Consider the following 115,343-nt stretch of genomic DNA (forward strand, 5'->3'; position numbering starts at 1 on the left):
GGGGCCCTCCAGCACGGCTGGGTCCCCCCGGGGGGGGTTTTCCGTGGGGTGGCCCGGGGATAGCGGGTGTTGGGGGGGGGGCTCATCCGCCGCACCCCCCCCACCACTCGCACGACGACCACCCGCACCACGACCCGTAACCGGAGGCACCGTCATGTCCATCACCACCGTCCTCACCGTCGACGGCATGAGCTGCGGCCACTGCGAGAGGACCGTCAGCGCCGGGCTCGCCGCCATCCCCGGGGTCACCGAGGTCGTCGCGGACGCGCCGAGCGGACGGGTCACCGTGGCCTCTGCCCAGCCGCTGGAGACGGCGGCGGTCCGCAGTGTGGTGGACGGGGCCGGCTTCACCCTCGTCGACGAGATCTGACCCCGGACGGGCCGGGGCCCGCCGTCCTGCTACGGCGGGCCCCACCCGGCTCAGCCCATGCTCTTCGCGCCGTCCAGCGACTCGCGGACGATGTCGGCGTGGCCCGCGTGCTGGGCGGTCTCGGCGATGACGTGCAGCAGCACCCGGCGGGCCGACCACTCGGCGTCCGCCTCGAACCAGGGCGCCTTCGGCAGCGGCTGGGTCGCGTCCAGGTCCGGCAGGGTGGCCACCAGCTCGTCCGTCCGGCGGGCCACCTCGGCGTACTCCGCCAGCACCCCGGCCAGCGTCTCGCCCGGCAGGAGCCGGAACTCGTCGGCGCGGCGGGCGAAGTCGGCCTCGGTCATGGCGGAGAAGTCGGGCATCGCGGACGGGCCCTCCACGATGAACTCCGCCCACAGCCGCTCCACCGTGGTCACGTGCTTGACCAGACCGCCCAGGCACAGCTCGCTCGCACAGGTCCGCAGGCCGGCCTGCTCGTCGGTGAGGTCGCGGGTGGTGAAGCGCAGGAAGTGCCGCTGCTTCTCCAGCGCGACCAGGAGGTCGGCGCGCTCGCCGGTGACGGGGGCGGTGGCGTCGGGGGTGGTGGTCGTGGTCATGGCTCTGGCCTTCCGTTCGGGTCCTGCTCGGGTGCTGCTCCCTCGGACGAGAACCACATTACGGAGCATTGCGGCCACTTCCTGTCCTGAATTGCGGCCAGAATCGGGACATGGCGAACACCAGCACCCGGACCCTGCGACTGCTCTCCCTGCTCCAGACCCACCGGTACTGGCCCGGCGAGGAACTCGCCGACCGGCTCGGCGTCTCCGTCCGCACCCTGCGCCGCGACATCGACCGGCTGCGCGACCTCGGCTACCCCGTCGAGGCCCAGCGCGGCGTCGAGGGCGGCTACCAGCTGGCCGCGGGTGCGGCGCTGCCCCCGCTGGTCATCGACGACGAGGAGGCGGTCGCCCTCGCGGTCGGACTCCAGGCGGCGGCCGACAGCCCGGTGGAGGGGGTCGCCGAGGCCTCCGTCCGGGTCCTGGCCAAGGTCGTGCAGGTGATGCCGGGCCGGCTGCGCCGCCGGGTCGAGGCGCTGCGCGCCGTCACCGTCCCCGTCGACTGGGGCACCGCCCCCGCCTCCCGCGTCGACCCCGACGCCCTCACCGCCGTCGCCCTGGCCTGCCGGGACGACGAACGGATCCGCTTCTCGTACACCGCCGCCTCCGCGCGGCGCACCGAGCGGCACGTCGAGCCGCACCGGCTGGTCTGCCTCGACCGGCGCTGGTACCTGGTCGCCTACGACCTCGACCGCGGCGACTGGCGGACCTTCCGCCTCGACCGCCTCACCGCCGCCGAGGCCACCGGCGCCCGCTTCGCGCCCCGCACCCTCCCGGCCGCCGACGCCGCCGAGTTCGTCCGCGCGGGCCTCAGCGCCATGCCCCGCCCCAACCGCGTCGAGGCCCTGGTGGAGGCGCCCGCCGACCGCGTCCGCGCCCACGTCGGCCGCTGGGGCGACGTCGAGGCGGTGGACGCCACCCGCTGCCGCCTACGGATGACCGCCGACTCCCTGGACTGGCCCGCCATGGCCCTGGGCTCCCTCGGCGCCGAGTTCCAGGTCGTCCACCCGCCGGAGCTGCGGACCCTCATCGCGGAATGGTCCACCCGCTTCGGCCGGGCGGCGGAAGGCGCCGCGGAGGAGTAGGAAGTCGGCCCGATCGACTTTCGGTGCGGGATTGTCGGTGTGGTGGTTCATGCTGCCAGGCGTGAACGAGGACGAGTTCTGGCGGCTCATCGAGGAGTGTCGACCGGCCTGGCCCGACCCCGATGCGGAACGGCTCGCTGCCGCGCTGGAGGGGCGGCTGACGGCCGCCGGGCTGCCCGCCTGCATCGGGTTCGCCGAACAGCTGGCCACCGTCCTGTACCGGCTCGATCGCCGGGAGTACGGCGTCGACCTGTCGGGCGATGCATTCCTGTACACCCGCGCGGCCGTCGTCGCCGCAGGCCGGGCCGAGTACGAGGCCGTGCTGGGCGACCCGGCCCGGTTCCACCCGTACGCCAGCGACCTGGTCTGGGCCGAGCCCCTGCTGCACGTCCCCGACCGGGCCCACCGGCGCCTCACCGGGCGCGAGTGGGGGCGCTCCACGCGCCACAGCTACGAGTCGTTCTCGAACGCTGAGGGCTGGGCCGGCCGTTGAGCCACGGAACAGGAAGTCGGCCCGATCGACTTCCTGTGCGGGGTGGGGCTGTGGTGGGGTGGTCCTCCCGTGGGGTGGGGCTGGAACTGCCGGGATTCGTACGGTCGTTACGCTGGCCGGTGGGGTGGATAGGGGTGGGTGTGGGGCGGGTCAGGGTGTGGCGGGTCAGGAGGGTGTTCCGGGAGGCGGACCACAGGTACGTGCGGGCGGCGGAGCTGAGGCTGGAGGGGGTGTTCCAGCTCCTCACCCTGTCGGGGAGGCGGCGGGCTCGGCGGCTGCCGCTCGTACGTCGGCAGTGGCTGCGGGCGGTGGAGGAGGATGCGGACCTGGCGCTGACGGCGCTCGCCGACGCGGTGGTGGACGGGTTGGACGTGGCGACCGGCGAGTTCGTCGACGAGGCGCTGGCCCGGTGGGTCCGTTCCGGGCGGCAGGGCCGTTTGCAGCGAGGTGCCTACGAACGGTTGCGGGAGGCCCTGGCCACGACCGGCCGGTCGCTGGCCGCCCGGCTGACCGACCTGTACCGGGGGGAACCGGCGCTTCGGGAGCACCGCAGTGCCCCGGAGGTGCGCGACATGCTGATGGAGTACCACCCGGAGCACCCGCCGATGGAGCTGCTGATGGCGGTGGGCCCGCTGGGTTCGGAGGCGGACTGGTGGTGCGATCTCGGGTACCGGGCGGTCGAGGACGGTGACCTGGAGCTGGCCGACCGGCACTTCGCCCGGTCGCACGACCTCGGTTGTCCGCACGTGCGGAAGCGGGTGGTGTACCTCGCTCTGCTGCGGGTGGCGGAGGTCGGCGACCGGGTGCAGGTGCGCGACGCCCTCAGGACGGCCCGTGAGCTGCATCCCGCCCTCGACCACGAGCAGTTGTTCTACCTGGATTGCCGGGCCGTCCTCGCCGGTGCGGAGCCGGACGTGGCGGCGATGGTGCGGTTGCGGGTGGACCGCCCCGACCTGCGTCAGCTGTGGCTGGCCCAGCACTTCCTCCGGGTCGGGAACCCCGTCGTGGCCCGGGCCAGGTTGCGTTCGTGCGTGCGGAAGGCCGGGAAGCTGACCCAGGACCGGTACTGGCACCTGGACAGGCGTGACGACGATCCCGATCCGTCCGACGTCCTGCGCACGGCCAAGGCCCAACTGGCCCGGCAGGACGGGCGTCGCCAGGACGGGCGTGAGGCGGCGGGCCCGGACGCGCGCCTGCTGCCGTCGGTGCACCGGTTCGACCCGGGCTATCTGCACGAGGCGCCGCCGGAGCCGTAGTGGCGGCGGGCCGCCGCCACTACGGGGCGATGGACTCGATGGTGGCGCGCAGGCGTCCGAGTACGGCGGGGAGTTCGGGCAGCGGGGGGTTGGCGAGGGCGAGGCGGATGGCGTTGGGGTGGTGGGGGCCGGTGGCGAAGGCGTCGGCGGTGGAGACGAGGATGCCCTCGGCGGCGAGCAGGGCGGCGACCCGGTCGGGGCGCTGGTGGGGTTCCAGGGTGAGCCACTGGATGTAGGAGGCGGGGTGGGCGGTGACGGCGAGGCCGGCCAGGGCGGTGCGGGCGAGCCGTTGGCGCTCGGCGGCGTCGGCGCGGCGCCGGGCTTCGAGGCGGGTGACGGTGCCGTCGGCGAGCCAGCCGGTGGCGAGGGCGGTGATCAGGCCGGGGGCGCCCCAGGCGGCGGCGCGCAGCTGGGTGGTGGCGGAGCGCAGGTGGCGGTCGGGGAGGACGGCGAAGCCGAACCGCAGGCCGGGGGCGACGTTCTTGGACAGGCCGGCGACGTAGCAGGTGCGGTCGGGGGCGAGGGCGTGCAGCGGCGGGGGCGGTGAGGCCTCCAGGAAGGCGTAGGTGCCGTCCTCGATCAGGGTGCAGTCGTGGGCGGCGGCGAGGGCCGTGAGGCGTTGCCGCTGGCCGCGGTCGAGCACCCAGCCGAGCGGGTTGTGGACGGTCGGGACGGTGTAGACCGCGCGGACCGGGCGGCTGCGGCAGAGCCGGTCGAGGGCGTCGAGGTCGGGCCCGGTGGGGGTGACGGGCACGGGGGCGAGGTCCAGTCCGTGCGCGGCGGCGAGGAGTTTGACGCCCGGGTAGCTGAGCGCGTCGACGGCGAGGACGTCGCCGGGGCGGGTGAGGGTGCGCAGGACGCAGTCGAGGGCCTGCTGGGCGCCGCTGGTGAGCAGGACGTTGTCGGGGGCGGTGTCGACGCCGCGGTCCAGCAGGTAGCGGGCGACGGTCGCCCGGTCGTGCCGGTGGCCGCCGGGCGGGTGCTGGCGCAGCAGGGCCTCGGCGTCGCCGGAGGAGGCGAGGGCGCGCAGCGCCCGGCGCAGCTGGTCGCCCTGGTCGGGGGCGAGCGGCTGGTTGAAGGAGAGGTCGGCGGTGCGGGGCACCGGGAGGACGCGGGAGGGTTCGAGGCCGTCGTAGCCGGAGCGGACCCGGACGAAGGTGCCGCGGCCCTGCTCGCCCACGACCAGCCCGGCGGCGCCGAGTTCGGCGTAGACGCGGGTGGCGGTGGCGAGCGCGATGCCGCGGTCGCGGGCGAGGGCGCGGTGGGTCGGCAGCCGGGTGCCGGCGGGCAGGGCGCCGGAGCGGATCGCGGCGGCGTACTCGTCGACGACGGCCTTGTAGGAGGGAGGTCGCACGGGGGCCTGCCGTTCCGTGGTTCGAAGGCGTGGGCGGGGGAGGGGGAAGTGTATCCAGGACAATTACTGGATTGTCCTGGACCACCTTTCCTAGCCTCGCTCGGGCAGTGACCGAAGCGACCACGTCGAAAGGGAACCAGCGGCTATGACCGTCCACAGCGAGCGGGACCAGCACGTCGTCACCCTCACCATCGACCGGGAGAAGAAGCTCAACGCCCTCGACTACCCGACGATCGACGCGCTGCTCGCCGCACTCGACCGGATCGACGCCGACGACAGCGTCCGCGCCGTCATCCTGACCGGGGCCGGGCAGCGGGCGTTCAGCGCGGGCGCGGACATCCCGTCGCTGGCGGCCAGCATCGCGGGCGGGCCGGAGCGGGCGCTGCGCGAGTTCGTCCGCCGCGGCCACACCCTGACCCGGCGGATCGAGGAGTTCCCCAAGCCGGTCATCGTCGCGGTCAACGGGCTGGCGTACGGCGGGGGTTGCGAGCTCACCGAGGCGGCGCCGCTGGCGATCGCGGCGGAGCACGCCAGCTTCGCCAAGCCGGAGATCGCGCTCGGCTTCCCGCCGCCCTTCGGCGGCTCGCAGCGGCTGCCGCGCCACGTGGGCCGCAAGCGCGGCCTGGAGCTGATCCTCACCGGGGACCCGGTCCCGGCCGCCCGGGCGGCCGAGCTGGGCCTGGTCAACGCGGTCGTCCCGGCCGGTGAACTGCTCGACGAGGCACGGGACCTGGCGGACCGCATCATCCGGTACGCGCCGACCGCGGTGGCCGCCTGCCTGCGGGCGGTCACCCGCGGGATCAACCTGCCGATCGACGAGGGCCTCGCGGTGGAGGCGGCGGCCTTCGCCGCCACCGTGCCGACGGACGGTGTGCGGGACGGGATCCGGCGGTTCCTCGACCGGACCTGAGGCCGGATATTCGCTTGGCCGACGGTGGCGGGCCGGGCGATCATGGCGGGATGTCCGATCTGTTCGAGCGGGTAGCCGCCTTCCACGTCGCCTTCGCCCGCCGCCAGGCGGCCGAGGTCATCGAACTGCCGGAGTTCCCAGGGGTCTTCGCCGTACGGAACCCCGAGTTCGTGGGCTCCCACGAGCACAACCAGCTGATCGTCACCGGGCCGGGCACCGACCCGGCGGCCCTGCCGGGGCTGGCGGCGCGCTGGCTCGGGCAGCGCCGGCAGTACGCGATCACCGTGCTGGACGAGGCGTGGGGCGAGCGGGCCGCGCCGGTACTGGCCGGGGCCGGGTACGCGCGCAGCGCCGTGGTGGTCATGGCCAGGGGCACGGCGGGCTGCGCACTGCCCGAACCGGCCGCCCTGCCGACGGAGTTCGCCGAACTGCGGGAGCCCGTCCTGCGGCAGCAGCGGGAGTGGTACGAGGAGGCGGAGCTGCTCCGCCAGCTCACCGACCGCCGACCGGCCAGGCGGCGCGGCGCCGAGCAGGTGCACTTCCTGGCGGCCCGGGCGGCGGACGGCGAGGTGGCCGCCTGGGTCGACCTCTACCTCGAACCGGCCGCCGGGCTGGCGCAGTTGGAGGACCTGGTCACCGCGATCCCGCACCGCGGGGCCGGTCACGGGGACACCCTGCTGGCCAGCGGCCTGGCCCTGGCGGCGGCGGCCGGGATCCCGCGGCTGTTCCTGCTCGCGGACGCGGTCGACTGGCCGCGCACGTGGTACGCGCGCCGGGGCTTCGTCGAGATCGGCCGCAACCTGTCCTTCCAGACGAGCTGACGACCGGGGGACAGGCGATTGGACGGTGACCTGAACACGGAACGGGCCCTGCCCCGTGACCTGATGGCCGTCGACACCCCGGCGCTGCTGCGACTGGAGGAGCGCGCCGTGGATCTCGGCCTCTCCCAGCGGCTGGACCCGGCGTGGCTGAGGGCGCACGCGGCGCCCGACGGGCGGCACTACCTGCGGGCGGCGCTGTGGCACGGGCTGTCCCACCGTCCCGAACTGCCGGCCCGGTTGCGCTGCGAGCTGGTGCTGGAACTGCGGACCGGCGAGCAGGTGCTGAGCCTGCTGGACGTCCTGCCCGAGGAGTTCGCGCGGCTGTCGGCGGTGACGTCCCGCGACGAGGGCCTGCCGGTGGCCCGTCTCCTGGGCGGCGGCGGGCTGCGGTCGGTCAGGGAGTACTCGGGCGGGGAGTAGCCGGCCGGGGCGCGGGCGGCGTACGACAGGGGGCCGCGGGGCTGACCGGCCCGGCCGCCGCCCGCCCGCAGTGGTCGGCGACGGTGTCCGCGAAGGCCCGGGCGAGCGGTCCCAGGGTGAGCCACTCGCGCGCGGCCCAGCCGACGGTGAGGCCCGGGAGGTCGGGCAGCGGGACCAGCCGGAGCCCGGGGTGGCCGGGGCCCTGCCACTCGGGGAGCGCGGGGACGACGGCGTGGCCGAGGCCGAGTTCGGCGAGCAGGATGGCCGTGTCCCAGTCGGTGACGCTGGTGTCGAAGACCGGGCGGATGCCCGACTTGCCGAGCCAGTCGTCCAGTTGGGAGCGGGAGACCGAGTTCTGCGGCAGTCCGATGAGCCGGGCGTCCTGGAGGTCGGCGGGTTCGATGCGTTCCCGGGCGGCGAGCGGGTCGGCGGCCGCCACGGCGAGCACCCACGGCAGGTCGGCGACGGGACGCTGCTCGATGCCGCGGACGGGCGTGCCCAGGGTGATCCAGGCCAGGTCGACCTGGCCGGCGGTGAGCGCGTCCAGACAGCTGCGGCTGGAGACGCCGGTCTGGAACTCCAGGCTGACCTGCGGGAACCGTTCGCGGAAGTCGACCACGGCGGCGGACATGAAGTGCCGGATGCTGGTGGCGCCGGTGGTGATCCGCACCGATCCGCCCTCGCCGCGGGCGAGTTCGGCGATGGTGCGCAGCGCGTGGTCGATGCCGCCCAGTCCGTTGGCCACGGCGGTCTGCAGGTGGCGTCCGGCCTGGGTGGGCACCACGCCGCGCGGGTGCCGATCGATCAGGGTGAGGCCCAGCTCGCGCTCCAGCCGCTTCACGTGCTGGCTGACGGCGGACTGGCTGCACGCCAGGTCGCGGGCGACGGCGCTGAGCGAGCCGGCCCGGCAGACGGCGGCGAAGACGCGGAGGTCGTCGAGGGTCACGAACGCCCAGGGTACTGCCGGGTCCGGGACGGCACGAGAAGGGGCCCGACCCAAGCCCGACCTTGGAAGTTCCCCAGGAAATCAGCGGATTGACTTGGAAGTCCGGCAGCCTCGATCATCGACGGCAGGGCCCGCAGGAGGGCGGCAACCCGCCCGCTGCCTTCGCGGCGCTCCGGACGCGTAGAGGCGGGGGCGGGGCGGGTGCCGACCCGTAGGTACCCGCGGGCCCACGGTCACGTCGGGCAGTGGAGGGGAACGGAACATGCGGTACGCCGATGGTCCCGGTACGGACTGCGAGGTGTTCGTCCGGGCGGAGGTGGAGCGGGTCTGGGCGCTGGTCACCGACATCGCGCTGCCCGCCCGGCACAGCCCGGAGCTCCAGCGGACCGCCTGGCTGGACGGCGCGGCCGGCGCGGACGGCCCCGCGCCGGGCGCCCGCTTCGAGGGGTACAACCGCCGGGCGGGCATGCCCGATTGGCGGACGGTCTCCGAGGTGGTGGAGCTGGTCGAGCACCGCGCCTTCGCCTGGGCCGTCCTGGACGTGGACGGCCGCTTCGGCACCCCGGTGACGGACGCGACCGGTGCGCTGGCCCGGTGGCGCTTCGAGCTGCGCCCCGAGGACGGCGGTACCCGGGTGCGGCACTCGGTGCTGCTCGGCCCGGGCCGCAGCGGGGTCACCCGGGCCATCGACGCCCGGCCGGAGGCCGAGGAGAAGATCGTCGCCTTCCGCCTGGGGGAGCTGCGGACCGGGATGACGGCGACGCTGGAGGGCATCAAGTCGGCGGCCGAGAGCGTGGGTTGAGGTGTCGGAGCTGGAACGTACGGAGCTGGAACGTTCGGAGCTGGAGCGTGCGCTGGACCCCGACGGGCTGCTCGCGGAGGTCCGGGCGTCGGCGGCACGCCTGTGCGCGGACCTGGCGCCGCTGACCGACCGGCAGGCCCGTGAGCCCTCGCTGCTCCCCGGCTGGAGCCGGGGCCATCTGCTCACCCACCTCGCCCGCAGCGCCGACGCCTACCGCTGGATGCTCGCCCTGGCCCGTACCGGCCGCGCCCCCGGGCCGCGCGCCGACGCCGCCGAGCTGGACCGGCAACTGCGCGCGGGCGCGGGGCGCGCCGCCGGAGCGCTGACCGCCGACCTGCGGGACAGCCTGGACGGGCTGCTGCGGGACGCGGCCGAGCTGCCCGCCGGGCGCCGGGACGTCCTGGTCCCGGCGTTGGCGGGCTGGCGGCACCCGGCCTGGTACCTGCTGTGGCGGGCCTGGCGGGAGCTGGAGGTGCACGCGGTCGACCTGGGCCTCGGCCGCGGGCCGGCCGACTGGCCCGCGGCGTTCGTCCGGGCGGCCCTGGCCGAGACGGCCGCGGCCCTGGCCGTACGGGCGGTGCCGCTGGCCCGGGTGGAGGCCGAGGACCTCGGCCTCGGCTGGGCGATCGGCGGGACGGGCCCGGTGGTGAGCGGTCCCGGGCACGCGCTGCTCGCCTGGTTCGCCGGGCGCGGCCCGCTGGCGGCCCTGCGGGTGGACGGCGGGCTGCCGGCGCCCGCGGTGCTGCCGGCCTGGCCGTTGCCGCCGGTGCCCGGCTGGGGGTGAGGTCCGCTCAGGAGGCGGAGGCGGAGGCGGAGGCGGAGGCGGAGGCGGAGGCGGAGGCGGAGGCGGAGGCGCGGGCGCGGGCGGGGGCGTCGGAGGGCGGGTGCCCGGCATCAGCACGGGTGATGCCGGTGACCGGCCAGGGGCTGTTCGGGACGGGCCCGGAGGAGCGGAACGGCGTACGGCGGGGTCGACCGATCGGTTGATCCCGCCGTACGCCGTTCACCAGGAGAGTGGGTAGCGGACCGGGTGTCCGCCGATCCGGCCCGGCAGCAGGCCGACGGCGACCAGCAGGGTGGTGGCCAGGACGAGCAGCGGCAGGAAGGGCACGGGGTGCGGGGCTTGCAGGACCACGATGACGGCGGTGGCCGCCGCGGGGGAGTGCGAGAGGTGGGTGAGCAGCATCGCGCCGAGCGCGAGTCCGGCGGCGATCGCCGCGCCCCAGGCGGTGCTGCCGGTGACGGCCAGGGTGGCGTAGCCGAGCGTGGCGGACAGCAGCTGGCCGCCGATCAGGTTGCGCGGCTGGGAGATCGGCAGCCCGGGTGCGCCGTGCACCAGTGCGGCGCTGGCCGCCAGGGGCGGGATCAGCAGCGGCTGGTGGAGCAGCACGCCGATCCCGACCAGCACGAGCAGGGCGCCGACGGCGTAGACGGAGTCCCGCAGCACGTGCAGCGGGTGCGGCCGCGGGCGGGCGCCGGTGGCGGGCGGTATGCCGGGGGCGGGCGGTGGGGACGGCGGGGCGGGCATGTGCGGGTGGCTCCGGGTGGAAGACGGGGGACCCGCCGATGATAAACAGACTGTTGAAGGAGAGGTAGGACGTTTTGCCTGCTGGGCACATAGTCGAGACGGGATCCGAGGAGCACCACGTGATCGCACCCACCCCACCGGCCGTCACCGTCTTCCGGGACGTCCGCCCCTTCGGCGCCGCCGAGGCCGTCGACCTGGTCGCCGTGGACGGCGTCCTCGCCGAGCGCGTCCCGGACGGCGCGGCGCCGCAGATCGTCGAGGGCGCCGGCCGGATCGCCCTGCCCACCCTGGTCGACGCCCACATCCACCCCGACAAGACCGCCTGGGGCGAGCCCTGGTACAGCCGCCGCCCGGCCGGCTCGCTGCCCGAGTACGTCCAGGGCGACGTCGAGCTCCACCGGCGGCAGCGCACCCCGCTCGCCGAGCGGGCCCACCGGCTGCTCGCCCACGCGGTGACCCGTGGCACCCGGGCCGTCCGTGCCCACGTGGACGTCGCGCCCGCCTTCGGCCTGGCCGGGGTCACCGGGCTCGCCGAGGTGCGGGAGCGGCTGGCGGGCGCGCTGGACCTCCAGCTGGTCGCCTTCCCCCAGCACGGGGTGCGGCGCACGCCCGGGGCGGGTGAGCTGCTGGCCGAGGCGGCCGCGAGCGGGCTGATCGACGCGATCGGCGGAATCGACCCGGCCGGGTTCGACGGCGGCCCGGACGGCACCGGCCCCGCCCAGCTGGACCTGCTCTTCGGCCTGGCCGAACAGTACGGCCTGCGGCTCGACATCCACCTCCACGACCGGGGTGAGCGCGGCCTCGGCCCACTGCGCGAGATCGCCGCGCGGACCGCGGCGGCCGGTCTCGCCGGGCGCGTGGTGGTGAGCCACGCCTTCTGCGTGCCCGAGCTGACCGGCCCGCCGCTGGCCGGACTGGCCGAGCTGCTGGCAGGGTCGGGGGTCGGGCTGACCACCGTCGCGCCCTCGGCCCACCAGGTGCTGCCGTTCCGCGTCCTGCGGGAGCACGGCGTGCGGGTCGGCCTCGGGTCGGACGGCGTGCGCGACTCCTGGAGCCCGTACGGCAACGCGGACCTGCTGCACCGCGCCCACCTGCTCGGCTGGACCACCGACGCCCGCACCGACGGGCAGCTCGCCGACTGCTTCGCCCTGGCCGCCGACGGCGGCGCCGAACTGCTCGACCTGCCGCCGGTGACCCTGGCGCCCGGCTCGCCGGCCGACTTCATGCTGCTGACCGGCGAGTGCCTGCCGCAGGTCGTGGTCGACCTCCCGCCGCGCGAACTCGTCGTCCGGGCGGGGCGCGTGGTGGCCCGCGAGGGGCGGTTCACCGGCTGACCTTCGGCCCCGCCCCTGCGTGGCCCCCGCCTGCCCGCGCCCGGCACCGGTTCGTCCGGTGCCGGGCGTCCGGCTTTCCGGGCGCCCGACTGTCCGGCCGTCCGACTACTCGGCCTTGAGGTGCGCCAGCGTGACGATCAGCCGGTCGGCGATCCCCTCCGGCCACGGAAAGGCGACCGTGACCGCCCGCTGGTGGGCCAGCCCGTGCAGGCCAAGCCAGAGGGCCACGGTGTCCGCGAACGCGTCGTCGCTGCTGGACGCGCCCGTGGCCGCGCACGCCTCCAGGGTCTCGACGAACAGCTGCAGCAGCTCATGGCCGAGGGTGCCCATCTCCTCCGGCGTCACGGTGGTGTCCTGGAGCGCGGGCACCCAGACGCCGCCGAACATGGTGCGGTACCGCTCGGGGTGCTCCCGGGAGTACGCCAGGTAGGCGTGGCAGAGGGCGGTGAGCCGCTGTCGGGGGTCGTCGTCGGCCGCGTCGACGGCGGTGCGCAGCCGGGCCTCCATCTGTTCGAAGGCCTGTCGCACCACGGCCAGCATGATGGCCGGCTGGTCGGGGAAGTGGCGGTAGATCGAGGGGGCCGCGATCCCGACCCGGCGGGCGACCGAGCGCAGGGTGACGGCGGTCTCGGTGCCGGCCTCGTCGAGCAGTTCGACCGCGGCGGCCACGATGTCCTCGCGCAGGCGGGCGCCTTCCCCGCGACGGTTGCGGGCGCGGACGGGGGCTGTGCTCGGTTCGTTTCCCATGGCGTGAGCTTACAGGTGAAAACTTACGAACGGCAGCTCTTGTCAGTCGTGAGCTTACGTGTGTAACTTTACGGCTGTAGCCACCGCACCGCAGAGCCGAACGGAGCACACCGTGAACAACGCCGTCGTCACCCACGCCACCGAGGTCGTCCTGCCGGGCGAGGTCGAGCCGAGCGGCCTGCGGCTGCGCACCCGCGACCTCCCGCCGCCGAGCGCGGGGCACGTACTGCTCCGGATGGACGCCACCGGGGTCTCCTTCGCCGAGCAGCAGATGCGCCGCGGCAAGTACTACGACCAGCCGCCCTTCCCCTTCGTGCCCGGCTACGACGTGGTCGGCACCGTGGTCGCGACCGGCCCCGGCGTCGACCCCGCGATGGTCGGGCGCCGCGTCGCCGCCGTCACCAAGACCGGCGCCTGGGCCAGCCACCTGCTGCTCGACGCCGCCGACGTCGTCCCGGTGCCGGACGGCGTGACGGCCGCCGACGCGGAGACCGTCGTGGTCAACGGCGTGACGGCCTGGCAGATGCTGCACCGGACCGCGAAGGTGCGCCGGGGCGGCACGATCGTCGTGCTCGGCGCCAACGGCGGCGTCGGCTCGACCCTGGTCCAACTGGCCCGGCACGCCGGGATCACGGTGATCGGCACGGCCTCCGGGCGGCACCACGACACCGTCCGCGCCCTGGGCGCGACCCCGGTCGACTACCGCGACCCCGAGCTGTACCGGCGCATCCGGGAGCTCGCGCCGGACGGCGTCGACGCGGTGTTCGACCACGTCGGCGGCGCCGGACTGGAGCAGTCCTGGTCGCTGCTGCGCCGCGGCGGGGTCCTGGTGTCCTACGGCACCGCCGCCACCAAGGACGAGGCCGGCAACTCCCAGCTCCCGGTGTTGAAGCTGTTCGCCCGGCTGGCGCTGTGGAACAACCTGCCCAACGGCCGGTCCGCGCACTTCTACAACTTCTGGGCGGGCAAGCGCCGCCCGGCGGCCTTCCGGGCCCGGCTGCGCGAGGACCTCACCCAGGTGCTGGCCCTGCTCGCCGACGGCACGCTCACCGCCCAGATCGCCGCCGAGTTCCCGCTCGACGAGGCCGCGGCCGCGCTCGCCCTGGCCGAGTCGCGCACCGTCGCGGGCAAGGTCGTCATCGTCCCCTAGTCGGGGGCCGGCGTCGGCCGGACGCCCGAAACCCCTTCTGCCGCACCAGGATTGGAGCTCCACCCATGGTCGACCCAGCTGCCGCCCGGACCGTCCGCCGCCGCTGGTGGTGGTCCCTGTGGGGCCTGATGGCGGTGTCGGCGGTCGGCATCGCGGCCGTCTTCGTCCCGCCGTACCTGACCGGATCCTCGTACGCGCCCATCGACCGGAGCATCGTCGGCTACTACGCGAGCCTCGTCGTCCACGCGGGGCCGGCCGGACTGACGCTGATCATCGGGCCGTTGCAGTTCGTGCCGCGCCTGCGGACCCGCTACCCCCGGCTGCACCGGATCGCCGGCCGGGTGTACCTGGTCTCCGTGGTGGCCGCCTCGGCCGCGGCCCTCTACGCCAGCACGGTGTCGCCGAGCGGCTTCCCGCTCCAGGTCGCCTTCTTTCTGCTGACGGCGGCGTGGCTGTACACCGCGGGCCAGGCCTACCGGACGATCCGGCGCGGCGAGGTGCAGCTGCACCGGATCTGGATGATCCGGAACTACGCCCTGACCTTCGCCGCGGTGACCCTGCGGATCTACCTCCTGGCCGGCCTGGCGCTGGCGAAGGTCGTCCCGTCCCTGACGTTCCGGGACGTGTACACCGCGGCGGGCTGGGCGGCAGTCCTGGGCAACGTGCTCGTCGCGGAGTACGTCATCGTGCACCGGACGCTGGAGCGCTCGACCCGCCGGTGGCGCGACGCTTCCGCCCCGGTGGCCGTCGCGGGCACGGCGGGCACGGCGGCCTCGACGGCCCAGCGGGCCTGATCGGCTTGACCGGCCCGAGCGGCCGTCCGGGCCGAGCCGGCCGGCCGTCGGTCAGGCGGTGTCGGCGGCGGCCGCCGCGATGCGGGCCTCGATCTCCGTCAGGATCGGCCGGTAGGCCTCCTCGTAGGTGCGCATCCGGTCCAGGCACTCGGCGAACAGCCGCCGGGAGCGGGACCTGCGGTGGGGCAGCAGGTCGTAGCGGCGCAGGCGCACCGAGCGCATGTCGACCATGAACCCGGGCCGGCAGCGCACGCCGTGGGCGTGCCGGACGGTCTCCTCGGCCTCGCGCAGCAGGCTCAGGTAGGCGTCGTGGCCGACCTTCCAGCGGGCGGCCTCCTCCGGGGTGCCGGGCACCGCGACGCCGCGCAGGGGCGGCAGGGCCGGGTCGGCGATGTCGTAGAGGGTGAACTCCAGCCCCTCGGGCGCCTGGGCCCAGGACATCACCCGCCACGGCCACGGGATCAGGGTGTAGGTGCGGTGCTGTACACGGATCACGCGGTTCCCCCCGGTGTCGGTGCGCATCGGTCCGGCGGCCGGGGCTTGCTGCCCCGGGCCTGGCGTCAGCGTAGAGGATGCCGCGGGCGCGGTGGAGGCCGTCGGCGCATCGGTCCGGCGGTTGATCATCGGGCGTCAAGTTGTCTGTACAGCTCCGGGTTTCTTGACGGCCACCGGCCGGACACCGGACTCCGCCGCTGCGTCCACCTCGGTCTCGTAGACCTGACGGGTCCGACACGAACGGCCGCTCCCGGGCCGGTGCCGGAGCCCCCCAGTCCGTCAGCAAGGAGCCCCACCCCATGAGTCCGAAGCCCGAACTGTCGCGCCGCAGCCTCCTCGGCGGCGCGGCGGCGGCCGCGGTGCTGTCCGCCCTCCCGCTCAGCGTCCAGCAGGCGCTCGCCGCGCCGGCCCGGCCCGGACGGCTGGCCGACATCGAGCACGTCGTGGTGTTCATGCAGGAGAACCGCGCGTTCGACCACTACTTCGGCACCCTGGCGGGTGTCCGGGGCTTCGGGGACCGCACCGCCGTGCGCGGCGTCGACGGGCGCTCGGTGTTCCACCAGCCGGACCCGAGCCGCAAGGAGGGCCACCTGCTGCCCTTCGCCATGAACGCCGCCCACACCAACGCCTACCAGCAGGGCGCGCCCGCCTTCGGCTTCGTCGACTCGATGAACGCCTGGAACGACGGCCGGGCCGACGGCTCGGTCACCCGCCGCTCCTCCGGCTGGCTCGGCCAGGGCTACTACGAGTCCGCGGACATGCCCTTCTACCACGCGCTGGCCTCGGTGTTCACGGTCTGCGACGCCTACTACGCGTCCGTGCAGTGCAACACCAACACCAACCGCGAACACCTGATGACCGGGACCAGCGGCGGCACCGTGCGGGACACCCCGGTCACCGACAACACCGAGATCCCCGGCGGCTACGAGTGGACCACCTACGCCGAGCGCCTGGAGCGGGCCGGCGTCAGCTGGAAGACCTACCAGGCCCTCGACAACTTCGACGACAACGCGCTCGCCTGGTTCGCCCCCTTCGTCAAGGCCAAGCCCGGTGAGCCGCTGTACGAGCGCGGCATGCGGGCCGTCGGCGACCCGGCGAAGAAGGACGACCCGTTCGCGATGGGCGACGCCCTGGTCGAGGCCTTCACCGCCGACGTCCAGGCCGACCGGCTGCCGCAGGTGTCCTGGATCGTCGCCCCGGCCGCGCTCTCCGAGCACGCCAACTACGCGCCGCCGAACGGCGAGCACCTCACCGCCCGGCTGCTGTCGGCGCTGGCCGCCAGGCCGGAGGTGTTCCAGAAGACCGTCTTCATCCTCAACTACGACGAGCACGGCGGCTTCTTCGACCACCAGCTGCCGCCCGTCCCGCCGCTGGCCGCCGGGCGCGGCAGGTCCAACGTGCCGGTGGACGGCGAGGTCGTGGTCCGGGTGGGCAAGGCCGGGAAGACCTACCACCGGGTGGTCGGCCAGGACGGCCGGTACCGGGTGAAGGCCGCCGACGGCACGCTCGGCTGGTCCGACACCCTGCCCGCCGGGGAGACCCTGCTCTCCGGCCCCTACCCGATGGGCCTGGGCGTACGGGTGCCGATGGTGGTGGTCTCGCCGTGGACCCGCGGCGGCGTGGTCGACTCCACCGTCTACGACCACACCTCCGTGCTGCGCTTCCTGGAGCAGCGCTTCGGCGTCCAGGAGCCCAACATCAGCCCCTGGCGGCGCTCGGTCTGCGGCGACCTGACCCAGGTCTTCGACTTCTCCGGCCGCAACCCCGTCTGGCCGCAGCTGCCCGACACCAGCGGCAACCGGCAGAAGGTGGTCGACAGCGGCAAGCTGCCCGCCCCCACCGTGCCCAGCCCGCAGACCTTCCCGCAGCAGCAGCGCGGCACCCGCTCCGCCCGCCCCGCTCCGTACGACCTGCTCGTCAAGCCGCGGCTCAAGGGCGACGAACTGACCCTGGACTTCATCAACCAGGGCCGCCAGGGCGCGGTGTTCGCTCTCTACCCGGCCCCCGGCGAGGCGCCCCGGTACTACACGGTGGCGGCGAAGAGCCGGCTGTCGGACGTCTGGAAGGTCGGGCCGCAGGGCTACGACCTGCGGGTGCACGGCCCCAACGGCGCGCTGTGGCACCTGCGCGGCGACACCGACTCGGCGTACGAGGTGTCGCTCTCCGAGGAGCGCGGCGGCAAGGTGCTGGAGGTCGACGTCATCAACCGCTCGCGCACCGCCCGGACCTTCCTGGTCGGCGACCTCGCCTACGGTGACGGACTGCGCGAGGTGCGGGTCCCGGCCGGCGACGACCGGACCGTCAACGTCGCCGTGGGGCCCGAGGGTTGGTACGACGTCGCGGTGGGCGTCCTGGACGACCTGGGCTTCCGCCGCCGGATCGCCGGCCGCTTCCCGTGGGACGACCGCACCGTCACCGACCCGGCCCTGGGCCTGGCCGACCCGCTCACCGTGAACGTCGCCCTCGGCGCCGCCTCCACCACCATCGACGAGCCGGTCCTGCTGCCCGGCCGCCCGGCCAGGGTCACCGCGACCTTCGCCGCCACCGAGGCGCTCACCCGCTTCGAGGCCCGGCCGCTGCTCCCGCCCGGCTGGACGGCCACCGCCGTCACCGCGCCGCCCGCCGCCCTCGCCGCCGGTGCCACCGCGACCGCGGTCTGGGACGTCACCCCGCCCGCCCAGCTGCCCGCCGGCGCCACCCACCGCCTGCTGGTCACCGCCCGTGCCCTGGCCGGCGGCCGCTTCGCCGTCGCGGACGGCGAACTCGCCGCCCGCCCGGCCCCGGTGATGACCGGCCACCTGCTGGACGAGGACTTCGAATCGCTGGCCGGTGCGCTCCGGCCGGAGGGCGGCGTGCTCGGCTGGACCGCCCGGGCGCCCGAGGGCTGGTCGGTGGTCAACGCCCCCGGCATGCCGCAGGGCACCGTCCGGCTCCAGGGCTGGACCTTCCACACCAAGCGCGAGTGGACCGTGCCCGCCGGGCAGGACCGCGGCAACTTCGGCCGTGCCCTGGGCGTCGTCGCCGTCGCCGACCCGGACGACTGGGACGACACCGGCTCGCCGTCCCGCAAGGGCGTCTTCGACTCCACCCTGGTCTCGCCCGCCGTCCCGGTCCCGGCCGGCACCGCCACCCTCCACCTGGCCTTCGACTCGCACTACCGCCAGGAGGCCCCGCAGAAGGCCGCCGTCACCGCGGTGTTCGACAACGGGACCGAGACCCGGCTGGTCTTCTACAGCGCGGACGCCACCGGCAACGACAACGCGGGCAAGGACGCCCAGAACGTCCACGTCGTCCGGCAGTTCGCGGTGCCGGCGGGCGCGCGTTCGGTGACGTTGAAGTTCCGGATGTACGACGCGGGCAACAACTGGTACTGGGCGGTGGACCACATCCGGCTGGACACCCGCCCGATCACGGGCTGAGCCGGGCGCGCCGCGCCGGTCGTCGTCGCGACCGGCGCGGTCGCCTCTTCCGGCCGTGGGCAGGGTGGTTCAGCCCGTGGGGATGCCGACCTGGTCGCGTTCGAGGGCGGCGCGCAGGGTGGCGAGGGCCCCGGCCGCGGCGGCCAGCGCGGCGGCGTCGAGGGTGTCCGCGAGCAGCTCGGCCAGGCCCTCGGTGACGGTCCGCTCCGCTGCCTCGACGAGCCGGGTGCCCTCGTCGGTCAGGACCAGCAGCGAGGACCGGCGGTCCGCCGGGTTCGGCCGCCGGGCGGCCCACCCCTGCTTCTCCAGGCGGTCGACGCCCTTGCTGGTCGCCCCGACGCCGATGGCGAACTCGGCGGCGAGGTCGGCCACCCGGCACCCGGGGTGCCGGTGCAGGTAGCCCAGGAACTCGTACTGCGAGGTGACGATCCCGTGCCGCTCGCGGAGCCGGTCGTTGAGGGCGTTGTACAGCCGCGTCTCGCACCGCACCAGGTCGGCGAAGAACCCGGCGAGGCCGGCTGCGGAGCGGGCGCCGTTCAATGTATCTTCCACGGCATATAGTGTACGGGAAGCTACTCAGTCAGGAGTGTGCCATGAGCAGGGAACAGCGCAGCCGGGTCGACGCGATGCTGCGGCAGCCGGCGCCCACCGGGCCCCGGTCGGTGGAGGAGATCAGGGCCGGCTTCCGGGCCCTGATGGCGGGGATGATCGTGCCCCACGACGCCATCCGCACCGAGCCGACGACCCTCGGCGGCCGGCCGGCCCTGCGGGTCCGGCCCGAAGGCCCGGAGGGGGACGGTTCGGATCGTGCTCCGGAAGGCGGGACGGACGCGACGATCCTGTACTTCCACGGCGGCGGCTGGGTCTTCGGCTCCCCCGAGACCGCCCTCTCGCTGACCGGGAACCTGGTGGCCAGGACCGGGGTCGAGGCGTACTCACCGGACTACCGGCTGGCCCCCGAGCACCCCTTCCCGGCCGCCGTCGAGGACTGCCTGAGCGCCTACCGGGCCCTCCTCGACCGCGGCGGGGACCCGGCCGCCATCGTCCTCGCGGGCGACTCCGCCGGCGGCGGACTCGCCGTCACCACCTGCCTCGCCGCCCGGGACGCGGGCCTGCCGCTGCCCGCCGCCGTACTGGTCCTCTCCCCGGGCCTCGACGCCACCCGGAGCGGCGAGAGCATCCGGACCAAGGAGGGCATCGACCCGATCTTCACCCGCGCCGCCCTCGACCGCACCGGAGCCATGTACCTCGGCGGGGCCGACCCGCGGCAGCCGCTGCTCAGCCCGGTCCTGCACGCCGACCTGACCGGGTTCCCCCCGATGCTGATCCAGGTCGGCGCCAACGAACTGCTGCTGGACGACTCCACCCGCCTCGCCGCGCGGGCGCGCGAGGCGGGCGTGGACGTCATCCTCGACGTCACCGCCGACGTGCCGCACGTGTTCCAGGCCTTCGCCGGCGTCCTCGACGAGGCGGACGAGGCCCTCGACCGCGCCGCCCTCTTCCTGCGCCAGCGGCTCCGGGCCGGGCGGGCCGGAACCGCCGCGGGGACCTCGGTGGAGTAGGTGCGGAGCCCTGGCGGCGTAGGCGCGGGCCGGGGCTGAGCAGGCGCGGGTCGGGATCGGGGTCGGGGTCAGACCGCGGCGCCGGCCCGCGCCAGGCGCAGCAGGTAGGCGCCGGAGGCGGCGGCCAGCAGGCCCATGCAGGCGGCGAACACCAGGCCGGCGTCGGCCAGCCCGAGCGGCCCGGTGAGCAGCCCGACGCCGATCACCGGGACCGAGATGCCGAAGTAGCCGACCACGAAGAGGGCCGAGAGCGCCCCGCCGCGGTGCTCCGCCGGGCTCGCGGTGGCGACCTCGCCCACCGCGCCGCGCAGCCCCATGCCCTGCCCGGCGCCGCCCACCAGCGCGGCCGACACCAGCAGCGCCAGGACGGCCCACGCCAGCGAACCCGCCAGCAGCGCCAGACCGGCGATCAGCACCAGGCAGCCCAGTGGTACGGCCCGCGCCGTGCCCAGCCGGGGGACGAGCAGCTGACCGAGGGTCGAGGCCAGGAAGGCCGACGAGACGATCAGGCCGACCGCCGCGCGGTTGTGCACGTCCAGCCCCTCGGCGAGGAAGGCCGGGGCGACCGAGGTGAACAGCCCCAGCAGGGAGAACCCGGCGAAGGCCGCGATCCCGGCCGGCACGAACACCCGCCGCACCTCCGGCGGCAGGCTGGGCCGGACCGGTCGGGCGGTGCGCAGCGGACGGGCGCCGACCACCGTCTCCGGCAGTCGCAGCAGCACGCCGAAGGCGGCGGCGAGCAGCACCAGGTGCGCCACGAAGGGCAGCACCAAGGGGTACGGCGCGTACTGGGAGAGCAGCCCCGCCACCAGCGGGCCGCAGCCCAGGCCGCCCATGTTGGCGGCCGTCGCGACGAAGCCCGCCCGTCCCCGGCGGCCCGGCGGTGCCAGCTCCAGCACGTACGCCGTGGCGGTGCCGGTGAACACCCCCGCCGACAGCCCCGACAGCAGCCGCCCCAGGCAGAGCAGCAGCACGCTGTCCGCGGCCAGGAACACGACGGCGCTGCAGGCCGCGCCGACCAGCCCGAACACCAGCACGGGCCGGCGCCCGACGGCGTCGGACACGTTCCCGACCAGCAGCAGCACCCCGATCACCCCGAAGGCGTACACGGCGAACACCACCGTCACCGTCAGTTCGGAGAAGCCGATCCGCTCCTGGTAGAGCCCGTACAGCGGGGTGGGCAGGGTGGTCCCGGTCATGCAGACCGCGAAGGCGAAGGCGGCCAGCAGGTAGCCCACCGGGGAGACGACGGGACCGGCAGTCCGATGATCAGTCACCAACCCACGATAGGCACCCGGGCCGTACGGGCCCACGGCGTACGGGCGCGCACTGGGCCGACCGGCCGTACGCCCGCCCGGCACCTGGACGGTGGCGCCTCCGGGGCCTCCCGGCACCGCCGTCGGCCCGGCGGCCGACCGTGCGTGGGCCGGGTCAGGGCGTCGCGGCCCAGCCGACGACACCGACCAGCAGGCAGACGCCGGCCGCCAGCAAGCAGCCGAGGCCGGCCCACAGGAGTCGGCGCACCGCCTTGTTGTGCTGCGGGAACAGCCCGGCCGGGAGCCGGCCGCCGGTCGGCAGGGTGCCGACGGCCAGGCAGAGCAGCCAGAGGCCGAACGCGGCGACCGGGATCACGGCGAGCAGTCCGGCCAGGTCGCCGGTCGCGTAGGCGAGGCCCGTGCTGTGGGAGCCGCCGTCGCCGTACTCGACGGGCAGGACGGCGCCGAGGTGGTGGGCGCCGTCGATCGGCGAGCCCTCGACCACCGTTCGGCCGTCGTCGGAGCGGAACGCGCCGGCGCAGGAGGTGATCAGCCCGGGCTTCGCCGGGTTGTCGCCCCAGCAGCGCTCCACGGTCAGCTCGCCCGGTCGGCCGCTGAGGCGGGCCGCGTAGGCGAAGGCGGTGCCGGCGGCCCGGCCGCCCAGGAGGCCGAGGGCGACGGCCGCCGCACCGAGGACGAGCAGGGCCAGGAAGCCCGCGCCCCGGCTCTGCGGTTGCCGCAGGGAGGTGGCGGACTGTCGGGCGGTCGCGGATTGCCGGGCGGTGGCGGACTGTCGGGCGGTGGCGGACTGTCGGGCGGTGCCGGATTGCCGGGGGGTGCGGGATTGCCGGGCGGTGCGGGATTGCCGGGCGGTGCTGGATTGCCGGGCGGTGCGGGATTGCCGGGCGGTGCGGGACTGCCGGGCGGTGCGGGACTGCCGGGCGGTGCGGGCCGACCTGTTCCTGCTGCTCATGACCGGTTCCGCTGTTCCTCGCCGTCGAGTCGCCCCCGGCCGGGTGGGGCCGCCGGGAACGATGGGGGGACGATCATGTCAGACCGCCTCCGCAGCGGAACGGTTGGTGCGCGCCGCGGGCTGAGGCCGGGGGAGAGGGGGCGCTCAGAGCTTGTCGGCCGCGCGGACCCGGTGGAGGTGGATCAGCACGTCGTAGCTGCCGCCGAGGGCGAGGGTGGGCAGCGGCGTGCTGGTGAAGGTCGTGCCGGCGTCGTAGGTGGGGCGGGCGGTGTCCAGCCAGGTGCGGGCGGCGGGCGGGGCCTGGCGCAGGTCGAGGTAGTAGTCGCGGGGGCGGACCCGGTCGAGGAGGTACTCGTTCATGCCGAGGGTGGCCGGCGGCACGGTGGTGCTGCGCCAGTCGTCGGCGAAGGGGTCGGCCTCGGTGAGGAAGGAGCCGCTGCCGAAGGTGAAGCCGATGCCGACGTAGCCGGCGCCGAGTGCCTCGCGCAGGTGGGCGCCCTGCGGCGTGGGGTAGAGGACCGGGTCGCTGGACCGGTAGCCGACGTGGCCGTTGTGCGCGGAGAGCAGCACCTTGCCGCCGTGGCGGCGCTGCCACCACAGGGTGTTGTCGGCCATCGCCCGGTCGCGGAGCACCTGGGCGGCGACGACGGAGCCGCTGTCGTCGACCTGCATGGTGGTGAAGGCGAAGGTCCGGGCGATGTTGCGGGCGTGCTGGACGGCCCACTCGTAGTCCGCGTCGCCGTCCCGGCCGGCGGCGGCGACCAGGTCCAGCGCCTGCTGCGCCAGGTCCGCGTTGCGCCGGCGCTCGGGCAGCGGGGTGCGGCTGATGTAGCCGATGGCGTCGGTGAACGGCCGCAGGGCGGCGTAGGACTGCTCGACGCTCGACAGCGAGGCGGGGGCGGCCTTCCGCAGGTAGGCGGTGACCTCGGAGAAGGGCTGCTCGCCGATCCCGGGGAAGCCGAGGTCGGTGCCCACGAAGTGGACCGGGTGCTGAGGGCCGCTCCGGTTGTACGCCCGCATCCAGCTGATGAGGTCGGCGAACTCGCGCCGCTGCCAGGGCGATCCGGCCATCACCCGGCGGACCAGCGTACGGGCGTCGCCGTCGCCCTGGCCCTGCACGAACGCGTCGATCAGCAGGCCCGCCGACCAACTGGCCTCCAGGGCGAAGGTGGTGAAGCCCTTCTCCTCGACCAGGTAGCGGAACACCCGGTGCTTCATGGTGAAGAACTCGTGGGAGCCGTGGGTGGCCTCGCCCAGGCCGACCACCCGGGCGTCACCGATCATCGCGCCCAGCGCCCGCAGCCCGGCGGCCGGGGCGTCGGGCTCGGTGGAGCGCAACGGGTGGGCGATCCGGTCGAGTTCGGCGGAGACCGCCGCGGTCTCCGGGACCGGCCGGGAGGCCGTCGGGCCGGCGGCCGCGGTGCCGGCCGTGGCTGCGGTGGCGGTGGCGGCCGTCGCCGGGATGAGCAGGGCGGCCGTCGCCGTCACCGTGGTGGCGGTCAGCAGGGTCCGTCGGTCGATCGGGGTCCGGGTCACGGTCATGATGGCTACTCCACGGCTTGTCGTTTCAACTCGTCCGGCGGTGTGGGCCGGTGAGAGAATCCTCCGCCGAGGAGGGGGTCGGGCGCGCTGGGGAGGGCCGCCAGGTTCTTCGGGGGGCAGCCCCCACCCACCCGGGCCCCTTGGGGGCACCTGGACGGTTCCCCTGGGGCCACCTGGACGGATGGGCGGGCGGCTGGTAGGCGGTGGGAGGGCGTCGGGCACGCCCTGCTCCGGGTGCGCTGGGTGCTTGGGGCGCTTGGGGTGCTTGGGGTGCTTGGGGTGCTTGGGGTCAGCAGAGCCGGTCGGCGCGGTGCGTGGGGCGGCCGTCCAGGACGGTGAGCAGGACCGGGACCTCGGCGAGCTCGGTGGCGGGGGTGGTGAGCGGGTCGGCGGCGAGGACGGTGAGGTCGGCCCGGTGGCCGACCGCGATCCGGCCCGCCACCTGCTCCTCACCCGCCGCGAAAGCCGGGTTGACGGTCATCGCGCGCAGCGCCTCCAGGGCGGTGAGGGCCTGGCGGGGGTTGTGCGGGGGCTGGCCGAGGTCGCGGGTGGGGCGGCGGTGGCGGGCCCCCGCCATGACGCCCAGCGGCCGGTAGGGGGCGATCGGCCAGTCGGAGCCCAGGACGACGGTGGCGCCCGCGTCCCACAGGTCGCGGCAGCGCCAGGCCCGGTCGGCGCGCTCCTCGCCCAGGCGGCGGGACCAGTTGTCGGTGTGGTCGGCGCGGGTGAAGTCGCAGCAGTGGGTGGGCTGCATGGAGGCGATCACGCCCAGCTCGGCGAAGCGGCGCACCACCTCGTCCGGGACGGTCTCGATGTGCTCGATCCGGTGCCGGACGGGGGCGGTTCGGGCGGCTGCTCCCGGGGCCGGGGTGGCCGGGATGGTCGCGGTGGCGGTCGGGGCGGTGGTCGCGGTGCCGGCCGTCGCGGTGGCCTGCTCGACGGCGTCGAGGGCGTGGCGGACGGCGGCGTCGCCGATGGCGTGGGTGGCCGTCGGTACGCCGGCCCGGTGCAGCTGCCCGATCACCTGGGTGTAGTGCGACGGGTCGGGCCAGAAGGCGTGGGTGGACTCGCCGTGGCAGTCCGGGTGTTCCAGCCAGGCGGTGCCGTTGTCGATCGTGCCGTCCATGAACAGCTTGACGCCGTCCACCCGCCACAACTTCCCGCTGCGGCTCTGGAGTTCGACCAGTTCGTCCAGCCCGTGCCGGTCCACGCCGGGCTGGCACCAGGGGGCGACCCGCAGGCGCAGCGGCAGGTCGCCCGCCTCGTCGAGCTCGGCGTAGAGGGCGAGGCTGTCGCCGCCCGCGTCCATCGCGTGTCCGCCGGTGAGGCCGCTCGCGGCCATGGCGCGCAGGGCGGCGGCCAGGCGCTCACGGCGCTCGGTGCGGGTCGGCCGGGGGGCGGCGCGTTCGACCAGTTCGCAGGCCGCGTCCTCCAGCAGCAGGCCGGTGGGACGGCCGGCGGCGTCGCAGACCACCTCGGCGGCCTGGGCGAAGGTGCGCGGACCGTCCACGCCGGCCAGCTCCAGGGCGCGCGGGCTGGCGAGCATGGAGTGGGCGTCGAAGAGCTGGAGCAGCGCGGGGACGCCGTCGAGGACGGGGGCCAGGGCGGCGGACTCGACCGGGCGGTCGCCGAAGACGTTCGGGTCCAGCCCCCAGGCGTGCAGCCAGGCGCCCGGGCCGAGGCCCTCGACCTCGGCGGCGAGGGCGGCGCGGACGGACGGCAGGTCGGTGCAGCCGGAGAGGTCCAGGCCGTGGGTGAGCTCGGCGCCGGTGACCGGGTGGAGGTGGCCGTCGACCAGGCCGGGGGTGACCACGGCGCCCTTGAGGTCGATCACCGTCGTTGCGGCGTCGGCGAGTTCGCGGATCGTCCGGTCGTCGCCCAGGGCGGCGATCCGGCCGTCGACCACGGCGAGCGCGCTCTGCGGGAGGACGCCGCCGGACGCGGGGTCGAGCAGGCGGGCGGAGAGGAGGACCAGGGAGGTGCGCACGTCGACTCCAGCGGTGGTGCGGGGTGGGGGAGGGAGGGGGAGGGGAGGGGGAACGGGGTCAGGACTGCTCTTCGGTGCGGGATCCGGGCTCGGCGGTGGGGGGTTCCGGCTCGGTGGCGAGGGCCAGTGAGCCTTCCGCCAGGCCGAGTTCGCGTTCGGCGGTGGCGGCCGCCAGCCGGATGACGGCCGAGGGGTGGTTGCCCAGGCCGGTGTTGGCATGGGAGGCGAGGCCGTCGATCACCACCAGGATCCGGACGGCGGTGAGGCCCGGGTCCTCGGTGCGGAACTCGCCCCGCTCGACGCCCGCTCGGACGACGCCGGTGAGCCGGCCGCGCCACAGCGACTCCTGGCCGAGCACGCGCTCGCGCAGGACGGGCCGGTAGCGGCTGAGGTGGCGGGCGTTGAGCCAGAGCCGGCTCATGTCGTCGTACGCCGGGCCGGTGGTGCGGGCGAAGAAGCGGGCGAGGTGGTTGAGCGAGCGGCCGTCCGGCGGGTCGGCGGGCAGCAGCGACTCCAGTTCGGCGGTGGCGGCGCTGCCGAAGGCCTCGGCGACCAAGTCCTCCACGGCCGGGAAGTAGTGGCTGATCAGACCGGGTCTGACGTCGAGCTGCTCGGCGATCCGGCGCAGGGTGATGCACTCCAGGCCCTCGGTGAGGGCGACGGTGGCCGCAGCCTCGACGATCTCCGCGCGGCGGTCGTCGGGGGACTTCCGGATCCGTTTGCGCTGAACGCTTGACGTCATGTGCCGGATGCTATTGAGTGTGCGACCAATAAGCAAGCAGGTGGGCACGACACCCCCACGGAGGGCCCCCAATGGCGTCCACGCTCCCGGACCACCCCCAGTCCGACTCCCCCATCGGACCACCGCTCCCGCAGCCCGCGCAGTCCCCGAAGTCCGTACAGCTCAGCCAGTCCGGCCAGTCCGCGCAGCCCCCACAGGATCGGGCGGCCGGGCGGGTCGAGGTCCACGGCATCGACCACATCCCCGAGACGGAACGGAGGGGCCGCGCCCGCGAACTCTTCGCGGTCTGGGCGGCGGCCAGCGTCAACTACCTCAATCTGGTGGTCGGCGGCGCCCTGGTGCTGAGCGGTCTCAGCCTGTGGCAGGCCTTCGCGGTGGTGGTGGTCGGCAACCTGTTCTGGCTGGGCACCGGACTGCTGGCCGTCTCCGGACCGGCCGCCGGCGCGCCCAGCGAGGTGATCACGCGGGCGCTGTACGGCGTCCGGGGCAACCGGGTGAACAACGCCGTCACCGGCTGGATGATCTCCGTCTGCTACTTCGCGCTGAACCTCGCGGCGGCCGCCGTCGCGGCGTTCTCCCTCGCCGAGCAGGTCGGGATCACCCCGGACACCCCGATCAAGATCGCCATCGTGATCGCGATCGTGGTGGTCACGTTGACCATCAGCGTCTACGGACACGCTGTGATCGTGCGGCTCTACCTGCCGATCACCCTCGTCCTCGCCGCCGCCTTCGCCGTCGTCGGGTACGCGATCCTCCGGCACGCCGACTTCGGCTGGAGCCAGCCGCAGCCGCTCAGCGGCAGCGGGACGTGGGCGGCCGTCCTGGCCGGCGTCACCCTGATCGCCTCCGGGCCGCTCTCGTACACCACCAGCGCAGACTTCTCCCGCTACCTGCCGGCCGACACCTCCCCGCGTGCCGTGCTCGGTTGGACCGCCCTCGGCGGCTTCCTGCCCAGCGTCGTCGTCGGCGGACTGGGCGTGCTCGGGGCCACCGCCGTCGACATGACCGACCCCCAGGCGGCGCTCCGGACGATCCTGCCCGGCTGGTTCAACCCGGTCTTCCTCCTCTCACTGGTCATCGGCACCGTCGCCGTCAACGCCCTCACCGCTTACAGCGCCGGCCTCGCCCTCCAGGCCGTCGGCATCCGCATCCGCCGCACGCTCAGCGTGCTGGTGGACGGCACGGTCGCCGTCGCGCTGACCCTCTACGCCCTGCTGGTCTCCAACTTCCTGGACACGGTCAGCAACGTGCTCCAGCTGACCGTCGTCCTCCTCGGCCCCAGCACCGCCATCTACGCCGTGGACATCCTGCTGCGCCGCAACCGCTACGACGGGCGGGCACTGACCGACGAGTCGCCGGGCAGCCCGTTCTGGTACCGCGCCGGCGTCAACCCGGCCGGTGCGCTCGCCCTGTTGGCAGGCGTGACAGCCTCGGCCCTCTGTGTCGACACGCTCTACACCGGCCCGATCGCGGCGCTGACCGGCGTGGACCTGGCCCTCCCGGCCGGGATCGCGGTCGCCGCCGTGGTCTACGCCCTGCTGATGCGACGGGTGGTGTCGCGGGGGCAGGCCTGAAGCCGGGGCGGTCGGGCCTGTACGGTCTGCGCCGCAGCCGCAGCCGCAGCCGCAGCAGTTCGGTGGGCGGTCCGTCGGTACGTCGCGCGGGAAGTCGGCAGGTCCGACTTCCCGCGTCGGCCTTGCCCGGTCGTCCTCCGTTCCGTCTCGGTGGCTCAGGTCGAGGTGGTGGGCCGAGGTTCGTCGATGGTGCCGTTGCGGAGCATGGGGAAGGGCGCGGCGGTCCGGAGGCGGGCGAGGGGCTCGGAGGTTACTTCGACCGTCCCGGTCAGGGCGAACCGACGGGGGTGCTGGGCGAACGGTGGTGCGCCCTAGCTGAGTTACTCCGCCGGGCTGCCTCTCCGCCCGGCCGATCGGCGTTGGCTGTCGGCGATCTCGGTTAGGGTGCGGACCGGCTGCGCCTGGCCATTTCAGGGCCGGCGCGAGGGGAGGGGCGTCATGATCGGCGTCGTCGGTGAGGGTTCGCGCGGGGCCGAGGAGCAGGACGGTGAGGGCATCCAGTGGTTGGCGGATGCCGGTGGCGAGGTCAGCGGAGTGGTGTTCGCCCGTGGGATCCCGCCGGAGGAACTCGCCCGCCGGATGGGGGCCGACCCGGCTGCGGCCACCGGGCCGATCAGCGGGCGGGAGATCTGGGACCTGGACATCGAGGTCTACCGGCCCGGTGACGACGGCGACGGCGTGATCCGGGTCGGCGAGGCGGACGGCTGGTCCTTCGCGATCGAGTACGGGGACTCCACCGGCGGCGAACTGCTCACCGAGATAGCGCGCGAGGGCGTGGAGGTGGTGCACTTCCGGCCGATGCCGGAGCAGCCGCCCGCCCTGCTCGACTACGCCCGGGACGGCGCCGTGCTGTGCGGCTTCGGGCTGGGGGAGGAGCGGTGGCGCTGGGGCCGGCAGCCCGATCTGCTCGTACCGGAGCTGATCGCCGCGAACGTCCTGGAGGCGGACGGCGTCACCTCCTGCACCCCCGGGCGGGCGCCCGCCGCCGGGGCCCGGCGGCGGACCCTCGGCGCTGTCGGGCGGCGCTTCGGGCTGCGCCTGCCCCGGGCCGTCCTGGGGGAGGTACGGCTGCCGGCGTACGTGGTGCGCGGCAGGCCGGGGCTGGAACTGCACTGAGCCCGGCGGCGGGGACGCCGGCGGGAACGACAGCGGCGCGACGGTGACGGTGCTGATGGCGGCGGCGGTGATGGCGGTCATGACGGTCATGGCGGACTCCCTCCCGGAGCCCCACCGGCGGGGCCCCGATGACCGTCATCCTCGCCTGCGGCCAGCCGCCCGCACATGTGCCGATCGGGAGGTTCCGTCGAGTACAACTCCCTTGCAGGGGTGCCGATCGGCTCACTCGTTGGTTGGACGCACGTCGAGCTGGGGTAGGCCAGGGCCGGCGGCCGGTGCCCGTCTTTAGGCAGGGAGGTCCGCCGTCCGCACACGGGCGGCGGCGCGGCCCAGCCGGAGCGCGGCGATCGGGCTCGGGGAGAAGCCGAGGGCGCAGGCGACGAGCAGGGCGCTGGGGGTGAGGCCCGTGGAGAACAGCGTGAACGCCAGCATGATCGCGGGGACGAGCAGCAGCGGGGAGACCATGAGCACGGCGGCCTGACGCTTCTCCCGGCGCGTCCACTGGCGGGACCTGGTCACCCGGACGGCCGCGACGACGGCCGCGGCGAAGCCGAGCACGGGCCCGGCGACGGGGACCAGAGAGACCGGCAAGGCGAGGACGGCCAGGGCGAGGGTGGCGTTGGTCCAGCGGGTCGTCTCCGGGGCGGGCGGCGTCTGCCCCTCCTCGGCGAGGGCGGCGTCGGCGATCTGCCGGGGGGTGCCGAGCTGCGCCAGGACGGAGCGGACGGCGGCGTCGTCGAGCGGGACGTCGGTGAGCGAGACCTCGATGTGCTCCCGCAGGTCGGCCAGCAGTTCGCGGCGGCGCTCGGGCGGCAGGGTGGCGGTGCCGCGGGCGACGGCGTCGAGGTGAGCGCGGACCAGGGGGTGGTCGACGGGGTTGTTCACGGGTGCTCTCCCGGGGCGAGGACGTGGTCGATGGTGGCGCGGAAGGCGGGCCAGAGCGCGGTGAACTCCGCCAGCGCGCTCTCCCCCGCCTCGGTGAGGGTGTAGTACCGGCGGGACGGGCCACTGGCCGAGTCGCGCAGGAAGGTGTCGGCGAGCCCGGCGCGGCGCAGCCGGGACAGCAGCGGGTAGATGGTGCCCTGGCTGGTCGCCAGCATCGGGTGGCGGCCGAGCTCCTGGAGCAGCTCGACCCCGTAGCGCGGGCCGTCGCGCAGCAGCGCGAGGACGCAGTACTCCAGGACGCCCTTGCGCAGCTGGGTAGCGATCGGGCCGTCGACCGGGCCGGGCTCGTCGCCGCCGTCGGTGCTTGCGATGCCAGGTACCATGCAATGCAAGATAGCAGGCGAAGCAAGGTACCGGCCGGGGGCGGCGCCAGGAGGGCGGAACCCGGGCCGAGCACCGGGTTCCGCCCTCCGGGTCCGAGCGCCAGGGCCCGAACCGGAAGCGCCGCGGGAAGCGCGCGACCCGCGGACGCGCTACCCCTCCCGCCGCACCGGCCGCCAGCCGGCCAGGTGCGCGGCCAGGACGGCGCCCGGGTCCGCCGTGGTGTACCGCAGCGCGACCATGGCCGCGGTGATCACGTCGCACAGCTCGCCCTGCAGTTCGGCCACGGTGTGGCTGACGCCCTTGCGCGGGTTGGCGCCGAGCACGCCGAGCAGGGCCTCGGCGACCTCCCCGGCCTCCTCCTGGATCTTCACCACCTGGAGGGGCAGCAACGGCAGTCCGATGGTCGACCGGTGGTCGGACAGGTGGCGGTGGATGTCGTCGACCACCGCCCACTCCGGCGTCCGCCCGACCGCCAGCCGCGCCTCCAACTGCCGCAGGTAGCCCTTGAGCGCGGGCGGCAGCTTCATCCGCTGGGCCTCGGCGAAGGGGACCAGTCGCAGCTCCTGGCCCTCCCCGAGGACCAGCTCCGCCGGGTCGACGTCGACCAGGGCGTGGAAGGCGCGGTGCCGTCGGCCCTCCGGGTCGGAGGCGGCCAGGACCGGGTGGAAAGGGAGCAGCCCGGGCACGTCCAGCCCGGTCTCCTCGCGCAGTTCGCGCACCGCCGTGCGGTACGGCGTCTCGCCGGGCTCGCGGTGGCCGCCGGGGACCACCCAGTGGGCGGGCCACGGGATGTCCGGCCGGTCGTCGCGCAGTTGGAGCAGGACCTCCTGCCGGCCGGTGGTGATGTAGACGTCCACGCTGACGAAATCGTTGTCGGTGCTCAATGCGCCCTCCGTGTCGACGGTGCCCCGCGGTCCGCGCCGTGCCGTGCCGTGCCGCGGCGCCGGACTCCCGGGCTGCTTGCGGCGTACCCGCGGTGTGCCCGCACCGCACCCGGGCAGCGCACCCGCCGCCCCTCACCCGGTCGGCCGATGGCAGCCCGTCCGGCGCACGCCCCCCGTCCGGAGACTCCGACGGGCGTCGCCGTACGCGGGCCCCTAGGGTCTGTGGTGCGCCGACGGTGCCGGGCGCCGGGGCGCACGCCTCCCCGATGCACGCTTCCCCGACGCACCAGGCGTACGCCGTCCTGCCACGCGCCGGTGCACCCGGCAGTACCGCCCGGCCAACCCGAGAGGTGGACCGCCCCATGCACTCCGTCGTCCGCGGCGCCGGCGCGCTCGGCCTGGCCGCGCTGCTGCTCGCGCCCGTCTCCGGTTGCCAGGGCGGCGGCCCGTCCGCCGCCGAGCCCGCGCCCACCTCCCCGGTCACCGGCGCGAGCAGCGGCGGCCCGGCCGCCCAGCGGCTGGACTGGCGGGCCTGCCCGGCCCCGAGTGCCGCGCAGGGCGGCGGCACCGCGCCCGCGAGCGACTGGGAGTGCGCCACCCTCAAGGCCCCGCTGGACCACGCCAAACCCGACGGCGGCACCATCGACCTGGCGCTGATCCGCACCAAGGCCAAGGACGAGCAGCACCGGCTCGGCTCGCTGCTGTTCAACTTCGGCGGCCCCGGCGCCTCCGGGGTGGCCACCCTGCCCGCCCTGGCCGCCGCCTACGCCTCCCTCAACACCCGCTACGACCTGGTGAGTTTCGACCCGCGCGGGGTCGGCGACAGCGCCGGGGTGAAGTGCCTGGACGACCGGGCGGCGGACGTCAACGCCGCCGTCGACAGCACCCCGGAGACCCCCGCCGAGGTCAAGGCCCTGGACGACAGCAACGCCCAGTTCGCCGCCGCCTGCGAGCACAACTCCGGCCCGGTGCTGCCCTACGTGGACACCGAGAGCGCGGCCCGGGACCTCGACCTGATGCGCCAGGTGCTCGGCGACCAGAAGCTCTCCTACTTCGGCATCAGCTACGGCACCCAGCTCGGCGGCGTCTACGCCCACCTGTTCCCGCAGGAGGTCGGCCGGGTCGTGCTGGACTCGGTGGTCGACCCGACGAAGGACCCGGAGCAGAGCGCGCTCGGCCAGGCCCAGGGCTTCCAACTCGCCCTCGACGACTTCATGAAGGCCTGCGCCACCCAGGACGCGGCCGCCTGCCCGACCGGTGGCGGCGGCGCCGAGGGCACCGCGCGGATCACCGACCTGCTGCAGAAGCTCGCCGGGTCGCCGCTGCCCACCAGCAGCGGACGGAAGCTGACCGAGGGCCTGGCCGTCACCGGCATCGCCGGCGCGCTGTACAGCCGGCAGACCTGGCCCGCGCTGGCCTCCGGGCTCACCGAGGCGATGCAGGCGGGCACCGGCGACACCCTGCTCCAGCTCGCCGACTCGCTGAACGGACGCGACCCGCAGGGCCACTACAACAACCTCAACGCGGCCAACCGGGCGATCAGTTGCGTCGACGCCCGGCAGCGCTACTCCGACCAGGACGTGGAGCAGCAATTGCCGCAGTTCCGCGCCGCCTCCCCGGTCTTCGGCGCCTTCACCGCCTGGGGCCTGACCGGCTGCACCGGCTGGCCCGTCCCGGGCAAGGCCGACCACCCGGAGGTCGCCGCCCCCGGCGCCGCCCCGATCCTGGTGGTCGGCACCACCGGGGACCCGGCCACCCCGGTCGAGGGCGCCCGGACCATGGCCCAGCAGCTGGGCGCGGGCGTCGGCGTCACCGTCACGCTCAACGGCGAGGGCCACGGCGGCTACAACACCGGAAACCCGTGCTTGAAGAAGACTGTCGACGCCTACCTGCTGGACGGTACGGTGCCTGCGGACGGGACGACCTGCAGCTGAAGTGGCCCACTGCGGCAGTATTCGATTGGCCCTGCGGAATGGTCCAATCGGCCCCTAAGATCATCCGTGTGAACACGCAAGCGAACGAGAACGCCGCCACCGCCGTCCCCAAGGTCGACTTCTACTTCGACCCCGTCTGCCCCTTCGCCTGGATCACCTCGCGCTGGATCCTGGAGGTCGCCGGCTAGCGTGAACTCGACCTCACCTTCCGGGTGATGAGCCTGTCCGTGCTCAACGAGGGCCGCACCGACCTGCCGGAGCGCTACCAGCGCCTGATGACCACCGGCTGGGGCCCGGTCCGGGTCTGCATCGCCGCCGCCGAACAGCACGGCGAGCACGTGCTGCGCGACCTGTACACCGAGCTCGGCACCCGCTTCCACGACCAGGACCGGGAGGCCGACGACACCGTCATCCGCGAGGCCCTGGTCGCCGCCGGACTGCCCGAGGAGCTCGCCGAGGCGGCCAACAGCACCGCGTACGACATCGCGCTGCGCAAGAGCCACCACGAGGGCATGGACCCGGTCGGCGAGGAGGTCGGCACCCCGACCATCCACGTGGACGGCACGGCCTTCTTCGGCCCGGTGCTGAGCGCGATCCCGCGCGGCGAGGACGCGCTGCGGGTCTTCGAGGGCGTCCGGCTGCTGGCCGGCTACCCGAAGTTCTTCGAGCTCAAGCGGACCCGGACCGGGTCGCTCGACTTCTCCTGACCGGCGCTTCCTCCTGACCGGCGCCTTCCGATGACCGGCGATCGCCGCCCCGCCACCGCCACGGGGCACGCTTCGGGACGGGGGTGGGCGGCGTGACCACGGATCCGCGCGGGCCGTTCGAGTCGGGTCGGCCGAGCAGGCAGGTCGAACAGGTCGAACAGGTCGGGCCGGTTGAGCCGGGCGAATTGGTCGAGCCGGGTGAACTGGTCGAGCCGGGCGAACTGGTCGAGCGGGTCGACGAGCACGACCGGGTGCTCGGCGTGGTCGAACGCGGCGAGGCGATCCGCCGCGGCTGGCTGCACCGGGTCGCCACCACCGTCTGCCGCGATCCGTCCGGCCGGGTGCTGGTGCACCGCCGCCCGGACGGCGCCGGCCGCTTCGGTGGGTGCCACGACGTGATGCTGGGCGGCGCACTGCGGGTGGGGGAGTCGTACGCCGCCGGGGCGCGGCGGGAGCTGGCGGAGGAGCTCGGGGTGAGCGTGCCGGTGCGCCACCGGTTCACCTTCCTCTGCCGGGGCGCGATCGCCCCGTACTGGCTGGGCGTGCACGAGGCCGTGCTGCCGCCGGACCTGATCGCCCCCGACGCGGTCGATCCGGCCGCGGTCGCCCGGTACGGCTGGCTGACCCTGCCCGAGCTGGCCGGCGCCGTACGGCGGTGGCCGTTCGTGCCGGACGGGCAGGTGGCGTTCCGCCGGTACCTGCTCGGGCTCCCGTCCGGGGCCGGAGGGGTCGACCATGGAGGGGTGGGCGCCGAGCCGGGGCCCGGCTGAGGCCCGGCGGCGCCCGAGAGGCGGTGAGCGTGGATGATCGTCCGAACGCGCCCGGGTGCCGCCCGCCACGCCGCGACCCCGCCCGGCGGCGGTAAGGGCCCGGGCCCCGGCGGCTGGGGCGGCCCGGGCCGAGGCCCCGGCCCCGGCCCCGGCCGCGGACCGGGGCAGGGCCCCGGCGGCACCCCGCCCAAGCCGCCCCCGCCCGCGCTGCGGCGCTGGCTGCTGCCGGTCGCCGTGCTGCTGACCCTGCTGCTCCTGGTGCTGCTGGCCAAGCCCGCCCCGACCGGCCCCCGCTACGGCTACACCGACCTGCTCAACCGGGTCGACGCCGGCCAGGTGCAGACCGTGGACGTCAGCGACACCGGCGGCGTGTCCGGCACCCTCAAGGACGGCACCCGGTTCACCAGCCAGATCCCGACCGCCCTGGACACCTCCCAGCTCGGCAAGGCGCTCTCCGACCAGCACGTGAACGTCACCGGCAGCCGGTCGGGCGGCAGCTCGATCTGGTCGACCCTGCTGCTGTTCCTGCCGCTGCTGCTCTTCGGCGGGCTGTTCCTCTGGTCCGGCCGGCTGGCCGCGCGGTCGCTCGGCGGCGGGCTCAGCGCCATCGGCCGCTCCCGGGCGAAGATCATCGAGGCCGAGCGGCCCGCCACCGGCTTCGCCGACGTCGCCGGGTACGAGGGGGTGAAGCAGGAGGTCAGCGAGGTGGTCGACTACCTGCGCAGCCCGGAGCGCTACGCCGCCGCCGGGGCCAAGGGGCCGCGCGGAGTGATCATGGTCGGCCCGCCGGGCACCGGCAAGACGCTGCTCGCCCGGGCGGTCGCCGGCGAGGCCTCGGTGCCCTTCCTGTCCGTCACCGGCTCCGGTTTCGTCGAGATGTTCGTCGGCGTCGGCGCCTCCCGGGTCCGCGACCTGTTCGACGAGGCCCGCAAGCGCGCACCGTCCATCGTCTTCATCGACGAGATCGACGCCGTCGGCGGGCGCCGCGCGGGCGGCACCCGGATCGGCGGCAACGACGAGCGCGAGCAGACCCTCAACCAGCTGCTCTCCGAGATGGACGGCTTCGACCAGAGCACCGGCATCGTCGTCATCGCCGCCACCAACCGGCCGGACGCCCTCGACCCCGCCCTGCTGCGCCCCGGCCGCTTCGACCGGCAGGTCGTCGTGCCGCTGCCCAACCAGGCCGAGCGGGCGGCCATCCTCGCCGTGCACACCCGCGGCAAGACCCTCGCCCCGGACACCGACCTGGACCGGATCGCCCGCGGCACCCCCGGCTTCTCCGGGGCCGACCTCGCCAACCTGGTCAACGAGGCCGCCATCAACGCCGTGCGCGCCGACCGGTCCACCCTCACCGCCGCAGACCTCGACGACGCCCGCGACCGGGTGCTGCTGGGCCGCCGGGAGTCCTCCAACGCGCTGCTGCCCGAGGAACGGCACTCCGTCGCCGTCCACGAGTCCGGGCACGCGCTGATGGCCGCGCTGTGCGAGCACGCCGACCCGGTCGCCAAGGTGACCATCCTCCCGGCCGGGGTCGCCCTCGGCGCCACCGAGCAACTCCCCGAGGCGGAACGGCACCTGTACAGCGAGAGCTACCTGAACGACCTGCTCGCCGTGCAGCTCGGCGGGCGCGCCGCCGAACTGGTGGTCTTCGGCGAGGGCTCCACCGGCGCCGCCAACGACCTCGCCAACGCCACCTCGGTGGCCACCCGGATGGTCCGCGAGTTCGGCCTCTCCCCGGACCTCGGCCCGGTCGGCTACTCCAGCGGCTCCCCGCAGTACCTCGGCGAGCACCCCGACGACCTGCTGCGCCGCCCGTACTCCGAGCAGACCCAGCGCGCGGTGGACGAGGCGGTGGCCGGGCTGCTGCGCGGCGCCGAGCGGCGGGCCCTCGGGCTGCTGCGCGAACACCGGCACCACCTGGACGAGTTGGCGGCGCTGCTGGTCGCCCAGGAGACGGTGGACGGCACCCTGGTGCTCGACATCCTGCGGCACCCGGCGCCGGGGACGCCCGGGGCGGACGGGAGCGGGGGCACAGGGACGGCACCCTGAGGCGGGGGGCGGTGCGGCCGGGGTGGATGATGGCGTGGTACCGATCCGAAGGAGCCCGACCATGACCGAAACCCTGCCCGCGGACGTCCAGCGCGAGATCGCCCTGGCCCTCGGAGTGGTGCCCGTCACCGACCCCGCGAAGGAGGCCGAGCGCCGGATCGCCTTCCTCGCCGACCAGCTGCGGGCCTCGGGCGCCCGCACCCTGGTGCTGGGGATCAGCGGCGGCGTGGACTCCACCACCACCGGGCGGCTCTGCCAGCTCGCCGTCGAGCGGCTGCGCGCCGAGGGGCACCAGGTGGCCTTCACGGCCATGCGACTGCCGTACGGCGTCCAGGCGGACGAGGCGGACGCCCAGCGAGCCCTCGACTTCATCCGGGCCGACGAGGTGCTGACGGTCGACGTCAAGCCCGCGACCGACGCCGCCTTCGACGCCCTGCTGACGGCGGGCGTCACCTTCCGCGACCACGCCCACGAGGACTTCGTGCGCGGCAACGTCAAGGCCCGCCAGCGGATGGTCGTCCAGTACGCGGCCGCGGGGGCGAGCGGCGGCCTGGTGGTCGGCACCGACCACGCGGCCGAGGCGGCCGTCGGCTTCTTCACCAAGTTCGGCGACGGCGCGGCCGACGTGATGCCGCTCTCCGGTCTGACGAAGCGTCAGGTCCGCGCAGTGGCGGCCCACTTGGGCGCGCCCGAGGAGCTGGTCGGCAAGGTCCCCACCGCAGACCTGGAGGACCTCGCCCCCGGCAAGGCCGACGAGGACGCCCTCGGCGTCGAGTACGGCGACCTGGACGACTTCCTGGAGGGCCGCCCGGTCAGCGAGCAGGTCTTCGACACCGTCCTCGGCCACTACCGCCGCACCGAGCACAAGCGCGCCCTGCCGATCACCCCGGGCCAGGCGTGACCGACCCGGACGGGCGCGCGGGGCGCGCGGCCGGGGCGGTCCTCGGCGCGGCCGTGGGCGACGCCCTCGGCGCACCGTACGAGTTCGGCCCGGCCGGCGCGCTGAGCGCCCGCTTCCCGCTCGGTGGTGCGGAGCTGGTCGCGGGCGGCGGCTGGGACCTCGGCGAGGCCACCGACGACACCCAGATGGCTGTCCTGGTCGCCGAATCCCTGCTCGAACGGGGTGGGTTGGACCTCCCGGACATCTTCGACCGGTTCCGCCGCTGGGCCGCCGCCGAGCCCAAGGACATCGGCATCCAGACCGAGTCCGTCCTCACCAACGGCTACGCCTGGGACCTCGCGGCCGCCGTCCACTTCAACACCACCCTGCGCGCCGCGGGCAACGGTTCGCTGATGCGGGCGGCCACCTCCGCCGTCGCCTTCGCCGGCGCCGGGCGGGAGGCCACCATGGCCGCCGCCCGGCGGATCGCCGCGCTCACCCACGGCGACCGGGCCGCCTGGGAGGGCACCGCGGTCTTCCACGAGCTGGTCCGGCTCGCCCTCGACGGCACCGACCCGCTCGCCGAACTCCCCACCGTGCTGGCCGCCGTGGACCCGGACGACCGTGAGCGCTACGCCACCGTCCTGGCCCCGGACTGGCACCCCGACCGGGCCGCCGAGCCCAACGGCGCGTTCTGGCCCTGCCTCGGCTCGGCCGTCTGGGCCCTGCGCACCACCGACGGCTTCGAGGCGGCCGTCCACGCCGCCGTCGACCTCGGCGGCGACACCGACACCGTCGCGGCCGTCACCGGCGGCCTGGCCGGGGCCCGCTACGGGCTCGCGGCGATCCCGGCCCGCTGGACCGAGCCGCTGCACGTGCCCCTGCCGGGCTCCGGCGGCCGGGTGCTGCGGGCGGCCGATCTGATCGCGATGGCGGCGCGGCTGGCGGGCTGAGCCTCGGGGTGCGGGGCGGCTGCGGTGGCCGGCCGGGGTGGCGAACAGGGCTGCCTCCGGCCCCCCTTGATCGTTCCGGCGTGCGGCTCGCTACCGTACGTCGTGGAACGGTTCGACGTCGAAGGGGGAGACGGCATGGCTGACATGACGGTGCGTCCGGTGGCCCGTGTGGTGGGTGGCCGGGAGGACGTGCGGGACGACGGGTGGGGCGGTGTCGCGGCGGTGATCCGGCTGGACGCCGGGCAGTTCACCGAGGAGTCGCTGTACGGGCTGGACCTGCACGTCACCGGCCTGGACGCGGTGGCGGGCACGCCGGTGCTCGACATCAAGCCGTACCTGGCCGAGTTCGGCCCGCGCGGTGGGCTCCGGCAGCCCGCGTGGTCGACCGAGCTGATGCGCGCCTACTACGACGGCGAGGTCTGAGCGGTGACGGAGCAGCGGCTCGCGGTGGTGTCCGGCGGCGGGACGGGGATCGGGCGGGCGATCGCCGCCCGGCTGGCCGGGGACGGGTGCCGGGTGGTGGTCCTGGGGCGTCGGGCGGCCGTGCTGGAGGAGGCCCGGGCGGAGATCGAGCGCACCGCCGGGCCGGGGGCCGTGGTGCCGCTGGCGGGTGACCTGGCGGATCCGGCGGCGGTCGAGCGGGTGGCCGCCCGGATCGCCGAACTCGGTCCGGTGGACGTGCTGGTGAACAACGCGGGTGCGATCATCACTCCGCCCGAGGACGACGGCCTGGCCGCGCTGGCCGCCTCCTGGCGGCGGGACCTGGACACCAATCTGCTGACCGCCGTGCTGCTGACCACCGCGCTCCAGGGGGTGCTGCGCCGGCCCGGCGGCCGCCTGGTGGTGATCAGTTCGGCGGCCGCCCAGCGCGGTGGCGCGGGCCCGCACTCGGCGGGCTCGTACGCGGCCGTGAAGGCGGCGCTGCACGGCTGGGCGTTCGGCCTGGCCCGGCAGTTGGGGCCGGACGGGATCACGGTGAACGTGCTGGCCCCGGGCTACGTGGCGGACACCGAGATCTTCGGCGTGGACCGGGACGAGGAGTTCCACGCCCGGAAGGTCGCCGACACCCTGGTCGGCCGGGCCGGCACGCCCGAGGACGTGGCCGAGGCGGTGGCCTACATCGCCTCGCCGGCGGCCGGTTACCTCACCGGGCAGGTGATCGGGCTGAACGGGGGCGCGGTGCTGGGTCGATGAGCGGCTCCGCCGGGCGGACGAGCCGTTCATCGGACGTCTACCGCCGCTGCCTACGGTGAGTGCTCGTACGAACCGGGCCCGACCACAGGAGTCTCCGCTGTCCAGGATCATCACCACCGCCCTGCCCGCGCACGGGCACGTCAGCCCGCTGCTGGCCATCTCCGCCGACCTCGCCGCGCGCGGCCACGAGGTGGTCTTCCTGGGCGGCTCGCGCTTCGCGGAGGCGGCCGGGCGGGCCGGGGTGCGCTTCGCCGCGCTGCCCGCCGAGGCCGACTGGGACGACCGCGACCTCGACGGCTCCTTCCCGGGTCGGGCGGAGCTGGCGCCCGGCCCGGAGCGGATCGCCTTCGACGTGCGGCACGTCTTCCTGGACCCGGTGCCCCACCAGTACCGGGCCCTGCTCGCGCTGTTGGCGGAGTTCCCGGCCGACGCCGTCGTCGCGGACGCCTTCGTCCAGGGCGTGCTGCCGCTGGCGCTCGCCCGTCCGAGGGCGCAGCGTCCGGCGCTGATCGGGGTCGGGACCACCCCGGCGATGCTGCCGAGCGCGGACACCGCGCCGTTCGGGCTGGCGCTGCCGCCGCTGCCGGGGGAGGAGGGCCGGATCCGCAACCGCTCCCTGCGGGAGGAGGTGGACCGGCGCGGCGAGCCCTTGCAGCGGTACGCGGAGAAGGTGTTCGCGGAGGCGGGCGTCCAGCTGCCGGAGGGGCCGCGCGGGCTGGCCCAGGTGACGGTGCCGGACGCGTACCTCCAGCTGACCGTGCCCGGCTTCGAGTACCCGCGCTCCGACGCGCCCGCCTCGTACCGGCTGATCGGCGCGCTGCCGGGCAACGTCGGCGAGGAGCAGCCGCTGCCGGGGTGGTGGGCGGAGCTGACCGGTGAGCGGCCGGTCGTGGTGGTGACCCAGGGGACGCTGGCCAACGACGACCTGGGCGAGCTGGTCGCACCGACGGTCCGCGCGCTGGCGGACCGGGACGTGCTGGTGGTGGCCGCCACCGTCCGGCCGGACGGGCCGGCGGAGCTGGCCGAACTGCTGGGCGGCCGGCTGCCGGAGAACGTCCGGGCCGCCGGGTACGTGCCGTTCGACCGGCTGCTGCCGCACACCGACGTGCTGGTGAGCAACGGCGGCTACGGCGGGGTGCAGACCGCGCTGCGGTACGGGGTGCCGGTGGTGGTGGCCGGGGCGAGCGAGGACAAGCCGGAGGTCGCGGCCCGGGTGCAGTGGGCCGGCGTGGGGCTGGACCTGCGCACCGGCCGCCCGGCCCCGGAGGCGGTCGGCCGGGCGGTGGCGCAGGTGCTCGCCGAGGGCCGGTTCCGCGAACGGGCCCGCGCGCTGGGCGCGGAGTTCGCGGAGTACCGGCCGTTCGACACCATCGCCGAGCTGGTCGACTCGCTCTGAACCGGTCGGCTCGCTCTGAGCAGGTCGGCTCGGGCCGGGTCGGGCGGCTCGTGCCCGGCCGGCCGGGCCGGTCAGTCCCCGTCGGCGTCCGGCTCCGTGGTGGGCGTGGCGGCGGCCCCGCCCTTGCTGATGCCGAGCTTGGCCTCGGCCGTCGTCCAGTCGGTGGCGATCGCCTGCTGGGCGGCGGTCAGGGTGACCTGGCCCTTGCAGATCGCGGTGTGCAGGTGGGTCTCCACCGAGTCCTTGGGGTTGTTCGGGCCCTTGCCCGGGACGTGGCCGGGGGAGGGCGGCTGGACCCACAGGTTGCGCGGGTCGTTGGGGTCGCCGCCGAGCTGGAGGCTGATCAGGTGGTCGTACTCGGCGTCGCCCATCGGGCCGGTGTAGCCGTAGGACTTGGCGTTCTCGGCCTTCTCCTTGCCGGTGACGTTCACCGGCGGGCGGATGGTCGAGGTGTAGCCGCCCGGCTTGCAGATGGTGTCGTTGATGGTGCCCTGGTTGACCGCCGGGCTGATCGCGCCCGGGGTGCAGTTCGGGTCGGGCAGCGGCTGCTTGTCCGCCGTGTAGCGGTAGTGGCAGCTGCCCGCCGCGGGCTGCGGCTGGGCGTCGTAGGAGCTCTTCGGTCCGGGGCCGGTCACGATCGCGGCCGGGACGGGCTGGGCGGCGTCCCCGGCGGCCGCCGGGGCGGAGCCGTGGGCGCTGCTGCTGTGGGCGGAGGCCTTGCCGCCGGAGCCGTCCTTGGCGGTGTGGCCGCCGCCGGACGAGCAGCCTGCGGCGGCGGCGAGCAGGACGGCCGCGGCTATGGCGAGGGCGCCTCGGGCGGGTGCCGGCACGGAGTTCCTCCAGGTCGTTGCGGTGGCACGGGCGGCCGGCCGACGAAGGTGCCGGGGGCCGCGCCAGCGGACACTACCGTGTGGAGGGGGCCGAAGGGGTGACGCCACGTCCGGCGCGGGAGGACGGCGGCGGGCGCGCGGAATCGTTCTCGCACTCCTGACGCGTCGACGGGCCTGCCACCGCCCGGCCCCGGCCCGGCCCCGGCGAGGCCCCGGCGAGGCCACCCGGGGCCGGCGGGACCGTCAGACCGACCGCAGCGCCGTGATCCAGTCGCTGATCAGGTCCTCCAGCACGCCCAGCGGCAGGCTGCCGTGCCCGATCACCTCGTGGTGGAACTCCCGCACGTCGAAGAGCCCGCCGAGCTCGGCCCGGGCCCGCTCGCGGTGCCGGACGATCTCCCGACGCCCGATCAGGTACGCGGTGGCCTGGCCCGGCCAGGCGATGTAGCGGTCGATCTCGTTGCGGACGTTGGCCTCCGGGGTGGCCGTGTTGTCCCGCAGGTAGGCCATCGCCCGCTCCCGGGACCAGCCGTAGTGGTGCAGCCCGGTGTCCACCACCAGGCGCACCGCGCGCAGCGCGTCCATCGACAGCATGCCGAAGCGGGATAGCTCCGAGCCGTACAGGCCCATCTCGTCGGCCAGCCGCTCGGTGTACAGGCCCCAGCCCTCGACGTGCGCGGTCAGCTGGCCGTTCGGCCGCTGCCGGAACTCCGGCAGGTGGTGCAGGGTGCGGGCGAGCGCGAGCTGCAGGTGGTGGCCGGGCACGCTCTCGTGGAAGGCGATCGCCTCGTACTCGTAGCTGAACCGGCTCCCCGGGTTCAGCGTGTTGATCCAGTGGGTGCCGGGCAGTCCGCCCGGGCCCGGCGGCTGGTAGTAGGCCAGCGGCGCGGTCTCCGCCTCCAGCGGGTCGATCTCCCGGGTCACGCAGTCGGCGATCGGGTACGGGCGGAACCAGTCGGTGGAGGCGCGCCGGGCCCGGTCCAAGGCGCCGTCCACCAGGGCGACCATCTCGGCCGCGCTGGTGAAGCGCAGCGAGCGGTCCTCGCGCAGTGCGGTCAGCACCTCGTCGGTGCCGCTGATGCCGAGCACCCGGGCGCCCAGCTCGCCGAACTCCTCGCGCAGCGCCGCCACCGTCTCCAGGCCGATCCGGTGCACCTCCTCCGGGCCCAGCCCCGGCCGGGTGAAGCGGCCGACGGCGTCCGCGTAGCCCTCGTCGCCGCCGGGCACGTAGCAGACCCCGGCCTCGGCGTCCGGGCGGGCGGCCGGTGCCAGCCGCTGGGCCAGCCCGGCCCGGTAGCGGGCCACGGCCGGGCGCACGCCCTCGCGGACGATGGCCCGGGCCCGCTCGAACTCCCGGCGGCCCTGGAGCGGGCGCAGCAGCTGGTCGGCGGTCGGGTCGGCGGCCAGGTAGCCGTCCAGCTGGGTGATGGCGGCGTCCACGCCGCTGCGCAGCGGGTGGCGGCCCTCGGCGGCGGCGTCCAGGCTGCGGCGCAGGACGGCGTCGAAGTAGCCGGGCAGGCCGGCCAGCCGCTCCAGGTAGGCGTCGGTGCCCTCGTGGTCGACGGCGGTCATGGCGAGCGAGGTGAAGACCGTGTTGTGCGGGGCGACGATGGTCGCGGAGACGCTGACCTCGGCGAGTCCGTGGGTGATCCGGCCGTCGTTGTCGTCGATCAGCCGGGCGAGCACCCGGTGGGTGGTGCGGTCCTCGCCGGCCAGTCCGTCCAGCGGGACGGCGGCCAGCCGGGCGGCCAGGCCGCGGAGCACCTCGCGGTGGCGCAGGGCGGCCGCGCGGGACGGGTCGGGCACCTCGTGGGCGTAGCCCTCGGTGCCGGAGAGGGTGGCCTCGAAGGGGTCGTGGCCGTTCTCGGCGGCGAAGAACTCGTCCGCGAGGGCGGCCAGTTCGGTGTGGTGGGCGGGGACGGCTCGGTGGGACGTGTCGTTCGGCTGCTCGGTCATGGTCGCTCCCGGGTCCGGTGGGGGCAGTGCGACACGGGTTCCCTGAGGGCCCGATCGGGCCGATTATTCGGAGTCGGCCACGGCGCGGTCAATACGCACCGGGGGGAGAGCAGTTCGGGCCGCCGACGGCGAACGCGCCCACCGGGGACGGCGTCTTCGGCAGGCCCGCAGGTACCGGGCGGGCAGCGGGCACAGGGCGCCAGGTGCCGGACACCGGGCATGACGGTGCCGGCGTCCGTCCTCCCTGGACGAACGCCGGCACCGGTGGAGCGAGGGGGTCCGGTGGCCGGCCCCCGGAGGGGCTCAGCTGCCCTGGGCCTCCTTGGCGGCCTTCTCGGCGGCCTCCTTCTCGTGCTTCGCCTTGATCCGGGCGGTCTCCTTGCGGACGTCCACCTGGTTGGCGCGCTCGTGCTGGAGCCACAGCGGGTTCTCGGCCTTGAGGGCGTCGACCTCGGCGGTGGTCAGCGCCTCGGTCACGCCGCCGCGGGCCAGGCCCGCGATGGAGATGCCGAGCTTGCCGGCGATCACCGGGCGCGGGTGCGGGCCGTTCTTGCGCAGCTCCTGGAGCCACTGCGGCGGCTCGGCCTGCAGCGCGCTGAGCTCCTCGCGGGAGACCACGCCCTCCTGGAAGTCGGTCGGCGCGGCCGCGAGGTAGATCCCCAGCTTCTTGGCCGCCGTGGCCGGCTTCATGGTCTGGCTGGTCTTCTGCTTGAGCGATGTCATGGAACAAGGGTAAGGGAGTGCGCGGGCGCTTCCGGTCACGGTCGGTAGCCTTGCCCTGTGACAGACATGCAGGTGAACCAGCCCTTCCGGCTCGCGTACGTCCCGGGCGTGACCCCCGGCAAATGGGCCCGGGTGTGGATCGAACGGCTTCCGGACGTCCGGCTCGACCTCGTCGCGGTGCCCTCCACCGACGGTGAGCGGATCCTGCGCGAGGGCGCGGTGGACGCCGGACTGGTCCGGCTGCCGGTCGACAAGGACGTGCTGAGCGCGATCCCGCTGTACACGGAGACCACCGTGGTGGTCTTCCCCAAGGACCACTGGCTGGCCGCCGCGGAGGAGGTCGCCCTCGACGAGCTCGCCGACGAGGTGGTGTTCCACCCGCTGGACGACACCCTCGGCTTCACGGCCGGGACCCTGCCCGGGCGCCCGGCGATCGCCCGCCCGGACACCACGGCGGACGCGGTCGAGCTGGTGGCGGCCAACGTCGGCGTGCTGCTGGTGCCCCAGTCGCTGGCCCGGCTGCACCACCGGCGGGACCTCACCTACCGGACGGTGCCGGAGGCGCCGCAGTCGCAGGTCGCGCTGTCCTGGCCGCAGGAGCGGACCACGGACCTGGTGGAGGAGTTCATCGGGATCGTCCGGGGGCGCACCGTCAACAGCTCGCGCGGCCGCGGGGCCGGACAGCCGGCCGACGCCCCGGCGGAGAGCCGGCCGAAGAAGGCGGCGGCGCCGCGGAAGCCGCAGCAGCAGAAGGCCGGCGGCCAGAAGACGGGTGCGCAGAAGGCGGGCGGCCAGCGGACCGGCGCGCAGAAGGGCCGGGGCGGCCCGGCCGCGGCCCGGCGCGGTAAGCCGAAGCGGCGCTCCTGACCGCCGCGCGGGAGTAGCGTCGGCCCCGTTCCGGACGGCCGTTCCGGAGCGTCCTGGTGGGAGGAGCGGGGCCGTGTGGCATGACCTGGTGGTCGTCCAGATTCCGATCGTGGAGAAGGTCCTCCGGACGATCGCCGTCTACGTGCTGATCCTGGTGCTGTTCCGGCTGGCCGGGAAGCGCGGGCTGGCGGGGCTGAACACCTTCGACATGGTGGTCGTGTTCCTGCTCTCCAACGTGGTGCAGAACGCGATCATCGGCAACGACAACAGCCTGCTGGGCGGCGCGATCGGCGCCGTCACCCTGATCGCGGTGAACGCCGGGGTGACCCGCTGGCTGGCCCGCGATCCGCGGGCCGCGCGGCTCCTGGAGGGGGCGCCCACCACGGTGGTCCGCGACGGCGCGCTGGTGCCCGGCGCGCTGCGCGAGCTGGCGCTGCGACCGTCCGAGCTGGAGCACGCGATCCGGGTCCAGAACGGCGACGACGTGAGCGACGTGGCGCGGGCCCGGCTGGAGCCGGACGGGCAGCTGCTGGTCACCCTGCGGGAGGCCGAGCGGAGCGCGACCAAGGGCGACGTCGACGAGCTGCGGGAGCGGCTGGCGACGATCGAGCGGCTGCTGACCACGCTCGCCGAGGAGCGCCGCCCGCCGCGCTGACCGCCTGCCTGCTGCCTGCTGCCTGCCGCCTGCGGGCCGCAGGCTTCGGGCCGACGGACCCGGCCGCCCCCGGCCCCGCCCAGGGGTGGTCAGCCGCCGGTGCGGGCGGCGGCCGGGGCGGTGGCACGGCGTCGGCCGCGGGCGGTGGCGGCGGCCAGGGCGAAGCCGAGCGCGGCGGCGAGGAGGTGGCCGACGGTGGTGAACTCGGGCAGGGGGCCCGGCCACTCCTCGTCGCCGGTGAGCGGCCAGGCGAGCACGAAGGCGGCCCAGGGCAGTCGGGCCCAGCGGGGCAGGGCGAGGGTGGCGAAGGCGAGGGCGCCCTGGGCGCCGTAGCTGATGCCGTAGTCGGAGGCCGCCCGGACGCTCTCCGGGTACCAGCCCTGGTGCAGGGCGAAGAGGATCACCAGGGCGGTGACCAGGGTCGCCCCGACGTGCCCGGCGAGGAAGACGGCGGCGGCGCGGGGCGTGCCGAAGCGGCGTTCGGCCCAGGCCAGGCCGACGACGATGCCGAGGCCCAGGGTGATCAGGGTGCCGCCGAAGCCGGTGGAGGTGATGTCGGTGAGCGTGCCGTCGTACAGCAGGGCGCTGCCGGCCAGGGCGCGGACGGGGTGGTCGTGCAGGTTGTCCAGGTTGGTGCTGATGTAGGCCCGGAGGTCGTCGGCCTGCTCCTCGGTCAGCCCGTACTCGACCCAGGCGTGCCCGAGGAGCAGCAGCGCGACGTAGACGAAGGTCAGCGGTGAGCGCCGCGGGTACGTGCGGACGGCGCGCAGCAGCGTGCTGAGGAGCCCCAACGGGGGTCGAGCGTTCATGTTCTGATGGTGTCCCGGTCGAGCGGCTGGTCCCGGCCGGCCCGGATGCGGCCAGCCTCCTCGGGACAGTACCGAACCGCGCTGCCGGATGCTCGCGGGGCCCTCAGCGGATCCGGCGGGCGAGCGTGGCGGTGAACGGGCGGGGGGAGAGCGAGGCGCTGCGCTGGGGGCGGACGGGCCTGCCGGGGGTGGGGGTGACGGTCCAGTGGGCGGCGATGCCGGCCAGCGCGAGGGCGGCCTCGGTGCTGCCGAAGGCCTCGCCGATGCAGCGGCGGGCGCCGAGGCCGAAGGGGGTGTAGATGCCGGGGGCCGGGCGGGCGGTGGTGAGCCAGCGGTCGGGGTCGAAGCGGTCGGGGCAGGGGAAGAGGTCGGCCCGGCGGTGCAGCAGGTACGGGCTGTACAGGACGGTGGCGCCGGCCGGGAGGGGGTGGCCGCCGAGCTCGGTGGCGGTGGTGGTGGTGCGGCTGAGGATCCAGGCCGGCGGGTGGAGCCGCAGGGTCTCGCTGACGATCCGGGCGGTGAGCGGCAGGGCGGGCAGGTCCTGGTGGCGGGCGGGGCGGCCGTCGAGGACGGTGTCGAGCTCGGTGTGCAGGCGCTCGCGGACGGCGGGGTTGGCGGCGAGCAGGGTCCAGGCCCAGGAGAGGGTGGCGGCGGTGGTCTCCATGCCGGCTAGCAGGAAGGTGACCACCTGGTCGTGGACCTCGTCGTCGGACAGGCCCCGCCCGTCCTCGTCGCGGGCGCCGAGCAGCATCGAGAGCAGGTCGTGGTGGTCGGTGCCGGCGGCGCGGTAGTCGGCGATCAGGCGGTCGGTGATCTCCCGGAGGTCCCGCCGGGCGCGGGCGAAGCGGCGGTTGCCGGGGGTGGGGACGCGGTCGGCGCCGGGCAGCGGCAGCACCATCCGCCGGGCGACCCCGCGGGCGACCTGGTCCATGGCGGCGTGGACGGGCAGCGAGCCGGCCCGTTCGTGGGCGGCGAACAGGCAGCGGGCGGTGACGGCGGTGGAGAGGCGGTACATCGCGGCGGGCACGTCGACCACGTCGCCGTCGCGCCAGCCGCCGGTGGTGGCGGCGATCTCCTCGGCCATCAGGGCGGCGTAGCCGGGCAGCCGGTCGCGGTGGAACGCGGGCTGGAGCATCCGGCGCTGGCGCCGGTGGTCGGCGGCGGGGCAGGTGGCGAGGCCGTTGCCGAAGGCCTCGCGGGCCTTCTCGACGACGATGCCGCCCTTGTCGTAGGTGCGGTCCTCGGTGAGCAGGCGGCGCACCAGGTCGGGGTGGCAGACGACGTACGCGGTGAGCGGGCCGAGCCGGATCCGGACGAGGTCGCCGTGGGCGGCCAGGCCGGCCACGAAGTCGGGCGGGTTGCGGAGCAGGGCGGGGGCGTGGCCGAGCAGGGGGAGCGCGCCGGGGGCGGTGGCCGAGGTGTAGCGGGCGGTGGAGTGGTACTGGGTGGGCACGGGCGTCACCTAGGGGAGGGCGGGTCGGTCGGGCGTCGGTGATCTTTCCCGGCGGCCGCCGGTGAAACGGTCCGCGAACGGCGGGTGGGGTGAACGCGGGGGCGCAGGCCGAACGCCCGTGCGCCGGGGCGGCCTTGACACCCCGGCACCGAACCCGGACCGGAGCCCGGTGCGGAGCCTGGCACGGCCGGTCGGCGCTCGGGGCGGGGCGGGAGCGCCGGAGGCCCGGACGGCGGTTCCGGGGGCGGGCGCAGGGGGTTTCCGCGCGTGGTGCCGCGCGCCTACACTGCGAGCTCCGCACTATTACCGGCTGGTACTACCGGCTGGTACCGCCAGTCAGTTCGGTACTACCGGTAGGGAGTTGGGATGGCCGACGAGCGGGCCCACGCGTTCACCGACGACGCCCTCGGCGCACACGACGCCGTGGCACTGGCCGCCCTGGTCCGGGCCGGTGCGGCCCACCCCCGGGAGCTGGTCGCGGCCGCCGTCGCCCGCGCCGGGCGGATCGACGCCGCGCTGCTGCCCGTTGCCCACGCCGCCCACGACCGGCCCCGGATCAGCCGGGCGGGCATCGACGGCCCGCTCTGGGGCGTGCCGACCTACCTCAAGGACAACGTCGACCTGCGCGGCCTGCCGACCGGCATGGGCAGCGAGGCCTTCCGCGCCCGCCCGGCCCGCCGCAACGCGCCCTTCGCCGACCAGCTGCTGTCCACCGGCCTGGCCGTGCTCGGCAAGACCCGGCTGCCCGAGTTCGGCCTGAACGCCTCCACCGAGTTCGCCACCGCCCAGCCGGTGCGCAACCCCTGGAAGACCTCCCACTCGCCCGGCGCCTCCTCCGGCGGCGCGGCCGCGCTGGTCGCCGCCGGAGTGGTGCCGATCGCCCACGCCAACGACGGCGGCGGCTCGATCCGCATCCCGGCGGCCTGCTGCGGCCTGGTCGGCCTCAAGCCCACCCGCGGCCGGCTGGTCACCAACGCCCAGGGCGGCAAACTGCCGATCGACCTGGTCACCGACGGGGTGCTGACCCGTACGGTGCGCGACACCGCCGCCTTCTTCGCCGCCGCCGAACGCCACCACCGCAACCCCCGGCTGCCCCCGCTCGGCCTGGTCGAGGGCCCCGGCGGGCGCCGGCTGCGGATCGGGCTGGTGGTCGACTCGCCCACCGCCAAGACCGACGAGGCGACCCGCCGGGTGGTCGAGGAGACCGCCGCCCGACTGGAGGCGATGGGGCACCGGGTGGTGCCCACCACCCTGCCCTTCGGCGAGGAGTTCTCCCGCGACTTCCTGGCGTACTGGGGCTACATCGCCTGGGTGATCGCGCTCACCGGCCGGGTGCTGCTCGACCCGAGCTTCCGGGCCGGGAAGCTGGACGGGCTCACCACCGGGCTGCGCAACGGCTTCCGGGCGGAGTTCCGGCGCACCCCGGGCGTGCTGCGCCGACTGCGCCGGGCCGAGGCCGTGTACGCGGGGATCTTCCGCGAGCACGACGCGATCCTCTCCCCGGTGCTCGCCCACACCGCCCCGCCGATCGGCCACCTCAGCCCCAACGTGGCCTTCGACGAGCTGGTCGACCGGCTGCTGCGCTACGTCGCCTTCACCCCGGTCAACAACGTGACCGGCGGCCCGGGCATCGCGCTGCCCGCCGGGGCGGCGCCGGGCGGCCTGCCGATCGGGGTGCACCTGTCGGCCGCGCACGGGCAGGAGCGGCTGCTGCTGGAGCTGGCCTACGAGCTGGAGGCGGACCGGCCCTGGCGGCGGATCCAGGACTGACCGGCGCGGGCCCCGGCCCGCCGCGCCGCGGCGGGCCGGTCCGGAGGCCGCGACCGCCCGGGCCGCGTGCACCTCGTGGTGCAGCCGGGCCAGCGCGCAGTCCGGCGCCGGCGGGTCCGGGTCGCCCGGGGGCAGCGGCGCGCCGGTGCGCAGCGCCCCGGCGAGGTCGGTCAGCTCCCGGGCGACGGCGCCCACCTCGGCCGGGGTCGGCGCCGGGGCCCCGTGCTCGACCCGCACCCGGGTGGCGGTGGTGGTGTCCACGATCCGCTCCACCGCGATCACCAGCGGCCACCAGGCCTCCGCCCGGGCGCCGACCGGCGGCGGCTCGGTCAGCGCCCGCTGGAACTCGCTGCGCACCGCGGAGAGGTCCCGGTAGAGCCGGCGCCGGTAGCGGGCCCGGGCCGGCTCGTCGTGGCCCGGCGCGGTGGTGAAGGCCAGCGAGACGTACGAGGCGGTGTCCTGGACGGCGTCGGCCAGCCGGTCGCCGATCCGGGTGTGCCAGGACTCCGGCCAGAGCAGGTAGCCGGCCAGCAGGGCGATGCCGCAGCCGATCAGCGAGTCGTAGAGCCGGGGCAGCACCAGGTGGAAGCCCTGGTGGTTGAGCAGGTCGGAGAGCATCAGGATGACCGGGGTGATCGCGGCGGTCTGGAACGCGTACCCCTTCGCGGACAGCACCGGGATCAGCGTGGCGAGCGCCGCCATCACCGGGACGTCCCACCAGCCGTGCGGCACCTCGGCGAGCACCGGCACGGCGACCAGCAGCCCGGCGGCCGTCCCGAGCGCGCGCAGCACCGCGCGGGAGAACACCGAGCCGAAGTCCGGTTTCAGCACGAAGGTCACCGTCAGCGAGACCCAGTACGAACGTGGCACGGCGATCACCGACACCAGCACCTGGGCGAGCCCGATGCACAGGGCCAGCCGCAGCCCGTACCGCCAGGACGCGCCGGAGAGCAGCAGTGCCCGGGCCGTCCGGCGGGCCCGTACCCGCAGTCCGGCGGGCCGGCCGAGCCGGTCGTCGGCGGCGTACGGGTCGGGGTCGGCCTCGTGCACGACGGTGGCGGCGTGCCCGATGGCCTCGGCCAGTGCCCGGGTGGACGGGCCGCGCGGCTCGGGCAGTTCGGGCAGCCCGAGGACTCCGGGCGGCCCGGGCGGCGGGGACGGGCCGCCGGGGCCCCGCTCGACGGCGGCGGCCAGCGCGCGCACCGCCGCCGGGTAGGCGGGCGGCAGCGGACCCTCGGCGGGCGGGCGCAGCTGGGCCGCGGACGCGCCCTCGACCACCGGGATCAGCGCGTTGAGCTGGGCGAGCAGGCGCACCAGGGTGGGCGAGCGGCCGTGCCGGCGGGCGCGGCGGGCCAGCAGCAGGTCGTAGGAGTGGTCGAGCGCCCGGGTGAGCTCCCGGCGCCGGTCCTCGTAGCCGGGTGAGCCGGCCGCCTCCAGCAGTCCGGCGACCGCCCGGTAGGTGTCGGCCACCGTCGCGCGCTCGGGCGTGCCGCCGCGGAAGGGCCAGGCGAGCAGGGTCAGCGCGAGCACCAGCAGGCCGCCGAGTAGCAGCAGGGCGGGCGGCAGCCACCACGGGGAGGGCATCGGCAGGCCGGCCCCGACCACGGCGTTCAGCAGCAGGAGCAGGCCGGAGACGGAGGCGACCGCGCCGATCGAGGAGATCATGCCGGACACCAGCGCGACCACCGTCAGCACCACCACGGCCGTCCAGCCGGTGCCGAACACCTGGGTGCCGACCAGCACCCCGAGGGCGCCGAACAGCTGCGGCACGGCGATGTTGAACACCCGCATCCGGTAGGCGTCGGCGGTGTCCCCGATCACCCCGGACAGCGCGCCCATCGACACCAGCGCGCCGTAGCCGGTCCGGCCGGTGGCGGTGCCGACGGCGAGCGGGGCGGCGAGCGCCACCGAGGCGCGGGCCGCCGCGGCCCAGGGGACCGGCGCGGCCCGGGGCCGCAGGCTCGCGGTCAGCCAGCCGGGCGGGGCCGGCCGGGGCCGTGCCGGTCGGGGACGGGTCCGTCGGGGAGGTGCCGGCCGGGTGCGTGCCACAGACCCAACGTACGTGCGCAACGGATGTGGGGCGCGTGGGGTTCACCTCCGCGCGATTATGTCAATTCTCGAAACATACCCGGCCTTATGTCAGTCTCCGAAACATAAAGCGAACCTCCAGAACCGCCGTGAACTGCGCTGATTCCCAATCGGTAACCTGCGGGAAAGGGTTGACACCATTAGTTGGTCTAGTCCAACGTATGGGGAAGCGCGGTCCGGCGCAGGCTGATGTGGGGTGAGTGCCCTTGCCGGACGGGTGAGTTGGCCCCCCTGACGTGGCGTTGTGCGCCGCTCGGGGGCCGAGGCGAGAAGGAGCGCATGCGGACGGGGAACCGGTCCGCGCACCGAATTCCCCTTCCGGCCGACGACCGGCCACCGGCTCGCCGCGCCCGCACCGGGCGCCCGGGAACGCGCTGCATCGACCACGAACCACGGAGTGACCGCCCATGCCGAGCCCTGACGAACACCCCGAGGAATATCTGTACCGGGCCGCCTCCGCGCGCCCCTACTTCAGTGCCGACACCGAGAGCTACCTCGCCTCCGACGCCCTGCGCGAACTGCGCAAGAAGCACCCGCTGCGGGTGCTCTCCGAGGAGGACTTCGCGCACTGGCAGACCTACGGCCACGTCGTGGTCCGGCAGGCGATCCCGGCCGCGGCCGCGCAGCGACTGCTCGACTTCGCCTGGGAGTTCCAGGGCCTGTCGCCCGACCGCCCCGAGGACTGGTACCGCGAGCGCGACCACCGCGACGAACTCGACCGGCACCTGCACATCTACGGCTTCGTCGAGGCCTACCACCACCAACTCATCTGGGACAGCCGCCAGTCGCAGCGCGTCTACGACGCCTTCGTGGACGTCTGGGACTGCGAGGAGCTCTGGGTCACCCTCGACCGGCTCAACCTCAACCCGCCGAACGTCCGCAACCGCGACCGCGCCCTGATCGAACCCACCGACAAGGGCTTCGACATCGAACTGCACTGGGACGTCGACACCACCCGCGCCATGCTGCCCCAGCGCGTCCAGGGCATCATCGCGCTCAACGACACCGCCCCCGACCACGGCGGCTTCCAGTGCGACCCGGAACTGTTCCGCCGCCACAACGAGTGGCAGGCCGCCCAGCCCGCCGACCGCGACCCGATCCGCCCCGACATCGACCGTGCCGAGTTCCCGGTCGTCCGGCCCGAGTTGAAGGCCGGCGACCTGCTGATCTGGAACGGCCTGCTCGCCCACGGCGTCGCCCCCAACACCTCCGCGAACGGCGTGCGCTCGGTGCAGTACCTGTCCATGATGCCCGCCCTGGAGGAGGCCGAGCCGCTGCGCCGCTCCCGGGTCGAGTCCTGGCGCACCCTCGCCACCCCGGACTGGAACCGCACCCTGGTCGGGGACGCCGAGCGGCCCGAGGCCCTGCGCTACGGACCGGCCGAACTCACCGAACTGGGGGAGAAGTTGCTCGGCCTGCGGTCCTGGACCGGCCGGACCTTCGAGGACTCGGCCGCCGAGCAGCCCACGGGGGAGCGGGAATGCACGCCGTCTGCCTGACCCTGCCCACCAACCGCGCCTGCGCGGACACCATCACCACCGTCGGCGCCGAAGCCGCCCACGCCGCCCGGACCTTCGGCGTCCGGGTGCACCTCCTGGTGCTCGACTCCGCCGACCCGGCGGACCGCGCCCGGCACGCCGCCGCCGTCGCCGCACTGCCGCCCACCGAAGGCGTGGTCACCCACCACCTCGACGAGGACGCCCAACGCGCCTTCCTGCGCGAGGTGATCGAGCGCACCGCCCACCCCGACCCGGACCGGCTGCTCGACCTGATGCTGCCCGACGCCGTCTCCTACGGCGCCTGCACCAACCGGGCCTTCCTGCTGGCCGCCGCCCTCGGCTGCGCCTCCGTGCACCGCCGCGACTCCGACAGCCGCTACCAGTGGCACGACGGCGCCCCCGTCTTCCCGATCGACCACGAACTCGCCACCATCGGCCTCAAGGCCGCCGACGCGGCCGCCGCCGTCACCGAGCACACCCTCGACCCGGCCGACGCCGACAAGCCCGTCGCCCTGGTCGGCGCCTCCTTCATCGGCGAACTCTCCGTCGACCTCGGCGAGATCCGCGCCCTCGACCCGGACGTCTACCACGACCTGGTCGCGCTCTGGGCGCCCACCGGAGCCACCGAGCAGGAGCGGCGCGAACTCGTCGCCGACTCCTTCACCGGCGCCGGAACCGACCCGTTCACCGTCGACCGCGCCGTGCTCGGCCGGCCCGACATCTGGCGGATCGACATGTGCAACATCGCCCTCGACCACGAGGTCTACGAACGCGTCCCGCTGCCGCCCGCCACCGACACCATCGGCAGCGACTACTTCCTGCACCACCTGGTGCACGACGCCACCCTGCCCGGGGTGACCCACAACCGGCACATCGTCAACTACTACACCCCGGAACGACGCACCGACTCCGGCTTCACCGCCTACCAGGAGCGCTACGCCAAGTTCCTGCTCTCCATGCTCTACCTCCACCCCGTCTACTCCGAGATGGAACGGGCCGGCGACGCCCTGCTGGACGAGCACCACCACGTCCGCCCCGGGGTGATCGCCGACTCCGCCCGCCGCAGCGCCACGACCGACCGCGCCGAGAACCACCGGCGGCTCGCCGAGCTCGACCGCTGCTACCGGCAACTCGGCGGAAAGTACGCCGAGTTCGCCGACCACCTGGCGCCCCGACGGGCGCAACTGCTCGACCGGGCGCAGGCCGACATCGAGGACTTCGCCCTGCTGATCGACGCGTGGGGCCCGCTCGTGCGAGCGAGCCGGACCGCCCCCGCCGACCGGCTGCAGGGTCAGGGCCTGTCCGGCGGATCCGGCCGGGCCCGCGACGCCTGAGCACGCACCTCGCTGCGTTGTCGTCAGTCGCCGATGCTCCGCATGGACTCCATCCTCCGCCTAGCGATGCACGCACTCAGACGCCGCGGTCTGGTCCGACCAGATCCGCCGGACAGGCCCAGCCGCACCGGGAGTTCACACGTGATATCTCAGACCACCGAACCGCGCCCTGCCACCGAGCCGCACCGTTCCGCCGAACCGCATCGCTCCACCGAACCGCACCGCTCCGCCGAGCCCCGGCGCTCGGCCGAGCCGCGCCACATCCCCGAGCAGCGTCACGCCGCCGGGGCGCAGCACGCCGCCGAACCGCGCGAGCGGGCCGACCGGGGGAGGGCCAACCATCGCGCCCCGACCGCCTCCGCCGCCGTGCACGCCGACCGGGCGCCCCGGCCCGACCAGCACGACCACACCGCCCTCCGGGCCGCGCTCGCCGCCGCCACCGAGGACACCGTCATCTACGACCTCGACGGCATCGGCCGCCAGTACGCCGCCCTGGGTACCGAACTGCCCGGCGTCGCCGTCCGGTTCGCGATGAAGGCCTGCCCCGTCGACGAGGTGCTCGGCCACCTCGCCCGGCTCGGCTCCGGCTTCGACGCCGCCAGTCCGCAGGAGATCGCCCAGGCGCTGCGCACCGGGGTGGCCCCCGGGCTGATCCACTACGGCAACACCATCAAGTCCGACCGCAACATCGCCGAGGCCTACCGGCTGGGCGTGCGCGAGTTCGCCACCGACAGCCTGGAGGACGTCGCCGCGATCGCCGAACACGCCCCCGGGTCACGGGTGTTCTGCCGGATCGCGACCACCGGCGAGGGCGCCCTGTGGGGCCTCAGCCACAAGTTCGGCTGCTCGCCCGAGGACGCCCTGCGGGTGCTCGGCGCCGCCCGTACGGCCGGGCTGGTGCCCTCCGGGCTGTCCGTGCACGTCGGCTCCCAGCAGATGACCGCCGAGGCCTGGACCGCGGCGATCGACTCGCTGGCCGCCGTCCTGGAGGCGCTCAACTGGCGCGGCATCACCCCGGACCGGATCAACCTCGGCGGCGGACTGCCCGCCCTCGGCGTCCTCGACCGGGGCGGCCGCCCGCTCGAACCGCCGCTGGACAAGATGTTCACGGTGATCCGCGAGGGCATGGACCGGCTGCGCGCCGTCAACGCCGCCCCGCTGGACTTCGTCCTGGAACCCGGCCGCCACCTGGTCGCCGACCACGGCGCGATCCGCGCCCACGTCGCCCGGCTCTCCTCCCGCCACCGGCTCGACGGCACCCGCGAGGACTGGCTCTACCTGAGCTGCGGGAAGTTCAACGGCCTGTACGAGATGGACCAGTTGCAGTACCGGCTGGAGTTCCCCACCCACCCCGGCGGGCAGTTCGTCAACGCCGTGGTGGCCGGCCCGACCTGCGACAGCGACGACGCGTACGCCCAGGAGGACGGCGCGGTGCGCGTCCCGCACGCGCTCGTCTCCGGCGATCCGGTCTGGATCCACTCCTGCGGCGCCTACGCCACCGCCTACGCCACCCGCGGCTTCAACGGCTTCCCGCCGCTGCCGTACACCTGCGTCGGCGGCGACCACCCCGAGGAGGGGCGCGGATGAGCGACACCCGGATCCGGCTGCTCCGCGAGGAGGACTGGCCGGACGTGATCGCCGCCGAGGAGCGCGCCTACGCCGCCAGCGGCCTCTCCGAGGGCGGTGCGGCGCTGCGCTCCCGGCACCGCGCCTCGCCGTCGACCTGCTTCGTGCTGGAGGACGCGGACGGCTTCGCCGGCTACCTGCTCGCCCTGCCGTACCCGCTGTTCCGCTGCCCGGACCTCAGCCTGGCGTCCGCGGGCGCCGTGGTGCGGACCACGGAGAGCAACCTGCACGCCCACGACCTGGTGATCGCCGAGCGGGCGCGCGGCCGGGGCCTGGCCCCGCGGCTGCTGCGGCACCTGGAGGAGTGCGGCCGGGCGGCCGGCCACCGCACCCTCTCGCTGGTCGCCGTGCGCGGCTCCGAGGTGCTGTGGACCGGCCTGGGCTACCGCGCCCGGCCGGAGATCGGGCTGCCCGCGAGCTACGGCGCCGCGGCCGTCTACATGGCCAAGCCGCTGGACCGCGCCCCGAACCCCGCGGACCCGACCCCCGGATCCGCACCCAGAGCCGAAGTGGGCTGATGCACATGACCTCCCCCGCGCGCGACGAGTTCCGCCGCTCCCAACTGGCCATCGGCGCACTGTTCTTCGCGCTCGGCTTCCAGTACGCGACCTGGGTGTCCCGGGTGCCCGCGCTCAAGGCGCGGCTCGACCTGGGCGAGGCCCAGATCGGCCTGCTGCTGATGACCTGCGGGATCGGCGCGGCGGTGTCGTTCCCGCTGGTGGCGGTGCTGATGCGGCGGTTCGGCTCCCGGCTGCTCTCGGTGCTGTCGGCGCTCGCCCTGGGCGTGGTCCTGCTCGCCCTGTCGGTGGTGCCGAACTACCCGGTCACCCTGCTGGTGCTGTTCTTCGACGGCGTCGCCGTCGGCTGCCTGAACGTGGCGATGAACGCCCAGGGCGCCGCCCTGGAGGCCCGCTTCGAGCGCACCACGATGTCCAGGCTGCACGCCACGTTCAGCGCCGGCTCGCTGCTGGCCGCCCTGCTGGCCTCCGGCGTCAACGCCTTCACCGGCAGCCTCGCCGTCCACTTCGGGCTGGCCGCCGCCCTGCTGGCGGTGCTGGCGCTGGCCGCCCGGCCGGGCCTGCTGGCCGAACGTCCGGACGGGGCCGGGAACCCGGACGGGGCCGGGAACCCGGACGGGGCCGCCGCCCCCGCGGAGCAGGCCGGGAGGAAGACCCGTCGCGGCTTCGCCCTGCCGGCCGCGGCCACCCTCTGGATGGGCCTGGCGATGGTCTTCGGCACCGTCACCGAGGGCGCGATGAACGACTGGTCGGCGCTCTACCTCAAGGACGTGGTGGACGCCGGCGCCGGACTCGCCCCGCTGGGCATCGCCGTCGTCTCGGTGATGATGGTCTGCGCCCGGATCTTCGCCGACGGCTGGCGCACCCGCTTCGGCGACGGCCGGATCGTCCGCACCGGCAGCCTGCTGGCCGGCCTCGGCCTCGCCCTCGCCCTGCTGGCCGGCGGCGTGGTGCCGACCCTGCTCGGCTTCGCCTGCGTGGGCCTCGGCGTCGCCGCCGTCACCCCCTGCGTCTACGTCGCCGCCGCCCGCCAGGGCTCCGACGCGCTCTCCCTGGTGGCGGCGATGGGCACCACCGGCCTGCTGGCCGGCCCCGCCGTGATCGGCTTCATCGCCGGGGGCACCAGCCTGGTCTGGGGCATGGCCGCCGTCGCCGCCTCCGCCGCGGTGGTCTCGCTCTGCGCCACCCGGATCACCTGGCCGCAGCCCGCCGCGCCCGCGCCGGAACCCCGGCTCGCCGCCGAGGCCGGCTGACCGACCGGCGGTCCACCCCCCCAGCCCTCGCCCGGCACGCCCGTACCCCCCGTTGCGGCGTGCCGGGCGAGCCCTTTCCCGCCGCGGGCCGACCGGACGCCGACCCATGACGCGCGGGGTCGGGGTCAAGTCCCGGCAAGGGAAGGGTGTCTGACGTGGTGTGGGGAGGGCGGTCTTCTAGAGTCGCCTGCGGTACGACCGTACGACGGTGTGACCGAGAGCCGTACGAGCCGCGAGTGAAGGAAGAGCAGCATGACCGAGCAGGCGCCCGAGCCCTACCAGCCCGTCGACGAGGACTGGCGGACCGCCGTGGCGATCGTCGCCCACCCCGACGACATGGAGTACGGCGGCGCGTCGGCCGTCGCCCGCTGGACCGCCCAGGGCAAGCAGGTGGTCTACGTGATGGTCACCAGCGGCGAGGCCGGGATCGACTCGATGGACCCGGAGCGGTGCGGCCCGCTGCGCGAGGCCGAGCAGCGCGCCTCCGCGCGGGTGGTCGGGGTGGAGACCGTCGAGTTCCTCGGGCACCCGGACGGGGTGGTCGAGTACGGGCTGCCGCTGCGCCGCGACATCGCCCGGGTGGTCCGCCGGCACCGGCCGGACATCGTGATCACCAGCAACTTCCGGGAGACCTACGGCGGCACGTTCCTCAACCAGGCCGACCACATCGCGGTCGGCCGGGCCACCCTGGACGGCGTGCGCGACGCCGGCAACCGCTGGGTGTTCCGCGAACTGCTGGACGAGGGCCACCAGCCCTGGAACGGCGTCCGGCAGATCTGGGCGGCCGCCTCGCCCGAGGCCCGGCACGCGGTGGACACCACCGACACCTTCGACCTGGGCGTCGCCTCGCTGGAGGAGCACAAGGCGTACCTGGCCGGGCTGGGCGGGGCGATGGCGGACGCCCGGGAGTTCCTGGAGGGCTTCGGCCGGGGCGCGGGCACCCGGCTGGGGACGCGCTTCGCGGTGCCGTTCGAGGTGTTCCCGCTGGGCTAACCGCCCTCGAGCCGGTCGGAGTCCTCGGGCCGGTCGGGGTCCTCGGGCCGGTCGGGGTCCTCGGGCCGGTCGGGGTCCTCGGGCCGGTCGGACGGCCTGCCGGCGTCGGCGTCCTCGCGGCGCCGGCGCCGGTAGCGCAGCACCTGCCGCAGCAGGAACGCCGCGACCAGGACGCCGAGTCCGATCGCAAACCAGAGCTGGTAGCGGAGCGCCGTCCGGTAGACCGCACCGATGTTGGCCCCGGCGACGTACCCGAAGGTGCCCCAGACGGCCGTCCACAGCACCGCGCCCAGCAGATTGAAGACGGCGAAGCGGCGCCAGGGCATCTCGGTGGTCCCGGCGATGATGCCGTTGTACTGGCGCAGCCCGTCCACGAAGCGGGCGACCGTGACGACCTTGCCGCCCTGCCGGGCGAAGAAGCCGTCGGCGCGTTCCATCCGGGCCGGGGTGAGCAGCACGTAGCGGCCCCAGCGGTGGACGAAGGCGCGCCCGCCGGTGTGGCCGATCAGGTAGCCGAGCATGTTGCCGAGGGTGGCGGCGGCCGCCCCGATCAGCAGGACGGCGGCGAGGTCCAGGTGCCCGGTGCCCGCGTACACCGCGGCGAGCACCAGAACGGTCTGCCCGGGCACCGGGACGCCGCAGTTGTCCAGCAGCACGAGCAGCGCCACCGCCAGGTACCCGTAGTGGTCCAGCAGTGGCGCGAGCCCGGCGAGCGCTCCGGGCAGCGGGGTCGTGGGGGAGTGGGTCAGTGTTCCGCCAGGCGCGGTTCGACCAGGCAGTCCGGTCCCGGGTAGACCAGGCCCTGGTGGCCGTCCTCGAAGCGGACCACGTACGGCGGCTCCCCGTCGGCGCCGCGCACCTCGACGATCTCGCCCTTCCGGTCCGTCATGCCGATCGACCGGCTGAACATGTGGATGTGGTCACCAACCGTTGCGTGCATGACTGCTCCTCGGGTCGTGCGGCCGTTGCGCTATCCACTGTGCTGCGCCGGGGACGGCCTCGCAACGGCTCGGGCGGCCGGGGCGGAGGCGGGCCGGAGGGACGGGGGTCAGTGGGCGGGCAGTTGTTGCGCGAGGTAGCCGCGCACCAGCCGCTTGCACTCGGCGATCAGCGTCGGATCCCCGTGCGGGTCCCCCCGGAAGGCCAGCTTGAGCACCGCGTCGGCCGCCTCCAGGGCGACCCGCAGGGCGAGCGTGGTGGCCGCCGGGTCGCCGGCCTCGAACAGTTCGCCGCCGAGCGCCTGGAGCCGCAGGGCGACGGCGGTGTTGTTGTCCATGCCGGAGTCCAGCAGGTGCTTGTCGTTCCGCACCCCGGAGGGCACGGCCGTACCGGCGAGCCCGAAGTCGACCTGGCCGAAGCCGGGCACCGCGCGCTTCATCGCGACGAACTCCTCCACCGCGAGGTCGGTGAACCCGGCCGGGCCGACCGGGGCGGAGCCGGCCAGCCGGTCGTCCAGGCGCTGGAGGTAGTGGTCGAGGTTGCGGGTGGCGAGGGCGGCCAGCAGGTCCTCCTTGCCGGCGAAGAACTGGTACAGGGTGCCGATCGGTACCTGGGCGCGCTGGGCGACCTCCTTGGTGGTCAGGGCGGTCGCGCCGACCTCGTCCAGCAGCCGGGCGCAGGCGTCCAGGATGCGGCCGTACCGCTCCTGGCTGCGCTGCTGGACCGGCCGCCGCCTGGCCGGTCCGGGGCTGTGCTGGAGACTCCGGGCGTCAACGCTCATGCCGCCAACTCTGCCGCATCCGCTGTTCCGACGGCGAATCATCGGGGCGGGGGAGTGCCGGAGTTTCCGTTGGGGTGCGAATCGACTGGTGGCCGGAGCTGAACGGCACGGTGGCGGGAAGGTAACCACGGGTTGGCTTTGGTCTTGTCGTGGACGCGAAGGCCGGTTCATACTCCTGGGGCGGATCACCTTGCGTGATCGACGCTTGGCTCTTCGTGGCGACCGTGGGCCCGTTCGGTGGACCCGGTCGCGATTGCGAAACGCGCATCCAGCTGTCTGTGGCGACGACGGGCGACACCGCCGCCACCCGAAGTCAGGACGGACCCGTGTGCCTCCATGCCCGAACCACGTCCCGCCGTACCCCGGCCCGTTGCGCCCCGCCCGGCCGTGCCGAGTCCCGCCGTGCCGAGTCCTGCTGTGCGTCCCGTCGAACGGAAGGAGGGGGTCGGTACGGTGACAGTCTTCTCCACCGGGCGTGAGGCCCTCGACGCCGAGCACCGCCGTCAGTTCCTGGAGTCCGGGTACCTGGTCCTGCCCGGGCTGCTCCCGGAAGCGCTGCGCGAACGCCTCGCCCCCGAGGTGGACCGCTGGGTGGACGAGGGCCTGCGGGCCCGCTCGATCGCCGCCTGCACCGACCCGCGCCGCAACGGGCCGCCCCCGGTGCTGGAGCTGGAGCTCCCCGCGCACGGCGAACTGCTCACCCACCCGCCGCTGCTGCGGGCGCTGACCGGACTGATCGGCCGGTCCTTCGTCTTCCACCACCTGCACAGCGACCGCCAGGCCCCCGACCTCCCCGGCAAGCCGTGGCACCACGACTGCGAGCCCAACGACGGCTCCGACCCGTCGCTGCTGATGGTCCACGCGCTGCACTACCTCACCGGGCTGGACGAGCGGGTCGGCAGTCTGGCCGTGCTGCCCGGCTCGCACCGCCGCACCGCGGACAAGGGCGCCTACGCCCACCACGGCACCGGCGAGCTGCCCGGCGAGGTGGTCCTCGACCGGCTGCCGCCCGGCACCACCGTGCTGCTCAACTCGGCCCTCTTCCACACCCGCAGACCGGCGCCCGGCGGCGGACCGGGCCGGCCGCGCTACTTCATCGACGCCTCCTACTGCCAGGTCGGAGCGCGCTGGCGCCCGGTGAAGCCGCACTGGCGGCAGATGCTCGCCCGGGCCCGCGAACTCGACCTGGCCGACGGCCAGTGGCCCGACCTGTTCGCGGAACACCACTTCACCGAGTACACCGGAACCGTCTGAACCTCCTGAGGAGCACCGCCGTGGAGATCGTCAGCGCCGTCGCCTACTCCGAGGTCCACCGGGCCTACCTGCGGGACCATCCGGTGGAACGCGCCCACGAGGGCAACACCAACCTGTACGGCGAGGAGAACCTGGAACGCGCCGACGAGGAGGTCCCCGGCGGCTGGTGGCGGGTCCGGCTGACCCGGGCCGACGTGCTCGGCGTGGTCCTGCCCTGGCACCTCAGCGAGGGCGGCGAGCGCGAACTCGTCCCGCGCACCGGGCTGACCGTCGCCCGCGCGGTCGAACGCGTCCGCTCCGGCGGCGCCGACTGGGCGGCGGCCAACCCGGTCTGCTCGGGGAAGCTCCGGCTGCTCGGCCGGGCACCGTTCACCGCGCTCTACCTCGCCACCGCGCCGGTCGACCACCCCGACTACGAGCGGCTGGCGGTCCGGCGCGGGCTGATCCACGTCGACGGCCTGCACCGCATGCTGGCCTGGGAACTGGCCGGACGCCTGCGCGACGGCACCGTGCTGGACGGGTACCTGGCGGGGGACCCGGCCGGCCTCGACCCGCCCGGGCCGGGCCGTACGGTCCGTTCGCACCGCGCGGCCGGTGCGGCCAGTACGGCCCGTACGGCCGACCCGGCCGGTCCGGTGCGTGCGGCCGACCCGGCGCGTACGGCCCGTACAGCCCGCGTGGTCCGGACGGGGGACGAGCCGGCGTGACCTCCGCGACCCAGCACCTCCGGGCCACCGCGCCCGACACCGGCTCGCTCACCGCCCTGCTGTCCGAGCGCGCCCGCACCCACCCCGACCGGCCCGCCGTCAGCGACGGCCGCCGCACCGTCGACCACCGCACCCTGGACGCCGCCGCCGCGCGGATCGCCGCCCGGCTGGCCGCCGGCGGCACCGGGCGCGGCGACCGGGTCGCCCTGCTCGGCCCCCGGGACGCCCGGATGCTGGTGCTGCTGCACGGGGTGCTGCGCTCCGGCGCGGCCGCCGTGCTGACCGACCCGGACTGGACGGCCGCCGACCTGGCCCGGAGGCTGGCCGCCGTCGGGGTGGGGCGGGTGCTCGCGACCGAGGGCGGGGCCGCCGGCCCGGGCGTCGAGGTCGTCGACGTGCTGGCGGGCGGGCCGGAGGACGGGCCGGCGGGCGGGCCCGCCGAGGAGGGCGGCGGGCCCGGCGGGGAGGACCCGGCGTACCTGTCCTTCACCTCCGGATCCGGCGGCGAGCCCAAGGCCGTGACCGTCACCCACGCCAACGCCGTCCACTACGCCCACGCCCTGGCCGACCGGCTCGGGCTCACCGAGGCCGACGCCCCCCGGCTCGCCCACGTCACCACCCTCGCCGCCGACCTCGGCCACACCGCCTGGCTGCTCGCCCTGGCCACCGGCGGCTCGGTGCACGTGGTCCCCGACCGGGAGGTGCGCGACCCCACGGCGTTCTGGACCACGCTGCGCCGCGCCGGGGTCGACACCCTGAAGACCACCCCCTCCCACCTGGCCGCGCTGCTGGAGGGCCGCCCGGCGGGCACCCCGCCGCTGCGCACCCTGCTGCTCGGCGGCGAGGCGCTGCCCCGCCCGCTCGCGGCCGCCCTGCTCGACGACGGCGTCACCGAACGGCTGGTCAACCACTACGGACCGACCGAGACGACCGTCGGCGCGACCTGCTTCCTGGCCACCAGCGCCCGCCAACTCCCGGACGGGGAAGCGACCGTGCCGATCGGCAGCGGCATCGGCGAGGTGCTGCTCACCGTGGTGGACGGCGCCGGGCGGCCGGTGGCCGACGGCACGGTGGGGGAACTGCTGATCGGCGGGCGGGGCGTCAGCGCCGGGTACTTCGGGCGGCCCGAGGAGACCGCCCGGGGCTTCCTCCGGCGGGACGGCCGACGGACCTACCGGACCGGCGACCTGTGCCGCCGACGGGTCGACGGCGACCTGGTGTTCCTCGGCCGGGTGGACCGGCAGGTCAAGGTCCGCGGGTACCGGGTCGACCTCGCCGAGGTCGAGCGGGCGATGGACGGGTACCCGGGCGTGGCGGGCTCGGCGGCGCTGCTGCGGGATACCTCCCCCGGGAGCCAACTGATCGGCGTGGTAAGGCTGCTGGATCCCGCCGTCGACCTGTCGGGACTGGTCGACCGGCTGCGCGACCGGCTGCCCGGCTACTCCGTGCCGCAGCCGCTCCTGGTGCTGCCCGACTTCCCGTTCGGGCCGAACGGCAAGCTGGACCGGGCCCGGTTGGCCGAGCTGGTGGACCGACTGGTCGAGGCCCGCGCCGAGCCGACCGGTACGGAGGGCCCGGCGGGTTCGGACGGTACGGCGGCTGCGACGGCTGCGACGGTTGTGACGGATGCGGCCGGGGACAGGGACGGCCCGGCCGGGGAGATCGCCCGGTTCTGGGCCGGCGCGCTCGGCCTGCCCCGGATCGGACCGCGGACGGACGTGATCGACCTCGGCGGGGACTCCATCCTCGCCATGCGCACCATCGCCCTGCTGCGCCGCTCCGGGCTGCGGGTCACCCACGAGGACTTCTACCGGTACCCGACGGCGGCCGGGCTGGCGTCGGCGGCCGTGCCCGTGGGCGTCCCCGCACCGGCGCCGCAGCACCCGGGCAGCGGTCAACTCGCGCCCGCCCAGCGCTGGTTGTACCGGCAGCGGGCGGTCGACGACCTGCGGCACTGGAACCAGTCGGTACTGCTGCGCTGCCGCGCCGACGTCGACCCGGCCGCGCTCTCGGCGGCACTCGCGGCCGTCCTGGAAGGCCACCCGGCGCTGCGCCGACCCGTCGGCCCGGACGGCCCCGGCGAACCGCTCGCCGTCGCGGACCTCGACCCGCTCTCCCACTCCCGCATCCCGGGCGCCGCGCGGGCGATCGCCGACACCGTCGCCGGGGTCTGCACCGAACTCCACCGCAGCCTGGACCCCTTGGCCGGCCGGCTGCTGCGCGCCCACCTGTTCACCGGCCCGCCCGGCACCGACCAGCGGCTCGCGCTGATCGCCCACCACCTGGTGGTCGACGGGCTGTCCTGGCGGATCCTGCTGGACGACCTCGCCCGGGCCTACCGGGCGGTGCTGGACGGTGAGCCGGTCGGACTGCCGCCGACGGCCGACTTCTACCGGTGGGCGGCCGCAGCCGCGCCCGCCGCGCCCGCTGCCCCCGCCCCCGCCGCCGCCCCCGGTCCGCCCGGGCGACCGGCCGCGCTCAGCTGGGCGTTGGACGCCGACGCCACCGCCCGGCTGGTCGCCCGGCACGGCGGTGGCGCCGGGCTGGAGGCCGTCCTGCTGGACGCCTTCGCCGAGGCCGTCGTGCGGGCCGAAGCCGCCCTCGGCACGGACGGCCGCGGGCCCCGGCTCGCCGTGGAGGTCGAGACCCACGGCCGGGACGCGGTCGGCGACCCGGGCGAATTCCTGGACACCGTCGGCTGGTTCACCGCCGTCAAGCACGTCGAGCTGGACCCTGCGAGCGGCGCCGGACCGGCGGAGACGGCCCGCCGGCTGAGCGAGGCGCCCGTCCGGCCGATGGACGCCCCCGGTGCGCGGCCGGACCTCGGGTTCAACTTCCTCGGCACCTTCCGGCTGCCCGAGGAACCCGCGCTGGACTGGACCGTCGCCGACGAACAGGCCGGTACGGCCCGCTGCACCGGCGGCGACCCGCTGTACCGGCTGCGGCTCACCGCCCGGGTGGTGGAGCGGCGCCTGGTCGCCGACCTGGTGTACGGATGGCCGGCGGTGGGGCACCCGGCCGCCCGGCGGGTCCTCGACCGCTTCGCCGCGGTGCTCGGCGGGCCGACCGCCGACGAGCCCGTCCGCTCGCCGCTGTCCACCTCCGGGCAGCTGCTGCACAGCGGGGTGGCACCCACCGCCCGGGCCGTCGTCCGGGAACCCGCCCGGGTGCTGCTCACCGGCGCCACCGGCTACCTCGGGCGGCACCTGCTGGAGGCCTTCGGGCGGCGCGGCGCCGTGGTCACCTGCCTGGTGCGGGCCGCTGACGACGCCGCGGCGGTCCGGCGGCTGTCCGGTGGGCTGGCCGGCGGGCGGGCCGGTGGGACGGCCGCCCACGTCGTCGCCGGGGACCTCGAACGGGACGGTCTGGGCCTGTCCCCGGCCGGGCTGGAACGGGCCCGGGAGGCCCGGATCGTGGTGCACGCGGCGGCGGACGTCCGGCTGGTCGCGGCGCCCGAGGAACTGGAGCGGGCCAACCACGCGGCGGTGCGCCGACTGCTCGGCTGGGTCGGCGAGCACACCCCGCGGGCCCGGCTCCACCACGTCTCCACGCTGACCGTGTCCGGCGGCGTGGACGGCCCCCCGCGCCGGTTCGGCGAGGCGGACCTGTGGATCGGTCAGCGGTTCCGCACCCCGTACGAGCGCAGCAAGTACCGGGCCGAGCAGGCCGTCCGGGCCTGGGCGGCCGGCGGGCACCCCGCCTACCTGTACCGCAGCGGCCACATCGCCGCGCACAGCCTGACCGGCGCCTTCCAGGCCAACTCCGGCGACAACCGGGTCTACCAGCTGGTGCGCGGCTACCTGCTGGCCGGCGCCGCCCCCCGCCGCCCGGACACGGCCTTCGCGTTCTCGTACGTGGACACGGTGGCCGCCGGGATCGCCGCGATCGCCCTCGACCCGTACGCGGCGCCCGGCGCGTACCACGTCGAGAACCCGCACCGGACGCCGCACGACGAACTGGTGGGCTGGCTCGCCGCGCACGGCCGGCCCGTCCGGCTCACCGACGAGGCGGGCTTCGCGGCCGCCATCGCCCGGGCCGAGCGGCGGCACCCGACGGCCGCCCGGCTGGCCGCCGCCTGGGCCCAGCAGGAGGAGCGCAACGTCCGGGTGGACTGCGGGTACACCACCGCCGTGCTGGACCGGCTGGGCGTCCGCTTCGCCGCGCCGACGGCGCAGTGGTGGGAGGCCGCGCAGACCTGGGCCGCCGAGGCCGGCCACCTGCCGCCACCCCGCTGAACCGTTTCGCCTCGCCGTCCGGACCGACCTGTTCTGCCCCTACAGACCCTTCGCCCCGCCGATCCGACCCGCCCCGAGAGAAGGCAGACTCCGTTGTCCCAGCTCTCCCCCGTGCTCAAGCAGGCCACCCCCGTCGTCGCCGTACGCGGCGAGGGCCTCCACCTCTACGACGCCGCCGGCCGCCGCTACCTCGACTTCACCTCCGGCGTCGGCGTGACCAGCACCGGCCACTGCCACCCGAGGGTGGTCGAGGCCGTCCGCGAACAGGCCGGCCGGCTGCTGCACGGCCAGTACACCACCGTGCTGCACGACCAACTGCTCACCCTCACCGACCGGTTGGGCGACGTCCTGCCGCCCGGCCTGGACTCGCTCTGCTTCGCCACCGCCGGGACGGAGGCGGTGGAGACGGCGCTGCGGCTGGTCCGGCACGCCACCGGGCGGCAGAACGTGATCGTCTTCGAGGGCTCCTTCCACGGCCGCACCATGGGCGCCGCCTCGCTCACCACCGCCGGGACCCGCTTCCGGGCGGGCATCGGCCCGCTGCCGCCCGGGGTCGCGGTGGCGCCCTTCCCGGCCGCCTTCCGGCTCGGACTGTCCGAGGAGGAGGCGGTGGCGCACGCCCTGCGCGGGCTGGACGAGGTGCTGGCCACCGTCTCCGCCCCCGCCGAGACCGCCGCCCTGTTCGTCGAACCGGTGCTCGGCGAGGGCGGTTACGTCCCCGCCCCGGCCGGGTTTCTGGCCGGGCTGCGCGAGCGCGCCGACCGGCACGGCCTGCTGCTGGTGCTGGACGAGGTGCAGACCGGCTTCGGCCGCACCGGCCGGTTCTGGGCCCACCAGCACGAGGCGGCCCACCCGTACGGGGAGGGCTTCCGGCCCGACGTGCTGATCACCGCCAAGGGCCTGGCCAGCGGCTTCCCGCTGTCCGCCGTCGCCGCGCCGACCGATCTGATGCGGCGCGCCTGGCCCGGCTCCCAGGGCGGCACCTACGGCGGGAACCCGGTGGCCTGCGCCGCCGCCCTGGCCACCCTGGACGTGCTGCGCGAGGAACGGCTGGTGGAGAACGCGGCCGAGCAGGGCGAACGGCTGCTGGACGGCCTGCGGACGGTCGCCGCCGGGGTGCCCGGCATCGGCGACGTCCGGGGCCTCGGGCTGATGGCGGCCAGTGAGTTCTGCCGCCCGGACGGCTCGCCGGACCCGGAGACGGCCCGGCGGGTCCAGCAGGCGGCGGCCGAGCTCGGACTGCTCCTGCTGCTCTGCGGGATCCACCTCAACGTGGTCCGGATGATCCCCGCGCTGGTCGTCACGGCCGCGCAGGTCGACGAGGCACTGGCGCTCTGGTCCAAGGCCGTCGCGGCCGGGACGGGGCAGGAGGAGGCGCTGTGAACGAGCACACCGTGACCGAGATCGGCTGGAGCAGCCTGGAGTTGGAGGCCCGGCGGCAGATGTGGTCGCTGCCGCTGAGCGACGGTGAGCGGAACCTGCTGTGGGCCGACGCCCGGGCCCGGCGCTGGGGCTCGGCCGGGCCGGTGCGCGAGCGGCTGCGGTCCTTCGTCCGGGAGGCCGTCGACTCGGTCGGGATCACCCACGTCGCCAACCTGGTCGACCCGGAGCAGCCGGAGCGCGAGATCACCGAGGTGCTCTCCTTCCTGCTGCGGGACCACGGCCGGATCGTCCCGCAGAACGGCCGCGGCGACCTCACCTCGGTGCTGCGCGACCACGACGGGGACGGCAACACCGAACTCGGATTCCACTGCGACACCTGCGACCTGCTCGTCCTGCTCTGCCTCCAACCCGCCTACCATGGCGGGGGGCTGACCAAGCTGGCGAGCGCCCGGCACGTCCACGACCTGATCGGCCGGGAACGGCCGGACGCCCTGGCCACGCTCTGCGAGGACTGGACCTTCGACCGGACCGGCCGGGCGGGCCCGCAGCGGGTCGTCACCCCGATCCTGTACCCGAGGAAGGACGGCACGACCGGCTGCTACTACCAGACCCGTACCGTCCGCTCCTCACCCGACCGCGGCGGACCGGAGCTGACGGACCGTCAGTGGGACGCGCTCGGCGTGCTGGACGAGGTGCTGTACCGCCCGGAGATCGCCTTCGGCCTGCCGATGGCCGCCGGCGACCTGCTGATCATCCGCAACAGCCGTGTCCTGCACGGACGTTCGGCGTACGTCGACGAACCCGGCCGGTACGCCCGGCGGATGCTGCGGATCTGGCTCAACGAGGGGGAGACATGGGCGCCGTGAACCGACCGGACGGAAAGGTCGCCGTGGTCACCGGCGGCGGCAGCGGGCTCGGCCGGGCCTCCGCGCTGGCCCTGGCCGGCGCCGGCTGGACGCTGGTGCTCGCGGGCCGCCGCAAGGACGCGCTGGAGGAGACCGCCGCGCTCGCCGTCGACACCGGGGCCGTCGACCCGGAACGGGTGCTGGCCGTGCCCACCGACATCCGCAACCCCGAGGAGGTCTCCCGGCTGTTCGACGCCGTCCGCGACCGCTACGGCCGGCTCGACCTGCTCTTCAACAACGCGGGCGCCGCCGCCCCGCGCCGGCCCATCACCGAGACGACCTTCCAGGACTGGAACCGCGTCCTGGACACCATCGTCACCGGCAGCTTCCTGTGCGCCCGGGAGGCCTTCCGGCTGATGAGCACCCAGCAGCCGCAGGGCGGCCGGATCATCAACAACGGCGCGCCCTCCGCGCACGTGCCGCGCCCCCACTCCCACGCCTACACGGCCGCCAAGCACGCCGTCCTCGGCCTCACCAAGGTGCTCGCCCTGGACGGCCGGCCCTACGGCATCACCTGCGGGCAGATCGACGTCGGCAACGTCAGCCCGCCGGACGGCGCCCCGCAGCCCGCCGCCACCCAGGCCGACGGGACCTCGGCGGTGGAGGCGACCATCCCGGTCGACCGCTTCACCGACGCCCTGCTGCTGATGGCCGCGCAGCCGCCGGACACCACCATCCAGTCCCTGGTGGTGCTGCCGGCCACCATGCCGTTCGTCGGAAGGGGTTGACCCGTGCTGGTCAGCGCACGCTCCTTCGCCGAGTACCGGGCGATGTTCGCGCTCACCGACCGCGACCTCGACCCCGGCCGGCGCATCCTGGACTGCCCGGCCGGGGCGGCGAGCTTCGTCGCCGAGGCCGGGCGGCGCGGGATCGACGCGGTCGCCGTCGACCGCGAGTACGCCGTCCACCGGGAGGAGTTGGGCCTGCTGGTCGAGCGGGAGACCGGCTTCAAACGGGAGCTGCTGGCGCGCGAGACGGCGGGCTTCACCCCGTCCTGGTACACCGACACGGACGACCTGATCCGGCAGTGGACCGCCAACTCCCGGCTGTTCCGGGCCGACATCACCGCCCGCCCGGAGCGCTACGTCGCCGGGGCGCTGCCCGAACTCCCCTTCCCGGACGCCTCCTTCGACCTGGTGCTCAGCTCGCACCTGGTCTTCTCCTACGGCAACCGGCTGGGCGAGGAGTTCCACCGGGCCGCACTGCTGGACCTCGCCCGGGTGGCCCGGCGCGAGGTCCGGCTGTTCCCGCTGACGGTGTACGACACCGGCGAGCGGTACCGGGGGCTGGAACGGCTGCGGGAGGAACTGGCCGGAGCCGGGATCGGCAGCCGGGTGGAGCGGGTGTCGTACGAGTTCCAGCCGGGGGACGGCGAGATGCTGGTGCTCTCCTGCGCCGGGTACCGCGCGCCCACCGGGGCGCGGCCCCGGGCCGTCGCCGACGACCCGGTGCGGTGGCGGCACCGGGAGGGGGCGCGGCCGCAGGCGTAGGACACCCGAGGACCACTCGGGCAGGGCTCGGGCAGGGCTCGGGCACGGCGCGGACATGACTCGGACACGGCTCGGACATGGCTCGGACGCGAGGAGGAGGACGGCATGCGGCAGGACGACGGTGACAGGCCCGGTGCGGAGCAGACGGAGGGAGGGGCGCCGGAGGCGGGTGGCGCCGCCGGTGACGGGGCGGAGGACGGCTTCCGGCGCTCCGCCGCCCACCTCATCGACGAGGCCCTCGGCTTCCTCTTCCCGGCCGCCCTCCGCGCCGCCGCCGACATCGGGGTCGCCGACCACCTCGCGGACGGCCCCCGCGCCCCCGCCGAACTCGCCGCCGCGACCGGCACCGACGCCGACGGCCTCCACCGCGTCCTGCGGCTGCTCGCCACCCGGGGCGTGGTGCGGGAGGACGACCGGGGCCGCTTCGCCCTGACCGAGACCGGGCAGGCCCTGCGCGGCGACGTCCCGTACTCCGCGCGGACGGCCGTCCTGATGCTGACCGACCGCACCATGTGGCGCCCGGCCGGTGAACTGACGCGCTGTCTCACCGACGGCACCTCGGCCTTCGAGGCGCTGTTCGGCATGCCCTTCTTCGACCACTTCGCCCAGGACGAGCGGACGGCCGCCGTCTTCCACGTGGGCATGGCGGCGATGTCCGACCCGGAGAACGCGCTGATCGCGGCCGCCTACGACTTCCCGAAGGCCGGCACCGTGGTGGACGTGGCCGGCGGCCACGGCGGCCTGCTGCTGGAGGTGCTGCGCCGCAACCCGGGCCTGGACGGGGTGCTCTTCGACCGCGCCCACGTCCTCGCCGGGCACCGGCTCGGCCCGGCCGCGGAGGTCGCGGGCCGCTGGACGACGGTTGAGGGCGACTTCTTCGAGGCCGTGCCGCCCGGCGACGTCCACGTGCTCAAGCGGATCACCCACGACTGGGACGACGACCGCTGTGTGACCCTCCTCGGGCACTGCCGCCGCGCCCTGCGCCCGGACGGCCGGGTCCTGGTCGTGGACGCCGTCGTCCCCCCGGGGAACGCCCCGCACCAGTCGAAGGCCCTGGACCTGATGATGATGGCGTCCCTCGCGGGCCGCGAGCGCACCGAGGAGGACTTCGCGGAGCTCTTCCGGCGGGCCGGCCTGCGGCTCTCCCGGGTCCTGCCCACGCCGACGGTCCTGTCGGTGGTCGAGGCGGTCGCGGCCTGACCGGTTCGCTCGGAGCGGAACGGTCGCGGGAACGGGGCCGCAACGGGCCGCGTTCGTGGACGGTATGAACACCCATCAGCACCACGACCACGAGCAGCACCACCAGCAGCACCAGCACGAGCAGCACGCCGGTCACGGTGACCACCACGCCGGTCACGGTGACCACCACGGCGGCCGCGGCGGCCACCACGCCGGGCACGGCGCCCCGCAGGGGCTGGCGGCCTCCGACCAGGGCTACACCCTGATACCGGAGACCGTCGGCCCCGAGGGCGAGTTCACCTTCCGGATCACCGGGCCGGACGGCGCGCCCGTCACCGCGTACGAGCCCCAGCACGAGGCCCTGCTGCACCTGATCGTGGTCCGCCGCGACCTCTCCGGCTACCGGCACGTCCACCCCACGCTGGACGCGGACGGCACCTGGCGGGTGGCCAACCCCTTCGACGGGCCCGCCGCCTACCACGCCTACGCCGACTTCAAGGCCGTCGGCGCCGCCCCGCTCACCCTCGGCGTGGACCTCACCCTCCCCGGCGGGAGCGCCGCGCACCCGCTGCCGGAGGCCTCGGCCACCGCCACGGTCGACGGCTACACCGTCACCCTGGCCGGGCAGTTGACGGCCGGCGCGGCCGCGCCGCTCACCTTCACCGTGACCCGCGACGGCGCCCCCGTCGCCGACCTCCAGCCCTACCTGGCCGCGTACGGCCACCTGGTCTCCCTGCGCGCCGCCGACCTCGCCTACCTGCACGTCCACCCGAACGGCGAGCCCGGCGACGGGGTCACCGCACCCGGCCCGGAGATCACCTTCCACGCGGTCGCGCCGACGGCCGGCCCGTACCGGCTCTACCTCGACTTCAAGCACGGGGACGCCGTCCGCACCGCCGAGTTCACGGCCGTGGCCGGGGCCTGACGACGCCCCGGCGGGCCGCGCCCGTCCGCACCTCGGGACGGTGCGGCCGGGCCGCCCGCCGCTCTGCCAGCATGGCGCGATGGACAACACGCGCCGGCTGGTCAGTTCGGGTTCGCCCCTGGAACCGCGCATCGGGTTCTCCCGGGCGGTCCGCAAGGGGCCGTTCGTCGCGGTGGCGGGCACCGCGCCGATCGGCGCGGACGGCAGGACGGTCGGGCCCGGTGACGTGCACGCCCAGACGGTCCGGTGCCTGGACATCGTCGAGGCCGCGCTGGCGGAGGCGGGCGCCTCGCTGGCGGACGTGGTGCGGACCAGGATCATGCTCACCGACGTGACGGTCTGGGAGGAGGCCGCCCGGGCGCACGGGGAACGCTTCGGGGCGGTCCGCCCGGTCACCACCCTCGTCGAGGTCTCCCGCTTCATCGACCCGGACTGGCTGGTCGAGGTGGAGGTCGACGCCGTCCTCGGCTGACCGGACCCGGCCGCCGCTCCCGGATATCCGCGCGACGCCCTCCGGGCCGCTCCACTACGGTGCGGTCATGCTGAACTTCGTACTGGTCGCCGGTGCCCGGCTCGGCGCCTGGGCCTGGGTCGACGTGACCCCGGCGCTGCGCGCGGCCGGGCACGCCGTCCACCCGCTGACGCTGTCCGGACTGGCCGAGAAGCGGGACGTCCCGGCCGGGCAGCGGACCCACGTCGAGGACGTCGTGGCCGAGGTCGAACGCCACGACCTGCGCCGGGTCGTGCTGGTCGGCCACAGCTACGCGGGCGTCCCGGTCGGCCAGGCCGCCCAGCGGATCGGCGACCGGCTGGCCCGGCTGGTCCTCGTCGACGCGGCCGTCCCCGTCGACGGCCGCTCCTTCGCCGACGGCTGGCCGGACGGCGGCACCTCGCTCCGGGCCGCCCTCGCCGCCAACGGCGGCTCCTGGCCCTGCGCCCGGCCCGAGCACTTCGCCGGCCACGGCCTCACCGCGGAGCAGACCGCCTGCATCGTCGCCGGCGCGACCCCGCACCCGGGCGCCACCCTCACCGAGCCCGCCACCCTGACCGGCCCCCTCACCACCCTGCCCACGACCTACGTCAAGTGCCTCCTCGCGGGCGAGGAACCCGACGAGGACGTGGCCGACCTGCTCACCGCCGAGCCCTGGCAGCTGGCCGAACTGGCCACCGGCCACTGGCCGATGTTCTCCCGCCCGGCCGACCTCGCCCACCTGCTCCTCACCGCCGCGGCACCCGCGGCGCAATGACGGCCCCGGCGGGGCCCGGCGATTGTCGGACCCGGCTGGTATCCCTGGCTCCATGACAGTGGACCAGCCCGCGCCGAGCGGCCGGGACCTCGACGCCCTGCGGTCCGCCCTGGCCGGGGCCCGCGCCGAACCGCCGCTGGGCAGAGCCGGGTTGGCAGCCTGGGAGGCCCGGCACGGCATCGTGCTGCCCGAGCCGTACCGCACGTTCGTCGCCGACATCGCCAACGGACTCACCGCCGGGGCCACCGAGCACGCCGGGGCCGACCGGCCGTCGACGGAGTACGGCCTGCTGCCGCTGGGCCGGCTCCCGGACGGCTGGCGCACCTGGAACTCGGTCAACTGGCTCTGCCCGGTGCCGTTCGACGGTTCGGCCCCGCGCGATCCGGCGGCGCCGTTCCCGCTCACCGAGGAATGGCAGTGGGAGTACGACTACGACCCGGACGAGGACCTCGCCCGGATGACCGTGCTCCACCGGCACGGTTCCGTCGTCCTCGGTACCGAGAGCCCCGGCTCCTTCTGGGTCCTGGTGACCGCCGGCCCGAGGCGCGGCACCGTCTGGCTCCTCGCCGACGGCGGCGCCTTCCCCCGCCCCGACCCGGACGAGGCCCCCGCCGGCCCGCCCGGCTTCGCCGGGTGGCTCGCCGAGTGGAGCGCCTGCCGAGGCCGCTGGGAGGCCCGTTGACCCGCCGCCGATCCCCTGGACCTCCGCCTTCCACGAGGTGGCCGCGAAGCTGCTCCGGCCGTTCCGGCCGTTCCCCGCACCGGGGACTCGTACGCCTCCGCACGGGTGTGCTCCCGCACGGGGGCGCTGCCCGACGGCACCGGTAGGGCCGGTAGGGGCCGAGGTGCGTCGGCGGCGGCCGGTACACGGCTGATACACGACTGCGCGCCGGTGGAAGCCCCGCTCCGACCGGGCGGAAGCGCTGGTCGCGGAGGCTGTGGGCACACCCGGTGGCCGTCGGCGGCACCGGGCCCGTGTCCCTCTGCTCCGGGAGGCAGCCGTCGTGTCCGTCGTTACGAAAGTCCTCACCAACCGTGAAGGCCGAGACCGTCGTCCCGGCTCCGGCCGGGGCCGGGTGCCCCGCCGCGGGGTGCTGTGGGCGCTGGCCGGGGTGCTGGTCGCCGGTGCCGGCGGGGGTGCGCTGGCCGCCCTGCCGGACGGCGGCCCGGGCGCGGGCCCCGGTGCGGGCGGGGACGCCCGGGCGGACGGGGCGCTGGTGCTCCCGGCGCCCGAGGCCGTCGCCGACCTCGACCTCCCATGGCCGACGGACGGGCAGGCGGCCGTCGCCGTGGCGAAGGCCGGCGTCCTCGGGGTCAAGGGACCGCAGCAGCAGCCGGTGCCGATCGCGAGCGTCACCAAGGTGATGACGGCGTACGTCGTCCTGCGGGACCACCCGCTCAAGGACGGCGAGGACGGGCCGACGATCACGGTCGACGCGCAGGCCGCGGCCGAGTCGGTCTCGGCGAGCGAGTCCACGGCTCCCGTCACCGAGGGGCAGCGGCTCACCCAGCGCAAGCTGCTGGAGGTGATGCTGCTCCCGTCCGCCAACAACGTGGCCCGGCTGCTGGCCCGTTGGGACGCGGGCAGCCAGGAGGCGTTCGTGAAACGGATGAACGCGGAGGCGGCCCGGCTGGGGATGACCGGCACGACCTACACCGGGGCCAGCGGCTTCGAGGCCACGACCGTGTCCACCGCCGCCGACCAGCTCAAGCTGGCCCGCGAGGCGATGAAGGAGCCGGCGCTGCGGGCCACCGTGGCGCTGCGCAGCACCACGCTCCCGGGGCGGGCCGAACCGCTGCGGAACACCAACACGCTGCTCGACCGTCCCGGGGTGGTCGGCTTGAAGACCGGGTCGAGCACACCGGCGGGCGGCAACCTGATGTGGGCCCTGGAGGTCCCGGACGGCAAGGGCGGCCCGGGTCGCCGGCTCGTCTACGGCGTGGTGCTCGGGCAGCGCGCGGGCACCACGCCCACCGAGGGCCTGCGGGCGGCGCTGGAGAACAGCGGCCGGCTCGTCGACGCCCTGCGGCAGAAGCTGCCGGGCGCCCTTGCGGCGCTCGACGGCGGCCAGCGGGAGTGGGCGTGAGCGCGGGCAGCGGGGCGGCTCCGGTGGTGGTGGCGGCCTCCGGGCCCGGCCACCGCGGTCCGGCCCGTCGTCCGGGCCGTCGTCCGGCGCGGCAGGGGCGGCCGCGCGGGCGGCTGATCGTGGTGGCGGCCCTGTTCTGCGCCGCCCTGATGGCCCTGAACGCCCAACTGCCCAACGGCGTCGGCCATCTCGGCAGCCTCTGGCAGACGGTGCTGCCCTGGTCGGGCGTGGCCGTCGCGCTGCTGCTGCTCCTGGCGGCGGTCCGGCGGTCCGTCCTGGCGGCGGCCGCCGTCCTCGTCCCCGCCCTCGTCTGGACCGTGCTCTTCGCTCCCGCCCTCGTCGACAAGCGCGCCGGCGGCGGGGACCTCACGGTGGTCAGCCACAACGTCAACGAGGAGAACCCCGACCCGCGCCGGACGGCCCGCGCGCTGGCCGCCTCGGGCGCCGACGTGCTGGCGGTGGAGGAGCTGGCGAGCCGGGCGCAGGAGACCTACCGGCACGAACTGGCCGCCGCCTACCCCTACGCCGAGGTGCGGGGCGGCGTCGGGCTGTGGAGCAGGTACCCGCTGGAGGCGGTGGAGCCGGTGGAGATCATGCCCTGGACCAGGGCCCTGCGCGCCACCGTCCGGACCCCGAAGGGCCCGGTGGCCGTCTACGCGGCGCACCTCGCCTCGGTCCGGGTGCACCCGGCCGCCGGCTTCACCACGGCCCGCCGCAACGAGGCGGCCGCCAAGCTGGCCGAGGCCGTACGGGCCGAACGGCTCCCGCGGGTCGTCGTCCTGGGGGACTTCAACGGCTCGGTCGACGACTCCGCGCTGGACGCGCTCACCGGGCCGCTGCGGTCGGCGCAGCAGGAGGCGGGTGACGGCTTCGGCTTCACCTGGCCGGCGTCGTTCCCGGTGGTCCGGATCGACCAGATCCTGGTGAAGGGCATCACCCCGCGCTCGGCGTGGACCCTGCCCGACACCGGCAGCGACCACCGGCCGGTCGCCGCGACCCTGCGGCTGTGACCGGCCGCCGCCCGACCCCCGGCAAGCCGTCCGGCCGCCGCCCCGGTGGCGCCCCGGGCATCCTCGGTGCCCCGCCCCGTGCGGCTACGATCGGTCACCAGTGAGCTCGAACGAGCGCGAATCCCCAGGCCACGACACGGGAGAACTCTTGTCCGGAACCCGCGTACCCGACCCGGTCAGCGTGCTGGTCGTCGAAGACGACGCGGTCATCCGCCGCTCGGTCCAGCTGGCCCTGGAGCGCTACGGGTACCGGGTCGAGGTCACCGGGGACGGGCTCGACGGCCTGGAGGCCTTCCGGGCCGGGGCGCACGACGTGCTGATCCTGGACGTGATGCTGCCCGGCCTCGACGGCATCGGCCTGTGCCGGCGGATCCGCGAGGAGGGCCTCACCCCGATCCTGATGATGTCCGCCCGCGGCGACGCCCTCGACGTCGTGGCCGGACTGGAGGCCGGCGCCGACGACTACGTGGTCAAGCCCGTGGACATCCCCGTCCTGGTCGCCCGCATCCGCTCCCTGCTGCGCCGCGCCACCTTCCACCGGGAGCCGGCCGGGGAGCGCGCCCAGGAGCCCGCGCCGGAGCGCCCGCAGGACACCCGGCCCGGGCCGGACCTCCTCGTCCTCGGCGACCTGACCATCGACCTGCGCGGCCTGGACGTCCGGCTGGACGGTCGGGCCGTCCCCCTCACGCCCACCGAACTGCGCCTGCTGCTGGCCTTCGCCGAGAACCCCGGTACGGTCCTGGACCGCCGCCGACTGCTGCGCGACGTCTGGGACTACGGCTGGGAGGGCGACACCCGGGTCGTCGACCTCTGCGTGGTGCGGCTGCGCAAGAAGATCGGCGCCGACCGCATCGAGACCGTCCGGGGCTTCGGCTACAAGCTCGTCCGGAGCTGACCGGATGACCGGGCGAACCCGCGACCCGCGCCGCCGTGAGCCGCGAACCCCCGACCCGCGCCGCCGCCGAGACCTGTGGCGCCTCAACCCGCGCTCCCTGCGCTGGAAGATCGCCGCCCTGGTCGCACTCGCCTGCTGCACGGTCGCCGCGACGATCGGCCTGCTCGTCCACCGGGCGACCGCGGAGCGCGGCGACCGGACCGGACGCGACCGCGCGATCGCCCAACTGAGCGCCGCCGAGAAGGAGTTCACCCGCACCGGCCGCCGCCCCGACCCCGCCGACCTCCAGCCCCCGGCCGACCTGCCCGGGCCGCTGGCGCACGCCGTCGCGAACCTGCGGACACCGGGGGAGTACGCGCTCTGGTACGACGTCAAAGCGCCCAACTGGTACTGGATGTGGGCGGCCGTACCCGTCGGCGACAACCAGGTCCTCACCGTCCGCAGCGACATGAGCGCCGAGGTGCGCAACCTCCAGCTGCTGGACCGGAACATGGTCAAGGCCGCCCTCGTCGCCCTGGCCGTGATCGTGCCCGTCACCGCGCTCGCGGCCGAGCAGATGAACCGGCGGCTGCGCCACGGCTCCCGGACGGCCCGCCGGATCGCCGACGGCGAGCTCGACGCCCGGATCGGCCGCCGGGGCCGCGCCCGTGACGAGATCACCGAGATGTCGGCGGCCGTGGACGAGATGGCCGGGACCCTGCAAGGGCGGCTGGCCGCGGAGAAGCGCTTCACCGCCGACGTCGCCCACGAACTGCGCACCCCGCTGATGGGCCTGGTCACGGCGGCCGGACTGCTGCCCGAGGACGACGAGGCGGCGGACCTGGTCCGGACCCAGGTCCGCACCCTGCGCGGCCTGGTCGAGGACCTGCTGGAGGTCTCCCGGCTCGACGCCGGGGCCGAGCGGGCCAGGCTCGACGAGGTCCCCCTCGGCGACCTCGTCGCGCACGCGATCGGGCAGGCGGGCGGCGACACCCGGTTCCGGCCGGCGGCCCCCGCCGTCGTCCGGACCGACCCGCGCCGGGTGGAGCGCATCGTCACCAACCTGGTGGCCAACGCCCACCGGCACGGCGCCGCCCCGGTCGAGGTCGCCGTCACGGGCAGCCGCGTCACGGTGCGCGACCACGGCCCCGGCTTCCCGGCCGACCTCCTCGCCCACGGGCCGCAGCGCTTCCGCACCGGCGCCGCCGAACGCGGCCAGGGCCACGGCCTCGGCCTCACCATCGCCGTCGGCCAGGCCGCCGTCCTCGGCGCCCGCCTGACCTTCACCAACCCCCCGGACGGCGGAGCCCTCGCCACCCTCGACCTCGCCACCCTCGACCTCGGCCACCCGGAGGGTCCGGACGCCCCGGAGGAGCGGGAACGCCCGGACGGCGTCTGAGGAGGTCAGGCCGGCTGCCAGGCCGCGTCGCCGAGGTGCGACAGCTCGTACGAGAAGATCGCCGCCTGGGTGCGGTGGTCGAGTTGCAGCTTCGTGAGCAGCCGGGACATGTACGTCCGGACCGAGGAGCCGGTGATCCGGAGGCGGTCGGAGATCTCGGCGTCGGTCAGTCCTCGGCCGAGCAGGCGCAGCACGTCCTTCTCCCGGGCGGTCAGTGCGCCGAGGAGCGGGATCCGGGACCAGTAGAGCGGCGGCTGGCGGTCACCGGCGCCGCCGGCCACGTCCCGCAGGGTCGACGGGGAGACGGCCGCGCCGCCGGAGGCGACGAGCCGGATCGCGTTGCGCAGCTGGCCGGGAGGCGTCGACTTGAGCAGCCAGCCGCGGATGCCGGCGGTCAGCACCCCACGGGCCGGTCGGCCGTCGGAGGCGGGCGTCAGCACGATGACCGGCGGTGGCTTGAGCGAGCCCTGCACCAGCCGGGCGGTGTGGTCGAGGGCCGAACCGGGCGACTCCACCCCGATCAGGACGACGTCGGGTCGGAAGTGGTGCACGCACGCGATGAGGTCGACGTCCGGCTTCCCCTCGAACACGACCACGAGGTCGCCGCGCTCGCCGAGCGCCTGGCGCAGGCCCGTTCGGAAGTCCGCCCGGTCGTCGACCAGGGCGACGCGGATCGGGCGCCGGCCGGGGGTCTCCCGGGCGACCGGGGGCCTGCGCCCGGCGAGTGCGGGCGGGGTGCCAGCCGGGCGGCGGGTCGTGCTGCGGTCGGTGGTCATGGGGCGACTGTCACTCCTTCGGACAGGGCGCGGCGCGGGCGGTCAGCCGCGTGCGTCGGGCCGGGAGGGGGCGGGGAGGTACTCCGGGATCCCCCGGCGCAGGTGGCGGTGGTCGGTGAAGAGGCGCCGGATCTCACGGTCCCCGTCGCGCAGGGCCCGGGCGGCGCGCTCGTTCCGGTACCAGGCCTTCCGGGTCCGTTCCCAGCGGACGCCGTCGTGGAGGACGCGGTCGCCGGGCGCGAAGGCGGCGGGTACGGCGGGGTAGGGGACCGGCGGCAGGTCGTCCGGATCGTGGCGTCGGTACGCGAGGACCGGGACACGGTGGCTGCCGCTGAGGCGGTGGGTCCGGGGGAACTGCCAGAAGGCGTCCGGCAGTTCGACGGCGTCGCCGCGGGTGGGGCCGGTGACGGTGCGGACGGTCTGCCGGACGTGGCTGCTGCCGATCCGGAAGACCTCCGTCACGACGGCCTCGCTGCCGGAGGCGGTGTGGACCGTCACGTCACCCTGGGACAGCCTGCGCGCGGGGAGGTTCATCACGCCGGACGGGCCCACCGGGAGGTCCGGGTGGCGTGCGGCGGGTGTCAGCCGCCAGCCGGCCAGGTATCCGGCGAGCGCCCGGGCGGCCGCCGCCAGGGTGGAGGGCAGCGGGACGACGTCCCGGAGGACGGTCCCGGTGGTTCCGGTGGTCCCGAGGTGGTGATCGGCGCGGGGCCGGGTCGGGCCGTCCGGGCCCTCACCGGGCGGCCGCGGACCCCGCCCGCTCCTGGGCCCTCCTCACAGCCCGGACCAGGGGCGGTGCGGGGCCCGTAACGCGACCGAAGCGATCACCGTCGCCGGTTGCAACACCCGGTTCCTACGGTGACTTCCGGCCGGAGTACGGTATCCGGCTGCTGGTTGCCGGCGGATGCGACCGGCGGTGCCACGGCACTCGTACGGGTGAGGGGGGCAACGATGGCGGGGACGGACAGGAGCCGGGTGCGGACGGTCTGCTCGTACTGCGGGGTCGGCTGCGGGATCGTGCTGGACCTGGAGCAGGACGCGGGCGGCCGCCGGACCGTTGCGAAGGTGTCCGGCGACAAGGCGCACCCCGCCAACGGCGGCCGACTGTGCACCAAGGGAGCGACGCACGCCGACCTGCTCGCCGCGCCCGGGCGACTGGAGACGGCCCTGATGCGCACCGCCCGCGGCCGGCCGCGGGAGCCCGTCGACGTGGAAGCGGCGGTGGCGGCGGTGGCCGACGGGCTGCGGGCGGTCCTGGACGAGCACGGCCCCGACGCGCTGTCCTTCTACGTCTCCGGGCAGATGAGCCTGGAGGCCCAGTACCTGGCGAACAAGCTGGCCAAGGGGTTCGTCCGGACCACCGGGATCGAGTCCAACTCCCGCCTGTGCATGGCCAGTGCGGGCAGCGGCTACAAGCTCTCGCTCGGCGCGGACGCCCCGCCCGGCTCGTACGCCGACTTCGACAGCGCGAACGCGTTCCTCGTCATCGGCGCCAACATGGCGGACTGCCACCCGATCCTCTTCCTGCGGATGGCGGACCGGATCAGGTCCGCCGGTGCGAAGCTCATCGTCGTCGACCCGCGCCGCAACGCCACCGCCGACCGGGCCGACCTGTTCCTGCAGATCAGGCCCGGCACCGACCTCGCCCTGCTGAACGGCCTGTTGCACCTGCTGGTCGAGAACGGGCACACCGACGAGGAGTTCATCGCCGAGCACACCGACGGCTGGGACGGCATGCCGGGTTTCCTGGCCGACTACCCGCCGGCCACCGTCGCCGGGATCACCGGCATCCCGGAGGAGGACATCCGCACCGCCGCCCGGTGGATCGGCGAGGCCGGCGACTGGATGAGCTGCTGGACCATGGGCCTCAACCAGTCCACCCACGGCACCTGGAACACCAACGCCCTGGTCAACCTGCACCTGGCCACCGGCGCGATCTGCCGGCCGGGAGCCGGCCCGCTCTCCCTGACCGGACAGCCCAATGCCATGGGCGGCCGCGAGATGGGGTACATGGGACCCGGCCTGCCCGGCCAGCGCTCCGTCCTCGTCGACGCCGACCGCGCCTTCGTCGAGGACCTCTGGGGCATCGCGGCGGGCACGCTGCGCGCCGAGACCGGGCGCGGCACGGTGGAGATGTTCGAGCGGATGGCCGCCGGGGAGATCAAGGCCTGCTGGATCATCTGCACCAACCCGGTCGCCTCGGTGGCCAACCGCAGGACCGTCATCGCCGGCCTGGAGGCCGCCGAACTCGTCATCACCCAGGACGTCTTCGCCGAGACCGAGACCAACGCGTACGCGGACGTGATCCTGCCCGGCACGCTGTGGGCGGAGTCCGACGGCGTGATGATCAACTCCGAACGCGGCCTGACCCTCGTGCCCGGCGTCGTCACCCCGCCCGGCCAGGCCACCGCGGACTGGCAGCTGATCGCCCGCGTCGCCTGCGCGATGGGCTTCGCCGACGCCTTCACCTACGCGAACTCCGAAGAGGTCTTCGAGGAGATCAAACAGGCCTGGAACCCGCACACCGGATGGGACGTGCGGGGCGTCACCTACGAGCGGCTGCGCCGGACGCCGGTGCAGTGGCCCGCCGCACCGGGCGGGCCCGACCGCAACCCGATCCGCTACCTCAACGACGGGATCAGCCAGGCCCTCCTGGAGCGGGAGGACGGCACCCGGCCGAGACTGAACTTCCCGACCGCGAACGGCCGCGCGCAGTTCTTCCCCCGACCGCACCTGCCGGCCGCCGAACTCCCCGACGACGACTACCCGTTCGTCCTCAACACCGGCCGGTTGCCACACCAGTGGCACACCCTCACCAAGACCGGCAAGGTCGCCAGGCTGAACAGGCTCGATCCGGGCCCGTTCGTCGAGATCCACCCCGAGGACGCCGCCGCGCTGGACGCCCGGGACGGGGACCGCATCGAGATCGCCTCCCGCCGCGGCCGGGCGGTGCTGCCCGCCGTCATCACCGACCGCGTCCGGCCGGGCAGCTGCTTCGCCCCGTTCCACTGGAACGACCTCTTCGGCGAGTACCTCGCCGTCAACGCCGTCACCAACGACGCCGTCGACCCGGTGTCCTTCCAGCCGGAGTTGAAGGCCTGCGCGGTGTCGATGCGGGTGGTTGCCGCTCCTGTTGCCGTTCCTGCTCCTGCTGCTGCTCCTGTTGCCGCTCCGGCCCCGGCTCCGGCTCCGGCTCCGGCGGTGGCCGGCAGCCCGGCCGCTGCCGTGCCGGCCCGCGCCGCGCTGCTCGGAATCGGCGACCTCACCCCGCCCGCCCTCACCGAACCGGAGCGCCGCTACCTGTCCGGCTACCTGTCCGGAATCGAACTCGCCCCGCCCGGCGGGGTTCCGGTGCTTCCCGGGGACGCCCCCCTCGGCCCGGCGACGGCACAGTGGGTCAACGGTCTGACGGCCGGGATGTTCTCGCGGACCGCTGCCCCGGTCGCGCCCGTCCCCGGGCCTGCCGCGCCGGTGCCCGAGACGTCGGTGCCCGAGGCGTCCGTGCCCGTCCCCGGCACGACCGCCGATCCGGCCCGGAGCCTCCTCGTCCTGTGGGCCTCGCAGACCGGCACCGCCGAGGAGTACGCCGCCACCGCCACCGCCGCCCTGGCCGAGGCCGGCCGCACCCCGGCCCTGCACGCCATGGCCGACGCCACCCCACGGCAACTCACCTCCGACACGGACCTGCTGATCATCACCAGCACGTTCGGCGACGGCGAGGCCCCGGACAACGGTGCCCGCTTCTGGCAGGACCTCGTCGCTCCGGGCGCTCCGCGCCTGGAGGGCGTGCGCTACTCCGTGCTGGCGTTCGGCGACTCCAGCTACGCCGACTTCTGCGGCCACGGCCGCCGACTGGACGAGCGCCTCGCCGAACTCGGGGCCACCCGCCTGCACCCGCGTACCGACTGCGAACCCGACGACGACGGGCCCGCCTCGCACTGGCTCGACGAGGTCACCGCCGCTCTCGCCAGGGCGGGCGCCGTGGTGGGGCCCGGTGGGGGAGTCCCGGCCGAGGTGGTGCCGACCGCCGCGCCCCCCTCCTCCGGCCCGGCCGGACCCGTCACGTACTCGAAGTCCGCCCCCTTCGCGACCCTCCTGATCGGCAATCGGGTGCTGAGCCGGTCCGGATCGCGCAAGGAGGTACGGCAGTTCGCCTTCGACACCCGCGGCGGTGAACTCGCCTACGAGGCCGGTGACGCCCTCGGTGTCTGGCCCTCGAACGGGGCCGCGCTCGTCTCCGAGTGGCTGGCCCTCACCGGTCTCGATCCCGAGGAGACCGTCCAGCTGCGCGGCGACGGAGGGATCCCCCTGGGCGAGGCCCTGCGGACCCGGCTCGACATCACCCGCCTCACCCCGGACCTGCTCGGGTTCGTCGCCGAGCGGACGGGGGACCGCCGGCTCAGACGGCTGCTGCGGCCCGGCAACACGGGCGAACTGGCCAAGTGGAGCTGGAGCCGGCAGGCCGCCGACGTCATCGGCGAGTTCCCCGTCCGGGCCTCCGCCGCGGAGTGGGCGGGCGTGCTCAAGCGGCTCCAGCCCCGGCTGTACTCGATATCCTCCAGCCCGCTGGTGCACCCGGGCGAAGTCCACCTCACGGTGTCCGTCGTCCGCTACACCAACGACCTCGGCCGCGATCGCGCGGGTGTCTGCTCCACCTACCTCGCGGACTGCGCCGACGACGGTCCGGTCCAGGTCTTCGTCCAGCCTTCCCGCCACTTCCGGCCGCCGACGGCCCCCACCACCCCGATGATCATGGTGGGCCCGGGGACCGGCGTCGCGCCGTTCATCGGGTTCCTGGAGGACCGGCGCGCCCGCGGCCACACCGGACCGAACTGGCTGTTCTTCGGCGAGCAGCGCGAAGCCACCGACTTCTACTACCGGGAGGAGTTGGAGGCGTACCGGGCATCCGGTCACCTGGACCGCCTCGACGTCGCGTTCTCGCGCGACCAGCGCAACAAGGTCTACGTCCAGGACCGCATGCGCGAGCACGGCGCGCGCCTGTGGCGGTGGCTCCAGGACGGCGCCCACTTCTACGTCTGCGGCGACGCCGACCGCATGGCCAAGGACGTCGACCGAGCCCTGCGGGAGATCGTCGCGGCCCACGGCGGCACGGACGAGGAGACGGCCGCCGCGTACGTCCGTCAACTCGCGAGCGACAAGCGCTATGTCCGTGACGTCTACTGATCCCGCCGCGCCGGCCGTGCGGACCCGAACGCGGCGAACCCGACTGGACCGGAGCGGATCGGACCGAATCGGAACGGAACGGACCGGACCTGATCAGACCGAGAGCGAGATCTCGGTCGACTTGATGAGAGCGACGACGGGGGAGCCGGCGGCGAGGGCGAGGGCCTCCACGGCGTCCTTGGTGATGGCGGCGGTCAGCTCGCCGCCCTCGACGTCGACCTTGACCGAGCCCATGGCCCCGCCGGTGGCGACATCGGTGACGGTGCCCGCGATCTGGTTGCGGATCGAGATGCCCTCGACCCGGGCGGTCGCGAGGGAGACCTCGGTGGACTTCACGAGCGCCTTGACGGCCGTGCCCTCGGCGATGCCGAGGTCCTTCACGGCGTCGGTGGTGATCGCCGCGGTGATGTCCTGACCGCCGACCAGGCGGACCTTCACCGCGGACATGGCCTCGCCGGCCGTGACGGAGGTGACGGTGCCGGGGATCTGGTTGCGGATGCTCAGGCTCATGGACGTACGCCTCACTCGGGTCGGTCGTGGAAACCGCGGCTTTCGGGCCGCCACCGGCCACGCTAGCCGCGCCGATCACGCCCCGGAGGAAGCCCCTCGCATCCGCGAGGGCAAGGGGCGCGGAGGCGTCGCATTTCCCGTTCGGTCGAACGTCAGGAGAATTCGGGCTCTCGGGCCTCCCCTTTCAGAGGTTTCGGGGCTGCGGATCGCCGCCGCCCCTGATAGGCGGCGGCGTGGCCGCGGGGCAGGGGCCTGCCGGCGCCTCCCGGAGCCGCCGTCAGGCCCCGCCCAGCACCTCCACCAGCGCGGTCAGGAACTCCTCCGGCCGTTCCAACTGCACGCTGTGCCCGGCCCCTTCGACGGCGACCTCGCGCACCCGCCCGCCCGCGGCGGCGTAGCGGTCCAGGACGGCGCGGGTCTGCGCCACCATCGGCTGCGCCGGGCAGGTGTCGGCGCCGGGCCAGCCCGGGACGGCGCCGATCGCCCCCAGGTGGGCCAGGTCGAAGAGCGAGGTGTCGGAGACGATCACGTCGGCCGTGCCGCGGATCCACAGGACCGGCGGCTTCGGTTCGACCGACTCCAGGTCGTCGATCCGGAAGTGGGTCGGCGCCATCGAGTTGAGCACCCCGCGGTCGCCGGGCCGGAAGCCCGGCCAGGCCCCGCTCGGGCGGCTGTCGCCCGGGTAGTGGTCCTCGCCGGTCCGGGTGGTCAGCATCGCCGCCAGGTAGCGGTCCGGGTCCGGCAGCGGCTCGCTGACGTAGGCGGTGTTCAGCACGGAGAGCGGCGCGAACGGCGACCCGGAGCCCGTTTCGCCCTCGCCCAGCAGCCGGACGAACTCGGGTGCCGCGCCGCCGGCGCCCGATCCGGCCCCGTCGGGGGAGTTGAGCCGCCCGTCCACCCCGTGGGTACCGCCGAACCCGTAGGGGGAGACCGGATTGACCAGGGTGAGCGTACGGACCAGCTCCGGGCGGTCGCGCAGCAGTTGCAGCGCCACGCCGCCGCCCATGCTCCAGCCGACCAGGTGGACCGGGCCGAGGGCCAGCGCCCGGAGGTAGGACAGCAGGTCCTCGCTGTGGTCGCGCAGGCCCCGGGTGGCGTCCACCGGCAGCGGCTCGGTGCGGCCGAAGCCGCGCAGGTCGGGTGCCAGCGGGCGGTAGCGGTCGGGGAGCGCGGTCATGGTCGGGTGCCAGAAGGCGCCGGAGGAGACGTTCCCGTGCACCAGGACCACGGGTTCCCCGGTGCGGCCCTCGACCTCGGCGTGGTGCACGGTGAGCCGGTCGGTGGTGACCAGTCGTTCGGTGACCAGTCGTTCGGTGATCGGTCGCTCGGTGGTCGGTTGCTCGGTCGTCGGTCGCTCGGTGGTCATCCGGATCGTCCTCAGTTCAGCCAGCCGGCGACCTGCGCGCCCGCGGCGCCGTCCCAGCCGAGTTGCAGGTGGTTGGCGAGGGGGATCAGCGCGGTGCCGCCGACGGTGCCGAAGCCGGTGGTGTCCAGCGCGCTGGACACGAACACCACGCCGTCGCTGGGCCCCCGGTTCTCGTTGAAGATCCCGACGATGCTCGGCGTGCCGCCGGCCAGGAGGTACGCCGTCACCGAGGAGGGCACTCCGGCCCGGTGCAGCGGGGCGATCAGCGAGCCGGCGTCGATCGCGGCCTGGATGCCGCCGCCGTCGGTGTAGAAGCCCTGCCCGCCGTAGTAGGTGGTGTACCAGTCCTGCTGGGTCTGGTCGACGCCGAACACCGAGTCCCAGCGTGCGAGCATCTGCCGCTGCCCCGGGTAGTCGTCGTAGCCGCCCGCCGCCGTGAAGGAGAACTCCGGGTGCGCGGTGTAGGTGCCGTAGCAGGTCATGCGCAGGTGCGGGGACGGGGCGTTGACCGCGCCGCCGCACTGCGGCCAGATCGAGAAGTCGTGCGCCCACCCGTGCGCGAACGGGTAGTCGTAGCCGCCGTTCGGGCCGCCGAGGGTGATCAGCTTGCGCACGTCGCCCGCGTACGGGCGGCCCCAGGAGGGCTTCACCGAGGAGACGTAGGCCCGCGCGGACATCTCGCCCTTGCTCCAGCCCACCACGTCGACCTGCGGGACGCCGAGCTTGGCGCGGATCAGCGCGACGGCGTCGCCGACCTCCTGGGCCTGCATCAGGTTGTCGCCCTGCTTGTGGGCGAACCCGATCGCGAACACCCGGTAGCCCCGCCCGGCGAGGTTCTGCATCAGCCCGGTGTTCGGGCAGGAGGCCGAGCCGCAGCCGTACCCGCCGGACTCGCCGGGGTTGGCCCAGGCCCGGTCCGGGTTGTCGTTGGCACCGTGCACCAGCAGTACCGGGACCGGGTGCGCGCCGGTGTTCCAGCCGGGGGCCGAGTAGAGCAGGAAGCGGCCGGAGAAGGGCTGCTTGACGCCGCCGAAGAAGGTCAGCCGCTGCCCGTCCTGGTCGCCGCGGCCGTCCGGCGGGTACTGCTCCTGCCGGAAGCCGGCGGTGGTGTCGAGGTAGCGCTCCACGCGGTCCCAGCCGTTGGCGACGGTGCCGTAGGTCGCCTCCAGGCTCAGGTTGGCGGGCACCGCCGCCGCTGCCCGCCCCGCCGGGACGACCACGCCCACCAGCGCCAGCACGGTCGCGAGCAGCCAACCCGCGCCTCTGCGCCCACCACTGCTTCTCCCCGAGCCGTGTTCCATGCCGCGTCCACTCCTCCGCATCGCGCCGCCGGTTCGCGACACCCTACGAACGCCGGAGTGCCCTCCCTATGGCGGCGACCCATACCCCGGCGACCCTGCTGTGGTCGCCGACCACATGGTCAGGACGCGAACCCGGGCGACCCGGCACGATGACACCCAGGGCCTCGCGCCGACCGGGTCCTCTGGCGTTCCGCCGCCCCGCCGGTGGGTTGCCGAGGGCCGACCGAACACTCCCGCAGATCAGGCGAGGAGCCAGTGGGCCAGGGCTGCGTCGTCCGATGTCTTGTAGCGCGGGTGGCGGCGGGCGTCCGGGTCCGCCGCCTCGAAGGAGCGGATCCTGTCGATGACGGTGTCCGGTCCGTGCGCCCGGGACAGCGCGGCGATGTGCGGCCAGGTGAGGAGGGCGTAGGAGTCGACGGCCTCGGTGATGCCGTCGGTGGCGAGGAGCAGGTCGGTCAGGCCGTCGGTCGGCCAGGTGGCGGTGATGGCGTTCCGGCCGGCCTCGGGGTCGGCTTCGGCGATCCAGTACCCGCCGGGGCGGTTGACCTGGGTGTTCTGGAAGTCCCGCAGTTCGCGCAGGATTTCGCGGTGGCGCTCGTCGAAACCGTGGCCGTCGCGGAGCCGGGACCGGTAGAGGGACGCCTGGGGCTGGGCGTCGACGAGGTGCGCGAGACGGTCGTCCCGGAGCTGCAGGAGGGTGCCGTCGCGGTGGATGGCGGTGATCGGACTGTCGCCGAGGACGGCGACGTCGACCTGGTGGTCCGCGAGGCGGGCGACGGCGACGGTCGCGGCCGGGGAGCGCCCGGGAATCAGGTGGTGGTCGCGGGCGAGGCCGCCGATGGCGGCGGTGAGGACGTCTCGAAGGTCGGCGCGGGGTGTTCGGGTCAGCAGGTCGGCGATCCGCTCGCCGAGGGCGTCGGCGTACCAGCCGCCGCGTGGCTGCTCGTCGGTGACGGTGCTGACGCCGTCCAGGACGACCAGGGCGTGGTCGAGCACCACGATCCGGTCCTCGGTGGGGCGGTTGTCCTGTCCGGCGCGCTCGCCCGTGCGGACGACGGGCACGGTGGAGGTGGTCGACATCGGGGGTGTCCTTCGCGGGTGTGGAAGCGGTGGTCGGAGCTCAGGCGGTGTGCAGGGCCGTGGTGATGATGGCCCGGGCGTCGTCTCCGTACACGGCGGACTCGTGAAGCCGGTCGAAGGCCCGGTGGAAGATCTGGACACGGTCGCCGGTGATCGTCTCGCCCCCTCGGTAGCCCTCGACTTCGACTCGGGTGCCGTCGAAGATCCCGAATCCGTCGCCGGGGTAGACAGCGAGCCGCGCGCGGGTGGGGATGATGCCGAGGGCGAGGCCGGGCAACGCCAGGGCCTCCAGGAGGTGTTCGAGCTGGGCCCGCATGACCTCTGGGCCGCCGATGCCGGTGCGCAGCGCCTGCTCACCGAGCAGGACGTGGAAGGTGCGTCCGCCGACGCCGAAGTACTGGGCGCGGGCGACGCGCTCGGCGGCACCGGCCTCGATGTCCCGCGGGATGCCGTGCAGGTCGACGACGAGGCGCAGGACCTCCTCGGCGTAGGCGCGGGTCTGCAGGTTTCCCCAGACGAGGGCGGGGCTGTAGCCGTGGTAGTGCGTGGTCTGCTCGACGAGTCGGCGGAACTCGGCCTGGGTCGGGCCGGTCCCCTGCTGGAGAAGAGCCGGCCAGTCGATGGCGGCCGGGGCGGTGGCGGTGAGGTCCGGGGTGGGGAGGGTGGCGTCGGACATGCGGTTCCTCCTGGGAACGGGCTGCGGTGCGGGGCCTGCTGGACTGGTTTTCCCCGCCCGGCGCACGCACGCGCCGGGCGGGGACGGCGAACGCGGGGTCAGCGAGCGGGCTGCGACGGCTCGGCGCCGTCGGAGCCGCCGGCGAGGGGGATGGTCGCGACGGGCTCCCAGGACAGCTCCCAGGCCGACTCGCCACCCGGACGTGGGAACTGCTGGAATGTCACGTCGAGCAGCCGGAGCGCGCTGAAGCGAACGGAGGCGTGGCTGGGCGAGATCTTCCGCAGGGCCGTCTGCAGCGCGTCGGAGGACACCTCGGCCCAGGCGTAGCCGAGCGAGATGTGGTGCCGGCCGCCGTTGTGGAGCAGCGCGCCGGGCCCGCGGACCTCGCGAATCGCATCGCGGACCCGCTCGCGCAGGTCGACCAGGCTCTCATCGGGACCGAGGTCCAGGAAGGCCCCGGCTCGGTTGGCGATCGGGGAGCTGGCCGTGACCTCCAGCGGGCCGGTGAAGGCCAGGTGCGTGTGGAGGGCTGCTACCAGGTCGTCGCGTTCCTCCGGGGTGATCTTGTCGGCGGTGGTGTCGGCGACCATCTCGATGGTGCAGTGCAGCGTGCCGTCGCCGAGCGGCGTGATCGGGTAGGGGCTCATCGCCTCCCGGCACTCGTCGACCAGCCGGGCCAGGGCGAGGTCGGACTGCAGGTCCGGAACGGCGTAGACGTGCAGGACGCGGGCGCCGTCGGGCCACGGCGCGCCCTGGAACTTCGGAACGAACTTCTCCACGATCGCTTCTCCGTCACGTTGGTGCGGCAGCCGTTCCGCGTGGGGCGGCGCGGCCTCGCCGCTGCTGGGTCAGGACTGGCCGAGACGCAAACGGCGGGCGCGCTCGAAGGCGTAGCAGGGGGCTGGAGCGGGGTGCTGGCGTTCCCACACCGGCCACACGCTGGAGACAGTGGCGTTGGTGCGGATTCCGGGCCGGATCCGGCGGCCGAGGTCGGAGGCGAGGCGGTCCGAGCGGGCGGCGAGTTCGGGGGTGTCGGTGTCCTGGACACCGTAGCCGCACGACATGTGCCACCAGAAGTGCGTCTCGGCGGGCGGGAGTTCCGGGCCGGCGGCGGTGAGCTCGGCCCGGATCAGGGCGGCCACCTCCCGGACATGCTCAGGCTCCGATCAGGTCGAGGTAGTGGGCGACGTACGGCGGGGTCTTGAGTGCGGCGACCTCGGAGAACGGCACCCAGGCGATGCCCACCCCTTCGTCGCCGAGCCGGATCGCGTCCTTCGGGCCGGTGTACACCGCGTGCAGGACGCGAGTCATCGCCGAGACGTGCTCGTGGCGGGGGCCGGGCAGCTCCCGGACGTCGGTGATGGTGATCCCGGCTTCCTCGAACACCTCCCGGGTCGCGGTCTCGCGCGGCGTCTCGTCGTGCTCACGCCACCCGCCGATCGGGGTCCGGTAGCCCGGCCAGGCGATGCCCTCCTTGTCGTCCCTGTGGTGCACCAGCAGCTCGCCGTCCGGGGTGGTGACGAACACCACGATGCCCTCGAAGTCCTGGTGCGCCGGGGTCGGCCGCTCGATGTAGAGCACCCGGCCGGAGCGGGCGGCGCGCAGCACCTGGAGCAGGTCCCGGTACTCCTGCGGCGTCATGAAGTGACGCCAGGTGTAGTCCGTCTCGAAGCGGAACTCGCAGTGCTCGGCCGGGTCGAGGACGATGCGGGCCTGCTGCTGATCGGTGAGCGTGCCGCCGTCGAAGACCCAGCCGATCGACGGCACGGGGCGGACGTGGTCGGCCTGCTGGTGGATGACGGCGATCAGCCGCTGTCGGCCGACCGGGTCCGGGTTCTCGGCGAGCAGGTCGAGGCCGATCTCCTCACGGGCCTCGCGCAGCGCGGTGTGGAACGGGGACTCGCCGGGTTCGGAGTTCCCGCCCGGCCAGTCCCAGCGTTCGGTGTCCACGGAGTTGCGCATCCCGAGGACGCGGCCCTCGTGGTCGCGCACCAGGAAGCAGGCCCAGGTCATCGGCCGGTCGATCGTGGCCAGGTAGCGGCTGGCGGGCTGCCACCCCGCGGCGAGGCGGTGGGTGAGCCAGGCGATCACCTCGCGGTAGCCGTCGCTGGTCGGCGGCAGCTCGTCCGGGCGGAACCAGCCGAAGGCGTCGTACTCGGAGAGGGTCACCGCGGTCTCGTCCGGGACCGTGCAGGTGAAGACGAACTGACGGGTCAGGCGGCCTCGGGTGTCGACGAAGTCCAGGGCCCGGACGTATTCGATGTCGGAGCAGTGGAGGCCGGTCTCCTCTGCCAGCTCCCGGATCGCCCCGTCCCGGGGGTCCTCGCCGTCGTTCAGCCCGCCGGCCGGATAGTCCCACAGGCCGGGCAGCACGTCGTCCTGCTTGCGGCGCAGCATCAGGATGCGGCCCTGCGGGTCGCGCACCACGGTTCCGGCCGCGAGCTTCTGGATGCCTTCGGTCAGGGCCTGTTCGGCGAGCAGCTTGTACGAGATCATGCGGTGGTCTCCTCCTTCGTACGGTTCCAGTCGCCCCAGGCTGTGACCGGCTGCCCGGCCAGGGTCTCGGCGACCTGCCAGAGCTTCCCTGAGCGGGAGCCCTTCACAAGGACGACGTCGCCGGGGCGTACCTCGCTCTGGAGCCAGGCGACGAACGGGCGCGGGCAGTGGCCAACACGCCGGCCTTGCGGCCGGAGATGAGTTCGGCGTCGCTCTCGGGCGGCAGGTACTCCATCATCTCGGCTTCGTCCTCGGCCGTCAGGTCGAGCTGCTGCGTGCTGCTCAAGCGGTGCCCTCCCAGCCCTCGGTCTTGGTGCGGATGGTGCGCAGGTGCTCGGTGAGGAACCATTCGGGGTCGCCGCCGAGCATGCAGAGCGTGACGAGGGCGGTGAGGGCGGTGTCGCACGCCTCGGCGCGCACGTGGTCCCAGGTGTGGGAGTGGCCCTTGTTCGGGCTGACCCCGAGCGCTCCGATGATGGCCTGGGCGAGTTCGCCGGCCTCCTCCTGGACCTTGAGTCCTTGCAGCATCCGGAGCTTTTCGGGATCGTCCTTGAAGCGCGAATTCAGCTTATTGGCAACCAAGTTGGCAACTTGCAGCAGCTCTTCCATGGGGGTTGATCCTGCTCCCTGTTCGATTTCGCATCCAAGCGCCGGGAGGTTCCCGGCGGTTCTCGGCGAGCCCGGGTCGAAGACCCCGAAGAGCACGTTTTCGATTCGGGTCGGGCCGCTCACCGCGAGGTCGGGTCCTCCTGAGGCTGGGGGTGGCCGGGCAGGCCGGGGCGGTCGGATCAGGGTGGAGCGTGTCGAGGCCGGGCGCCGGGCTGCCGTTCACCACCGGGACGGCTGCCAGCTCCACCAGGTCCGGCGGCTGGGCGTCGTTGCCCTCCACGTCCACGGCGACAACTCGGGGCCAAGTGCTGTAGTCCATGCGTTCCCCACGGGCGCCGGTCATGTCTGGACGAGCTCCCGCCTTCCGGAGGCGGCGTCGAATCCGTGGGTGGAGAACGCGCGCCCGCCAGCCAGGTGCGCTTCCACCGCGGCCTTGGAGGTCGGGAACATCGGACTGAGCATGACGTCGGAGGCGGGGTGCCAGCGCACCTCCAGGTGTTCGTCCGGCTCGACGTCGGCCAGCTCGCCCGTGAACTCGCTGGTGGCGAAGACGAAGAGGACGAACCCGCCGTGCTTCCGCCGAAGGAGCAGGATCCGGCCGCGGTCGCGGATCAGGCACCCGGCGCCGAAGCGCTCGATGCCGTCACGAGCAGCATCCTCCACGGGGGCCAGGACGGACGGCGGGACGTTGCGGCACATACGCTGCTCCTCGGGTCCGGACCGCTCGGGTTGAGCTGGGCCGATACGAGCTGAGCCCTTCATGTGCGTCCTGGCGTCATGATGGGTCATCAGGGATCACGTGTGGCAGCCGCGATGGGCCCTGATCTGGCGGGATTTGGGCTGATGGACACCAGTCGGACGCCCTTTCGATCACTGAGGATCAAGTGGGTTCAGAGCCATCGGGTGTTGCGATCTTCGTGGAGCGATGCGCCTCCCCTGGTGTTCCGCCGCCCCGCCGGTAACATGAGTACCCCTCACGTTTCCGTCGTGTTCGCGCCAGGAGGCTGTCATGCCGGACCGCTACGACCTGCCGGCGGGGTTCCGCTGGGGTGCCGCCACCGCCGCCTACCAGATCGAGGGGGCGGTGGCGGAGGACGGCCGCGGCCCGTCCGTCTGGGACACCTTCACCGCCCGCCCCGGGGTCGTCCGCGACGGCCACACCGGCGCGGTCGCCTGCGACCACTACCACCGCTACCCCGAGGACATCGCCCTGATGAAGGGCCTCGGCCTCGACGGCTACCGCTTCTCCCTCGCCTGGTCGCGGATCCTGCCCACCGGCAGCGGGCCCGTGAACCCCGCCGGACTCGCCTTCTACGACCGCCTGGTGGACGCGCTGCTGGAAGCGGGCATCACCCCCCTCCCCACCCTCTTCCACTGGGACCTCCCGCAAGCCCTGGAGGACCACGGCGGCTGGCTCAATCGCGACACCGCCCACCACTTCGCCGACTACGCCGCCGTCGTCACCGACCGCCTCGGCGACCGCGTCCCCACCTGGATCACCCTCAACGAGCCCTTCGTCCACACCGTCTTCGGCTACGCCCTCGGCACCCACGCCCCCGGCCGCACCCTGATGTTCGAGGCCCTCCCGGCCGCCCACCACCAGCTCCTCGCCCACGGGTTGGCCGCCTCCGTCCTCCATGACCGCGGCCTGGAGGTGATGCTCTCCAACAACCTCACCCCGGTCGAGCCGGCCACCTCCTCACCCGAGGACGCGGCCGCCGCCGCGGCCTACGACGCCCTGCACAACCGCCTGTTCGCCGACCCCGTCCTCCTCGGCCGCTATCCCGACCTCTCCGCCCTCGGCGTCCCCGACGACATCTTCGGCGCCGTCCACCCCGGCGACCTCGACCTCATCCACACCCCCGGCCTCGACGCCCTCGGCCTCAACTTCTACAACCCCACCCGCGTCGCCGCCCCCACCGAACCGGGCCTGCCCTTCGACCTCGTCGACATCCCCGAGGCCCCCCACACCGCCTTCGGCTGGCCCGTCGTCCCCGACGCCCTCCGCCAACTCCTCATCCACCTGCGGGACTTCTACGGCAAGGCCCTGCCGCCCATCACCATCACCGAGAACGGCTGCTCCACCGCCGAGGACCTCGACGACACCTTCCGCATCGACTACCTCGCCACCCACCTCGACGCCCTCGCCGCCGCCACCGCCGAAGGCCTCGACATCCGCGGCTACTACACCTGGTCCCTCCTCGACAACTTCGAATGGGCCGAGGGGTTCAATCAGCGCTTCGGCCTCGTCCACGTCGACTTCGCGACCCAACGCCGAACCCCGAGGGCGTCGTATGCCTGGTACCGCGACCTCATCGCCGCTCACAAGGGACGGTGGGCAAAATAGGTCGACAACTCTCCAGTGAGATACCCGAGTTGGCGAGGACAGTGAATGGCGGTTACGGCTTCCCTGCAATGACAGCCTGTTCGACGGGCCGAGGGCCGGACCTACTGGACGCGCTCACGGGCTCCTGGCTGCCGCGCGGTCAGCTGGCCGCGGTACTGGACGCCCGGAGACTCAGAACAGCTGGAGTTGTCCTTCCTCCTCCGGATCCGCTTCGACCGCGAGGCCCGGGGCGGAGACGAGTGAGGGATCCACGGCGGCGGCTGCGTCTCCTGAGTCGTCCTGCTCGGGTTCCAGTTCTCCGTCCTCGGCCCGCATCGGCAGCACGTACTCCTGCGCCAGGCCTGCCAAGTGCAGGGGCAGCGGCAGCGAGATCGGGTCGGTGTACTCGGGGGCGTGGCGCAGCTGGTGCATGGCGAGTGCGAGGGCCTCGGGCCGATCACTGGCCGCCGAACTGTCGGGCTTCGATTGGCAGCCGAGTACCGCAATCTCCACCAGCGCGGGGTTCCAGGCCTGCTTGCCGACCTCGTTCACCAGCCTTCCCCTGCTGTTTCGGCGCAGCGCGAGCCGGTCGAGGGTGACGGCCGTCTTGGTGAACGTGACCGGTTTGCGGGTGGTGCTGTAGAAAACCCGCTGTTCGAGCGGACGGTGGACTCCGGAAGGGAGCTCCTCACCCCAGAGCCCGGCGTAGATGCCGTTGTCACCGCCGTCCTCGGCCAGCCCCCAGCCCTGCGGAGTCTCGCGCCCGGCTCCGCTTCTGATCCTGACCAGGCGAAGCCCGGGGTCCAACCCCCGTGGTCCGGCGGCCCCGTCTTCCACCGCATCCGGTTCCACTCGCCCGTCCTGCAGCCATGGCCAGTGCATCCGGCTGTTCTGGGAGTGGGTGATCAGCACGGTGGGGCTGCCGGAGGTCCGCAGGGAGAAGAGCATCCGTTGGATGAAGGAGGCGGTCTCGCGGCGCTGTTGGGCGATATCGGCTCGCCATGACGTACGGTTCGGGGCCGCCGGGCCGTCCGCGTCGTCCGGTGCGCTTCGTGGTCCCGGGATGAGAGGCTGGTCGTCGGTCGGATCGATCTCGGCCTTCCGGACCAGCTTGAGCAGCAGCTCTGGATACGAGATCCAGTCCTGCACACTCGGGTCATCGTCCCAGCCCTGCACCTGTGCCGGTCCTGCGCGCTCCGGAACCGGTGTGACCAACACCGCAACTGGGAGATGCTTCGGCAGCAGGGTCGGTCCGTCCTTCCGGCGCTTGACCATCCAGAGGGCCGCGTACCGCAGGCCCGCTGGCAGATCGACGTCCTTCGACAACTGCGGCAGAACACGCACCCCCAGCTGGCGCAGCCCGTCCTCCCACGCCGACCGCAGCCGGTGAGTCAGACTGTCGGCACTCTCCTGCTGTGCTCCGGGCGTGCGGGGGACGGTGTCCGGAACCACGGTGAACTGAGTGAGCACCCCGGCGTCGGCACACCCCAGGCGCATGGCGAACTTGGGATCGCTGTCCGCGGGCTTGAAGACGCTCGGGTGCGCGATCTCGACGAGCGCCAGTGCCGGTGCCCCGGGCACCGCGCCGTCCGCCAGCAGGTGATCGCGGATCGCCGACCGCCGGGAACTCACGCCCTGGGCCAGGCGGGCTCCTCGCCCGCGCACGGACGGGTCGAGTTCGAGTGGATCGGCCAGTGCCCCGGTCAATGGCAGGCAACGAAGTCGGACGGTCAGTTCTGGCGCCTGCCATTCGAGTACGACGGGACTGCCGGGGCCTGCCGCTTCGAAGACCGCCTCGGCTCTCTCCGCGCTTCCGGCGGGTGCGCCACCGTCACCACTGAGCCCCAGCGTGCTGATCAGGGCTTCTGTTGCCCTCTTCCGCAACTCGCTGCTCTGCCACAACAACCGGATCTCCACGATCGGGTCCTCGCCGGTGCCGGTTCGGCGGCGGGCATCGGCAGCAAGGGCCACCCGGCGGAGCTCGGCGGTGCCCTCGCGGTACTGGTCCGTGATGCTCTTGGGACGAGCGTTGGCTGGTTGGGCCGAGCGCGTCCCGCAGCTCTTGAGGTCCGGCACGCGCATCAGCCCCTCGGGCAGCGCCTGTTCGGCCCAGTCGATGATGGCCGACCGTTGCTGCGGCATCAGACCGGTTCCCACGCCGTGAGCACCCATCCGCGTGCTGTGGACGACAGCGGCCTGGATGCCTGAATCGTTCTCGGCCAGCCAGGGTTCCGGCTCCGCGAGCAGCTTGTCCGGTGCGGGAAAGGCGGGGTCCAAGGAGAGTCCGCGCAGCAGCCCCGCAGGGTCGTTGCCGAGCCAGTCGAAGGACTGAGTCTGCCGATCGCGCACCAGTCTGGCCACGGACCAGCGGCCACTGAGCGGGAGACCGGGCAGCCATGGCAAGGCCGGTCGCAGGTAGACCGAGGTGGCGCCCTGATAGCGCAGGTTGAGTCGGCCGGTGTCGGTACGGGGACGCGTGGCCCACCGGCGGACGCCCAGGTGGAGGTGGAGCCGTGGCCGCGGATCGAAGGGAACGGTGTGCAGGGTCACGTTCAGCAGGACGGAGTACCACCAGGACGCGCGGCCGGTGACGTGCTGCAACGGCTGTGACATCAGCTCGGCACCCTGCTGACGCGGCCCTCGCGCCACGGTTCGGAACCGCAGTTCACCTCCTTCGAAGGGGTAGGGAGGCAGAGCTGCGATCCGTCGTGCCAACTCGTCGGTGGCGAGTTGGAACTGGAGCTCGGTGGGAACGGCGGTACCGCCCTTGGTCGTGGGGGCCTGCATCAGAGCGACGCCGGGCACCGGCTGCCAGGAGGGGGGCTGTTCCTGAATGCCTGCGGCGACCTCCAGCAGCAGCCGATGGTGCTCCGGGGTGCCGAGCGATTCCGGTCGACCCAGCGTACGCAGCCAGACGGTCAGGAATCGCTGCAGCAGCGAGTCGGGCAGCGGGTGGTCGTCCCCTGACCGGCGATAGAGCCAGAAATCGTCGAGGGAGGAGCTATCAGCGCCGGACGGTGGGCGGTGTCGCGGACGGACGATCAGATCGGGTGCCAAGGCCTGCAGCGCGCCGTCCAGTCGTCGGGTGGGTGCCGTCGACCACCGGTGCTGCTCCGCACGGCCGATGTTGCACAGCTTCAGCACTCCCGGATTCAGATGCTCGGGGAAAGGCAGTGCCAGGTAGTCGACGGTCCAAGGGTCCGCATCCGGGGCGCTCAGGTAAGCGGCGCGGCGAAGGGTGTCGTACAGGGCCACGGAAACTCCTCGTCCGGTCGGCCACACAGCGTGGTTGATGGGGTCATGTCTCCAGGCCGCTCAGAGCGTCGTACAGCGGTTGGTAAAGAGCTCGAACCAGAGCAGCGTCAGCCGGTTCCGCATGTCCGTTGAAGTAGGGCACGAGGACTTGGCGAAGGCGGGAGAGCAGTCCGTCACCGCGTTCCCAACGGCGGCTTGCGTCGGAACGCTCGGGAGGCGCGGAGAGGGCGTGATCCAGGAGGGCACTGGTGTCCGCTTCGCGGACGGCCGACTCCGGAGCCATGGAGGCTGCCAGCGCCGGGGCGAATGCGGCATCTACGAAGACCACCCGCGCGGGGACCCCACCGCGGACGAGACGGCCGATGACCTGCCAGATCGTGGTCAGCTGGTCCCACGCGAACGACTCCTGCTCCCGAAGGGTGAGCCGGGAGTACATGTAGCGGCGGGACAGCAGCCGTCGCCACTCGGCACGGGCCGCGTGGCGAAAGGCGAGCCCTGCCGAGTCCAGGTTGTCGGCGCTGGTGACGAGCTCGCTGAAGGTGCCCTGCGGCAATCCGGAAAGATCACGTGAGAAGCGCGTCACCCAGTCGTTGATGGCGAAGACCGAGAGGTAGAGGTCGTCGGGCACGGGGTGCGGGCGAGCCAGGAACAGCACCGTCCCGAAGGCAGCCACCCTTTCCCCGCCGGGCCGGTGGGGGACTGTCAGGATGTTGTGCCCGCGTTCGACCGCCAGGAGTGGAGCTACCAGCAGCTCAGCCGTGTCGTCTTCGGCGAACGAAGCCAGATCACCGCGACGCACGGTGCCCGGGAGCGACGTCGCGAGGTCCTGGTCCAGGTCGGCGTCATCCGCGATCAGGACCCGGACACCCGTGCGCCAGCGGTCCATCCGCTGGAGTACCTGGGCGGCTGTCAGGGCGTCGCGGTAGCTCCCGACCAGGAGTAGGGCACGCTTTCGGTGCTGGTCGGAGATCCGGGCCAGTTCTTGTTGGAGCAGGCCGTCGGTGTCGGCGGGCCCGGGCCTGCCGAGCTGCCACACCATGGCGCTCAGGACCTTGTCGTGGTTCTCCCGGCGCTCGCCCGAGAGCCGGATCGGCGTGCCGTCGGAGTAGTAGACGAACTGGGCGCGGAACACACTCTTACGGATCCTGTCGATGGCGTCCGCCTGCGGTCGGAGCACGGCCCGCACCGGCGCGAGCACATGTGCCCTGGTCGATGTGCCGGCCCAGCTCGAACCGGACATCAGCAGGACGTTGGGGCCCGGTCGCCCCCGATCCGGGTCGGCACCGAGTCGGGGTATGGCGTAGAGCAGCTCGCGGCCCACCCCGGCGCAGCGGAAGAACCGCAGTGTCCCGCTCCGGCGGCCGTCGGCATCCTTCGGACCGTCGCCTTCGTCCGGCAGGTACTGGAAGCCGAGGATGTTGCCCATGGGCGACTCGGGGACGATCGGGGCGTAGTCGAGCGGAGGCCGCCGACTGAGGTCGTTGGCGCCGGCGTCAAGGTGAAGGGTGGCCTCGACCTGTGGCCAAAGGAAGCTCACCTGGTCCAGTCGATGGTGCAAGGTCGCCAGTAGCAGCGTGAACTCCAGCCGCTCGGCGTTGCACTCCAACCAGGCCGTGCTGCCGCGCTGCTCTGGAGCAGCGCTGTCGACGGGATCGAGTTCCGGCGCTCCGTCGAGCAGCCTTTCCAGAACCTTGCGGACTCGGGCGCGAGTGTTCCTCTCCGCGAGAGTGTGCAGCACGTCCTGCGCGGCCGAAGTGAGTAGATCGGCGTCCGGCCCGTGCGGCCCCACGTCGCCGAGTGGGTCGTCGCGGAAGGCGTCCATGGCGTGGGTGAGCTCGTGGCGCCTCGCGGCCCACGGTTCGGTGTCCGCGGTCGGAGGAGGGGCTTCGGCCGGGGGCGGGGAGAGCGCCTCGTCCAGGTCGTAGAGGCCGAGCTCGTCGGCCAGGGTCTCGGAGAGGTCGTCGTGCTGATGCGGGTACCAGTCGGCGAGCAGCTTCTCCTGGAGAGTCCAGGCGCTGAAGTAGTCGGTCTCGGCCCATTCCTGGAGGCCCGGGTTGGAAATCAGCATGGCGTACAGCCGGTTGGCGGCATTGCTGACCACGCCGAGTGAGGCCGCCCAACGCTGCACGTCGCGGTCGGCCAGCGGCAGGCGGCTCTGGCGGGCCAGCTCCTCGATCTTGTGAGTGTCGAGTCGGTCGAGCCAGGAGTCGAGCCCGCGTCCCGGCACCACCAAGGTCGCGGACGGGGCGAAGGCCCGGTCGAGCCCCATCTGCACGCGGTCGACCTCGTCCACGATGATGATGTCGCTGCGTAGAGCGGCCAGTTCGAGGTACCGGATCCGTTCCTCGTTGAGGTTGCGCGGGACCGATGTCTGGACGAGGCTCATCGGATTGGCGACCCAGACCAGGGCGTCCACCAGCCTGCGGGAGGCGTTGTGGCGCGGGCAGCCGATCCACAGCGGGCACCCGTGCGCCGTCGACTGCCAGTCGCTGTCACGGTCTGCGCCCGGGACCTGGTCGGCGGTTCGCGTGTCCCCGAGGTGCAGCACGGCCAGCTCGGCGTCCGTGTCCGACTGGCTTCCGAGGGAACGTGCGGGGTGGAGACCGGCACAGGGAGCGTCGGCGAAGCGGAGCGGGGCGTGTGCGTCGAGGCCTCGCAGTGCGTCCAGCGGGCATGCGGTACTGAGGTCGGTGAAGGCAGGGCTCTCGTGGAGGAGGAGTGAGGACTTGCCGCGCCCGGCAAGCCGTCGGTGCACACGCTGGGTGTGGCGTTCGCGCATGGTCCCGCCCATCACCGGGGCGGCGTCCAGATCCGGGCGGGCGTGGAACAGTTCCCGGAACTGGGCCGTGAGCGCGAGTTGTTCGGCCACATCGCCGACGACGAGGGTGGTTCTCAAGCCGCGAAGCGCCGCCCACACGGCGATGAGTACCATCAGGGTGCTCTTGCCGGCCCCGACCATGCCGATCAGGTGGACGATGTGGTCCAGCCGTAGGACGGTGGCGGGTTCGAAGCGGACGGTGTCGGAGCGGCGGGTATCCAGTCGCAGGCTTTTCAGCCGGTCCTCCCAGTGCTTCTGGGTTCGGCCCCGTTCCTGCTGGTCCATCCACTGCGCCGTCACCATGAGCTCGGCCAGGGGGACGTCGATCGGTCCACCTTCACCGGGCCGGCCGGCCTCGAGATCGTGGCCGTCCGGGGCACTCAGGATCAAGCTCTCCGGGATGGTGACGGAAGTGTAGCGGCGCTGCTCGGTGAATCGGTGCGAGCCCGCTGCGGCCTGGGGCAACGGAACGCGGGAGAACGGTGCGGCGGATTCGAGCGCGTCGTCGTAGACGGCGAGGCGTCGTCCTGCGACGCGCGGTTCCACCCGGTGGGCCGGACCGCCGGCGACGGGGACGCGGTAGGCGCGCAATCTCTCCGGAAGCCGTCGATAGGCGTCCAAGCTCTGCTGCCACAGGCGCCGGCGGCGCAGGGTCCAGAGCAACTGCCGCGCGTTGTGAAGGACTTCCTGATCACTGGGCGTGAGACCCAAACCGGACGCGCGCGCGAACGGGTAGCCGCTGAGGAGGGCCCACACGCTGTCGGCGCCTTCGTCGGGTGCGATGCGTTCCAACAGCCTCAGCCCCAGCTCGACCTGGCACAGCAGCGCGGGCTTGGTGTCCTGGTGTTTGGTGGGCCAGGGGGTGAGCGATCGAATCAGTGCGGAGTACCAGGAACTGCGGTCACGCATCGAACTCTCCGTCCAACCGGGCTTCCGGACCCCGGCCCCCGCGCAGTCTTGCGCGGGCTCGGCGCACCAGATCGTCGTCCACCAAGAGGTGCAGTCCTCGTGCCGAGGCGGGGCATGCACGCCGGAAGGCCCCCAGGTAGTCGTGATGGCCTTGGACGCGATACCGCGGAACGACCCAGCAGGCTTCGTTGTAGGGCGGCGTCTGAGGGACGGGTGACGCCTTGCGGCCGAGCAGACCTGGATGAACGCGGTCCTTGACGTCGATCGCCCACACGTGTCCGTCGGGGAAGGTCACCCGCAGGTCGTAGGCGTCATAGGCGGGCCACATTTCCACTGCGAGGCCCAAGTCGCGCAACGCATCCTCCAAGCCGACCTCGGCACGGCCCGGTCCTGTCACGAACTGTCGCAGTGGACGCCGAAGTTGCAGGACCTCTCCGGTCACGCTGATAGGCAGCGGTCGGCCGGGTGTCGGCGGGCCCTGCTGCCGGCACTGGTCGCGCTCGCACCACCAACCGCCATGAGTGAGTGGGACGAGCAGGGTCCGGCAGCGCTCGCAGGGGGTGTAGCAGCCGTCACTCAGGTAGTGATCGGGTGCAGTCGGGTAGATGGCCTCCAGCAGAGGCTTCACCGGATAGAGGTAGAGGTCCCCGGCGAGCTCGGACCAGTCCGCCCTGGTCAACACGGGCTGATCGACCAGAACGCGACGGAAGCGGGTGTAGGACTCGGGGGAGTCAACGGCGCGACATGCCTGGAGTGCGACGGCGATCGTCCGGCGGTCGTACTGCCGTGCGGCGCTGTCCTTGCCGCCGTCGACCTTCCACTCGAGGCACAGCTCCGTGGGCATGCCCGAGTGACGGTCGATGAGGAGGTCGCCGGATCCGAAGGCCTCCTCGGCTTCGTCGTCGGTGAGTTTCAGGGGCCAGCGGTCCAACGGCCGGGTTCGGCACCAGCTGATCAACTCGGGTAGTCCGGAGGGGGGTGTGACCTTCTCGCGAAGGCATTCCAAGACCACCTGGTCCAGGGCGCGCTGTGCCTCCGGCGGGTACGGCGGCGGGGGAACCGCCTGCTCGGGTTTCTCGGCGATCTCGATGACGGCCGTCGCGAGGACATTGAGCAGAGGTACTTCGATCACTCGCGACTCCCGGATTCCCGTGTCGGTGGAATCGGCTCCCGTGACGCGCGTTCGGCCAGGTGCTCGGTGCCGGATCGGCACCAGGCGCGGGCCGGGCAGTCGGCGCAGTGCGATCCAGGGGTGGGGGCGAAGCGGGTGTCATGCAGGAGCGGTTCGGCCAGCTCCGCGAGGAGCAGCCGGGCCTCCTCGACGGTGTCGGGACGGCTCGGGTCGAGCTGTTCCAGAGTGGGGGAATCCTCATGGAGCAGCTCCAGTTCGACCCGGGACCGCCGGATCGTCTCCAGGTCGGGCCGTGACGCCAGCATCATCACGGCGACGGCCAGTTGTGGATACCGTCGCATCAGTGGAACGCCCTGACCGGGCAGCCGGGAGACGGTCTTGGTTTCGCGCCAGAACCAGCCGCCGTCCCTGGTGTAGAGCAGATCCGGTGTCGCGATGAGGACCACGCCGAGGCTCGGTATGAGGACCGCTGAGGTGTGCTGGACCAGGACCTTCTCCTCGGGTCCCAAAGCGCCCAGGGGGCACAGGGTGCGGTGCCAGCCGAGCATGGCGGTGGCCTGGCGCGCGATCCGTCCGGTGAGCCGGTGCCCGCCGGCCTCCCAGTCGTCAGGGTCCTCGGGGCCGGCGGGATAGCGACAGCTGTGCCCGGGCCCGGCGCTGTGCCGCTCGTTGAGCCAGGCATCCACGGCCCGGCCTCGGCGTGTCTCCTCGGACTCGTTGTCCTCCGCGGAGCGGAGATTGAGCTGTCGCTCGAGGTGGTAGCGAGCCGGGCAGGAGCGGTAGGTCCGCAGGTCCCAGGCGGAGATGTCCCTGCGGGAGCGCTGCGGCGATGGGGTTCCTGGCCACAGCCCTTCGGCTCGGCGCAGGGAACGGCACCCTTCGATGGCCTTGCAATCAGTGCAACTCGGTCCTGGCCGGGTTGCGATGTCGGTCTCGGCGCGGGCCAGCAGCGGGGTGGTGTGTGCGGCGAATGCTGCGGCGGCCTCGCGCGTCGACCAGTCCAGAAGGAGTGTCGAGTCGCCTGCGGCGCAGCCGAATTCGTACACCCTGACGCGGTCGGGGCTGCGGAACGCCGAGTCGTCCGGTCGGGCACAGGGCTTGCCGAAGGGGGGACGTCTGGACGGCACTCCTCGGAAGAGGACGTGGGCGATGGCGGCCTGCTCGGCGACCGATCGGTTCTGCTTCGCCTTCCCGTAGGACGGGAGCCACAGTTCACGGAGACTTCCGTCGGCCGACTCGTAGCGCCGTCCCCAGGCCGTGTACTCGCGGACGGCCACGGTGTCGAGGTCGTCCGGGTCGGTGCGGTGTCCCCGGAAGGCGACCCACTCGAGGTTCCGCAAGGGGTGTGTGGGCAGGACTCCGGTGGTGGAAGCTTGCTGGTGCCGGCGGGCAGCGACGAAGCGAGTGATGGCCTGTGCGGTCCAGTCGAGCAAGGATGGGTGAGCGGGCGGCCCGTACCCGAACGCTCCCTGACTGGCGAAGAGTTGCTCGATCACCTGGTCAACTGGCTGGTCCTGGTGCTCGATCAGGTCCAAGGCCGTCATGAACGGTGCCATGCCGAAGGTCTGGAGCCCAGGCCGCCGCGGGGGTTGGCGCGAGCTCGGCCGGATCAGCGGTCGGAGCTTGGCTGCCTTGGCCCGTGGACAGGCATTTGGTTCCTCCCGTGCGGCCGTGCTGGACAGCCGGAGCAGCCAGCCGTCCCCTGTGAGGCCTGGCGGCGGTATCGGGCGGTTCACGGGATCCTCCGTGGCAGATGGACGCCTTGCGTGGTGAAGCTGCCGGGGCATGACGACCGGAGGAGCATCGCAGAGGTAGCTGAACGGGGTCAACGTGTCACTGAGCGCCATGGATGCGTACTAAAGTGTGCGCGAGATGCGGACGGCGTGCCGAATTGATGCGCGCTCGGCACGATTGGGGGACTGTGGACGACCACGAGCTGCTACCGGGCGAACGGGTGGACGGGCGCTACGAGGTGGTCGAGCCGAAGGGCAAGGGTGGCATGGCCCGGGTGTACCGGGCGATCGACTTGACCGACGGCGGTGCCGTGGCTCTGAAGTTCATGCGCTCGGATCGGGAATACCTCAAGCGGCTCGATCCTGACGAGCGAGGCCGGGAATGGAAGACACTCGTTGCCCGCTTCGAGCGGGAGGTCCACCAGCTCGGCAGGCTGCGTCACCCGGGCATCCCCCGGCTCCTCGGACACGGGGTGCACCGCAGTGAGCGGTACCTCGCGATGGAGTACATCGATGGCCGGACGCTGTACGACATCCTCAAGCAGCGCAGTCCGTTTCCGCTCGCTGCGGCTGCGGCCACAGCGGTTCAGGTGATTGACGCCCTCATGTGCATTCATGCGCTGCCGCTGGTGCACCGGGACATCAAGCCCATGAACATCATGATCGCCCTCTCGGGTCTGGTTTCCGTGGTCGACCTCGGCATCGCCAAACCGCTCGGTGTCGGCGTTCCCCAGCTGACAGTCCATCAGTCCACTCTCGGGAGTCACGGATACAAGTCGCCCGAGCAGTTGCTGGATCGTCAACCCACCGTGGCCAGCGACATCTACAGCCTCTGCTGCGTTCTCTACCTTCTCTTCGAGGGAAAACCCCCGCACGATGGCCAGAGCGAGGGCGCCCTGCGCGATCAGCACCTGTACGAGCAGCCGAAGCCGTTCGGGTCGGCGGTCCCGGCGGATGTGGCTGAAGTCATTCTGAGGGGGCTGGCCAAGGACTATCAGGAGAGGCCTTCGCTCGGCGAGATCCGCGAAGTGATGGCCGGACATCTCCCGGCGCCCGGCGACCCTCCTCCCTCGCCCCGCCTCGAATACGACCCGACCATTCCGTTCCGGCTGTTGGAAAGCGCCGTTCCGGCGACCGGGGCCGGCGACGAGGACGTTGAACCGCAGGCGGACATGCCCTGGGTGGGGCCGGCCGATCTCAGGAAGGCCATGGAGGCGGTCCGGGTGCTGCTGGAAAGTGGGAATCCGGCAGGCGACGAGGTGGTGGAGCGGATCGAGGAACTTGCCAGGCTGGCGGTCCTGGGCCAGGAGCAGTTGGGTCTGCGACGTCTTGTGGTTCGCGATGCGCTCTTCCTGGCGGCCAACGGGCTCAGGGTGGAGGCGGGGGCAGGGAGACACGCGTGCCGTCTGTACGAGGGGATCGCGAGGGACCTCGCGCACGCCGACGGGCCGGAGGAGCGTGCCGCCGCGATCACCGCACGGCTTCGCGCAGCCGAGTGCCGGTTGGATCTCGGTGAGAGCGCGCCGACACTTGCGGTGCTTGGGGAGGCGGCCCGGATCATGTCCGAGCTTCCTGCAGCCTTCCGGGGCGAGCCGGAATGCGCTCGTGGGGAGCTTGAGGAGAAGTACGTCGCGCGGGCGCAGTCCGCCGAGCAGGCGCGGCGGGTGGTTCACGACCTTCGTCAGCAATTCATGTGACGGCCTGTCTAGTCGTGGAATCGCTCAAGTACACCTCGGCTTGAACGGGCCGAGCTGCGACGCCCTGATCACCGCCCTGCGTCGGCTCCGTGACCCGAAGCTGCTCTCGTGCGTACAAGGAATGTCGCCGTCTGTCACACCAGGGCTGCGCGCGGATGCGAGGTCGGGGGTTCTGGCCGGTGCGTCGGTGCGTCCGCGTACTGTGGTGGCGGGCAGAGGGGAGGAAAGCAGTTGCGCAGGGTGCCGCCGGAGATGTTCCGGTTCACGACGGGGGACAAAGCCGAACTCTACGGTGCGATCCTCCGGGCCTTCGGCGCGGCCAACGAACGGTTGGAGACCGCGCTCGGGCTGGACGAGGTCCGCACCCGTCTGCGGACGGTCGGCTGGCTCGACGCGGTCCACGACGACGACCTCCAGGAGGCGCTGAGAAAGCTCAGGGAGTGGCAGCTGCTGGACGTCGTCCAGAACCACGCGGAGAACTACCGCACCGCTGAGGAGTACGAGCGCCGCAACCTCCAGTACTCGCTGACCCGGCGCGGCGAGGCCGCGTTCGCCGGGGTCGAGCACGCCCTGTCCGTACTCGCCTCGACGGGGGCGCTCCAGACCGCGGTGCTGGAGGCGATCGCGGACCGGCTCGACGAACTGTACGTCCTGCTGGGCGACACCGCCTCCTCGGACCGCCGGGTCTTCACCACGCTGCAGGAGCTGGAGGGCCACCTGGAGGCGCTGCTGGCCAACACCAAGGCGTTCAACGGCGAGTTGCAGCGCCTGCTGCGTGCCGAAGGTGCGGACCTGGCGACCTTCCGCGAGGTGAAGGCCGCGACGGTGGCCTACCTCCAGGAGTTCCTCGTCAACCTCGACCAGCGAGGTCAGACGGTGGCCACCGCGGTGGAGCGGGTCCAGCAGCGCGGGCTCAGCCTGCTGCACGAGCGGGCACTGCGGGGCGCCGAGCTGCCGCCGGCCGCCGACGGCGATCCCGCGCCGGCCTGGCTGGAGCGGCGCCGGGCGCGCTGGGAGGGCCTTCGGGCCTGGTTCCGGCCGGCGGACGGGTCACGACCCCGGGTGGAACAGCTGCACGACGTCGCGCGTCGCGCGATCGTGACGCTCCTCCAGGTCCTCGACCGGATCACCGAGTCACGGCGCCGCTCGTCCAGCGCGGTGCAGGACTTCCGGGAACTGGCCCGCTGGTTCGCCGCGGCGCCCGGCGAGGACGACATGCATCGCCTGTGGTCGGCCGCCTTCGGGCTCGGGCCGGCCCGCCACGCCCATCTCGCCCACCCGGACGCGGAGTTGGTGCCGTCATCGGGGACGTGGGCGCAGGCCCCGCCGGTGGAGGTCTCGGCCCTGCTGCGCACCAGTGGTCGCACCGAGCGGTTCACGCGCACCGGCAAGGTGCGCGACACCGGAGGGATCAAGGCGGCCCGGGCCGAGCGGGCCCGGAAGGAGCGAGCCGAACTCGAAGCGGCCTGGGACCTCCTGGGCACCGACGGCCCGGTACGGCTCTCCGGCTTCGGCACGCTGGACCACGCCGTCTTCGAGCGGCTGCTCGACCTCCTCGGCCGGGCGCTGGTCGTCCGGCCGGACGGCAGCGGAGCGCGTCGGGCGGTTACCTCGGACGGCCGCGTCGAGATCGTCCTCCGGCCGTTGCCCGGTGGCGGACGAGCCGTCCTGCGGACGCCTCGGGGGACTCTGGAGGGGCCTGACTACCTGGTGGAGATCCGCAGCCCGGGCAGCGCGCGACAGTCCGCCGGACGGGAGACGGGATGAGCACCCTCGCGAACCAACTGGTCCTGGCCGAGCGGCAGGACGTCGCCCGGGGCATCAGACTGCTGCTCGGTCGGCCGCTGATCACCGAGCGCGGCGACCCGCCGGCCTTCGAGCTGATCCGCCGCCGCCAGGACCCGTTGACGAAGTGGTTCGACTACCACTGCGGCTGGCAGCTGGTGGTGGAGCCGCGCCTGGGGTACGCGCGGTTGTTCAAGATCCGGGCCGTCCCGGACGGCTCGCGCCCCGCCCGCCGATCGCGGTCCGGCAGGGCGCCGTTCGACCGCCGCCGCTATACGTTGCTGTGCGTCGTCGCGGCCGAACTGCTCCCGGTCCCGGTGACGACGGTCGGCCTGCTCGCCGACCGCGTCGTCCAGGCCTGCGCCGCCGACGAGGCGCTGCCGCCCTTCGACACGGCGAGCAGGCCCGAGCGGATGGCCTTCGTGGACGTCCTCAAACTGCTGGAGTCCTACGGCGCGCTCCTCACCGTGGACGGCGTCACCGAGAGCTTCGCCGACTCGGCGCAGGCCAAGGTGCTCTACCGCGTGGACGCCACCGTGCTGATGCGGCTGCTCGCCGCGCCCGTCGGGCCGTCCCGGCTGGCCGTACCGGCGGAGGAGATACCGCTGCGGTACGAGGAACTCCTGCGCGGCACCGTGCGCGAGAGCCGCTACGGTGGTGCCGACGCCTCCGACGCGCAACGCAACCTCCGGCTGCGGCACTCGCTGCTGCGCCGGCTCTTCGACGATCCCGTCCTCCACCACGACGAGCTCTCCGCCGACGAACTGGCCTACCTCACCTCGCCGACCGGCCGCCAGATCGTCCGGCGCGCCGCCGAGCAGGCCGGTTTCGTCCTGGAGGAACGGGCCGACGGACTGCTGCTCGTCGACCCGGACGGGATCGCCACCGACAGTCGCTTCCCGGACGATTCCGCGACGGCCCGAGTGGCCGCCCTGCTCCTGCTGGAACCGCTGACGGCTGCCCCGGGTGGGCTGACACCGGAACAGCTCACGGCCGAGGCGAACGAACTCCTGCGGCGCTTCCCGCAGTGGGCGAAGAGCTACCAGTCGGAGGACGGAGCCCAGCGCCTGACGGCCGACGCGGTTCGCGTCCTGACCGACTTCGGCCTGGCCCGACGGATCGGCGACCGTACCGTCCCCCGCCCCGCGGCGTTCCGGTACCGGACCACCGTTGCCGACTGACCCGCAACCTGAACAGGGAACAACTCCGATGACCGTGACGGAACTTCCGCAGTCCCGCGCCTCCCGGGCGACGGCGGCAGGGGCGCGCTGGCAGCCCGCCAGGGCGGGCATCCTGAATGTCTGGCGCTACTACGACGAGACCTTCACCTTCCACGAGGGCCGACTGCTCCTACGGGGGCAGAACGGCACCGGCAAGTCCAAGGCGCTGGAGGTGCTGCTGCCGTTCCTGCTCGACGCCAGCCTGCGCCCCAACCGGTTGTCCACCTTCGGCGGCTCCGAGCGCACCATGCACTGGAATCTGATGGGCGAGGGCACCTCGGGAAAGACCCGCGTCGGGTACGTGTGGCTGGAGTTCGTCCGCGACGACGGAGCGGACGACGGGGGCGGCACCGCCCGCTTCACCTGCGGCGCCAGACTCCAGGCCAGCGTGCACACCACCAACGTCACCGCCGACTACTTCACCACCGGCGCACGGATCGATCGTCCCGGGGGCCTCGTCCTGGTCAACGACGCGGGCCAGCCGCTCACCCGCGCAGCCCTCGCCGAAGCCCTGCAAGGCCGGGGCGAGCTGCACGGATCACCGACCGACTACCGCACCACGGTCCGCAGCACGCTCTTCCCCGGGCTGAACGAGCAACGCTACGACGCCCTGATCACCGCCCTGCTCCAGCTCCGCACCCCCAAGCTGTCCGAGCGCCTGGATCCGTCGTTGCTGTCCTCCCTGCTCTCCCGAGCCCTGCCCCCGCTGGGCCAGGGCGAGATCACCGAACTGGCCGAGGGCTTCGAACGCCTCGACCGCCAGCGTGAACACCTGAAGACCCTGGACGACGAGGTGGCCGCGGCCACCGCCGTCGCGAACCAGCAACGCGGCTACGCCCAGCGCGTCCTGCGCGCCGGGGCAGCGGCGCTCATCTCGGCGACGACCGAGATGGACAACCTCACCCGCATCGCCCGCGAGAGCGAGGAGGAGCACGCCGAAGCCCTGCGCCGGCGTGACGAGAGCAGGGAGGCGAAGGAGGAGCTCGAACACCGGCGACAGGAGATCGACGGCGCCATCGAGGGGCTGCTCGACTCCGAGGTCTACCGGCAGGGTCTGGAACTCGACCAGCTCCGCCGCAGGGCCGACCAGGCCGCCGGGACGGCCGACCGTCTCCGCGCCGCCGCCGACCGGAAGGCCCGCACAGCCGACGAGGACGCCGAGCGCGCCGACGACGCGCGGCTGCGCTCCGAGCAGTGGACCGAACACACCCGCGCCGCCCGGGAGGACACCCGGGGCGCGGCGCGGCGAGCAGCCATGGAGTCCGTCTGCACCGAGGTGCAGACGGTACTCGACACCCCACCCGGCACGTCCGGGGACACGGGGGAGCAAGGGCGCACCGCACGCCGCCTGCTGCGTGGCGCGGTCGCCTCGCGGCACGGACAGATCACCCGGGTCCGCGCCGCGGTCGAACACCACGAGCGGTCCGTCTCGGACCGGACGACAGCGGAGCACCACCTCGACACGGCGCGCGAGCGCCTGGCCGAGGCGACCGCCCGGCGCGACGGGAACGCCCGCGCCTACGAGTCCGCCGTCGACGCGCACGCCGACCTGCTGCGCCGGTGGGCGACGGCGGACTGCACCGAGCTGCACGTCGACGACGCCGAGGAGCTCGCCTCCCGCGCCGCCGTCGAGACCGACGTCCTCGCGCTGGTCGAGGCCGCTGCCCGCGTGGCGGAGGGCGCCATCACCGCCGAGGAGACGACCGCCCGGGCCGGTCGGGACGACGCCCGCGCCCGGCGCGACCGGTTCGCCGAGGAGCTGGCACGCACCGCGGCCGCGGCCGATCTGCCGCCGGTGCCGCCCCGCACCCGCACCGCCGACCGGTCGGCGCTGCCGGGCGCGCCACTATGGCGCCTGCTCTCGTTCCGGCCGGAGGTGCCGCCCGCCGACCAAGCAGGCATCGAAGCGGCCCTGGAAGCGGCCGGCCTGCTGGACGCCTGGCTGACCCCCGACGGCGGCATCGCCGTCGCGGGCCACGACACTCTGGTGGACCCGGCATCGGCGGTGCCCGCACCCGGCCCCTCGCTGCTCGACGTCCTGGCCCCCGAACCAGACGGTCCGGTGCCGGCCGGCCAGGTGCAGCGACTGCTTGCGGGCATCGCCTACGGCCCTACCCTCCCCGCTCTCCCGGGGGGTCACCCGGCCGCCGTGGCGGCCGACGGCGGCTGGCGGCTGGCGACGGCGGTCGGCTCCTGGGCCAAGGAGGAGTCCGGCCACATCGGAGCCGCGGCCCGGGAACGCGCCAGGCAGCGGCGGATCGCCGACCTCACCGCCGAACTGGCCGAGGCCGACACGACCGTCCAGGGTTTCGAGGCGCAGCTGCGCACCCTCGCCGACCGGCGGACGCGCCTCGGCGCCGACCTCCGCTCCCGGCCGCACCACCGGGAGGTGGACCAGGCCAAGCGCGCCTGGGAGCGGTCCGAGTCCGAGGTGGGCGCTCGCGAGGACGCCGTTCGCGAGGCCGTCGAACGGCTCGCACGGCAGGAGGACGCGGTCGCGGCCGCCCTGCGGGCACTCGCCGTCGCCTCGGCCGAGCACGCCCTGCCGACCGAACGCGCCGCGCTGGACGCGACTGCCACGGCCGTCGACGCGCTGCGGGAACTGGCCGACGTCTGGCTCGACTCCCACCTCGCCTGGGCGGCCGCCCGGCACGCCTGGGACACCGCCCGCAGCCACGCTGAAGCGTCCCGGGGCGCGGCGGCCGAGAGCCTGGACGAAGCCGAGACCGCCGAGGCCACCGCCCGCGGGCTCCGGGCCACGCTCCAGGCCGCCGAGAGCACCGTCGGCGAGGACTACCGCCAAGTGGCCACCCGGATCGGCGACTTCCGCACGGAGCTTGACCGGACCCGCCAGGAGATCGAAGCCGGCACCCGGGCACTCATCGCCCTCGAAGGCCGGATCGGCTCGCTGAGCGCCACCATGGCCCAGGACGCGGCCCGACGCGACGACGCCGTGGCGGCCCGCAACGGCGCCGCCCACGGCTTCCGCCGCCTCTGTGTCCTCGGATTCCCCGACGACGCGGGCCTCGGCCTCACCCTCACCGCCCTGGACGGCACGCGTGCCACCCTCGAAGCGGCGCGCGAGACCGCCGCCACCTGGCCCAACCTGCCGCACGGCGCCAGGAACCTCGGCGACTCCCTCAACCGCCTCTCCGAGGCCGTCCACCGCGCCCGTCAGAGCCTCAGCAGTCGTGCCGACCTCGAACTCGAAGCCGAAGAGGACATCCACGTCCTCACCGCCACCGTCGACGGCATCCGGGTCGGAGCGACCGGCCTCCTCTCCCTCCTCACCGGCGACCGGGACCGCAGCCAGGACGACATCACCACCGCCGAACGCAGTCTCTTCGACCGGACCCTCACCGGCGACACCCGCCGCCACCTCGCCTCCCGCATCCGCCAGGCCGGGGAACTCGTCGAGCGGATGAACGGCCACCTCGAACGGGTCCGCACCGCCTCACGGGTGGCCGTCCGTCTGGTGTGGCAGATCCACCCCGACCTGCCCGCCGGCACCCGGGCGGCCCGCGAACTGTTGCTCAAGGACCCGGCCCGGATCACCGAAGCCGACCGCGAGGCCCTGCACGCCTTCTTCCGGGGCCGCATCGAGGAGGCCAAGTCCCGTAACACGGCGTCCACATGGGAGGAGCAGCTTGCCGACGTCCTCGACTACACGGCCTGGCACCAGTTCGTCGTCAAGCTGGACCGCGCCAACGGCTCCGGTTGGCAACTGCTCACCAAGAAGCTCCACGGCGCGCTCTCGGGCGGCGAGAAGGCCATCGCCCTCCACCTGCCGCTCTTCGCTGCCGTGGCGGCCCACTACGAAGCGGTGCCGGAGTCGCCGCGACTGATCCTGCTCGACGAGGTCTTCGTCGGCGTCGACACCGTCAACCGCGGGCAGGTCTTCGGCCTCCTCGCGGCGCTCGACCTCGACCTGGTGCTCACCTCCGACCACGAGTGGTGCACCTACCGGGAGCTCTCCGGCATCGCCGTCCACCAGCTGATCACCGGCGGTGACGGCGACGATGCCGTCACCAGCGCCCGCTTCACCTGGACGGGCACCGACCTGCTGCCCGACGAGGCCGACGCGGAGGAACCGGCATGACGGTCCGTCACCCTCTCGACCTCCCTGAACTTCGACCTCTCTGGTCGGCCGTCCACGACCGTCTCTCGACCGGCCGCCCTGTCAGCCGGGTGCGATCCGGACCGCTCGGCGACGCAGGCCGGGAGGCGTTGGCCGACCTCCTCGGACTTGACCGGCTTCCCGATGCCGAGCCGACGATTTCCCTCGCCGGACTCGATGGTGCCGTGCTGGACGCCTGCGGCCGGCCGGTCCGGGACGTGGTGACCGCGATCCTCGGCCCGATCCGCGACCGGGC

Annotated in this window: 96 protein-coding genes and 2 pseudogenes (1 of these 98 running past the window's edge); 57 read left to right on the forward strand and 41 right to left on the reverse strand. The window is 74.1% G+C overall.

Annotation, left to right across the window (positions count from 1 at the left end; translation table 11 throughout):
• Positions 1–154 precede the first annotated feature (154 nt).
• A complete protein-coding gene (locus ACFXPX_RS00960) occupies positions 155–370 on the forward strand; it encodes a heavy-metal-associated domain-containing protein (RefSeq protein WP_375886017.1) in 216 nt (71 codons plus the stop codon).
• Between the two features lie 50 nt (positions 371–420).
• Here ACFXPX_RS00960 and ACFXPX_RS00965 read toward each other — a convergent pair whose 3' ends face one another.
• Positions 421–966, reverse strand: coding sequence for a DinB family protein (locus ACFXPX_RS00965; protein WP_375886020.1), 546 nt, complete (start codon positions 964–966; stop codon positions 421–423).
• Between the two features lie 110 nt (positions 967–1,076).
• Between ACFXPX_RS00965 and ACFXPX_RS00970 the strand changes: the two genes are divergently transcribed.
• The 3 genes from ACFXPX_RS00970 to ACFXPX_RS00980 all read left to right on the forward strand — a co-directional run bounded on the left by ACFXPX_RS00970 (position 1,077) and on the right by ACFXPX_RS00980 (position 3,800).
• Complete coding sequence (locus ACFXPX_RS00970) at positions 1,077–2,051, forward strand: helix-turn-helix transcriptional regulator (RefSeq protein WP_375886022.1); 975 nt, start codon at positions 1,077–1,079, stop codon at positions 2,049–2,051.
• A gap of 61 nt (positions 2,052–2,112) precedes the next feature.
• Entirely contained in the window at positions 2,113–2,544 is a 432-nt protein-coding gene (locus ACFXPX_RS00975) for a DUF4240 domain-containing protein (RefSeq protein WP_380527653.1), read from the forward strand.
• A 230-nt stretch (positions 2,545–2,774) separates the two neighbouring features.
• On the forward strand, positions 2,775–3,800 hold the full coding sequence (locus tag ACFXPX_RS00980) for a hypothetical protein (RefSeq protein WP_380638962.1): 1,026 nt from the start codon (positions 2,775–2,777) through the stop codon (positions 3,798–3,800).
• Positions 3,801–3,819: 19 nt separating this feature from the next.
• Here ACFXPX_RS00980 and ACFXPX_RS00985 read toward each other — a convergent pair whose 3' ends face one another.
• Entirely contained in the window at positions 3,820–5,154 is a 1,335-nt protein-coding gene (locus ACFXPX_RS00985) for a PLP-dependent aminotransferase family protein (RefSeq protein WP_380638964.1), read from the reverse strand.
• A 145-nt stretch (positions 5,155–5,299) separates the two neighbouring features.
• Here ACFXPX_RS00985 and ACFXPX_RS00990 point away from each other — a divergent pair, with 145 nt between their 5' ends.
• Genes ACFXPX_RS00990 through ACFXPX_RS01000 form a run of 3 tightly spaced genes read left to right on the forward strand, consistent with a single transcriptional unit; the run spans position 5,300 to position 7,305 of the window.
• Positions 5,300–6,064: a crotonase/enoyl-CoA hydratase family protein gene (locus ACFXPX_RS00990; protein WP_375886029.1), complete on the forward strand. Its 765-nt coding sequence runs from the start codon at positions 5,300–5,302 to the stop codon at positions 6,062–6,064.
• 50 nt (positions 6,065–6,114) lie between these two features.
• The gene (locus ACFXPX_RS00995; protein ID WP_380638966.1) at positions 6,115–6,885 is read left to right on the forward strand and encodes a GNAT family N-acetyltransferase; all 771 of its coding nucleotides are present in this window, start codon (positions 6,115–6,117) and stop codon (positions 6,883–6,885) included.
• Positions 6,886–6,903: 18 nt separating this feature from the next.
• Positions 6,904–7,305, forward strand: a complete 402-nt coding sequence (locus ACFXPX_RS01000) for a hypothetical protein (protein WP_380527645.1) — start codon at positions 6,904–6,906, stop codon at positions 7,303–7,305.
• On the opposite strand, the gene ACFXPX_RS01005 is transcribed toward ACFXPX_RS01000, so the two are convergent.
• Positions 7,280–8,251: a LysR family transcriptional regulator gene (locus ACFXPX_RS01005; RefSeq protein WP_380638968.1), complete on the reverse strand. Its 972-nt coding sequence runs from the start codon at positions 8,249–8,251 to the stop codon at positions 7,280–7,282. The two genes, ACFXPX_RS01000 and ACFXPX_RS01005, sit on opposite strands and share 26 nt — an antisense overlap.
• Before the next feature lie 262 nt (positions 8,252–8,513).
• Here ACFXPX_RS01005 and ACFXPX_RS01010 point away from each other — a divergent pair, with 262 nt between their 5' ends.
• Positions 8,514–9,053, forward strand: a complete 540-nt coding sequence (locus tag ACFXPX_RS01010) for an SRPBCC family protein (RefSeq protein ID WP_375886039.1) — start codon at positions 8,514–8,516, stop codon at positions 9,051–9,053.
• Position 9,054: 1 nt separating this feature from the next.
• Complete coding sequence (locus ACFXPX_RS01015; RefSeq protein WP_380638970.1) at positions 9,055–9,837, forward strand: maleylpyruvate isomerase family mycothiol-dependent enzyme; 783 nt, start codon at positions 9,055–9,057, stop codon at positions 9,835–9,837.
• A 219-nt stretch (positions 9,838–10,056) separates the two neighbouring features.
• On the opposite strand, the gene ACFXPX_RS01020 is transcribed toward ACFXPX_RS01015, so the two are convergent.
• Positions 10,057–10,581 carry an HPP family protein gene (locus ACFXPX_RS01020; protein WP_380524778.1) on the reverse strand — a complete coding sequence of 175 codons (525 nt, stop codon included), beginning with the start codon at positions 10,579–10,581 and terminating at the stop codon, positions 10,057–10,059.
• Between the two features lie 119 nt (positions 10,582–10,700).
• On the opposite strand from ACFXPX_RS01020, the gene ACFXPX_RS01025 reads away from it, so the two are divergent.
• Positions 10,701–11,915, forward strand: a complete 1,215-nt coding sequence (locus ACFXPX_RS01025; protein WP_380524777.1) for an amidohydrolase — start codon at positions 10,701–10,703, stop codon at positions 11,913–11,915.
• 105 nt (positions 11,916–12,020) lie between these two features.
• Here the strand turns inward: ACFXPX_RS01025 and ACFXPX_RS01030 are convergent, their stop codons facing one another.
• On the reverse strand, positions 12,021–12,662 hold the full coding sequence (locus ACFXPX_RS01030; protein WP_380638972.1) for a TetR/AcrR family transcriptional regulator: 642 nt from the start codon (positions 12,660–12,662) through the stop codon (positions 12,021–12,023).
• 112 nt (positions 12,663–12,774) lie between these two features.
• Between ACFXPX_RS01030 and ACFXPX_RS01035 the strand changes: the two genes are divergently transcribed.
• Both ACFXPX_RS01035 and ACFXPX_RS01040 read left to right on the forward strand, forming a co-directional pair.
• The gene (locus ACFXPX_RS01035) at positions 12,775–13,812 is read left to right on the forward strand and encodes a medium chain dehydrogenase/reductase family protein (RefSeq protein ID WP_380524775.1); all 1,038 of its coding nucleotides are present in this window, start codon (positions 12,775–12,777) and stop codon (positions 13,810–13,812) included.
• A 65-nt stretch (positions 13,813–13,877) separates the two neighbouring features.
• Positions 13,878–14,606: a DUF2306 domain-containing protein gene (locus ACFXPX_RS01040; RefSeq protein WP_380638974.1), complete on the forward strand. Its 729-nt coding sequence runs from the start codon at positions 13,878–13,880 to the stop codon at positions 14,604–14,606.
• A 51-nt stretch (positions 14,607–14,657) separates the two neighbouring features.
• On the opposite strand, the gene ACFXPX_RS01045 is transcribed toward ACFXPX_RS01040, so the two are convergent.
• Entirely contained in the window at positions 14,658–15,101 is a 444-nt protein-coding gene (locus ACFXPX_RS01045) for a hypothetical protein (RefSeq protein ID WP_380638976.1), read from the reverse strand.
• A gap of 299 nt (positions 15,102–15,400) precedes the next feature.
• Between ACFXPX_RS01045 and ACFXPX_RS01050 the strand changes: the two genes are divergently transcribed.
• Positions 15,401–18,520, forward strand: a complete 3,120-nt coding sequence (locus tag ACFXPX_RS01050; protein ID WP_380638978.1) for a phosphocholine-specific phospholipase C — start codon at positions 15,401–15,403, stop codon at positions 18,518–18,520.
• 69 nt (positions 18,521–18,589) lie between these two features.
• Here ACFXPX_RS01050 and ACFXPX_RS01055 read toward each other — a convergent pair whose 3' ends face one another.
• Positions 18,590–19,072, reverse strand: a complete 483-nt coding sequence (locus tag ACFXPX_RS01055; protein ID WP_380593784.1) for a MarR family winged helix-turn-helix transcriptional regulator — start codon at positions 19,070–19,072, stop codon at positions 18,590–18,592.
• A 41-nt stretch (positions 19,073–19,113) separates the two neighbouring features.
• On the opposite strand from ACFXPX_RS01055, the gene ACFXPX_RS01060 reads away from it, so the two are divergent.
• Positions 19,114–20,082, forward strand: coding sequence for an alpha/beta hydrolase (locus tag ACFXPX_RS01060; protein WP_375886068.1), 969 nt, complete (start codon positions 19,114–19,116; stop codon positions 20,080–20,082).
• Positions 20,083–20,150: 68 nt separating this feature from the next.
• Here the strand turns inward: ACFXPX_RS01060 and ACFXPX_RS01065 are convergent, their stop codons facing one another.
• From ACFXPX_RS01065 to ACFXPX_RS01085, 5 genes are all read right to left on the reverse strand, one after another.
• Positions 20,151–21,281 (reverse strand): MFS transporter, encoded by a 1,131-nt coding sequence (locus tag ACFXPX_RS01065; protein WP_380639131.1) that lies wholly within the window; start codon positions 21,279–21,281, stop codon positions 20,151–20,153.
• 232 nt (positions 21,282–21,513) lie between these two features.
• Positions 21,514–22,311, reverse strand: a complete 798-nt coding sequence (locus tag ACFXPX_RS01070) for a hypothetical protein (protein ID WP_380638980.1) — start codon at positions 22,309–22,311, stop codon at positions 21,514–21,516.
• Positions 22,312–22,455: 144 nt separating this feature from the next.
• Positions 22,456–23,853 (reverse strand): erythromycin esterase family protein, encoded by a 1,398-nt coding sequence (locus tag ACFXPX_RS01075; protein ID WP_380593778.1) that lies wholly within the window; start codon positions 23,851–23,853, stop codon positions 22,456–22,458.
• A 289-nt stretch (positions 23,854–24,142) separates the two neighbouring features.
• Positions 24,143–25,840 (reverse strand): amidohydrolase, encoded by a 1,698-nt coding sequence (locus ACFXPX_RS01080; protein WP_380638982.1) that lies wholly within the window; start codon positions 25,838–25,840, stop codon positions 24,143–24,145.
• 58 nt (positions 25,841–25,898) lie between these two features.
• Positions 25,899–26,582: a TetR/AcrR family transcriptional regulator gene (locus ACFXPX_RS01085; protein ID WP_380524767.1), complete on the reverse strand. Its 684-nt coding sequence runs from the start codon at positions 26,580–26,582 to the stop codon at positions 25,899–25,901.
• A 71-nt stretch (positions 26,583–26,653) separates the two neighbouring features.
• Between ACFXPX_RS01085 and ACFXPX_RS01090 the strand changes: the two genes are divergently transcribed.
• Positions 26,654–28,156: a purine-cytosine permease family protein gene (locus tag ACFXPX_RS01090; RefSeq protein ID WP_380638984.1), complete on the forward strand. Its 1,503-nt coding sequence runs from the start codon at positions 26,654–26,656 to the stop codon at positions 28,154–28,156.
• Between the two features lie 438 nt (positions 28,157–28,594).
• Positions 28,595–29,272, forward strand: coding sequence for a DUF6461 domain-containing protein (locus tag ACFXPX_RS01095; protein ID WP_380524765.1), 678 nt, complete (start codon positions 28,595–28,597; stop codon positions 29,270–29,272).
• A 285-nt stretch (positions 29,273–29,557) separates the two neighbouring features.
• On the opposite strand, the gene ACFXPX_RS01100 is transcribed toward ACFXPX_RS01095, so the two are convergent.
• The 3 genes from ACFXPX_RS01100 to ACFXPX_RS01110 all read right to left on the reverse strand — a co-directional run bounded on the left by ACFXPX_RS01100 (position 29,558) and on the right by ACFXPX_RS01110 (position 31,425).
• Positions 29,558–30,157 (reverse strand): HAAS signaling domain-containing protein, encoded by a 600-nt coding sequence (locus tag ACFXPX_RS01100; protein WP_380524764.1) that lies wholly within the window; start codon positions 30,155–30,157, stop codon positions 29,558–29,560.
• Entirely contained in the window at positions 30,154–30,540 is a 387-nt protein-coding gene (locus tag ACFXPX_RS01105; protein WP_380638986.1) for a PadR family transcriptional regulator, read from the reverse strand. Before ACFXPX_RS01105 ends, ACFXPX_RS01100 begins: the two co-directional genes overlap by 4 nt.
• A 150-nt stretch (positions 30,541–30,690) precedes the next feature.
• Positions 30,691–31,425: an NUDIX domain-containing protein gene (locus tag ACFXPX_RS01110; protein WP_380524762.1), complete on the reverse strand. Its 735-nt coding sequence runs from the start codon at positions 31,423–31,425 to the stop codon at positions 30,691–30,693.
• 362 nt (positions 31,426–31,787) lie between these two features.
• On the opposite strand from ACFXPX_RS01110, the gene ACFXPX_RS01115 reads away from it, so the two are divergent.
• The 9 genes and pseudogenes from ACFXPX_RS01115 (at position 31,788) to ACFXPX_RS01155 (ending at position 41,308) form a co-directional block, all read left to right on the forward strand.
• A complete protein-coding gene (locus tag ACFXPX_RS01115) occupies positions 31,788–33,359 on the forward strand; it encodes an alpha/beta hydrolase (RefSeq protein WP_380638988.1) in 1,572 nt (523 codons plus the stop codon).
• A 38-nt stretch (positions 33,360–33,397) separates the two neighbouring features.
• Positions 33,398–34,066: pseudogene (locus tag ACFXPX_RS01120) on the forward strand (disulfide bond formation protein DsbA).
• A gap of 92 nt (positions 34,067–34,158) precedes the next feature.
• The gene (locus tag ACFXPX_RS01125; RefSeq protein WP_380638990.1) at positions 34,159–34,836 is read left to right on the forward strand and encodes an NUDIX hydrolase; all 678 of its coding nucleotides are present in this window, start codon (positions 34,159–34,161) and stop codon (positions 34,834–34,836) included.
• Positions 34,837–34,869: 33 nt separating this feature from the next.
• Positions 34,870–36,885, forward strand: a complete 2,016-nt coding sequence (gene ftsH / locus ACFXPX_RS01130; protein ID WP_380638992.1) for an ATP-dependent zinc metalloprotease FtsH — start codon at positions 34,870–34,872, stop codon at positions 36,883–36,885.
• A gap of 61 nt (positions 36,886–36,946) precedes the next feature.
• Complete coding sequence (nadE, locus tag ACFXPX_RS01135; RefSeq protein ID WP_375886107.1) at positions 36,947–37,786, forward strand: ammonia-dependent NAD(+) synthetase; 840 nt, start codon at positions 36,947–36,949, stop codon at positions 37,784–37,786.
• The gene (locus ACFXPX_RS01140) at positions 37,783–38,718 is read left to right on the forward strand and encodes an ADP-ribosylglycohydrolase family protein (RefSeq protein WP_380638994.1); all 936 of its coding nucleotides are present in this window, start codon (positions 37,783–37,785) and stop codon (positions 38,716–38,718) included. Before nadE ends, ACFXPX_RS01140 begins: the two co-directional genes overlap by 4 nt.
• Before the next feature lie 144 nt (positions 38,719–38,862).
• Positions 38,863–39,141 (forward strand): TrmO family methyltransferase, encoded by a 279-nt coding sequence (locus ACFXPX_RS01145; RefSeq protein WP_380524782.1) that lies wholly within the window; start codon positions 38,863–38,865, stop codon positions 39,139–39,141.
• Between the two features lie 3 nt (positions 39,142–39,144).
• Positions 39,145–39,912 carry an SDR family NAD(P)-dependent oxidoreductase gene (locus ACFXPX_RS01150; RefSeq protein WP_380638997.1) on the forward strand — a complete coding sequence of 256 codons (768 nt, stop codon included), beginning with the start codon at positions 39,145–39,147 and terminating at the stop codon, positions 39,910–39,912.
• Between the two features lie 55 nt (positions 39,913–39,967).
• A complete protein-coding gene (locus tag ACFXPX_RS01155) occupies positions 39,968–41,308 on the forward strand; it encodes a glycosyltransferase (RefSeq protein WP_380639000.1) in 1,341 nt (446 codons plus the stop codon).
• A gap of 71 nt (positions 41,309–41,379) precedes the next feature.
• Here the strand turns inward: ACFXPX_RS01155 and ACFXPX_RS01160 are convergent, their stop codons facing one another.
• From ACFXPX_RS01160 to ACFXPX_RS01170, 3 genes are all read right to left on the reverse strand, one after another.
• Positions 41,380–42,138 (reverse strand): hypothetical protein, encoded by a 759-nt coding sequence (locus ACFXPX_RS01160; protein WP_380639003.1) that lies wholly within the window; start codon positions 42,136–42,138, stop codon positions 41,380–41,382.
• 243 nt (positions 42,139–42,381) lie between these two features.
• Positions 42,382–44,094 carry a DUF885 domain-containing protein gene (locus ACFXPX_RS01165; protein WP_380524753.1) on the reverse strand — a complete coding sequence of 571 codons (1,713 nt, stop codon included), beginning with the start codon at positions 44,092–44,094 and terminating at the stop codon, positions 42,382–42,384.
• A gap of 303 nt (positions 44,095–44,397) precedes the next feature.
• The gene (locus ACFXPX_RS01170; RefSeq protein WP_375886123.1) at positions 44,398–44,817 is read right to left on the reverse strand and encodes a DUF5997 family protein; all 420 of its coding nucleotides are present in this window, start codon (positions 44,815–44,817) and stop codon (positions 44,398–44,400) included.
• Positions 44,818–44,874: 57 nt separating this feature from the next.
• Here ACFXPX_RS01170 and ACFXPX_RS01175 point away from each other — a divergent pair, with 57 nt between their 5' ends.
• Complete coding sequence (locus ACFXPX_RS01175) at positions 44,875–45,684, forward strand: LysR family substrate-binding domain-containing protein (protein ID WP_375886125.1); 810 nt, start codon at positions 44,875–44,877, stop codon at positions 45,682–45,684.
• Between the two features lie 73 nt (positions 45,685–45,757).
• On the forward strand, positions 45,758–46,339 hold the full coding sequence (locus ACFXPX_RS01180) for a DUF421 domain-containing protein (RefSeq protein WP_380524752.1): 582 nt from the start codon (positions 45,758–45,760) through the stop codon (positions 46,337–46,339).
• Between the two features lie 89 nt (positions 46,340–46,428).
• Here the strand turns inward: ACFXPX_RS01180 and ACFXPX_RS01185 are convergent, their stop codons facing one another.
• Together ACFXPX_RS01185 and ACFXPX_RS01190 are read right to left on the reverse strand one after the other, a co-directional pair.
• The gene (locus ACFXPX_RS01185; RefSeq protein ID WP_380524751.1) at positions 46,429–47,148 is read right to left on the reverse strand and encodes a rhomboid-like protein; all 720 of its coding nucleotides are present in this window, start codon (positions 47,146–47,148) and stop codon (positions 46,429–46,431) included.
• Positions 47,149–47,251: 103 nt separating this feature from the next.
• Positions 47,252–48,601 (reverse strand): cytochrome P450, encoded by a 1,350-nt coding sequence (locus ACFXPX_RS01190; RefSeq protein WP_380639007.1) that lies wholly within the window; start codon positions 48,599–48,601, stop codon positions 47,252–47,254.
• A gap of 366 nt (positions 48,602–48,967) precedes the next feature.
• On the opposite strand from ACFXPX_RS01190, the gene ACFXPX_RS01195 reads away from it, so the two are divergent.
• Positions 48,968–50,371 carry an amidase gene (locus ACFXPX_RS01195; RefSeq protein ID WP_380639010.1) on the forward strand — a complete coding sequence of 468 codons (1,404 nt, stop codon included), beginning with the start codon at positions 48,968–48,970 and terminating at the stop codon, positions 50,369–50,371.
• Positions 50,372–50,407: 36 nt separating this feature from the next.
• On the opposite strand, the pseudogene ACFXPX_RS01200 reads toward ACFXPX_RS01195, so the two are convergent.
• Positions 50,408–52,342: pseudogene (locus ACFXPX_RS01200) on the reverse strand (FUSC family protein); the annotation flags it as partial.
• A 524-nt stretch (positions 52,343–52,866) separates the two neighbouring features.
• Between ACFXPX_RS01200 and ACFXPX_RS01205 the strand changes: the two are divergent.
• The 6 genes from ACFXPX_RS01205 to ACFXPX_RS01230 all read left to right on the forward strand — a co-directional run bounded on the left by ACFXPX_RS01205 (position 52,867) and on the right by ACFXPX_RS01230 (position 59,682).
• Complete coding sequence (locus ACFXPX_RS01205; RefSeq protein ID WP_375886136.1) at positions 52,867–53,958, forward strand: phytanoyl-CoA dioxygenase family protein; 1,092 nt, start codon at positions 52,867–52,869, stop codon at positions 53,956–53,958.
• Positions 53,940–55,292, forward strand: a complete 1,353-nt coding sequence (locus ACFXPX_RS01210; RefSeq protein ID WP_380639013.1) for a DUF6271 family protein — start codon at positions 53,940–53,942, stop codon at positions 55,290–55,292. Before ACFXPX_RS01205 ends, ACFXPX_RS01210 begins: the two co-directional genes overlap by 19 nt.
• A 366-nt stretch (positions 55,293–55,658) precedes the next feature.
• Positions 55,659–56,879 carry a type III PLP-dependent enzyme gene (locus ACFXPX_RS01215; RefSeq protein WP_380639133.1) on the forward strand — a complete coding sequence of 407 codons (1,221 nt, stop codon included), beginning with the start codon at positions 55,659–55,661 and terminating at the stop codon, positions 56,877–56,879.
• Complete coding sequence (locus ACFXPX_RS01220; protein WP_380639016.1) at positions 56,876–57,436, forward strand: GNAT family N-acetyltransferase; 561 nt, start codon at positions 56,876–56,878, stop codon at positions 57,434–57,436. The genes ACFXPX_RS01215 and ACFXPX_RS01220 overlap by 4 nt, the downstream gene beginning before the upstream one ends.
• The gene (locus ACFXPX_RS01225; RefSeq protein WP_380639019.1) at positions 57,436–58,689 is read left to right on the forward strand and encodes an MFS transporter; all 1,254 of its coding nucleotides are present in this window, start codon (positions 57,436–57,438) and stop codon (positions 58,687–58,689) included. Before ACFXPX_RS01220 ends, ACFXPX_RS01225 begins: the two co-directional genes overlap by 1 nt.
• Positions 58,690–58,941: 252 nt before the next feature.
• A complete protein-coding gene (locus ACFXPX_RS01230) occupies positions 58,942–59,682 on the forward strand; it encodes a PIG-L deacetylase family protein (protein ID WP_380396101.1) in 741 nt (246 codons plus the stop codon).
• On the opposite strand, the gene ACFXPX_RS01235 is transcribed toward ACFXPX_RS01230, so the two are convergent.
• From ACFXPX_RS01235 to ACFXPX_RS01245, 3 genes are all read right to left on the reverse strand, one after another.
• Entirely contained in the window at positions 59,679–60,350 is a 672-nt protein-coding gene (locus ACFXPX_RS01235; protein ID WP_380639022.1) for a DedA family protein, read from the reverse strand. The genes ACFXPX_RS01230 and ACFXPX_RS01235 overlap by 4 nt on opposite strands.
• A gap of 77 nt (positions 60,351–60,427) precedes the next feature.
• A complete protein-coding gene (locus tag ACFXPX_RS01240; RefSeq protein ID WP_375886149.1) occupies positions 60,428–60,622 on the reverse strand; it encodes a DUF1918 domain-containing protein in 195 nt (64 codons plus the stop codon).
• Between the two features lie 108 nt (positions 60,623–60,730).
• Entirely contained in the window at positions 60,731–61,402 is a 672-nt protein-coding gene (locus tag ACFXPX_RS01245) for a TetR/AcrR family transcriptional regulator (protein ID WP_380639026.1), read from the reverse strand.
• A 453-nt stretch (positions 61,403–61,855) separates the two neighbouring features.
• On the opposite strand from ACFXPX_RS01245, the gene ACFXPX_RS01250 reads away from it, so the two are divergent.
• From ACFXPX_RS01250 to ACFXPX_RS01325, 16 genes are all read left to right on the forward strand, one after another.
• Positions 61,856–62,656, forward strand: a complete 801-nt coding sequence (locus ACFXPX_RS01250; RefSeq protein ID WP_380639029.1) for a phytanoyl-CoA dioxygenase family protein — start codon at positions 61,856–61,858, stop codon at positions 62,654–62,656.
• A 20-nt stretch (positions 62,657–62,676) separates the two neighbouring features.
• Positions 62,677–63,363 (forward strand): DUF6309 family protein, encoded by a 687-nt coding sequence (locus ACFXPX_RS01255; protein WP_380639032.1) that lies wholly within the window; start codon positions 62,677–62,679, stop codon positions 63,361–63,363.
• On the forward strand, positions 63,360–67,598 hold the full coding sequence (locus ACFXPX_RS01260; protein WP_380639034.1) for an AMP-binding protein: 4,239 nt from the start codon (positions 63,360–63,362) through the stop codon (positions 67,596–67,598). The genes ACFXPX_RS01255 and ACFXPX_RS01260 overlap by 4 nt, the downstream gene beginning before the upstream one ends.
• 93 nt (positions 67,599–67,691) lie before the next feature.
• Entirely contained in the window at positions 67,692–68,981 is a 1,290-nt protein-coding gene (locus ACFXPX_RS01265) for an aspartate aminotransferase family protein (RefSeq protein WP_380639036.1), read from the forward strand.
• Entirely contained in the window at positions 68,978–69,847 is an 870-nt protein-coding gene (locus ACFXPX_RS01270) for a TauD/TfdA family dioxygenase (protein ID WP_375886164.1), read from the forward strand. The genes ACFXPX_RS01265 and ACFXPX_RS01270 overlap by 4 nt, the downstream gene beginning before the upstream one ends.
• Positions 69,835–70,614: an SDR family oxidoreductase gene (locus ACFXPX_RS01275; RefSeq protein WP_380639038.1), complete on the forward strand. Its 780-nt coding sequence runs from the start codon at positions 69,835–69,837 to the stop codon at positions 70,612–70,614. Before ACFXPX_RS01270 ends, ACFXPX_RS01275 begins: the two co-directional genes overlap by 13 nt.
• A 3-nt stretch (positions 70,615–70,617) precedes the next feature.
• On the forward strand, positions 70,618–71,376 hold the full coding sequence (locus tag ACFXPX_RS01280; RefSeq protein ID WP_375886168.1) for a methyltransferase domain-containing protein: 759 nt from the start codon (positions 70,618–70,620) through the stop codon (positions 71,374–71,376).
• Positions 71,377–71,481: 105 nt separating this feature from the next.
• The gene (locus tag ACFXPX_RS01285) at positions 71,482–72,576 is read left to right on the forward strand and encodes a methyltransferase (protein ID WP_380639040.1); all 1,095 of its coding nucleotides are present in this window, start codon (positions 71,482–71,484) and stop codon (positions 72,574–72,576) included.
• 64 nt (positions 72,577–72,640) lie between these two features.
• Positions 72,641–73,480 (forward strand): hypothetical protein, encoded by an 840-nt coding sequence (locus ACFXPX_RS01290; protein ID WP_380639042.1) that lies wholly within the window; start codon positions 72,641–72,643, stop codon positions 73,478–73,480.
• A gap of 79 nt (positions 73,481–73,559) precedes the next feature.
• Positions 73,560–73,952, forward strand: coding sequence for a RidA family protein (locus ACFXPX_RS01295; RefSeq protein WP_380639044.1), 393 nt, complete (start codon positions 73,560–73,562; stop codon positions 73,950–73,952).
• A 67-nt stretch (positions 73,953–74,019) separates the two neighbouring features.
• Positions 74,020–74,727, forward strand: coding sequence for an alpha/beta fold hydrolase (locus ACFXPX_RS01300; protein WP_380639046.1), 708 nt, complete (start codon positions 74,020–74,022; stop codon positions 74,725–74,727).
• Positions 74,728–74,779: 52 nt separating this feature from the next.
• Positions 74,780–75,409 carry an SMI1/KNR4 family protein gene (locus ACFXPX_RS01305; protein ID WP_380639049.1) on the forward strand — a complete coding sequence of 210 codons (630 nt, stop codon included), beginning with the start codon at positions 74,780–74,782 and terminating at the stop codon, positions 75,407–75,409.
• Between the two features lie 322 nt (positions 75,410–75,731).
• Positions 75,732–76,814 (forward strand): D-alanyl-D-alanine carboxypeptidase family protein, encoded by a 1,083-nt coding sequence (locus ACFXPX_RS01310; RefSeq protein WP_380639051.1) that lies wholly within the window; start codon positions 75,732–75,734, stop codon positions 76,812–76,814.
• A gap of 113 nt (positions 76,815–76,927) precedes the next feature.
• On the forward strand, positions 76,928–77,824 hold the full coding sequence (locus ACFXPX_RS01315; protein ID WP_380639135.1) for an endonuclease/exonuclease/phosphatase family protein: 897 nt from the start codon (positions 76,928–76,930) through the stop codon (positions 77,822–77,824).
• A gap of 148 nt (positions 77,825–77,972) precedes the next feature.
• Positions 77,973–78,719, forward strand: a complete 747-nt coding sequence (cseB, locus tag ACFXPX_RS01320) for a two-component system response regulator CseB (protein WP_380524729.1) — start codon at positions 77,973–77,975, stop codon at positions 78,717–78,719.
• Between the two features lie 4 nt (positions 78,720–78,723).
• On the forward strand, positions 78,724–80,097 hold the full coding sequence (locus ACFXPX_RS01325) for a sensor histidine kinase (RefSeq protein WP_380639053.1): 1,374 nt from the start codon (positions 78,724–78,726) through the stop codon (positions 80,095–80,097).
• A gap of 5 nt (positions 80,098–80,102) precedes the next feature.
• On the opposite strand, the gene ACFXPX_RS01330 is transcribed toward ACFXPX_RS01325, so the two are convergent.
• Positions 80,103–80,873, reverse strand: coding sequence for a LuxR C-terminal-related transcriptional regulator (locus tag ACFXPX_RS01330; protein ID WP_380587182.1), 771 nt, complete (start codon positions 80,871–80,873; stop codon positions 80,103–80,105).
• Positions 80,874–80,915: 42 nt separating this feature from the next.
• Positions 80,916–81,371 (reverse strand): hypothetical protein, encoded by a 456-nt coding sequence (locus tag ACFXPX_RS01335; protein WP_380587185.1) that lies wholly within the window; start codon positions 81,369–81,371, stop codon positions 80,916–80,918.
• Positions 81,372–81,824: 453 nt separating this feature from the next.
• On the opposite strand from ACFXPX_RS01335, the gene ACFXPX_RS01340 reads away from it, so the two are divergent.
• Positions 81,825–86,057 (forward strand): molybdopterin-dependent oxidoreductase, encoded by a 4,233-nt coding sequence (locus tag ACFXPX_RS01340; protein ID WP_380639055.1) that lies wholly within the window; start codon positions 81,825–81,827, stop codon positions 86,055–86,057.
• 93 nt (positions 86,058–86,150) lie between these two features.
• Here ACFXPX_RS01340 and ACFXPX_RS01345 read toward each other — a convergent pair whose 3' ends face one another.
• The 11 genes from ACFXPX_RS01345 to ACFXPX_RS01395 form a co-directional block, all read right to left on the reverse strand.
• Positions 86,151–86,567 (reverse strand): molybdopterin-binding protein, encoded by a 417-nt coding sequence (locus ACFXPX_RS01345; protein ID WP_380524723.1) that lies wholly within the window; start codon positions 86,565–86,567, stop codon positions 86,151–86,153.
• Positions 86,568–86,844: 277 nt separating this feature from the next.
• Complete coding sequence (locus ACFXPX_RS01350) at positions 86,845–87,933, reverse strand: alpha/beta fold hydrolase (RefSeq protein ID WP_380587194.1); 1,089 nt, start codon at positions 87,931–87,933, stop codon at positions 86,845–86,847.
• Between the two features lie 11 nt (positions 87,934–87,944).
• A complete protein-coding gene (locus ACFXPX_RS01355; protein ID WP_380587197.1) occupies positions 87,945–89,234 on the reverse strand; it encodes an esterase/lipase family protein in 1,290 nt (429 codons plus the stop codon).
• A 240-nt stretch (positions 89,235–89,474) separates the two neighbouring features.
• Complete coding sequence (locus ACFXPX_RS01360; protein ID WP_380639057.1) at positions 89,475–90,314, reverse strand: PP2C family serine/threonine-protein phosphatase; 840 nt, start codon at positions 90,312–90,314, stop codon at positions 89,475–89,477.
• A gap of 40 nt (positions 90,315–90,354) precedes the next feature.
• Entirely contained in the window at positions 90,355–90,990 is a 636-nt protein-coding gene (locus tag ACFXPX_RS01365) for a DUF5753 domain-containing protein (protein ID WP_380587203.1), read from the reverse strand.
• A gap of 98 nt (positions 90,991–91,088) precedes the next feature.
• Positions 91,089–91,769, reverse strand: coding sequence for a hypothetical protein (locus tag ACFXPX_RS01370; protein WP_380639060.1), 681 nt, complete (start codon positions 91,767–91,769; stop codon positions 91,089–91,091).
• A gap of 69 nt (positions 91,770–91,838) precedes the next feature.
• A complete protein-coding gene (locus tag ACFXPX_RS01375) occupies positions 91,839–92,132 on the reverse strand; it encodes a hypothetical protein (RefSeq protein WP_380587209.1) in 294 nt (97 codons plus the stop codon).
• A 13-nt stretch (positions 92,133–92,145) separates the two neighbouring features.
• A complete protein-coding gene (locus ACFXPX_RS01380; RefSeq protein ID WP_380639062.1) occupies positions 92,146–93,486 on the reverse strand; it encodes an NUDIX domain-containing protein in 1,341 nt (446 codons plus the stop codon).
• A gap of 103 nt (positions 93,487–93,589) precedes the next feature.
• Positions 93,590–93,772 carry a hypothetical protein gene (locus ACFXPX_RS01385; protein ID WP_380531102.1) on the reverse strand — a complete coding sequence of 61 codons (183 nt, stop codon included), beginning with the start codon at positions 93,770–93,772 and terminating at the stop codon, positions 93,590–93,592.
• Positions 93,769–94,095, reverse strand: a complete 327-nt coding sequence (locus ACFXPX_RS01390) for a MazG-like family protein (RefSeq protein ID WP_380531105.1) — start codon at positions 94,093–94,095, stop codon at positions 93,769–93,771. Before ACFXPX_RS01390 ends, ACFXPX_RS01385 begins: the two co-directional genes overlap by 4 nt.
• A 339-nt stretch (positions 94,096–94,434) precedes the next feature.
• Positions 94,435–94,794, reverse strand: coding sequence for a hypothetical protein (locus ACFXPX_RS01395; RefSeq protein ID WP_380531108.1), 360 nt, complete (start codon positions 94,792–94,794; stop codon positions 94,435–94,437).
• 310 nt (positions 94,795–95,104) lie between these two features.
• On the opposite strand from ACFXPX_RS01395, the gene ACFXPX_RS01400 reads away from it, so the two are divergent.
• Positions 95,105–96,442 carry a GH1 family beta-glucosidase gene (locus tag ACFXPX_RS01400; RefSeq protein ID WP_380639064.1) on the forward strand — a complete coding sequence of 446 codons (1,338 nt, stop codon included), beginning with the start codon at positions 95,105–95,107 and terminating at the stop codon, positions 96,440–96,442.
• 171 nt (positions 96,443–96,613) lie between these two features.
• Here the strand turns inward: ACFXPX_RS01400 and ACFXPX_RS01405 are convergent, their stop codons facing one another.
• Genes ACFXPX_RS01405 through ACFXPX_RS01420 form a run of 4 tightly spaced genes read right to left on the reverse strand, consistent with a single transcriptional unit; the run spans position 96,614 to position 106,091 of the window.
• Positions 96,614–99,676, reverse strand: a complete 3,063-nt coding sequence (locus ACFXPX_RS01405) for a pPIWI_RE module domain-containing protein (protein ID WP_380639067.1) — start codon at positions 99,674–99,676, stop codon at positions 96,614–96,616.
• Positions 99,677–99,719: 43 nt separating this feature from the next.
• Positions 99,720–103,403, reverse strand: coding sequence for a hypothetical protein (locus ACFXPX_RS01410; protein WP_380639069.1), 3,684 nt, complete (start codon positions 103,401–103,403; stop codon positions 99,720–99,722).
• Positions 103,396–104,535, reverse strand: a complete 1,140-nt coding sequence (locus ACFXPX_RS01415; RefSeq protein WP_380639071.1) for a hypothetical protein — start codon at positions 104,533–104,535, stop codon at positions 103,396–103,398. The genes ACFXPX_RS01410 and ACFXPX_RS01415 overlap by 8 nt, the downstream gene beginning before the upstream one ends.
• The gene (locus tag ACFXPX_RS01420) at positions 104,532–106,091 is read right to left on the reverse strand and encodes a PD-(D/E)XK nuclease family protein (RefSeq protein ID WP_380639073.1); all 1,560 of its coding nucleotides are present in this window, start codon (positions 106,089–106,091) and stop codon (positions 104,532–104,534) included. The genes ACFXPX_RS01415 and ACFXPX_RS01420 overlap by 4 nt, the downstream gene beginning before the upstream one ends.
• A gap of 365 nt (positions 106,092–106,456) precedes the next feature.
• Here ACFXPX_RS01420 and ACFXPX_RS01425 point away from each other — a divergent pair, with 365 nt between their 5' ends.
• From ACFXPX_RS01425 to ACFXPX_RS01445, 5 genes are all read left to right on the forward strand, one after another.
• Entirely contained in the window at positions 106,457–107,965 is a 1,509-nt protein-coding gene (locus ACFXPX_RS01425) for a protein kinase (RefSeq protein ID WP_380639075.1), read from the forward strand.
• A 231-nt stretch (positions 107,966–108,196) separates the two neighbouring features.
• Positions 108,197–109,732, forward strand: a complete 1,536-nt coding sequence (locus ACFXPX_RS01430; protein ID WP_380639077.1) for a TIGR02677 family protein — start codon at positions 108,197–108,199, stop codon at positions 109,730–109,732.
• Positions 109,729–110,931, forward strand: coding sequence for a TIGR02678 family protein (locus ACFXPX_RS01435; protein ID WP_380639079.1), 1,203 nt, complete (start codon positions 109,729–109,731; stop codon positions 110,929–110,931). Before ACFXPX_RS01430 ends, ACFXPX_RS01435 begins: the two co-directional genes overlap by 4 nt.
• A gap of 28 nt (positions 110,932–110,959) precedes the next feature.
• On the forward strand, positions 110,960–115,069 hold the full coding sequence (locus tag ACFXPX_RS01440; protein ID WP_380639081.1) for a TIGR02680 family protein: 4,110 nt from the start codon (positions 110,960–110,962) through the stop codon (positions 115,067–115,069).
• Positions 115,066–115,343 carry the start of a TIGR02679 family protein gene (locus ACFXPX_RS01445; RefSeq protein WP_380639083.1) on the forward strand. Its footprint extends 949 nt past the window's final position, so only the first 278 of its 1,227 coding nucleotides appear in the window; the start codon lies at positions 115,066–115,068; the stop codon falls past the right edge of the window. Before ACFXPX_RS01440 ends, ACFXPX_RS01445 begins: the two co-directional genes overlap by 4 nt.

Source organism: Kitasatospora sp. NPDC059146, assembly GCF_042786665.1.
Classification (GTDB): Bacteria; Actinomycetota; Actinomycetes; order Streptomycetales; family Streptomycetaceae; genus Kitasatospora.

Bases quoted from the DNA above. Each gene is read 5' to 3' on its own strand.
- ACFXPX_RS00960 (WP_375886017.1), top strand. From the start codon at position 155: ATGTCCATCACCACCGTCCTCACCGTCGACGGCATGAGCTGCGGCCAC.
- ACFXPX_RS00965 (WP_375886020.1), bottom strand. From the start codon at position 966: ATGACCACGACCACCACCCCCGACGCCACCGCCCCCGTCACCGGCGAG.
- ACFXPX_RS00970 (WP_375886022.1), top strand. From the start codon at position 1,077: ATGGCGAACACCAGCACCCGGACCCTGCGACTGCTCTCCCTGCTCCAG.
- ACFXPX_RS00990 (WP_375886029.1), top strand. From the start codon at position 5,300: ATGACCGTCCACAGCGAGCGGGACCAGCACGTCGTCACCCTCACCATC.
- ACFXPX_RS00995 (WP_380638966.1), top strand. From the start codon at position 6,115: ATGTCCGATCTGTTCGAGCGGGTAGCCGCCTTCCACGTCGCCTTCGCC.
- ACFXPX_RS01010 (WP_375886039.1), top strand. From the start codon at position 8,514: ATGCGGTACGCCGATGGTCCCGGTACGGACTGCGAGGTGTTCGTCCGG.
- ACFXPX_RS01020 (WP_380524778.1), bottom strand. From the start codon at position 10,581: ATGCCCGCCCCGCCGTCCCCACCGCCCGCCCCCGGCATACCGCCCGCC.
- ACFXPX_RS01030 (WP_380638972.1), bottom strand. From the start codon at position 12,662: ATGGGAAACGAACCGAGCACAGCCCCCGTCCGCGCCCGCAACCGTCGC.
- ACFXPX_RS01040 (WP_380638974.1), top strand. From the start codon at position 13,878: ATGGTCGACCCAGCTGCCGCCCGGACCGTCCGCCGCCGCTGGTGGTGG.
- ACFXPX_RS01050 (WP_380638978.1), top strand. From the start codon at position 15,401: ATGAGTCCGAAGCCCGAACTGTCGCGCCGCAGCCTCCTCGGCGGCGCG.
- ACFXPX_RS01060 (WP_375886068.1), top strand. From the start codon at position 19,114: ATGAGCAGGGAACAGCGCAGCCGGGTCGACGCGATGCTGCGGCAGCCG.
- ACFXPX_RS01065 (WP_380639131.1), bottom strand. From the start codon at position 21,281: ATGACCGGGACCACCCTGCCCACCCCGCTGTACGGGCTCTACCAGGAG.
- ACFXPX_RS01070 (WP_380638980.1), bottom strand. From the start codon at position 22,311: ATGAGCAGCAGGAACAGGTCGGCCCGCACCGCCCGGCAGTCCCGCACC.
- ACFXPX_RS01075 (WP_380593778.1), bottom strand. From the start codon at position 23,853: ATGACCGTGACCCGGACCCCGATCGACCGACGGACCCTGCTGACCGCC.
- ACFXPX_RS01085 (WP_380524767.1), bottom strand. From the start codon at position 26,582: ATGACGTCAAGCGTTCAGCGCAAACGGATCCGGAAGTCCCCCGACGAC.
- ACFXPX_RS01090 (WP_380638984.1), top strand. From the start codon at position 26,654: ATGGCGTCCACGCTCCCGGACCACCCCCAGTCCGACTCCCCCATCGGA.
- ACFXPX_RS01095 (WP_380524765.1), top strand. From the start codon at position 28,595: ATGATCGGCGTCGTCGGTGAGGGTTCGCGCGGGGCCGAGGAGCAGGAC.
- ACFXPX_RS01105 (WP_380638986.1), bottom strand. From the start codon at position 30,540: ATGGTACCTGGCATCGCAAGCACCGACGGCGGCGACGAGCCCGGCCCG.
- ACFXPX_RS01115 (WP_380638988.1), top strand. From the start codon at position 31,788: ATGCACTCCGTCGTCCGCGGCGCCGGCGCGCTCGGCCTGGCCGCGCTG.
- ftsH (WP_380638992.1), top strand. From the start codon at position 34,870: ATGATCGTCCGAACGCGCCCGGGTGCCGCCCGCCACGCCGCGACCCCG.
- nadE (WP_375886107.1), top strand. From the start codon at position 36,947: ATGACCGAAACCCTGCCCGCGGACGTCCAGCGCGAGATCGCCCTGGCC.
- ACFXPX_RS01145 (WP_380524782.1), top strand. From the start codon at position 38,863: ATGACGGTGCGTCCGGTGGCCCGTGTGGTGGGTGGCCGGGAGGACGTG.
- ACFXPX_RS01165 (WP_380524753.1), bottom strand. From the start codon at position 44,094: ATGACCGAGCAGCCGAACGACACGTCCCACCGAGCCGTCCCCGCCCAC.
- ACFXPX_RS01170 (WP_375886123.1), bottom strand. From the start codon at position 44,817: ATGACATCGCTCAAGCAGAAGACCAGCCAGACCATGAAGCCGGCCACG.
- ACFXPX_RS01185 (WP_380524751.1), bottom strand. From the start codon at position 47,148: ATGAACGCTCGACCCCCGTTGGGGCTCCTCAGCACGCTGCTGCGCGCC.
- ACFXPX_RS01195 (WP_380639010.1), top strand. From the start codon at position 48,968: ATGGCCGACGAGCGGGCCCACGCGTTCACCGACGACGCCCTCGGCGCA.
- ACFXPX_RS01205 (WP_375886136.1), top strand. From the start codon at position 52,867: ATGCCGAGCCCTGACGAACACCCCGAGGAATATCTGTACCGGGCCGCC.
- ACFXPX_RS01210 (WP_380639013.1), top strand. From the start codon at position 53,940: ATGCACGCCGTCTGCCTGACCCTGCCCACCAACCGCGCCTGCGCGGAC.
- ACFXPX_RS01220 (WP_380639016.1), top strand. From the start codon at position 56,876: ATGAGCGACACCCGGATCCGGCTGCTCCGCGAGGAGGACTGGCCGGAC.
- ACFXPX_RS01225 (WP_380639019.1), top strand. From the start codon at position 57,436: ATGCACATGACCTCCCCCGCGCGCGACGAGTTCCGCCGCTCCCAACTG.
- ACFXPX_RS01230 (WP_380396101.1), top strand. From the start codon at position 58,942: ATGACCGAGCAGGCGCCCGAGCCCTACCAGCCCGTCGACGAGGACTGG.
- ACFXPX_RS01240 (WP_375886149.1), bottom strand. From the start codon at position 60,622: ATGCACGCAACGGTTGGTGACCACATCCACATGTTCAGCCGGTCGATC.
- ACFXPX_RS01245 (WP_380639026.1), bottom strand. From the start codon at position 61,402: ATGAGCGTTGACGCCCGGAGTCTCCAGCACAGCCCCGGACCGGCCAGG.
- ACFXPX_RS01275 (WP_380639038.1), top strand. From the start codon at position 69,835: ATGGGCGCCGTGAACCGACCGGACGGAAAGGTCGCCGTGGTCACCGGC.
- ACFXPX_RS01285 (WP_380639040.1), top strand. From the start codon at position 71,482: ATGCGGCAGGACGACGGTGACAGGCCCGGTGCGGAGCAGACGGAGGGA.
- ACFXPX_RS01290 (WP_380639042.1), top strand. From the start codon at position 72,641: ATGAACACCCATCAGCACCACGACCACGAGCAGCACCACCAGCAGCAC.
- ACFXPX_RS01295 (WP_380639044.1), top strand. From the start codon at position 73,560: ATGGACAACACGCGCCGGCTGGTCAGTTCGGGTTCGCCCCTGGAACCG.
- ACFXPX_RS01300 (WP_380639046.1), top strand. From the start codon at position 74,020: ATGCTGAACTTCGTACTGGTCGCCGGTGCCCGGCTCGGCGCCTGGGCC.
- ACFXPX_RS01305 (WP_380639049.1), top strand. From the start codon at position 74,780: ATGACAGTGGACCAGCCCGCGCCGAGCGGCCGGGACCTCGACGCCCTG.
- ACFXPX_RS01325 (WP_380639053.1), top strand. From the start codon at position 78,724: ATGACCGGGCGAACCCGCGACCCGCGCCGCCGTGAGCCGCGAACCCCC.
- ACFXPX_RS01330 (WP_380587182.1), bottom strand. From the start codon at position 80,873: ATGACCACCGACCGCAGCACGACCCGCCGCCCGGCTGGCACCCCGCCC.
- ACFXPX_RS01340 (WP_380639055.1), top strand. From the start codon at position 81,825: ATGGCGGGGACGGACAGGAGCCGGGTGCGGACGGTCTGCTCGTACTGC.
- ACFXPX_RS01345 (WP_380524723.1), bottom strand. From the start codon at position 86,567: ATGAGCCTGAGCATCCGCAACCAGATCCCCGGCACCGTCACCTCCGTC.
- ACFXPX_RS01350 (WP_380587194.1), bottom strand. From the start codon at position 87,933: ATGACCACCGAGCGACCGACGACCGAGCAACCGACCACCGAGCGACCG.
- ACFXPX_RS01355 (WP_380587197.1), bottom strand. From the start codon at position 89,234: ATGGAACACGGCTCGGGGAGAAGCAGTGGTGGGCGCAGAGGCGCGGGT.
- ACFXPX_RS01360 (WP_380639057.1), bottom strand. From the start codon at position 90,314: ATGTCGACCACCTCCACCGTGCCCGTCGTCCGCACGGGCGAGCGCGCC.
- ACFXPX_RS01365 (WP_380587203.1), bottom strand. From the start codon at position 90,990: ATGTCCGACGCCACCCTCCCCACCCCGGACCTCACCGCCACCGCCCCG.
- ACFXPX_RS01380 (WP_380639062.1), bottom strand. From the start codon at position 93,486: ATGATCTCGTACAAGCTGCTCGCCGAACAGGCCCTGACCGAAGGCATC.
- ACFXPX_RS01390 (WP_380531105.1), bottom strand. From the start codon at position 94,095: ATGGAAGAGCTGCTGCAAGTTGCCAACTTGGTTGCCAATAAGCTGAAT.
- ACFXPX_RS01395 (WP_380531108.1), bottom strand. From the start codon at position 94,794: ATGTGCCGCAACGTCCCGCCGTCCGTCCTGGCCCCCGTGGAGGATGCT.
- ACFXPX_RS01400 (WP_380639064.1), top strand. From the start codon at position 95,105: ATGCCGGACCGCTACGACCTGCCGGCGGGGTTCCGCTGGGGTGCCGCC.
- ACFXPX_RS01410 (WP_380639069.1), bottom strand. From the start codon at position 103,403: ATGCGTGACCGCAGTTCCTGGTACTCCGCACTGATTCGATCGCTCACC.
- ACFXPX_RS01420 (WP_380639073.1), bottom strand. From the start codon at position 106,091: ATGGCACCGTTCATGACGGCCTTGGACCTGATCGAGCACCAGGACCAG.
- ACFXPX_RS01435 (WP_380639079.1), top strand. From the start codon at position 109,729: ATGAGCACCCTCGCGAACCAACTGGTCCTGGCCGAGCGGCAGGACGTC.
- ACFXPX_RS01440 (WP_380639081.1), top strand. From the start codon at position 110,960: ATGACCGTGACGGAACTTCCGCAGTCCCGCGCCTCCCGGGCGACGGCG.